Origin of the sequence: Nonomuraea sp. NPDC048882 (genome assembly GCF_040649755.1) — a bacterium.
Taxonomy (GTDB): Bacteria; Actinomycetota; Actinomycetes; order Streptosporangiales; family Streptosporangiaceae; genus Nonomuraea; species Nonomuraea maheshkhaliensis.
The window spans coordinates 168,131-276,226 of record NZ_JBEZGB010000014.1; the positions used below are offsets into that span (position 1 = coordinate 168,131).

The 108,096-nt window shown below is 69.9% G+C and carries 122 protein-coding genes (2 of these 122 only partly in view); 39 read left to right on the plus strand and 83 right to left on the minus strand.

The annotated features are described in order from the left end of the window. The 22 genes from AB0C27_RS40480 to AB0C27_RS40585 form a co-directional block, all read right to left on the minus strand. Nucleotides 1–688, minus strand: the start of a protein-coding gene (locus AB0C27_RS40480) for a hypothetical protein (RefSeq protein WP_357856003.1). Its footprint begins 2,051 nt before the window's first position; only the first 688 of its 2,739 coding nucleotides appear in the window; it begins with the start codon at nucleotides 686–688; its stop codon lies beyond the left edge, outside the window. Further along, the gene (locus AB0C27_RS40485) at nucleotides 688–3,114 is read right to left on the minus strand and encodes an ABC transporter C-terminal domain-containing protein (protein WP_357856006.1); all 2,427 of its coding nucleotides are present in this window, start codon (nucleotides 3,112–3,114) and stop codon (nucleotides 688–690) included. Before AB0C27_RS40485 ends, AB0C27_RS40480 begins: the two co-directional genes overlap by 1 nt. Before the next feature lie 143 nt (nucleotides 3,115–3,257). Continuing rightward, nucleotides 3,258–3,683, minus strand: a complete 426-nt coding sequence (locus AB0C27_RS40490) for a hypothetical protein (RefSeq protein ID WP_357856009.1) — start codon at nucleotides 3,681–3,683, stop codon at nucleotides 3,258–3,260. Then, entirely contained in the window at nucleotides 3,683–4,108 is a 426-nt protein-coding gene (locus AB0C27_RS40495; RefSeq protein ID WP_357856012.1) for a hypothetical protein, read from the minus strand. Before AB0C27_RS40495 ends, AB0C27_RS40490 begins: the two co-directional genes overlap by 1 nt. Nucleotides 4,109–4,111: 3 nt before the next feature. Beyond that, nucleotides 4,112–4,363: a hypothetical protein gene (locus AB0C27_RS40500; protein ID WP_357856015.1), complete on the minus strand. Its 252-nt coding sequence runs from the start codon at nucleotides 4,361–4,363 to the stop codon at nucleotides 4,112–4,114. 1 nt (nucleotide 4,364) lies between these two features. After that, nucleotides 4,365–4,712 (minus strand): hypothetical protein, encoded by a 348-nt coding sequence (locus tag AB0C27_RS40505; protein WP_357856018.1) that lies wholly within the window; start codon nucleotides 4,710–4,712, stop codon nucleotides 4,365–4,367. A gap of 80 nt (nucleotides 4,713–4,792) precedes the next feature. Beyond that, the gene (locus AB0C27_RS40510; protein ID WP_357856021.1) at nucleotides 4,793–5,113 is read right to left on the minus strand and encodes a hypothetical protein; all 321 of its coding nucleotides are present in this window, start codon (nucleotides 5,111–5,113) and stop codon (nucleotides 4,793–4,795) included. After that, nucleotides 5,113–5,865, minus strand: a complete 753-nt coding sequence (locus AB0C27_RS40515) for a hypothetical protein (RefSeq protein ID WP_357856024.1) — start codon at nucleotides 5,863–5,865, stop codon at nucleotides 5,113–5,115. Before AB0C27_RS40515 ends, AB0C27_RS40510 begins: the two co-directional genes overlap by 1 nt. Further along, nucleotides 5,858–6,160, minus strand: a complete 303-nt coding sequence (locus tag AB0C27_RS40520; RefSeq protein ID WP_357856027.1) for a hypothetical protein — start codon at nucleotides 6,158–6,160, stop codon at nucleotides 5,858–5,860. The genes AB0C27_RS40515 and AB0C27_RS40520 overlap by 8 nt, the downstream gene beginning before the upstream one ends. Then, nucleotides 6,157–6,615: a hypothetical protein gene (locus tag AB0C27_RS40525; RefSeq protein ID WP_357856030.1), complete on the minus strand. Its 459-nt coding sequence runs from the start codon at nucleotides 6,613–6,615 to the stop codon at nucleotides 6,157–6,159. Before AB0C27_RS40525 ends, AB0C27_RS40520 begins: the two co-directional genes overlap by 4 nt. Beyond that, nucleotides 6,612–7,004: a hypothetical protein gene (locus AB0C27_RS40530; RefSeq protein WP_357856033.1), complete on the minus strand. Its 393-nt coding sequence runs from the start codon at nucleotides 7,002–7,004 to the stop codon at nucleotides 6,612–6,614. Before AB0C27_RS40530 ends, AB0C27_RS40525 begins: the two co-directional genes overlap by 4 nt. A gap of 3 nt (nucleotides 7,005–7,007) precedes the next feature. Continuing rightward, nucleotides 7,008–8,078 (minus strand): hypothetical protein, encoded by a 1,071-nt coding sequence (locus AB0C27_RS40535; RefSeq protein WP_357856036.1) that lies wholly within the window; start codon nucleotides 8,076–8,078, stop codon nucleotides 7,008–7,010. Between the two features lie 54 nt (nucleotides 8,079–8,132). After that, nucleotides 8,133–8,840: a hypothetical protein gene (locus AB0C27_RS40540; RefSeq protein ID WP_357856039.1), complete on the minus strand. Its 708-nt coding sequence runs from the start codon at nucleotides 8,838–8,840 to the stop codon at nucleotides 8,133–8,135. Beyond that, nucleotides 8,840–9,298, minus strand: coding sequence for a hypothetical protein (locus AB0C27_RS40545; RefSeq protein WP_357856042.1), 459 nt, complete (start codon nucleotides 9,296–9,298; stop codon nucleotides 8,840–8,842). Before AB0C27_RS40545 ends, AB0C27_RS40540 begins: the two co-directional genes overlap by 1 nt. Before the next feature lie 10 nt (nucleotides 9,299–9,308). After that, nucleotides 9,309–9,821 (minus strand): hypothetical protein, encoded by a 513-nt coding sequence (locus AB0C27_RS40550; RefSeq protein WP_357856045.1) that lies wholly within the window; start codon nucleotides 9,819–9,821, stop codon nucleotides 9,309–9,311. 25 nt (nucleotides 9,822–9,846) lie between these two features. Continuing rightward, nucleotides 9,847–11,226, minus strand: a complete 1,380-nt coding sequence (locus AB0C27_RS40555) for a phage major capsid protein (protein ID WP_357856048.1) — start codon at nucleotides 11,224–11,226, stop codon at nucleotides 9,847–9,849. Then, nucleotides 11,223–12,143 (minus strand): head maturation protease, ClpP-related, encoded by a 921-nt coding sequence (locus AB0C27_RS40560; RefSeq protein WP_357856051.1) that lies wholly within the window; start codon nucleotides 12,141–12,143, stop codon nucleotides 11,223–11,225. The genes AB0C27_RS40555 and AB0C27_RS40560 overlap by 4 nt, the downstream gene beginning before the upstream one ends. After that, complete coding sequence (locus tag AB0C27_RS40565; RefSeq protein WP_357856054.1) at nucleotides 12,140–14,014, minus strand: phage portal protein; 1,875 nt, start codon at nucleotides 14,012–14,014, stop codon at nucleotides 12,140–12,142. The genes AB0C27_RS40560 and AB0C27_RS40565 overlap by 4 nt, the downstream gene beginning before the upstream one ends. 125 nt (nucleotides 14,015–14,139) lie before the next feature. Continuing rightward, a complete protein-coding gene (locus AB0C27_RS40570; protein WP_357856057.1) occupies nucleotides 14,140–14,415 on the minus strand; it encodes a hypothetical protein in 276 nt (91 codons plus the stop codon). A gap of 119 nt (nucleotides 14,416–14,534) precedes the next feature. Next, a complete protein-coding gene (locus tag AB0C27_RS40575; RefSeq protein ID WP_357856060.1) occupies nucleotides 14,535–15,056 on the minus strand; it encodes a hypothetical protein in 522 nt (173 codons plus the stop codon). 103 nt (nucleotides 15,057–15,159) lie between these two features. Continuing rightward, nucleotides 15,160–15,738, minus strand: a complete 579-nt coding sequence (locus tag AB0C27_RS40580) for a hypothetical protein (RefSeq protein ID WP_357856063.1) — start codon at nucleotides 15,736–15,738, stop codon at nucleotides 15,160–15,162. A gap of 340 nt (nucleotides 15,739–16,078) precedes the next feature. After that, entirely contained in the window at nucleotides 16,079–17,467 is a 1,389-nt protein-coding gene (locus tag AB0C27_RS40585) for a phage terminase large subunit (protein WP_357856066.1), read from the minus strand. A gap of 422 nt (nucleotides 17,468–17,889) precedes the next feature. Between AB0C27_RS40585 and AB0C27_RS40590 the strand changes: the two genes are divergently transcribed. Further along, entirely contained in the window at nucleotides 17,890–18,819 is a 930-nt protein-coding gene (locus tag AB0C27_RS40590) for an SEFIR domain-containing protein (protein ID WP_357856069.1), read from the plus strand. A gap of 302 nt (nucleotides 18,820–19,121) precedes the next feature. On the opposite strand, the gene AB0C27_RS40595 is transcribed toward AB0C27_RS40590, so the two are convergent. From AB0C27_RS40595 to AB0C27_RS40735, 29 genes are all read right to left on the minus strand, one after another. Then, nucleotides 19,122–19,577, minus strand: coding sequence for a hypothetical protein (locus tag AB0C27_RS40595; RefSeq protein ID WP_357856072.1), 456 nt, complete (start codon nucleotides 19,575–19,577; stop codon nucleotides 19,122–19,124). Nucleotides 19,578–19,637: 60 nt separating this feature from the next. Further along, nucleotides 19,638–20,144, minus strand: a complete 507-nt coding sequence (locus tag AB0C27_RS40600; RefSeq protein ID WP_357856075.1) for a hypothetical protein — start codon at nucleotides 20,142–20,144, stop codon at nucleotides 19,638–19,640. After that, nucleotides 20,144–20,545, minus strand: coding sequence for a hypothetical protein (locus AB0C27_RS40605; protein ID WP_357856077.1), 402 nt, complete (start codon nucleotides 20,543–20,545; stop codon nucleotides 20,144–20,146). Before AB0C27_RS40605 ends, AB0C27_RS40600 begins: the two co-directional genes overlap by 1 nt. Next, entirely contained in the window at nucleotides 20,542–21,087 is a 546-nt protein-coding gene (locus AB0C27_RS40610) for a 3'-5' exoribonuclease (RefSeq protein ID WP_357856080.1), read from the minus strand. Before AB0C27_RS40610 ends, AB0C27_RS40605 begins: the two co-directional genes overlap by 4 nt. Continuing rightward, nucleotides 21,084–21,539, minus strand: coding sequence for a hypothetical protein (locus AB0C27_RS40615; RefSeq protein WP_357856083.1), 456 nt, complete (start codon nucleotides 21,537–21,539; stop codon nucleotides 21,084–21,086). The genes AB0C27_RS40610 and AB0C27_RS40615 overlap by 4 nt, the downstream gene beginning before the upstream one ends. Nucleotides 21,540–21,692: 153 nt before the next feature. Further along, a complete protein-coding gene (locus AB0C27_RS40620) occupies nucleotides 21,693–22,067 on the minus strand; it encodes a hypothetical protein (RefSeq protein ID WP_357856086.1) in 375 nt (124 codons plus the stop codon). Then, complete coding sequence (locus AB0C27_RS40625) at nucleotides 22,064–22,339, minus strand: hypothetical protein (RefSeq protein WP_357856089.1); 276 nt, start codon at nucleotides 22,337–22,339, stop codon at nucleotides 22,064–22,066. The genes AB0C27_RS40620 and AB0C27_RS40625 overlap by 4 nt, the downstream gene beginning before the upstream one ends. Beyond that, nucleotides 22,336–24,951 (minus strand): AAA family ATPase, encoded by a 2,616-nt coding sequence (locus AB0C27_RS40630; RefSeq protein ID WP_357856092.1) that lies wholly within the window; start codon nucleotides 24,949–24,951, stop codon nucleotides 22,336–22,338. Before AB0C27_RS40630 ends, AB0C27_RS40625 begins: the two co-directional genes overlap by 4 nt. A 218-nt stretch (nucleotides 24,952–25,169) precedes the next feature. After that, nucleotides 25,170–25,814: a hypothetical protein gene (locus AB0C27_RS40635; protein WP_357856095.1), complete on the minus strand. Its 645-nt coding sequence runs from the start codon at nucleotides 25,812–25,814 to the stop codon at nucleotides 25,170–25,172. 22 nt (nucleotides 25,815–25,836) lie between these two features. Then, nucleotides 25,837–26,634: a hypothetical protein gene (locus AB0C27_RS40640; RefSeq protein WP_357856098.1), complete on the minus strand. Its 798-nt coding sequence runs from the start codon at nucleotides 26,632–26,634 to the stop codon at nucleotides 25,837–25,839. A 2-nt stretch (nucleotides 26,635–26,636) separates the two neighbouring features. After that, nucleotides 26,637–27,086, minus strand: coding sequence for an SLOG family protein (locus AB0C27_RS40645; RefSeq protein ID WP_357856101.1), 450 nt, complete (start codon nucleotides 27,084–27,086; stop codon nucleotides 26,637–26,639). Further along, nucleotides 27,083–27,265, minus strand: a complete 183-nt coding sequence (locus AB0C27_RS40650) for a hypothetical protein (RefSeq protein ID WP_357856104.1) — start codon at nucleotides 27,263–27,265, stop codon at nucleotides 27,083–27,085. Before AB0C27_RS40650 ends, AB0C27_RS40645 begins: the two co-directional genes overlap by 4 nt. A gap of 231 nt (nucleotides 27,266–27,496) precedes the next feature. Then, nucleotides 27,497–27,940 (minus strand): hypothetical protein, encoded by a 444-nt coding sequence (locus AB0C27_RS40655; RefSeq protein WP_357856106.1) that lies wholly within the window; start codon nucleotides 27,938–27,940, stop codon nucleotides 27,497–27,499. 35 nt (nucleotides 27,941–27,975) lie between these two features. Beyond that, entirely contained in the window at nucleotides 27,976–29,079 is a 1,104-nt protein-coding gene (gene dnaN, locus AB0C27_RS40660; RefSeq protein WP_357856109.1) for a DNA polymerase III subunit beta, read from the minus strand. Beyond that, a complete protein-coding gene (locus tag AB0C27_RS40665) occupies nucleotides 29,076–29,321 on the minus strand; it encodes a hypothetical protein (protein ID WP_357856112.1) in 246 nt (81 codons plus the stop codon). Before AB0C27_RS40665 ends, dnaN begins: the two co-directional genes overlap by 4 nt. Continuing rightward, entirely contained in the window at nucleotides 29,318–29,578 is a 261-nt protein-coding gene (locus tag AB0C27_RS40670; RefSeq protein WP_357856114.1) for a WhiB family transcriptional regulator, read from the minus strand. The genes AB0C27_RS40665 and AB0C27_RS40670 overlap by 4 nt, the downstream gene beginning before the upstream one ends. Then, complete coding sequence (locus tag AB0C27_RS40675; RefSeq protein ID WP_357856117.1) at nucleotides 29,575–31,392, minus strand: DNA cytosine methyltransferase; 1,818 nt, start codon at nucleotides 31,390–31,392, stop codon at nucleotides 29,575–29,577. The genes AB0C27_RS40670 and AB0C27_RS40675 overlap by 4 nt, the downstream gene beginning before the upstream one ends. After that, the gene (locus AB0C27_RS40680) at nucleotides 31,389–31,982 is read right to left on the minus strand and encodes a hypothetical protein (protein ID WP_357856120.1); all 594 of its coding nucleotides are present in this window, start codon (nucleotides 31,980–31,982) and stop codon (nucleotides 31,389–31,391) included. Before AB0C27_RS40680 ends, AB0C27_RS40675 begins: the two co-directional genes overlap by 4 nt. Next, nucleotides 31,979–32,149, minus strand: a complete 171-nt coding sequence (locus AB0C27_RS40685; RefSeq protein WP_357856123.1) for a hypothetical protein — start codon at nucleotides 32,147–32,149, stop codon at nucleotides 31,979–31,981. The genes AB0C27_RS40680 and AB0C27_RS40685 overlap by 4 nt, the downstream gene beginning before the upstream one ends. After that, entirely contained in the window at nucleotides 32,146–32,373 is a 228-nt protein-coding gene (locus AB0C27_RS40690) for a hypothetical protein (RefSeq protein ID WP_357856126.1), read from the minus strand. The genes AB0C27_RS40685 and AB0C27_RS40690 overlap by 4 nt, the downstream gene beginning before the upstream one ends. Then, on the minus strand, nucleotides 32,370–32,765 hold the full coding sequence (locus AB0C27_RS40695; RefSeq protein ID WP_357856129.1) for a hypothetical protein: 396 nt from the start codon (nucleotides 32,763–32,765) through the stop codon (nucleotides 32,370–32,372). The genes AB0C27_RS40690 and AB0C27_RS40695 overlap by 4 nt, the downstream gene beginning before the upstream one ends. Further along, nucleotides 32,762–33,043 (minus strand): hypothetical protein, encoded by a 282-nt coding sequence (locus AB0C27_RS40700; RefSeq protein ID WP_357856132.1) that lies wholly within the window; start codon nucleotides 33,041–33,043, stop codon nucleotides 32,762–32,764. The genes AB0C27_RS40695 and AB0C27_RS40700 overlap by 4 nt, the downstream gene beginning before the upstream one ends. Continuing rightward, the gene (locus AB0C27_RS40705) at nucleotides 33,043–33,276 is read right to left on the minus strand and encodes a hypothetical protein (RefSeq protein ID WP_357856135.1); all 234 of its coding nucleotides are present in this window, start codon (nucleotides 33,274–33,276) and stop codon (nucleotides 33,043–33,045) included. Before AB0C27_RS40705 ends, AB0C27_RS40700 begins: the two co-directional genes overlap by 1 nt. Beyond that, nucleotides 33,273–33,443 (minus strand): hypothetical protein, encoded by a 171-nt coding sequence (locus tag AB0C27_RS40710; RefSeq protein ID WP_357856138.1) that lies wholly within the window; start codon nucleotides 33,441–33,443, stop codon nucleotides 33,273–33,275. The genes AB0C27_RS40705 and AB0C27_RS40710 overlap by 4 nt, the downstream gene beginning before the upstream one ends. Continuing rightward, nucleotides 33,440–33,655, minus strand: coding sequence for a hypothetical protein (locus AB0C27_RS40715; protein WP_357856141.1), 216 nt, complete (start codon nucleotides 33,653–33,655; stop codon nucleotides 33,440–33,442). The genes AB0C27_RS40710 and AB0C27_RS40715 overlap by 4 nt, the downstream gene beginning before the upstream one ends. Further along, a complete protein-coding gene (locus AB0C27_RS40720) occupies nucleotides 33,652–34,128 on the minus strand; it encodes a hypothetical protein (RefSeq protein WP_357856144.1) in 477 nt (158 codons plus the stop codon). Before AB0C27_RS40720 ends, AB0C27_RS40715 begins: the two co-directional genes overlap by 4 nt. Continuing rightward, nucleotides 34,128–34,970, minus strand: coding sequence for a hypothetical protein (locus AB0C27_RS40725; protein WP_357856147.1), 843 nt, complete (start codon nucleotides 34,968–34,970; stop codon nucleotides 34,128–34,130). The genes AB0C27_RS40720 and AB0C27_RS40725 overlap by 1 nt, the downstream gene beginning before the upstream one ends. Before the next feature lie 82 nt (nucleotides 34,971–35,052). Then, entirely contained in the window at nucleotides 35,053–35,280 is a 228-nt protein-coding gene (locus AB0C27_RS40730; RefSeq protein ID WP_357856150.1) for a hypothetical protein, read from the minus strand. Continuing rightward, the gene (locus AB0C27_RS40735) at nucleotides 35,277–35,525 is read right to left on the minus strand and encodes a helix-turn-helix domain-containing protein (protein ID WP_357856152.1); all 249 of its coding nucleotides are present in this window, start codon (nucleotides 35,523–35,525) and stop codon (nucleotides 35,277–35,279) included. The genes AB0C27_RS40730 and AB0C27_RS40735 overlap by 4 nt, the downstream gene beginning before the upstream one ends. A gap of 156 nt (nucleotides 35,526–35,681) precedes the next feature. Between AB0C27_RS40735 and AB0C27_RS40740 the strand changes: the two genes are divergently transcribed. From AB0C27_RS40740 to ettA, 6 genes are all read left to right on the plus strand, one after another. Further along, nucleotides 35,682–36,167, plus strand: coding sequence for a helix-turn-helix transcriptional regulator (locus tag AB0C27_RS40740; protein WP_357856154.1), 486 nt, complete (start codon nucleotides 35,682–35,684; stop codon nucleotides 36,165–36,167). Between the two features lie 180 nt (nucleotides 36,168–36,347). Next, the gene (locus AB0C27_RS40745; RefSeq protein ID WP_357856156.1) at nucleotides 36,348–36,566 is read left to right on the plus strand and encodes a hypothetical protein; all 219 of its coding nucleotides are present in this window, start codon (nucleotides 36,348–36,350) and stop codon (nucleotides 36,564–36,566) included. Nucleotides 36,567–36,713: 147 nt separating this feature from the next. Continuing rightward, the gene (locus tag AB0C27_RS40750; protein WP_357856159.1) at nucleotides 36,714–38,012 is read left to right on the plus strand and encodes a site-specific integrase; all 1,299 of its coding nucleotides are present in this window, start codon (nucleotides 36,714–36,716) and stop codon (nucleotides 38,010–38,012) included. A 49-nt stretch (nucleotides 38,013–38,061) separates the two neighbouring features. After that, entirely contained in the window at nucleotides 38,062–39,129 is a 1,068-nt protein-coding gene (locus tag AB0C27_RS40755; protein ID WP_357856378.1) for a single-stranded DNA-binding protein, read from the plus strand. A 929-nt stretch (nucleotides 39,130–40,058) separates the two neighbouring features. Beyond that, nucleotides 40,059–41,351 carry a GGDEF domain-containing protein gene (locus AB0C27_RS40760; RefSeq protein WP_357856162.1) on the plus strand — a complete coding sequence of 431 codons (1,293 nt, stop codon included), beginning with the start codon at nucleotides 40,059–40,061 and terminating at the stop codon, nucleotides 41,349–41,351. Nucleotides 41,352–41,797: 446 nt separating this feature from the next. Continuing rightward, a complete protein-coding gene (ettA, locus tag AB0C27_RS40765) occupies nucleotides 41,798–43,462 on the plus strand; it encodes an energy-dependent translational throttle protein EttA (protein WP_357856165.1) in 1,665 nt (554 codons plus the stop codon). Nucleotides 43,463–43,964: 502 nt separating this feature from the next. Here the strand turns inward: ettA and AB0C27_RS40770 are convergent. Beyond that, on the minus strand, nucleotides 43,965–45,284 hold the full coding sequence (locus AB0C27_RS40770) for an MFS transporter (protein ID WP_357856168.1): 1,320 nt from the start codon (nucleotides 45,282–45,284) through the stop codon (nucleotides 43,965–43,967). Between the two features lie 153 nt (nucleotides 45,285–45,437). Here AB0C27_RS40770 and AB0C27_RS40775 point away from each other — a divergent pair, with 153 nt between their 5' ends. From AB0C27_RS40775 to AB0C27_RS40800, 6 genes are all read left to right on the plus strand, one after another. Continuing rightward, on the plus strand, nucleotides 45,438–45,950 hold the full coding sequence (locus AB0C27_RS40775) for a VOC family protein (protein ID WP_357856171.1): 513 nt from the start codon (nucleotides 45,438–45,440) through the stop codon (nucleotides 45,948–45,950). Nucleotides 45,951–46,006: 56 nt separating this feature from the next. Then, on the plus strand, nucleotides 46,007–46,414 hold the full coding sequence (locus AB0C27_RS40780) for a Zn-ribbon domain-containing OB-fold protein (RefSeq protein WP_357856174.1): 408 nt from the start codon (nucleotides 46,007–46,009) through the stop codon (nucleotides 46,412–46,414). Continuing rightward, a complete protein-coding gene (locus AB0C27_RS40785; RefSeq protein WP_357856177.1) occupies nucleotides 46,411–47,538 on the plus strand; it encodes a thiolase in 1,128 nt (375 codons plus the stop codon). The genes AB0C27_RS40780 and AB0C27_RS40785 overlap by 4 nt, the downstream gene beginning before the upstream one ends. 62 nt (nucleotides 47,539–47,600) lie before the next feature. After that, entirely contained in the window at nucleotides 47,601–47,852 is a 252-nt protein-coding gene (locus AB0C27_RS40790; RefSeq protein ID WP_357856180.1) for an SCO4226 family nickel-binding protein, read from the plus strand. A gap of 205 nt (nucleotides 47,853–48,057) precedes the next feature. Continuing rightward, nucleotides 48,058–48,690 carry a response regulator transcription factor gene (locus AB0C27_RS40795; protein WP_357856183.1) on the plus strand — a complete coding sequence of 211 codons (633 nt, stop codon included), beginning with the start codon at nucleotides 48,058–48,060 and terminating at the stop codon, nucleotides 48,688–48,690. 47 nt (nucleotides 48,691–48,737) lie between these two features. Then, on the plus strand, nucleotides 48,738–49,901 hold the full coding sequence (locus tag AB0C27_RS40800) for an ATP-binding protein (RefSeq protein ID WP_357856186.1): 1,164 nt from the start codon (nucleotides 48,738–48,740) through the stop codon (nucleotides 49,899–49,901). A 56-nt stretch (nucleotides 49,902–49,957) separates the two neighbouring features. On the opposite strand, the gene AB0C27_RS40805 is transcribed toward AB0C27_RS40800, so the two are convergent. Both AB0C27_RS40805 and AB0C27_RS40810 read right to left on the minus strand, forming a co-directional pair. Continuing rightward, nucleotides 49,958–52,042: an acetate--CoA ligase family protein gene (locus AB0C27_RS40805; RefSeq protein WP_357856189.1), complete on the minus strand. Its 2,085-nt coding sequence runs from the start codon at nucleotides 52,040–52,042 to the stop codon at nucleotides 49,958–49,960. 5 nt (nucleotides 52,043–52,047) lie between these two features. Next, a complete protein-coding gene (locus AB0C27_RS40810; RefSeq protein WP_346108129.1) occupies nucleotides 52,048–53,202 on the minus strand; it encodes an acyl-CoA dehydrogenase family protein in 1,155 nt (384 codons plus the stop codon). A gap of 109 nt (nucleotides 53,203–53,311) precedes the next feature. Here AB0C27_RS40810 and AB0C27_RS40815 point away from each other — a divergent pair, with 109 nt between their 5' ends. Then, nucleotides 53,312–53,923 carry a TetR/AcrR family transcriptional regulator gene (locus tag AB0C27_RS40815; protein WP_346108130.1) on the plus strand — a complete coding sequence of 204 codons (612 nt, stop codon included), beginning with the start codon at nucleotides 53,312–53,314 and terminating at the stop codon, nucleotides 53,921–53,923. A 103-nt stretch (nucleotides 53,924–54,026) separates the two neighbouring features. Here the strand turns inward: AB0C27_RS40815 and AB0C27_RS40820 are convergent, their stop codons facing one another. Together AB0C27_RS40820 and AB0C27_RS40825 are read right to left on the minus strand one after the other, a co-directional pair. Next, nucleotides 54,027–54,845, minus strand: coding sequence for a MaoC/PaaZ C-terminal domain-containing protein (locus tag AB0C27_RS40820; protein ID WP_357856194.1), 819 nt, complete (start codon nucleotides 54,843–54,845; stop codon nucleotides 54,027–54,029). A 1-nt stretch (nucleotide 54,846) separates the two neighbouring features. Next, entirely contained in the window at nucleotides 54,847–55,767 is a 921-nt protein-coding gene (locus AB0C27_RS40825) for an SDR family oxidoreductase (RefSeq protein WP_357856197.1), read from the minus strand. A gap of 73 nt (nucleotides 55,768–55,840) precedes the next feature. On the opposite strand from AB0C27_RS40825, the gene AB0C27_RS40830 reads away from it, so the two are divergent. From AB0C27_RS40830 to AB0C27_RS40840, 3 genes are read left to right on the plus strand one after another with little or no spacing between them, the layout of a single operon-like run. After that, entirely contained in the window at nucleotides 55,841–57,277 is a 1,437-nt protein-coding gene (locus AB0C27_RS40830) for an MFS transporter (protein WP_357856199.1), read from the plus strand. Nucleotides 57,278–57,300: 23 nt separating this feature from the next. Next, nucleotides 57,301–57,720, plus strand: a complete 420-nt coding sequence (locus AB0C27_RS40835) for a thioesterase family protein (protein ID WP_357856202.1) — start codon at nucleotides 57,301–57,303, stop codon at nucleotides 57,718–57,720. Next, a complete protein-coding gene (locus AB0C27_RS40840; protein ID WP_357856205.1) occupies nucleotides 57,717–58,880 on the plus strand; it encodes an MFS transporter in 1,164 nt (387 codons plus the stop codon). The genes AB0C27_RS40835 and AB0C27_RS40840 overlap by 4 nt, the downstream gene beginning before the upstream one ends. 20 nt (nucleotides 58,881–58,900) lie before the next feature. On the opposite strand, the gene AB0C27_RS40845 is transcribed toward AB0C27_RS40840, so the two are convergent. The 4 genes from AB0C27_RS40845 to AB0C27_RS40860 form a co-directional block, all read right to left on the minus strand. After that, nucleotides 58,901–60,412, minus strand: coding sequence for a glycoside hydrolase family 13 protein (locus AB0C27_RS40845; RefSeq protein ID WP_357856381.1), 1,512 nt, complete (start codon nucleotides 60,410–60,412; stop codon nucleotides 58,901–58,903). 18 nt (nucleotides 60,413–60,430) lie between these two features. Beyond that, complete coding sequence (locus AB0C27_RS40850; RefSeq protein WP_106238450.1) at nucleotides 60,431–60,811, minus strand: globin; 381 nt, start codon at nucleotides 60,809–60,811, stop codon at nucleotides 60,431–60,433. Nucleotides 60,812–60,821: 10 nt separating this feature from the next. Further along, entirely contained in the window at nucleotides 60,822–61,685 is an 864-nt protein-coding gene (locus AB0C27_RS40855; protein WP_357856209.1) for a mechanosensitive ion channel family protein, read from the minus strand. Between the two features lie 623 nt (nucleotides 61,686–62,308). Continuing rightward, complete coding sequence (locus AB0C27_RS40860; RefSeq protein WP_106238446.1) at nucleotides 62,309–62,590, minus strand: hypothetical protein; 282 nt, start codon at nucleotides 62,588–62,590, stop codon at nucleotides 62,309–62,311. Between the two features lie 275 nt (nucleotides 62,591–62,865). On the opposite strand from AB0C27_RS40860, the gene AB0C27_RS40865 reads away from it, so the two are divergent. From AB0C27_RS40865 to AB0C27_RS40880, 4 genes are all read left to right on the plus strand, one after another. Next, nucleotides 62,866–64,419 (plus strand): XRE family transcriptional regulator, encoded by a 1,554-nt coding sequence (locus AB0C27_RS40865; RefSeq protein ID WP_357856212.1) that lies wholly within the window; start codon nucleotides 62,866–62,868, stop codon nucleotides 64,417–64,419. Beyond that, a complete protein-coding gene (locus AB0C27_RS40870) occupies nucleotides 64,416–64,904 on the plus strand; it encodes a GNAT family N-acetyltransferase (protein ID WP_346108146.1) in 489 nt (162 codons plus the stop codon). Before AB0C27_RS40865 ends, AB0C27_RS40870 begins: the two co-directional genes overlap by 4 nt. 277 nt (nucleotides 64,905–65,181) lie before the next feature. Then, a complete protein-coding gene (locus AB0C27_RS40875) occupies nucleotides 65,182–66,435 on the plus strand; it encodes a DMT family transporter (protein WP_357856215.1) in 1,254 nt (417 codons plus the stop codon). Nucleotides 66,436–66,710: 275 nt separating this feature from the next. Next, on the plus strand, nucleotides 66,711–68,342 hold the full coding sequence (locus AB0C27_RS40880; RefSeq protein ID WP_357856218.1) for a tetratricopeptide repeat protein: 1,632 nt from the start codon (nucleotides 66,711–66,713) through the stop codon (nucleotides 68,340–68,342). Between the two features lie 234 nt (nucleotides 68,343–68,576). Here AB0C27_RS40880 and AB0C27_RS40885 read toward each other — a convergent pair whose 3' ends face one another. Then, a complete protein-coding gene (locus tag AB0C27_RS40885) occupies nucleotides 68,577–69,029 on the minus strand; it encodes a hypothetical protein (RefSeq protein WP_357856221.1) in 453 nt (150 codons plus the stop codon). 135 nt (nucleotides 69,030–69,164) lie between these two features. On the opposite strand from AB0C27_RS40885, the gene AB0C27_RS40890 reads away from it, so the two are divergent. After that, nucleotides 69,165–70,310 carry a pyridoxal phosphate-dependent aminotransferase gene (locus AB0C27_RS40890; RefSeq protein WP_357856223.1) on the plus strand — a complete coding sequence of 382 codons (1,146 nt, stop codon included), beginning with the start codon at nucleotides 69,165–69,167 and terminating at the stop codon, nucleotides 70,308–70,310. A gap of 22 nt (nucleotides 70,311–70,332) precedes the next feature. On the opposite strand, the gene AB0C27_RS40895 is transcribed toward AB0C27_RS40890, so the two are convergent. Beyond that, entirely contained in the window at nucleotides 70,333–71,271 is a 939-nt protein-coding gene (locus AB0C27_RS40895) for a zinc-binding dehydrogenase (protein ID WP_357856226.1), read from the minus strand. A gap of 79 nt (nucleotides 71,272–71,350) precedes the next feature. Here AB0C27_RS40895 and AB0C27_RS40900 point away from each other — a divergent pair, with 79 nt between their 5' ends. Together AB0C27_RS40900 and AB0C27_RS40905 are read left to right on the plus strand one after the other, a co-directional pair. Continuing rightward, complete coding sequence (locus tag AB0C27_RS40900) at nucleotides 71,351–71,977, plus strand: helix-turn-helix domain-containing protein (RefSeq protein WP_357856228.1); 627 nt, start codon at nucleotides 71,351–71,353, stop codon at nucleotides 71,975–71,977. A 15-nt stretch (nucleotides 71,978–71,992) separates the two neighbouring features. Further along, nucleotides 71,993–72,796, plus strand: coding sequence for a hypothetical protein (locus AB0C27_RS40905; RefSeq protein ID WP_357856230.1), 804 nt, complete (start codon nucleotides 71,993–71,995; stop codon nucleotides 72,794–72,796). Nucleotides 72,797–72,901: 105 nt separating this feature from the next. Here the strand turns inward: AB0C27_RS40905 and AB0C27_RS40910 are convergent, their stop codons facing one another. Both AB0C27_RS40910 and AB0C27_RS40915 read right to left on the minus strand, forming a co-directional pair. Then, on the minus strand, nucleotides 72,902–73,348 hold the full coding sequence (locus tag AB0C27_RS40910) for an NUDIX domain-containing protein (RefSeq protein WP_357856232.1): 447 nt from the start codon (nucleotides 73,346–73,348) through the stop codon (nucleotides 72,902–72,904). Nucleotides 73,349–73,358: 10 nt separating this feature from the next. Further along, nucleotides 73,359–74,327, minus strand: a complete 969-nt coding sequence (locus AB0C27_RS40915) for a DUF523 and DUF1722 domain-containing protein (RefSeq protein ID WP_357856235.1) — start codon at nucleotides 74,325–74,327, stop codon at nucleotides 73,359–73,361. Nucleotides 74,328–74,497: 170 nt separating this feature from the next. Between AB0C27_RS40915 and AB0C27_RS40920 the strand changes: the two genes are divergently transcribed. Next, nucleotides 74,498–75,379 (plus strand): TIGR03620 family F420-dependent LLM class oxidoreductase, encoded by an 882-nt coding sequence (locus AB0C27_RS40920; protein ID WP_357856238.1) that lies wholly within the window; start codon nucleotides 74,498–74,500, stop codon nucleotides 75,377–75,379. Nucleotides 75,380–75,431: 52 nt separating this feature from the next. After that, nucleotides 75,432–76,394: an SDR family NAD(P)-dependent oxidoreductase gene (locus AB0C27_RS40925; protein ID WP_357856241.1), complete on the plus strand. Its 963-nt coding sequence runs from the start codon at nucleotides 75,432–75,434 to the stop codon at nucleotides 76,392–76,394. Between the two features lie 16 nt (nucleotides 76,395–76,410). Here AB0C27_RS40925 and AB0C27_RS40930 read toward each other — a convergent pair whose 3' ends face one another. Both AB0C27_RS40930 and AB0C27_RS40935 read right to left on the minus strand, forming a co-directional pair. Further along, complete coding sequence (locus AB0C27_RS40930; protein ID WP_357856244.1) at nucleotides 76,411–77,043, minus strand: DUF47 family protein; 633 nt, start codon at nucleotides 77,041–77,043, stop codon at nucleotides 76,411–76,413. 13 nt (nucleotides 77,044–77,056) lie between these two features. Next, entirely contained in the window at nucleotides 77,057–78,007 is a 951-nt protein-coding gene (locus AB0C27_RS40935; protein WP_357856247.1) for an inorganic phosphate transporter, read from the minus strand. Nucleotides 78,008–78,197: 190 nt separating this feature from the next. Here AB0C27_RS40935 and purU point away from each other — a divergent pair, with 190 nt between their 5' ends. Then, nucleotides 78,198–79,052, plus strand: a complete 855-nt coding sequence (gene purU / locus AB0C27_RS40940) for a formyltetrahydrofolate deformylase (protein ID WP_357856251.1) — start codon at nucleotides 78,198–78,200, stop codon at nucleotides 79,050–79,052. On the opposite strand, the gene AB0C27_RS40945 is transcribed toward purU, so the two are convergent. After that, the gene (locus tag AB0C27_RS40945; protein WP_357856254.1) at nucleotides 79,049–80,032 is read right to left on the minus strand and encodes an NADP-dependent oxidoreductase; all 984 of its coding nucleotides are present in this window, start codon (nucleotides 80,030–80,032) and stop codon (nucleotides 79,049–79,051) included. The genes purU and AB0C27_RS40945 overlap by 4 nt on opposite strands. A gap of 97 nt (nucleotides 80,033–80,129) precedes the next feature. Here AB0C27_RS40945 and AB0C27_RS40950 point away from each other — a divergent pair, with 97 nt between their 5' ends. Next, nucleotides 80,130–80,747, plus strand: coding sequence for a helix-turn-helix domain-containing protein (locus AB0C27_RS40950; protein ID WP_357856384.1), 618 nt, complete (start codon nucleotides 80,130–80,132; stop codon nucleotides 80,745–80,747). Here the strand turns inward: AB0C27_RS40950 and AB0C27_RS40955 are convergent, their stop codons facing one another. Genes AB0C27_RS40955 through AB0C27_RS40965 form a run of 3 tightly spaced genes read right to left on the minus strand, consistent with a single transcriptional unit; the run spans nucleotide 80,748 to nucleotide 83,984 of the window. Beyond that, a complete protein-coding gene (locus AB0C27_RS40955; RefSeq protein ID WP_357856257.1) occupies nucleotides 80,748–81,098 on the minus strand; it encodes a VOC family protein in 351 nt (116 codons plus the stop codon). Between the two features lie 5 nt (nucleotides 81,099–81,103). Then, nucleotides 81,104–81,895 (minus strand): AraC family transcriptional regulator, encoded by a 792-nt coding sequence (locus AB0C27_RS40960; RefSeq protein ID WP_357856259.1) that lies wholly within the window; start codon nucleotides 81,893–81,895, stop codon nucleotides 81,104–81,106. Between the two features lie 31 nt (nucleotides 81,896–81,926). Continuing rightward, a complete protein-coding gene (locus tag AB0C27_RS40965) occupies nucleotides 81,927–83,984 on the minus strand; it encodes a prolyl oligopeptidase family serine peptidase (protein ID WP_357856262.1) in 2,058 nt (685 codons plus the stop codon). Between the two features lie 283 nt (nucleotides 83,985–84,267). On the opposite strand from AB0C27_RS40965, the gene AB0C27_RS40970 reads away from it, so the two are divergent. The 3 genes from AB0C27_RS40970 to AB0C27_RS40980 are packed head-to-tail and all read left to right on the plus strand — an operon-like array spanning nucleotide 84,268 to nucleotide 85,841. Further along, a complete protein-coding gene (locus AB0C27_RS40970; protein WP_139634404.1) occupies nucleotides 84,268–84,774 on the plus strand; it encodes an HNH endonuclease in 507 nt (168 codons plus the stop codon). Nucleotides 84,775–84,821: 47 nt separating this feature from the next. Further along, nucleotides 84,822–85,619: a GNAT family N-acetyltransferase gene (locus AB0C27_RS40975; protein WP_357856264.1), complete on the plus strand. Its 798-nt coding sequence runs from the start codon at nucleotides 84,822–84,824 to the stop codon at nucleotides 85,617–85,619. Between the two features lie 18 nt (nucleotides 85,620–85,637). Further along, a complete protein-coding gene (locus AB0C27_RS40980; RefSeq protein ID WP_357856267.1) occupies nucleotides 85,638–85,841 on the plus strand; it encodes a zinc ribbon domain-containing protein in 204 nt (67 codons plus the stop codon). Between the two features lie 1,240 nt (nucleotides 85,842–87,081). Here the strand turns inward: AB0C27_RS40980 and AB0C27_RS40985 are convergent. The 3 genes from AB0C27_RS40985 to AB0C27_RS40995 all read right to left on the minus strand — a co-directional run bounded on the left by AB0C27_RS40985 (nucleotide 87,082) and on the right by AB0C27_RS40995 (nucleotide 90,569). Then, entirely contained in the window at nucleotides 87,082–87,582 is a 501-nt protein-coding gene (locus AB0C27_RS40985) for a WYL domain-containing protein (RefSeq protein ID WP_357856270.1), read from the minus strand. A gap of 208 nt (nucleotides 87,583–87,790) precedes the next feature. Continuing rightward, nucleotides 87,791–89,629, minus strand: coding sequence for a dihydroxy-acid dehydratase (gene ilvD / locus AB0C27_RS40990; RefSeq protein WP_357856273.1), 1,839 nt, complete (start codon nucleotides 89,627–89,629; stop codon nucleotides 87,791–87,793). A 124-nt stretch (nucleotides 89,630–89,753) separates the two neighbouring features. Continuing rightward, nucleotides 89,754–90,569, minus strand: a complete 816-nt coding sequence (locus AB0C27_RS40995; protein WP_357856276.1) for a thioesterase family protein — start codon at nucleotides 90,567–90,569, stop codon at nucleotides 89,754–89,756. 68 nt (nucleotides 90,570–90,637) lie between these two features. On the opposite strand from AB0C27_RS40995, the gene AB0C27_RS41000 reads away from it, so the two are divergent. Then, on the plus strand, nucleotides 90,638–91,357 hold the full coding sequence (locus AB0C27_RS41000) for a TetR/AcrR family transcriptional regulator (RefSeq protein ID WP_357856279.1): 720 nt from the start codon (nucleotides 90,638–90,640) through the stop codon (nucleotides 91,355–91,357). Here AB0C27_RS41000 and AB0C27_RS41005 read toward each other — a convergent pair. Beyond that, nucleotides 91,342–92,169, minus strand: coding sequence for a nuclease-related domain-containing protein (locus AB0C27_RS41005; RefSeq protein ID WP_357856282.1), 828 nt, complete (start codon nucleotides 92,167–92,169; stop codon nucleotides 91,342–91,344). The two genes, AB0C27_RS41000 and AB0C27_RS41005, sit on opposite strands and share 16 nt — an antisense overlap. Before the next feature lie 214 nt (nucleotides 92,170–92,383). Here AB0C27_RS41005 and AB0C27_RS41010 point away from each other — a divergent pair, with 214 nt between their 5' ends. Both AB0C27_RS41010 and AB0C27_RS41015 read left to right on the plus strand, forming a co-directional pair. Continuing rightward, on the plus strand, nucleotides 92,384–92,674 hold the full coding sequence (locus tag AB0C27_RS41010; protein ID WP_357856285.1) for a hypothetical protein: 291 nt from the start codon (nucleotides 92,384–92,386) through the stop codon (nucleotides 92,672–92,674). A gap of 7 nt (nucleotides 92,675–92,681) precedes the next feature. After that, nucleotides 92,682–93,044: a DUF5130 family protein gene (locus AB0C27_RS41015; RefSeq protein ID WP_346108189.1), complete on the plus strand. Its 363-nt coding sequence runs from the start codon at nucleotides 92,682–92,684 to the stop codon at nucleotides 93,042–93,044. 90 nt (nucleotides 93,045–93,134) lie between these two features. Here the strand turns inward: AB0C27_RS41015 and AB0C27_RS41020 are convergent, their stop codons facing one another. The 3 genes from AB0C27_RS41020 to pepN form a co-directional block, all read right to left on the minus strand. Further along, nucleotides 93,135–94,085 carry a hypothetical protein gene (locus tag AB0C27_RS41020; protein ID WP_357856288.1) on the minus strand — a complete coding sequence of 317 codons (951 nt, stop codon included), beginning with the start codon at nucleotides 94,083–94,085 and terminating at the stop codon, nucleotides 93,135–93,137. 225 nt (nucleotides 94,086–94,310) lie between these two features. Then, complete coding sequence (locus AB0C27_RS41025) at nucleotides 94,311–95,609, minus strand: serine/threonine-protein kinase (RefSeq protein ID WP_357856291.1); 1,299 nt, start codon at nucleotides 95,607–95,609, stop codon at nucleotides 94,311–94,313. A 106-nt stretch (nucleotides 95,610–95,715) separates the two neighbouring features. After that, nucleotides 95,716–98,280 carry an aminopeptidase N gene (gene pepN, locus AB0C27_RS41030; RefSeq protein WP_357856294.1) on the minus strand — a complete coding sequence of 855 codons (2,565 nt, stop codon included), beginning with the start codon at nucleotides 98,278–98,280 and terminating at the stop codon, nucleotides 95,716–95,718. 89 nt (nucleotides 98,281–98,369) lie between these two features. Here pepN and AB0C27_RS41035 point away from each other — a divergent pair, with 89 nt between their 5' ends. Together AB0C27_RS41035 and AB0C27_RS41040 are read left to right on the plus strand one after the other, a co-directional pair. Further along, on the plus strand, nucleotides 98,370–98,990 hold the full coding sequence (locus AB0C27_RS41035; protein WP_357856297.1) for a DsbA family protein: 621 nt from the start codon (nucleotides 98,370–98,372) through the stop codon (nucleotides 98,988–98,990). 99 nt (nucleotides 98,991–99,089) lie between these two features. Beyond that, nucleotides 99,090–100,493 (plus strand): aldehyde dehydrogenase family protein, encoded by a 1,404-nt coding sequence (locus tag AB0C27_RS41040; protein ID WP_357856300.1) that lies wholly within the window; start codon nucleotides 99,090–99,092, stop codon nucleotides 100,491–100,493. A 93-nt stretch (nucleotides 100,494–100,586) separates the two neighbouring features. Here AB0C27_RS41040 and AB0C27_RS41045 read toward each other — a convergent pair whose 3' ends face one another. Both AB0C27_RS41045 and def read right to left on the minus strand, forming a co-directional pair. After that, on the minus strand, nucleotides 100,587–101,318 hold the full coding sequence (locus AB0C27_RS41045; RefSeq protein ID WP_357856303.1) for an SDR family oxidoreductase: 732 nt from the start codon (nucleotides 101,316–101,318) through the stop codon (nucleotides 100,587–100,589). Between the two features lie 9 nt (nucleotides 101,319–101,327). Continuing rightward, nucleotides 101,328–101,813, minus strand: coding sequence for a peptide deformylase (def, locus tag AB0C27_RS41050; protein WP_357856306.1), 486 nt, complete (start codon nucleotides 101,811–101,813; stop codon nucleotides 101,328–101,330). Between the two features lie 96 nt (nucleotides 101,814–101,909). On the opposite strand from def, the gene AB0C27_RS41055 reads away from it, so the two are divergent. Continuing rightward, nucleotides 101,910–102,377 carry a ribose-5-phosphate isomerase gene (locus AB0C27_RS41055; protein WP_346108204.1) on the plus strand — a complete coding sequence of 156 codons (468 nt, stop codon included), beginning with the start codon at nucleotides 101,910–101,912 and terminating at the stop codon, nucleotides 102,375–102,377. Nucleotides 102,378–102,429: 52 nt separating this feature from the next. Here the strand turns inward: AB0C27_RS41055 and AB0C27_RS41060 are convergent, their stop codons facing one another. Beyond that, the gene (locus AB0C27_RS41060; RefSeq protein WP_357856309.1) at nucleotides 102,430–102,576 is read right to left on the minus strand and encodes a hypothetical protein; all 147 of its coding nucleotides are present in this window, start codon (nucleotides 102,574–102,576) and stop codon (nucleotides 102,430–102,432) included. Between the two features lie 30 nt (nucleotides 102,577–102,606). Further along, nucleotides 102,607–103,836, minus strand: a complete 1,230-nt coding sequence (locus AB0C27_RS41065) for a GNAT family N-acetyltransferase (protein ID WP_357856312.1) — start codon at nucleotides 103,834–103,836, stop codon at nucleotides 102,607–102,609. 118 nt (nucleotides 103,837–103,954) lie between these two features. On the opposite strand from AB0C27_RS41065, the gene AB0C27_RS41070 reads away from it, so the two are divergent. Beyond that, nucleotides 103,955–105,070, plus strand: coding sequence for a PP2C family protein-serine/threonine phosphatase (locus tag AB0C27_RS41070; RefSeq protein ID WP_357856315.1), 1,116 nt, complete (start codon nucleotides 103,955–103,957; stop codon nucleotides 105,068–105,070). 144 nt (nucleotides 105,071–105,214) lie between these two features. On the opposite strand, the gene AB0C27_RS41075 is transcribed toward AB0C27_RS41070, so the two are convergent. Next, nucleotides 105,215–105,814 carry a response regulator transcription factor gene (locus AB0C27_RS41075; protein ID WP_357856318.1) on the minus strand — a complete coding sequence of 200 codons (600 nt, stop codon included), beginning with the start codon at nucleotides 105,812–105,814 and terminating at the stop codon, nucleotides 105,215–105,217. 152 nt (nucleotides 105,815–105,966) lie between these two features. Between AB0C27_RS41075 and AB0C27_RS41080 the strand changes: the two genes are divergently transcribed. Continuing rightward, nucleotides 105,967–107,271 carry a site-2 protease family protein gene (locus AB0C27_RS41080; protein ID WP_357856321.1) on the plus strand — a complete coding sequence of 435 codons (1,305 nt, stop codon included), beginning with the start codon at nucleotides 105,967–105,969 and terminating at the stop codon, nucleotides 107,269–107,271. Between the two features lie 68 nt (nucleotides 107,272–107,339). Here the strand turns inward: AB0C27_RS41080 and AB0C27_RS41085 are convergent, their stop codons facing one another. Continuing rightward, nucleotides 107,340–108,096, minus strand: partial view of a hypothetical protein gene (locus tag AB0C27_RS41085; RefSeq protein ID WP_357856324.1) — the 3' portion only. 200 nt of this gene lie beyond the right edge of the window; the window shows 757 of its 957 coding nt (coding positions 201–957); its start codon lies beyond the right edge, outside the window; its stop codon occupies nucleotides 107,340–107,342.

The following is a 108,096-nucleotide window of genomic DNA, read 5'->3' on the forward strand; positions in this document are numbered from 1 at the left end:
CGAAGACGCTGGTGGTTCCCGCGGTGACGACCGGGTCGCCGAGCTGCTCCCACGGGCCGTCGATCGTGTCGGCTCGATAGAACGTGACCGTGTGCCCGCTCGCGCCGTTGTTGACGTCCAGGGTGGCGCGCAGCGCCTGCCTGCCCGACGGCGGGAACGGCACGGGCACCGTCGTCCAACTTTGCAGCGTGGTGGAGCTACCGGTAGGCGACCAGTCCAGCACCAGAACGTTGGCGTTGATGTACAGCGCCCAGCTTCTCTGGTCACCCGTGGCCACCCACTTGCAGGCCAAATCTGACACGGCATGCCAGTCCAGGAGCGTGCAGTCGATCCGGACGTCCAGGTCGCCGGTGATACCGAGCGCTGCGGCGTCGGGGCAGGTGATCTTGTCGCCGGTGGCGCCAGGCAGTTCCAGGTAGGAGGGCCCGCGCTCGACGGCGACCCGGATGGGCGTGTTCCTGCTGAGGAGGCCGTAGTACTGGCCGGCCGGATTCCGGGGCGAGTAGCGGCCATCCCTGTTATCGAAGGTAAGAGCGCAGGTAGAGCGGTCAACGTGATCGCTCTCCGAAGATCGGCCGCGGGTGATGCGCACCATGTCTCGGCGGTAAACGTGCGAGGTCACGTCCACCCAGGAGCCGTCGAGATAAAGCTCGGCCAGGAGTGGAAGCACATCTTCGGGGAACCCCATCATGACCTCCCCAAGACGGCCTGGACGTTCCCCCCGCGAGTGCGCACAGCCTTGCGCAGCGGGTCAACAATGATCTCGCCGAGAGCAGTCGTGCCGATCTGCAGCACGATGTGGATCGGTCTATCGCTGCCTCCGCCGCCTGCCGTGAGCGTGGCCGCGGTCTGGTTTGCCGACGTGACCTGGCTGCCGAAGGGGAGCCGTACGAGCTCCGGCCCGCGCTCCCCGACCAGAGTGATACCGCCGGCCACACCGCCCGACGCCTTCCCGGAGGAGGCGACAAGGGCGCCCTTCACCGCCGACGTGGTGAGCCCGTACCGGTCCGCCAGCTTCGACGCGGACGTTTTGCTGAGTCCCATCGACCTGGCCATCTTGATGAACTCGCTCCGCTGCTCCCGCATCTTGGCGGTCACCGTGGAGGCAGCGCGGCCCTGCTCCCGCATCGCGATCACCACCTCTTGGGCAGCCTCCGCGAGGGACAGCAGGGCGGCCCGGTTCTCCCGGCCCTTCTCCGTGCCAATGGACAGCGTCTTCTTGTTCTCCTTCAGCGACCTCCGCGCGGCGTCCCAGGCGGCCTCGTAGCCGCTCAGGGCGCGCTCCTGGTTGAAGATGGAGCCGGTCAGCTTCTCCATGGCCTCGCGGAAGGAGACGACGATGCGCTCCATGGCAGCGAGCCCGCCCGACCCGCCGCCCGCCTGCTGGGCCTGCCGGAACGCCATGCTGATCGAACCAAAGCCGCCCTGCTGCATGGCTCGCGTCTGCCCGGCCCCGGTGACCGTGGACCCGACCGGCAGCCGCACCAACTCGGGGCCCTGCTCACCCACCATCGCCAGCGACGAGCCAGCGCCGGATACGCCGCCCTGTGCGAACCGGCGTACGCCGCCGAGCCCGCCGATCACCCCGCCGTGAGCATGCTGCGGCGCAAGCACGGTGCCGACCCCGATCCCCGACGACCGGTAGATCTGGTTGATGAACACGCGCACCGACCGGTCTTGGATCGACGCCAGCGACGACTTCGCCGCCGCCACCTTCGCCTGCAGATCCGAGATCTCCGCCCGCAGCTTGGTCTTCTCCGGCCTGGCCAGATTCGGATCCTTCAGCCTCGCCTTCGCGGTGGCGATCTTCCCTTCGAGGTCGGAGATCTCGCCCTCAAGGCGCACCTGCTCCGGGAAGTTCTCGACGTCAGCTTTCAGCCCGGCCAGCTCGGCGCGGGTCCCGGCCAGCGATGCGGCCATCGCCGCGGCGCTCTCCTGCCACGGGCCGGGGATTTCGGCGATGGCGCCCATGACGGCCTGCATGGCGCCGAGCACGCCGTCCAGCAGCCCCATCGCGAAGAGCAGGGCGCCGCGGAAGGCGCTGGTCATGTTGCCGAGCAGGCCGATCACGAGGGGCAGGGTGGCGAGCAGCCCGAGGAAGATCGATGAGATCAGGTCGCGGTTCTCGTTGACGATGCCTGCGAGTTCGATCACCGAGTCGGCTATCGACTTGAAGACGCCAGGCAGCGCCGGCCCGGTCTGGTCGAGTAGCGCACCGAACGCGGCCATCACGGGCACGACGGCGGGCTTCAGCTCCTTGAAGGCTGCGCCGAGTGATTTGACGAACCGCGACAGCGGCCCCTTCGCAATCTCGAACCCTTGTTTGAGGACTGGACGGAATTCGCGTCCCACATCGCGCAGTGTGGACCGCACCGTGCCGAGCACCGGAACCAGCGGCTGAGCAGCGTCTTTCAACCCGCCGACGATGTCGCGGGCCGTCTCCCGCCACTGCGAGCGGAGCCGCTCAGCCTGCCGGTTCGACTCCTTGACCCGCTTCTGCTCCGCCTTCGACCACTCGGAGTTCACCTCCTCCACATGGAAGAGGGCCGCCGCCCCGGCGCTGACGAGGCCGACGCCGAGGCCGGAGATGATGGCGCCGGACAGGAGGCTAGCCAGCGTCATGCCGCCACCCACCGCGGCAGCGCCGAGCGCCGCCACGATGATGGGCCCCAGGATGGGCGTGGACAGGGCGCCTTGGAAGGCCTTCGAGATGCCGCCGCCGATGCCCTTCAGCGAGGTGGCTTTCAGGCCGTTCATCAGCGCCGACTTAGCGCCGGCGGCGAAGCGCGCGCCGGCGCTGCGGCCGTCCTTCTCCGAGACCATGTCGCGCAGCCGGGCCCGGACATCGTTTCTCATCCGGTCGAATCCGGCGGTCACCGACTCCTGCGCCGTCCGGAACGCCCGCGAGATCCGGTTGGTTTCGCCGTTAACGTCGGCGATCGCATCATGCAAGCCGTTCCGGAGGGCGTCGCGGATGTGGTTGAGGGCCGAGACAGATTGGCGGCTGGTCTCCTTATACGTCTTGCCGATGTCGGCGGCATCCTTCATGGCGTCCTGCACAGCAGGCTTGGCCTTGTTCCGCCCGGTGACGACGATCTCGACTTCGTTCGCCATGGCTCACCCCCCCTCTCCCTGGTCGGCCGGTCCGGCGAGTTCTTCGAGCTTCAGCAGCCTGAGCAGCTCGGCATCCTCTTTCATGAGCTGGCTTGGCAGGCAGCCGAAGCGCTGGCATTGCGCGAGGATCCAGCGGGCTTCGGTCAGCTCGCCGGGCTCGGTGACAGGGGTTCCATCGGGATCGATGCCTCCTGGGACTGATCGCCAGAGGGCGATCCGCCGTCCAAAGGGGGCGACACTCCGGCGACGTTCTGGCCGTACGCGGTGATGATCTCGACGGCGAGGGGGAGGTCCGCGTCCAGGAATGCGTCGGGCGTGCAGGGGATCGGCTCGCCCGTGTCCTCGTCCTCCAGATTCCAGGAGACGAGCTCCCGGCCGAACATCAGGAAGAGGTCTTCCATCTGGTCGACCTCCTCCTTGGAGAAGGAGGCGAGGTCGGCTTCGAGCAGGGGCGCGAGGGCGAGGAACTTTCGGACGCTGATCCGCTTCGCGCGGACCTCGAACCCGGCGAGCTCGGTGTCGTCGGCCCACGTGAGCTTGACGGTGCGGGCCCTCTTGTAGCCGCCCATCAGGCGCTCGTCCAGGTTGGTACAGCGCCGTTGGCGAGCACCATCGGTACCTGGCCGACGAGCGACCCGTCAGCGCCTCTCGTGAGCGCGTAGTCGGTCGGCAGGAGCGTGCACAGCGGGGTGGTGCCGAGCGTCTGGCCGCTCACCGTCAAGGTGAACTCCCGCGCGATGCTCGACGACGGCACGGTCTTGAACACGTCGTGCGACATATTCGCCGCGGGATTGAACACGAGGTTCAAGGTCATGCTCATGTCGGTGAGCAGGAGCAGCCGCTCCATCGCGTACTTATCGACTCCGGTCACGTCCTGGACCGCCCTGGGGGTGGCGAACTCCATGTTCGTGCAGTCGTTACGGATATCCCGCAGGGTGCCGCCGCTGTCATCAACCGACAGGCCGGTCCAGCCGAGACCTGACTCCTTAGCCATGGCCTATACCTCCTTCTCTGAATCGGCCTGGGGCGGTTTCCACCCGAGCACCACCAGCGCTTTTGCCGTCTCCTCCGACACGGTCACGACCGCCTTGCCCTTCACCCGCACCTCGCCCAGCGCCAGGTGCAGGGTGAGGGTTCGGCCGCCGGCGTCGGCGTCGATGCGCAGGCGCTGCGTGATGTGCTCGACGGGCTTGCCGTCGAGCAGAATGCTCGGCGCGCGCCCATTCGGCAGGTGCACTTCGACGTCCACGTCAGCCTTTCCTCTGCTGCTCAGACAGCCCGTCCTGGTGGAGGCTGAAGTCCTCGACCCAGTCGGCCGGCCGCTGGTGCTGCCGGATGAGGCCGAGGTTCTGCCGCCAGTCGCCGCCGCGTACGAGATAGGTCTCCGGCCGTGTCCGGTGCTCGGCGAAGCACCGCTGGCCGGGCTCGAACCGGAACGCTGTCAGTCCCTCGCCGGTGCGCTGCTCGCGGAACGTGCGCCCGGACTGCTGCCGGATGTACGCGGCCTGCGCCTGCCCGAGCGGCGTGCCCTCATCGACTTTGGTCTCCCAGCCGTGCCGCCAAGCTGCGCAGCCGACCTGCTCGCAGGCGGCACGCACAGCCCGATCGGGCGGAGACACGATCCGGTAGGTCTGGAACGCTCCAGTCGGAGCCGACGGAGTGATGCGAGTGAGGGGCCTCACAGGTGCCTGCCTTTCTCGGGGGCCGGACGCGGCCCGCGCGGGTCGATCGGGTCACGCGGCCCGCCAGGGCCACGCGGAGGAGGCCCGACTTTGATCGGCTCCTTCACCGGCTTGCCCGGACCGGGCAGCCTGGCGGAGGCCTGCTCCAGCCGCATGAAGCCGGGCCGGGTGTCGGCCAAGATCAGGCCCTTGATGCCTGCGATGTAGGCGGCGCCGTGCTCGTCCCACGCCTCAACCGGGAGCGCGACGAGCAGCTCGTCGTCGGCGGGGTCGGTGTAGAGGGCGACGGTGCTCGTCGTGCACGCGATGAAGGCCATCAGAAGGTCACCGCCGTCAGGTTGCGGGTGACGACCACCAGGAAGTCGAGGTCCGAGAACCCCGCGGAGGTGGTGGTGGCCACGCGCAGGTAGCGCTCCACGGTGAGGGACCGGCCGGTCTGGATGCGCTCCGACGCCGGCCCTGCCGTGATCTGCGTGAAGCTCCCGCCTGTCACGTCAGCCCAGGCATCGGATCCGCCGTCGTCGCTGGACTCCTGGAGCTTGATGGTGACGTCGTCGCCGGTGAAGGCCAGCACGTGCAACCACGCCTGGAGACCGTGCGCGGACGAAGTGCCCCCGTCGAGGCTAGCGGACTCGTCTGCCTCGGTGTGCGTAGCGATCCCATCGGTGAGCTGGACACCCCACTCCGTGCCGAAGCCATTGGCCAGCGCCTGTACGGAGAAGCTGAAGCTGCCGTCGGTGCCGCGCGAGCCGTCGTAGTTGGCCTGCTTGGCGACCAGGCACGCGGCCGGACGCCCGGCGCCGGTACCGCGCAGATACGTCTGGATCACGTCGGCCGTCGGCAGGGCGGACAGCACCGGATGCGCTCGGTTGACGGCCGGGTTGAAGAACGAGGAGAACTCGAATGAGCCGTCCCTGAGCCCGCCGATGCGTTCCATCGCCTCCACGTTGATCGCCGTCATGTCGAGCGCGGCCGGGCCGCCGCCGATCCGGCCCAGCGAGCCGATGTCGCCGGACAGGTCGTAGCCAGCCACCAGGAGACCGTCACCCATGCCGCCCTGCTTAGCCACGGTCGGCCTCCTCGACGGGGACGAGCGGCCCGTTGGCGACGATGTTGTGGCGGTGCGTGGCCAGATGCTTCATGTCCGCGTCCCGGTTGCGGCGCAGCGTCTCGTACGCGCCCATCGCCGCCTGGAGCCACTCAGGCGGGACCTCGGTGACGTAGCCGTTGGGGACCATCACCCCGTGCCGGGACGCGGTCACCGTCGGGGCGTGGCACTCTGCGGCGGACAGGCTGCGATGCCAGCGGACGACGGTGCCGTCCATGATGGTCGGCGTCACGGTGATCACGGGCTTGTCGGTCATGGAAGCTGCTCCCATACGTCGTTGACGATCACGGGGAGGACGATCGTCATCACCCGCATCTCGTGGCCGTCCTGCCGGAGATAGCCCGCCTGCGCGGACAGCGGGATGCCGCCCTGGCCGAGCAGGTCCACGTTCCGCACGCTGCCGCCCAACTCGAAGTCCCCCGAGTAGGCGTTCACGAGCGCGTCCACGGCGGCGATCATGTGCGGGTCGATCGCGTCGGCCGGCTCCTGAAGCATCGACGTGTAGAGGCGCACGTTGAACACCACCCGCGCGCTCGTGGCGTGCAGGCCGGACCCGGCCGGGAACGGGCTCACGCTGTCGGCCCACACCGCGCACGTCAGCCCGTGGCCGGGTGCGTTCGCCGGTTCGTGAGCGTTGACCCGCTCGAACAGGCCCAGTTGCATGGCGTGGCTGACGATGGCGTCGAGGATGGTCGCGGCGTCGAGGCTCATCCGAGTCTCCCTAGGTTGCGCCGGACGGCCGCCTGCGCGAGCGGCCCGGCCTTCCGCTTCAGCCCTTGGGCGACGCGGCGGAAAGTGAAGTAGCCTTCGAAGCGCGTGGCGGGCGCGTTCCTGCTGCCGACGCCTTCGAGCCACGGCCCGTAGATGACGCGGTCGTCGTACAGCACCCGCGTCGTCGGCCCGAGCTGACGGTTTCGGATCCTGCTCTGGTAGTAGCCGGTCGGGTGCTTCAGCACCCGGTGCAGCGTGAAGCCGATGTCGCGGAAACCCTGCTCGGCGACGGCATCGACGGCATCTTCGGTGAAACCGTCGAGGATGCCGGCCGCGCGGCCTTCCACGATGGGGCCCTTCATTTTGATCGTGGCCTGCACTTCGAGCACTGTTCACACCCCCCTGATCCGGGCCTTGCGCCCGCAGGCGGCGTAGGCGGTCTCCCACAGCGCGTCCAGCCCTTGGCCGATCTTGCGAGTGGTCGGCCGCTCCCGCGTGACGTTCGACCGTTCCCCGGACGCTGGGCCGGGCCGCGCGTACCCGGCCTGCTCTCCCAGCACCTGGGCCAGAGCGAGGCCGATGCACAGCGCTACGACCGGGCCCGGCGGGACATGACGCACCAGGGCGGCCCCGCTGTCGTGCGCCGCGGCGGTCGTGCCTACCGCGCCTCGCTCGACGGCCAGCCGCCGCGACGCGTAGATGTGGGCCCCGGACGAGTGGGCGGCCAGCACGCTGCCGTCCCAGCCGCGTTTGACGATCAGGTTGTCGCCGGCGATGTCGACGATGAGCATCCGCTCGGAGCCGATCAGGACGACCTCGTTCACGCTGTAGGCGGCGCCGTTGGCCACCGCGACCGTGACCGTGGCCGCCTGCGCAGCCAGGTCCGCCGCCAGGTCCTGGCCGGTGTCCAAGATGCTCCGCCCAGTGACGATCATCCGTTCGTCGCCCACCCGGATCAGGTCGCCGACCCCGACCGCTGCGCCATCTGATACATCCACGCTCGCGTCATCGGCGCCCGCCGACCCGGAGAGCACGCCGGCGGGGGCTTCGTCGAGGCGGCAGCCGGCGTAGATGCCGGTGATGGCGATGGTCTGCTGGTGGGTGTCGCCGGAGGAGAACGCGCTGCTGGAGTCGATGTTGACCTCGATGCGCGAGTAGGGCGGGCCGTCAGTTGGGTAGAGCACCAGGTCGCCCGGCGGGATCGTGACGCCGCCGGAAGACGCCTCGACCAGCTCGGCCAGTTCATTGGCGTCCAACCAGAGCCGCCACGGCCTCGCGCGCTGACTGTTGGGCCAGTCGAAGGACAGCGTCTTGGTCTCGGGGTAGAAGCGGCGGTGCAGACACCCTTCGATCTGTCGTGACGCCGACTCGATCGCACGGTCCACCTGCCGGTCTGACCTCGCGGTTTCCTTGATATCCAGCGCGGCCTTGACGGCCTCTCTCGTCGCGTACCAGACGCCCACCTGCCTCCACCTCCTCTCACGTCTCTCTCGCCCCTCACAGCCCTCTAAGGGGCGTCAGAGAGTGTCAGCCTCGCCAGATCCATCCGTCGAACTTGCAGTGGAGTTCGCCGTCCGGGCCTTGGGTGAGCGGTTCGCCGTCGTTCGGGCACGCTTCGGGCGGACGGGATTCGTCGTCGCGCCGGAGCTCGGCGGCTTCCCTGCTGATGTCTCGGAGCTGCTCCCAGCTGATGGCCCTGCTCCCTCCTGCTCAATCGGTGGCAGCGCCTCGCCGGTCCCGTCGCCAGTGATCTCAGGCGACTCGGTACCGTTGGCCGGCACCTCGACGCCTTTCATGGGCACGCCCGGGTGCTCGCGCTCGGGGAGCAGCAGCCCCTGCGGGTCGTCCTCTCCCACCACAGTCACGTCACCCACGACCCCGCCAGTTGCAGGCACAGCGTCACGAGCGTTGCTGGCCCCGCCGTGGCGGGTGATCTTCGGCATGCTCTCCTCCATTGACCCGGCCAGCGCGGGCATCGCCAGCCAGCAGCGGACGCACCGCAGCACCTTCGGCACTTCCACCACGCCCGGTGCCGGACTCCGCAGATACACGCGCCGCACCACCGCGAAAGCCGGGCAGTCAGCGTTGCCGCACGCCACGTCGAGGAAGGGCAGCCGCGACCCGCCGCCGCCCTCCTCGACACGCTCGCAGCTCGCGCAGTGCGGGCACGCTTCCAGGCCCGGCGCGTACCGCGTCGAGCAGCCGGAGCACACCCACAGAGCCATCAGCCGGCCACCAGCGTGGCGCCGTCCGTCAGCGGGATCCACGTGCAGTACCAGGTGACGGCCCCGTCCGGGCCGGTGCCGGTCGTCACCTGCTCGATGTCGCCCGTCGAGACGACGACACCGCCGAGCGCCTTTCCGCCCCGGTTCAGGTCCGGTGGCGTATCGGTCTGGTCCAGCACGCCGAGCACCGTCCCGGCCGCCGTGTCTGTGGTGCCGATGTCGGTGGCCGTAATCAGGTCAGCGGTGTCGCCCACCGTCGGGTTCGTCTGCAGCTTGACCGTGTTGGCGACGGTGATGGCGGTGGTGACCACACCCCACAGGGCGGTGATCATCACCTCTCCGCCCGCCACGGTGAAGATGGTGCGGGTGTCGGCTGCGAACGCGCCACTCGGCGACGCCACGGGGGCGCTACCGAGCAGCAGCGTCCGGAGCTGAGACCCCTGAATCATGGTCGTCATGTCAGGCTCCTCAGGTCAGCAGCGCGGGCAGGTTGGCCGGGGCGCGCTGCGCGGCCAGATCCCGCGCGAAGTACAGGACCGTGAGCGTCTTGTCGCCCGCGCCGAGGTCCGGCACGTTGACGCTGATCCACTCGTAACCGTCGGACAGCGAAGTGGCCTCGACCTCGAAGACGAGAATGTTCTGCTCGACGTCGGTCGTCTCCGACGCCGCGACCGCGATCTCGGAGGCGGCCGCCTGGCTGTACTCCGTCCACGTCTCGCTGTTGTCGAGCGCGACCGCGGACTTGATCCAGTACTTGGTGATCACGTCCAGGTCGGCGGGGGTGCCGCCCGAGGCGGCGGTGTGCTGCTGAAGGTCCACCTGGAGGTCGTCGCCGCCGGTGGCCACGCCGCCGACCAGGACGACGGTGACGCCGCCGCACTGCTTGAGGTGGATCCGCTTGCCGGTGACGACGCCGTTCGTCGCGGCCGGCGGAGCGCCGAGTCCGATGTCGAACAGCCGTCCCAGGGCCTGCTGTGCCATGTCCGTTTCTCCTTGTCTGGCCGAATCAGGCCCGGTCGGCGATCTCGACGAACGGGGAGAGGGCCGGCCCGCCGTTCGCGGGGGTGATCGCGTTCTTGAGCCACGGCTGGCCGTCGACGCGCTGGATGATCCGGTAGCAGGTCTGGTCGTTGCCGAACCGGTAGTCCGTCGAGCTGGCAGCGGTCATGACCTGGCGGTCGCCGACCAGGTAGTAGGACAGGTCGACGAACGACAGGTCGGAGCGGGTGCCGAGACGGCCCGCCTTCTCCGACACGACCAGCGGCCGGCCGAAGATGGTCATCGGTGCCGGGCCGGCGACGTTGGTCAGCATGACCGGGCCGCCGCCCGTGCCGACGCTGAGCGCCATGGTGAACAGTTCGGGGATCGCCTCGGGGCTGCAGACCCAGATGCCGCGCGCCAGGCTCGCCGGGAGCATCCGGCTGTACATCTTGATCACGTTTTCGAGGACGATCGTGGCGGCCGGCTGGCTGCCTTCCTTCGCCACGGCGACGCTGGCGCTGTTGCCCGCGCCGAGGAAACCGAGCGGCTCACCCACGCCGCTGCCGGACATGAAGGCGATGTCCTCGAAGAACGCGAGAGCCATCGGCCACATCGTCTCGATGAGCGCGGCGAACGAGATGAGCGAGTCGGACAGCAGCTCGTTGGGGACGGCGGCGAAGCCGGTCAGCTTCTTGGAGTCGAGCACCGCGCGGCCGAACTTCGGGTTCGACTCCTGGAGCATCGCGGACTCTTCGCCCCAGTAGCCGATCATGCCGCCGAACACGCTGCCCGCGTTCGTGGTCGAGTCGATCATCGGGAACGGCACCCGGGCCGTCTCCATCGGCACCACCGTGGCCCGCGACCGGACGACCGCCATCTCCAGCGCGATCTGGAGCAGCTGCGACCGCAGCGTCTCGGGGACGAGGAATCCGCCCTCGGACGGCACCACGCTGGAGTACGCGTTGCGGAGCTGCTCCATCTTGGAGCGGGCCTCAGCCGACGGGTTGAGATGCCACGCCATCTTGAAGTACTCCGCCGCAGAGGAGAAGTCCTTGTCGATGGCGGCGCCGGCGGCCTTGGCGTTGTAGGCGGTGGCCTGCTTGTGCGAGGTCAGCATGTTGGCTGGGCGGGTCTGCGGGTCGAGGTTGAGCCGCTTGACGCCGTCGCCGCCGGACTGGTTGTCCTTCAGGAAGGCGGCCATACCGCGCTGCACTTCGGCCTCGATTTGCCGTTGCATGTCGGTGCCGTCGCCCTGCTGGGCCTGACCGTAGGCGGCGACGAACGCGTGCAGCGTCTCGGTGCTGGCGAGGATGCCCTTGTAGCGGCCGGGGTCGCCGAACATTTCGGCGAGCTCGTTGCTGTTCTTGGGGACGGGGATGTCCTTCGGCAGGACGGGTGTGGTCACAGCAGTGCCTCCCTCAGGCGGTCCCACACGTCCTCCGTGGACGGGGGTGTGATCAGGTGTGCGACGGCTGACGCCCACGCGTCAGGCTGCGGTTCAGGCTCGGGAGCAGGCTCGACAGCGGCCGGCTCGGGTTCGGGTGGTGCAGGCGCCGGCTCCGGGGTGTGCGCCTCGACGGGGGGTGCAGGCGTTTCCAGAGTCGGCGCCTGGTCTACGGGTGCCGGGCGGGCGGGGGCGGGCGCGTTGCTGCGGCCCGCGTACCGGAAGATGGACAGATCCCACTGCGCCGCCATCCGCTTCGCGGCGTCGTCCGGCTCGTCGCTGCGGTCGGGCTGCGGCGGGACGAGCAGCTCGTCGGCGAGGCCCGCCTCTACCGCTTCGTCGGCGGTGTACCAGGTTTCGGTCAGCATCCGGCCGCGCCATTCGGCCCGGCTGCCGCCTGCTTTGGCGGCGTACGCGTCAGCGATGTTGTCGCTGATCTTGTCGAGGACCTCCGCCATCTTCCGCATCTCTGCGGCGTCGCCCCAGCAGCCGCCGCTCGCGTCGTGGATCATGAACATGGAGTTGGGGGCCATCACCAACCGGTCACCGGCGAGGGCGATCACGCTGGCGATGCTGGCGGCCAGGCCCTCCACACGGACCGTCACCGTCGCAGGATGAGCCCGCAACGCGTTGCCGATCGCGACGCCTTGGAACACCGACCCACCGGGGGAGTTGACGCGCACCGTCAGCTTCGACGCGGTGACCGCGTTCAGCTCCTCGACGAACTCGTCCGCGAGAATGCCCCACCAGCCGATCTCGCTGAAGATCAGCAGCTCCGCTTCGTCGGTAGTGCCGTTGCGGAACTCGTACCACTGGGCTTTCGCCCGTACTTGGGGCTGCGCGCCCGTTGCTGAATCGGGCAGGTTGATCCACGTCATGATTCACCCCAGTGAGGTTCCACGGTGCCGCGGCAGCGGATGGTCCCGAGGCAGGCGAAGTAGCCGCCGTGCGGGTAGGACTCCTTGACGTCGCGCAAGGTGTCGAAGCGTTCGCCGTCCACGTCAGCGCACTGGATACAGGTGTTGCGGTCCCGCTCCTCTGTCGCCACGTAGTAGATGGCGCCGTTGCCCTCGTCGTCAGCCAGCTGGAGCGTCGCGTACCGGCCCGCGGCCTCCGCCGACCAGATAGCCCCGCCCAGCTCGGTGCGCAGACTGGCGTCCGAGAGGCCTTCCAGGAAGTCGCGCACGCGGCCGGTCACCTCGTCGGCGTCGGACGACCACACCCGCAACGCTTCACGCGCAGCGGCGATAGCGAGGCCAGCGGCGAGCAGCCCGGCGGTCACCGCTGCGGTAGCGGCCAGGCCGGCGGCGAGCACACCGGCCACCACGGCGGCCGTGATGGTGACGCCCTGGTCTTCGGCGGTCGCCACCATGCGTTCGCCAGCGGCTTCGGCTTGTTCGATGAGGGCGGCCTCCAGCAGCGCCGCACCCGCGCCGCTGGAGGCCGTCAGCGCGGCAAGATCGGCGGGGGCCGCCGCCACAACGGCCGCCCGGATCTGCTCCAAGAGCTCAGCGCGCTGGCCTTCAGTGACCTGCTCCCAGTCGGCGAGGAGGTTGTTGAGGCGTTCCTGCCAGTCCTCGCGGGTTTCTTCAGGGTCGACCTGGGCGCGGAGCGCGCGGAGCAGGTCGTCCGGCGTCGGCGCCGGTGGGGCGGGCAGGGTGGGGGCGGGCTGCTTGGCTGGCGGTTCGCGCCAGACGAGCGTGTCCGGCAGCTCCAGCGCTTCTACGACGGATTGGCCGGTGAACCCGGCGTCCACGTACGTCTTCGCCGCCTGCGCCTTCGAGGTGCGCTCCCGATCGCGGGCTTCAGCGTCCTGAGGGACTGGGTCCTCGTAGTCGAACTCCAAGCCCTGCGCGGTCGCACCGAACATGGGCAGAAAGTCGTTGTTAAGCGCGGCCTTGATCCGCTCCAGGCGCGGGATGGTGAGCTGCTCGGCGAACATCGCCTTGCTTGCCTCTGCGGTGGCCCGGTTGACGTCGGACACCTCGCCGAGCGCGAACGCCGGAATCCCGAACGCCTCACGGATCACATCGCGAGAGACCTGCCGCATCTCGACGAACTGCATGTCCCGCTGGGTGAAGCGCCGGTCCTTCCACGTCAGGCCGCCTTCGAGGATGGCGACCCGGTGAGCGGCGGCCACGCCGCGGTGCTGCTCGTCCCAGCGGTCCCGGAGGTCGTCGAACTCCGTGTCACCGAGGTTCGTCGGGACCTCGATGATGCCGCTGGGCAGCGCGCTGTTGACGAAGAAGTTGCGGTTCCACTCCGCGCTGTAGCGGGTGGCGTCCAGTTCGGAGAGGATCGACTGCACCGCCCCCATGCCTCGGTAGGGGTCGAGCGGGTTCGGCATGCGCAGCTGGATGACCTCGTCCAACCTGAGCGGCACCTGCTCGCCGTCCGGCGAGACGTAGATGTAGCCGGCCAAGAAGTCGGTCGGATGCGGGATGGGGATCATCCGGTCGGGACGGACGGGCCACAGTTCCAGCGGGATGGAGCGCATCCGCTGGTCGCGGGCCACCACCCACCAGCCCTCGCCGGTCAGGTCCACGTGCTGTTGGGTGCCCTCGACGAACTCCTGCCTGGGCATCCAGGGGTTCGGGCGGCGCCAGATGTCAAGCGCGAGGTGCCGGGTGACCGCCTGGCGGTCTTCGTCGCGGCCGGAGTCGGCGGAACGCCACAGATTCCAGCCCACCTGCGAGGTGGCGTTCGAGGTGCGGTGGACGATCGAGAAGAGCGTGCCCACCGACCCCATGGCCTGCATCTGGGAAACGGCGTCGTTTCGTCCGCCGAAAGGGAGGGCGTGCCGGATGCTTCTGCTCACATACGGGACGGGCGCCTTGTTCTGCAGGCCGCGGGCGAGAGCGCCGAGAGGCGACCTCACCGGCGCTCGCTACCGGTGAGGGACTCCAGGATCAGGAGGGAGATGCCGCCGACGGCGAGGCCGGCTGCGAGGTGGAGCGTCCAGGCCGCTGCGGTGATGAGCCCGAAGCCGGCGACGCTGAGCGTGAGGGTGCGGATGGTTTGCCAGCGGGGGAGCAGCTTGGCGGCTGCGCGGCCTGCGCGGATGACGAGGGATGTGCGGGGTGGCCGCGTCTTGGCTTTGGCGGCGGCGTAGTTGCGCTCAGCGTGGAACGCGTCCATGAACGTCGTCATGGGCTGGTCCCGTGTGTGCGCATCCCCATACGATCAACGCTACTTGTAGCAGGAAGATTTCCTGTTCAGCAGCGTTGTAGCAATAAAATCTCCCGCATGAGTTCGGGTAAGGCGCGAGACTACGCATGCTCTTTGGTCATCCTCCTGCGGACCGCAATAGCGATGTCCCTCAACTCGCGGCGTTCCGTTCTGCGCTTCTCCCGAAGATCGGCGTGCTCGCCGTCAGGGTCGCCTTCGATGGCTTCACGCAAGGCGACATGAGCAGAAATTAGCCTACCTCTGCACTTCCCCCACAAAGAGAGAAGATCGTGTATGGGTCCCGAACCGTAAACTCCCGCCTTGCCCATGACTGCGATGTATTCGTCCCGCAGTTCGACAAGCTTTCCTTCTTCCTCGTCCGGATCCATCAGTGAAGACGTGATGCGCGTGAGTTCGTCAGTGTTGCTGACTACTACGGTGAGAAGATCCACGTATGCGGCTGCCCGACGTGCCTCGCGATCCCTCGCTAGTGCGGAGGTGGCGGCATCTTGGGCGACCCGCTCAGCGTGTCGGCGTCCCTGGTGGCCAGCCCACCACGTGAACGCGGTGCCCACGATGCCGGTGATGCCAGTTGCGACCGGTGCGACCCATTCCCATGCCATTGTTCAAGTATGGGTCAACTCTGGGTTATCGATGTTTAGAAAGCAGTCTCATCGCAGCATCGGCCTAATGTCCAATGTGGCGACGTATCGTGGTGGTGTGGACTTAGGGGACTGGGCTGCAGCCGCCGCCGTGGCGATAGCTGTGATCGCTACCTACTGGGCGGCCGTTTCGGCGAGGGCGGCGAAGGCTTCGGCCCGTGAAACGCGTCGGATCGCTGACATTGAGGCGGACCGAAGACGCGAGGAGTACCAACGTCGCCATGAGGAACTCGAACGTCGCCATGAGGAACGTCAACGCCATGCTGCGGACCTCGAACGCCGCCATGAGGAACGTCAACGCCATGCTGCGGACCTCGAACGCCGCCATGAGGAACGTCAACGTCACGCCGAGGACCTCGAACGCCGCCATGAGGAACTCGCGCCTCCACATCTGGCTGGGATCAAAACTCGGATCCTGAACGCAGATTACTTCAGCACTCGGATGTTGATCCCGGTGAAGCAGGCTCTGCAGGATCAGGATCTGACGGGCATGTGGGATGTTGTCGGCTATCTGACACTGCCACGCGACTACGACATCGAGATCTTCAACAGCCGGAACGGGAACTGGTGTCGCTTGCGGTTGGAGGCTGGCCGAGAGATCGACTTCATCCTTGCCCGCTTTAAGCGTGGTGAGAGGCCTCATATATTGGCCGTAAACATCGCGTTCTGGCTTAGCCGCCCTGGCCAGGGCAGACGGGGTGTAACGTGCCGATGTGGACTACCTCCCAGCCCAAACTTCTCAAGCCGCAGCGAGTCCGGGACTGGCCATTGGGAGCAGTCGAAGGTGCCGGTCATTCTGCCGGCGGCGAGCGAGTGGCCTGAAGGGTCGAGGTCGCTCTCTTCCCTACAGATGGAACGATCGTCGAAGGCGATCGATGCGGTGCTGAAAATGCACTTACCTGATGGTTAAAGCTCCCTATCGGCGTAGCGTACGTTCGTCCGCTACGCCGATAGGACCGGTCTTGCGTAGATGGAGGTCTCGGTTATCGTCCGAGTGTGCGAATGCGCGGCCGGGCGCCCAAATCCTTCTGCGCCACCATGTACCGCAGCGCGTCCATCCCGTGGTCGTCAGCCTTGACCGGCGTCTCCTTCGGCGGCTTCCCCGGGCTCTGGTCCCACACGTAGCCGGTGACCTCCTCCACCGTCGAGCATGGCTTCTTCGCGTCCTCCAACTCCGGGTCCCGCTCCACCAGGCTGTCGCGCAGGAAACCGATCCGGGGGCGCCCGTCATCGGCCAGGCGGAAGCGGGCCTGCGTCGCCTGGATACCATCCGAGACGCCCTTACGCGCAGCCATCGTGGACATGCCGAGATGCCGCTCCAACGTGGCTCGGTCCTCCGCGTCGTGGTCGCAGATCACCGCCCGCGGTCGGGGCTCTGTCCACGCCAGGCGGCACGCCTTGCAGTCGTGGCAGTCATGATCGGTCGCCCTCGACTCGCAGCACTCGTCGCATTCGCGGACCAGGCGCAGGATCGTCTTGGCGTGGTCCTCGACCAGGGTCCGCGTCTTGTAGATCTCCCGATACAGGAACAGCCGGCCGTCGCTGTCCTCGGCCCAGCACTGGAGGACGAACGGGTTGGTGAATCCGAAGTCGACCGTCCACCAGCGCGTCCACGAGTCGGGGATGTCGAACCGGTCGATTAGGTGGACGGCCGGGTCGTACGCCTCGTAGATCAAGCCTTCGGCGGCGACCCAACGGCCGTGCCGGAGCCGGTGGTAGCGGACGCCGGTCAGCTTCTCCAGCTTGCCGATGTACGCCTCGCCGCCCTCGGTCAGGGTGCCGTCCTCGCGGAACAGGGTCGGGTTGTCCTCGTGCCGGCTGTGCAGCATGAGGGTGTCGCCGCGGTCGGCTCGCTGCTTCAACCAGTGGGACGGCGTCCACGGGTTGCAGTCGGCGAGCAGCTGCTGGAAGCTGATGCGCCCGTTGCGGAGGCGGGTGGTGAGGGCTTCCCAGTCGTCGATGGTGAGCTCGATGGCCTCCTGCACGAAGATGACGTCGTACTCCGACGACATGACCTTCTGCGGCTTGTCGAGCCCGCCGACCACCACGGTGCTGCCGTTGGTGTACCGGTAGGCGGCGGCCTCCTGCTGGCTGCCGCCGTACCAGACGACGTGGCCGGCGGCGATGGACTCGGCGGCGACCTTCTCCCGCCACGTCACCAGGCCCGTGCTGCCGAGCGAGACCAAGGTCTTGCGGACGATGAGGCCGCGGGCGCCCGGCGTGGCCAGCATCATCGCGTGCAGCTTCTCCAGCGCGGCCCGTGACTTGCCGGTGCCGGCCGGGCCGGAGAGGAGGACTTCGGGGGCGCGGGAGGCAAACACGGCCGCCGCGGCGCCGCGGGGGCGGTAGTGGTGACGCAGCGTTATGGTCACATTCCAATTATGCAGGGCTGTAGGCGAAGCTGTGCCGGAACGCCACGCTGGACAGCATTGTGGACTGAACGAATTTGCCAAAAGGTTCCGAGCTAAATTCCCTTTGCATGACTGCTGTTTTCGGCCGGTCGTATTGGAAGGGGCTAGGGATCCCTGTGCTGATCAGGGTTGCGGCTGAAGGGAAGCGGTCAAGCATCACCCGCAGTGTCGCTCTGCCAGTGGAGATGTTCCCCCAGCGTGCCACCAGGTTCTGGGCGCATAATTCCTCGATCCAGAGGCGGAGAGGAACAGGCGGCACTTCATTCACTCCGTCATCAGTACCGGTTGGCCCAAATTGCGGGGTGCAACGCGTATTCTCGACAGCTGTGTGACGGAGTAGTGTGTGCATATCTAGCTGCCGACGTGGCGGGAGTGCGTTTGGGATGATGCAAAAAGGGGATCAACGGATTCGCGTTTTCATCTCATATAGTCATGCGCCCGGAGACGAGCACAAGGCAAAGGTCTTGCAGTTGGCGCAGTGGCTGCGCAATCCGGGAGGGGTGGAGGCGTGGATCGATCAATATGTTTCGTTTCCGCCACAGGGGTGGCCTGCCTGGTGCGTAGATCAAATGGAAGCCGCGGACTACGTGTTAGTTGTTTGTGAGGAAACTTATAAGAAACGGTTCGATCGTAAGCAAGAATCCGGCATCGGCCTAGGAGTAACTTGGGAATCCCAGGACATCATAGATTGGCTCTATGAGCATGCCGTAAGTGGACAAGGCAAGGTAATCCCTATCGTCTTTAGTGGCGCCGACATGCAAAATGTGCCAAAGAAGCTCAGCAAGTACACCACGTACAACGTCGGCAATGAAGGTGGCTTGCTGGAGCTATTGAGATATATCACTAGCCAGCCTGGCATTGTGCCCGCCGACCTCGGACCCGTGCTCGATCTGACTAAAAACAAACCCTTGAATCGAGACTCTCTGCCGAATTTTAGAGAACACGTTATAAGGTCGGGGGCGGATAAACAATCAGAGGTGGTGGATCTAAGGAGACGAACACCTTCCCTGTTTCAGAAGGGTGTGCGAGTGCGCGTAGTGAAACCGGGTCTAGAAGTAGTGAAGGTCCATGCTCCTGGACTCGAAGTCCCCTTGCTTTTGATGGATGGGCAAACGGGGGTGGTGGTGGAGGTGATGCCGAAGTACCTAGTGCGATGGGATGCGCAGCTCTGGATCAAAAGTCTGTTACCCCCTCGTGGGCGCCTGGGGTATCCAACGCCTCTACGTCTCCCTGTGGAGGAAGAAACAATGCTTACACTGCAAGAATTCACCTCCGAGATATCGCCGTATTGGCTTCGCGTTGCAGATGAGTGATCCATGCATGATCTGGTGCGAGTCAAGTGAAGGCACAATCTGGGCCTCTGCGAATTAGATTGGGAAATGGGTAACACTGCAACATCGCTTCGTGGCTAGCTCGCCAACTAGGACGTGCAGAGAAGTCGCGCCCAGAAGATATTTAAGGGATACGGGAAATTCCAACCCCGAAGTCCTGGCAGATGGAAGGGGGTGCGGACCCGAATACCAGCGTCCGCCGGGATCACCTGCAAGACCTGCCAGCACACTGGGATTGTGACATCTGATAGGCAAGAGGACCGCCGCCAAACGCGGCGGCCCCGCTATTTCAGCTGCCCCAAATCCACGCCCTCGAAGCTGTACGTCACCTGCACCTCGCCCCCAAGCTCCTGCTTCACCGGAGCGTTCAACCCCAACAACCGCGCCCGCTGCTCCTCGATCGCCAACACCGTCCTGATCGCCTGCAACGTCGGCCCATCATCAGCGAGCGGCTCGTCCTCGTGATAGATCACCCGGCCGTTCGACACCGTGATGTGCCGGCGCTCCAGCACCTCGTACGCCCGCCGCAGCATCTCGTCCAGCCGCTCCGCCTGCTCAACCCGATACTCGGCCACCTCCTGCACCGGGATCTTCTTCAACGTGTCCCAGTAGAGCTGGTGGGCGCGCTGCTTGGAGATGCCGAGTTGGGCGCCGATGGCTTCGAAGCTGTGGCCGCGGCGCTTCAGCTCCATGACCTTGGTGCGTCGCTGCTGGTCTTCTTCGGTGAGGCGTCTGGCCATGGTCAATACCTCCTGAGTCAAGTGTGGGGCGTGGGGGCGTAACGGTGCGTGTGCGGGCCGCTACGGGGTCGCTGGCGGCTTTGTAGGGTTGTCCTGGTGTCCTGATGTCCGGGCAGGCTCAGAATCGCTCTCAGGGCTTCCAGGGGCGCGGCGGGTCAGCTCGGCGCGGAGGTCCTCGATGACGCCCTTGTGGTTCATGCGGAAGCACTCGAAGCCGCGGTCAACCTCTCCTTGGAGGTCTGCGATCACCTGGAGTCGTTTCTCGGGGGTGGCGTCGTTGAAGCAGCGCAGCCACTGGGCGGGGGTGAGCGTGGTGTGCGGGGACGGCGGTTCGGGGGCTTCGCCGGCTCTGAGCCGGGCGACTTCCGTCTCGGCCTGCTCGGCGCGCTGGATGGCGGCGGCCGCATCGAGGTTGCTCAGCCGCTCCAGCTCTTTGTCTCGCACGGCGAGCACCGCGTCCACGAGGTGGTCGATGGGGGTGATCTGGCTGTGGTCGCACAGGACGGCGTTCATGTACCAGGCGTTCATGGCGGCTTCGGCGCACCGTTCGCGGTAGTCGTCGGCCATCAGAACCGCCACCACCCGTCGAACCCGGCGGGCGCCTCGGGGTAGCCGGCGAGCATCGGCCGGAGGATGGCGAGGAACTGCTGTTGTTCGGCGAGGGTGCCGTTGCCCCAGTACGACCGCCCGTCCCACCGGCCTTCAGCGTTGCCGCCGTACCGGCCGTCGGTGTGCCTCCCCAGGAACTGCACGGCGTCGGCCGGCTGGTCGTCTTGGAGGTCCCACAGGGTGCCGATGCAGGCGACGGTGACGCCGCGGCGTCGCCGGTACCAGACGGCGTTGATGCGGCCGTCGTAGTAGGTCCGTGCGGTGGCGCCCGGGCCGGTGGTCTTGACGGAGCCGCGGAGGCTGGCCAGGTCCACGGCGTAGGGGCGGCGGCTGATGAGGAATCGGGTGTCGCGGATCATCGGGTGCCCCCCTCGGCGCGGAGGCGCTCGACGATCAGGAACTCATGCACGAGCCGGTTGTGTCGGGCGTCAGCGAGCGCGTTGTGTTCGCCTTCCTCCTGCTTCGGCATGGTCGGGTTGCCGAGGCGGGCGGCTTCCTGCTTGAGGTCGTTGGTCCACATGGGCACGCCGGCGGGCAGGTCGATCATGCGGCCGAAGAGCTGGCAGAGGGCGACGTGGTCATATGCGCCGTACCAGGCCCACAACTCGACGTCGGGGGTGGCCTGGATGAACCAGGCGGCCCTGCGCGCAATCTCCTTCCTGGGCAGGACGATCGGATAGTCGGGGTGGTTGATGTCCCAGGGGCCGCCGTCGTCGGCGGGTTTGATCGGCAGGGACGGGGCGACGTTCGCCATCAGCCAGTCGCTGCGCTGGAGGGCAGCGAACGAGAACTCGCAGGACACGGCGTAGAGCTCGCGTCCATCTTCGGCGACCATGCCGATGCTGATCAGGTCGATGGTGTGGCCGTCTTCGATGAACTCGCAGTCATAGAAGATCTTCATCGGTTGTCCTCGCCTTCGTTCTCGTCTAGTGGCCAGGTGCAGCCGAGGCCGTTGTCGTGCTCGCGGCCGTCGTCGCGGTGGTCGGGATCGAGGTGGCAGAACACCTCGTTGCCGCAGCTGTTGTGTGACATCTGGTTGCAGCGGGGGCCTCGCCGGTTCTCCCCCTCCGCCCAGGTGTCGAGTTCGCGTTCGGCCACCGCCGCTGTCTCGGCGGCGTTCTGCCGGCGGGTTTCCCATCCACGGCGCGCCGCGGCCTTCCGCGCGGCGATGGCCTCCGGCCGGTTGCGCCTGGCGTCGCGGAGCGCCTTCTTGAGGGCTCGTCGTTGGGCTGCGGCGGCGATGGCGGTGTCTGCGAGGCCGGCGAAGAGGGCGCCGATGGCGTCGTGTCGGCGGGCCGGCTGGTCGATGGCTTGGTCAAACAGTTCGCTCGGTGTCGGGTTGCTGTCGGTCATCGGGCGCTCCTTCGGGCGATCATGCGGGCTTTGATCTGCTGCTGCGTGGGCGGGACGTAGCCGTGCCAGCCGGCGGCGGCGGTCCAGCGCTGGCAGTGGCCGCGTTGGGGGAGGGCGCACCATCGGCAGCCGCTGGGTGTGGCCGTGGCTTTTTCAGAAGGGCGGGGTGTCGTCATCGTGCACCTTGGTTTTCTGTTTGGCGGGTTGGGTGAATGCTGCGAGTGGGTTTCCGCATATGTGTGTGGCGACTATCAGGTATCGGCGTTCTTTCTTTTTGATGAAGTGGGTGGTGCGGGGGTGGAGTTCGCGTCCGGCTTTTACGGTGACGAGGTCGTAGGTGGTGCGGCCTTGGAGTAGGGCGACTGCTTCTCCCATTTCGGTGAGTGGGGTGGGGTCGCAGCGTGCGGTCATTGCGGCGTTGTCTGCGTCGAGGCCTTGGAGGATGGGGGTGTGGCATCGGCGGCAGAGGCGGATGCCTGCGCAGCGGGCTGCGTCGGTTTGCTTCTGCAGGATCCAGGCCGCGGTCATGGCCAGCGCACCTGGCGGACCTGCCGCGTCCCGGCCTTATAGTCGCCTTGCCGGGCGAAGTATCCGCTGGTCACGCCCCTGTGGAGCAGGTTGCTGATGGTCTTGGCCGTGAGGCCGGTTTCGGCTGTGACCGTGGTGACGATCGCGCTCCAGTCACGCCATGTCCCGTCTTCGAGGAGGCGGAGAATGCGGGTCCAGCCTGCGGCGATGCGGGGAGAGAGTGTGGGGTCGAAGCGGCCGTTGTCGAGGATGTAGGCGCCTTGGCTGGTCATGGGGTCTCCTTCGGGTTGGTGGTGGGTGTGCACATGGGGTGGCGGGTCTGGTCGGGGGTGAGGACGGTCATGGGGGTGCCGCAGATTTGGCAGGGCCGGGTGGTCTCCCATCGGCGACTCTCGCCCTCTCGGGGATGATCTTGGGGGGCCGGTTCGGCGGGGAGGAGTGCGCCAGTGCGCCGCCTCTCTATAGAGAGGCGCACTGGCGCACTCCCCGCCGGTGCGCTGGCGCACTCCGGCGCACTCGGCGCACTAGGGCTCTGACCTGCGGTTCTAGTGCGCGGCTCACTCGGCGCACTCAGACGCGATATATCGTGTCCATCGCTTATTGACGCTTGAGTGCGCGGCGCACTCAAACTGCTACTCTGACCTGCGGTTTCGTTATTGACAAGATCGCTGAAGTCGTCTCTTTTCAAGATCGGCGGCGCACTCCTGGCGAGCTTCGACGCGTCCTTCACGAAGTACGCCGACCCTCCCGCGCGCCCCGGCGACACCCCCAGCACGCCACGGTCCACCCCCGACTTGAGCGCCTTCCGGATCGCTTCCCGGCCGTGCTCGCTGTCCTTCAACGCCGCCTCGACGGCACGCTGAGACTGCCCCGGTGCGAGCCCCAGATGGTCCACCACGGCCTGGAGTGCGCGGTCGGTGACGCTGTCCTGGCGGGTGCCGCCGACCAACTCCAGACGTCTTCCGGCGGGCTCGTAGGCGAGCAGGGATTCCCGTACTTCGACGTCGCGCCCGTACGCCGAGAAATAGCGTGGCGCGTTCGGCTCCGATTCGCCGTCCTCATTTTTTTCACGCACCAGACGCCATTCCACATCCGGCCAATCCCGCAACCGTGAAGCGCCACGGGCACGCTCCCCGGAATGCCCCATGTGGTGAACGACGATCGCCTCCTGGACGCCCGCCTCTTTCAAAAACTCGTCGAAAGCGACAAGGAATCGTCCGGCTTCTTTGTCTTCGGAGAGTCCGAGGGCGTCCAATATGGGGGCGAGGCAGTCGAGCACCACCACGGTCGCGTTGGCGGCCCGCAGCTCGGCCGCCCACTCCGACCGGGTCTCGGGGTCGAGCAGGTCGAACGAGGAGAGCCGTCCGCGCAGGGATACGACGGCGGCGGCCTGCTCGTTGGCGATGCCCTGGTCGCGGATCCACCGCCGGATCATGCGTTCGTCGAGCTCGTCGTCGAGCAGCACCACCTTGCCCGCGAAGGGCTCCACGGTGAACGCGTCCAGGAACGGCACGGAGTCGACGAGGGAGCGCAGCAGGTTGCCGATGATGGTGGTCTTGCCCGCCTTGTATTGGGCGGCCAGAACCACCCTGCCGCCCTTCGGCCACAGCCGGTCGATCCGGTAGGCCACCGGCTCGTCGGGGACGGCGAGGAAGGCGTCCAGGCGCACGAGGGGTGGCCGCTGGAGCGGGCCTTGGCGGGCCTTTCTGGCCCGCCGCTGGGCTTCTTCCCGGACCTTGAGTTTGCGGAGTTCGTGGGCGACCTCACGCTCGAACGCGAGGGCGTCGAGGTCGAGGTCGGGCGTCTCCTGTTGGTCAGGGACGGGCAGGTGGTGGACGGTGGCCAGGTTGCCGTCCACCGTGAAAGGGGGCGGCCCCGACGGCTGCGTGCCCGCTTGGGGGTGGCCGGGCGGCAGGAGGTCGGAGAAGTCGTCGCGCGGCGCCCGCTCCTCCACCTGTTCCCGCACTTGGCTGGGGTCCGACTGGGGGACTTGGGCGATGGCCCAGGCGAGGATGCCCTGAAACTCGGCTCGCGCCTGACCTGGGGTGAGCTTGCGTTCGGCGCCGTCCCGGGAGACGACCATGATGAGCCCGAAGTAGGTGGACAGCTTCTCTGCGGCGGCCAGCGCGGGGTAGAGGCCGGCGGCGGCCTCGCGCATGGCCCAGGCGGCGGCGGAAAGGGTCGCCTGGTGGCGGGACTCCCCGGCCGCGATGGCGGCGTCCCACCGGCCGAGGACGCCGGAAAGGAGTTCCGGCCGGGCGCTGCCGGTGTGAGCGTTGAGGAAGGCGCGTACTTCGCGGTCAGTGGCGGCGTCGGAGCTGTCGCCGCTGTCGGGGAGCTGGTTGGCGAGCGCCGCGGGCAGGACGGGCAGCTGCCCGGTGCGCTGCCATTCGTACCGGCCGCCCTCGGACTCCTTCTCGTGCACGCTGGGGGCGACGACGACGATGCCGTTCCGGCCGCGGACTTCGCCCCACGTTTTGCCGAGCTGGCCGGCCGAGTTGCCGAGGCTGCGGCCTTCGGGGACGGCGTACAGGTAGTGGCCGCGTTCCGGGTCGCTGTCTCGGGTGGATTGGAAGGGCGGCGGTTCGGTGAGGAGGACGGCGCGCAGGAGCGGTGTGAGCTGGCCGGGCTGGTCGACGTCGAAACAGATAGCGCCGGAGCGGCCGACGTGCAGGGCGAGTGCGTGGTCGGTTCCGGCGAACCAGGCGATGATCGTCTCAGTGTCGCGGGAGGTCTTGGCGGGCCAGCCTTTGCCGAGGACGGATCCGGCGTGCTTGGTGGCTTGGTTGACGGGGAGTACGTACCAGCCTGCGCGGGCGTAGGCGAGGGCTGCGCCGAGGGTGTCGTGGTCGGCGCTGATGTCGGGGATCGAGAGGTTGGCCACGTCAGGCGGCCGTTCCGCGTGGCCGTCTGGGGGCTGTGGTGTCCAGCCAGAAGGGGTCGTCGATTCTCGTGAGATCCATTACGGGTCCCCTTTCCGTGCTGGTGCTGGTGGTGCTGAGTGCCTCCTCCGGGGCTCGAACCCGGGTGCCTGCCTGCGGGGCTGAGATGGGGTGGCCCCCTGCCGCCGCGTGATGGGGCGGCAGGGGGCCGGGGGTGGGGTTAGGCGAAGCCGAGCGCGGCCCGCTGCTCGGGCGGGAGGGCGGCGACGGCGGCGGCCTGCTCGGGCGTCATGCCGGGCGGCGGCGTCCACGGGGCGGCGGGCGCGGTCGGTGCAGCGGGGGCCGGGGCGGGCGGCTGCGGCGCGGCCGGGGGAGCGTACGCGGCCTGCTGCGGTACGGCGGCGGGCTGCTGGCCGCCGTTGAGGAACTCGTTGGCGGCGGCCTGGGCGGGCGGCTGGTAGGTGGCGGAGTACAGCTTGGGCGGGTTCTTGCCTCGCGCCTTCTGCTCGCCGTCGCCCGTGTAGGTGAGCGTCAGCGTGCCGCCGATGTCGAGGCCCTTCGCGCCGGACCGGCGCACAGCCTCGCGGACCGCCTTCAGGCTGTTGGCCTTGATGTAGAAGGCGCGCTGCCCGTCGTCGTCCGGGACCTCCGGGTCGCGGAGGCTGGTCTGGACGGTGACGACCATCTGCATCATGGGCTTGCCGTCGTTCCAGAACTTGAGCTCGCCGGTGTCGAGGTCCTTCTGCTGCTCGACCTTCGGCTGCGTGGTGATGGGGCCGCCGACGGTGGTGCCGATGGTGTCGAAGCGGGCGGCCTTGATGCCGCCGCCCATCAGGAAGTCATTTGCGGTGATGTCGATGCTCATGCTGTGCTCCTTTGATCGTTTGCTACTGGGCGATGAGGTCGAGCAGTTCCGATGTCGCCTCTTCGGCGACGTCGGGGTCACCCGGACAGCCGTCCGAGAGGTTCTGGGAGCCCGGCTTGAGCCATGGGCAACTGCGGCACCACGACGCTTTCCGCTTGAGCAGCGGGAACGCGGTGGAGCCGAGGGCGGAGACGAGGTTGGCGATCCCGTCGGCGCGGGATAGTGCGTCGAGGGCGCGTTGCCGGTCGTACGGGGCGGACCACAGGTAGCGCTGGCGCCACTCCTGGTCACGGGGCAGGAAGTAGATGGCGATGTCGGTGACTTCGCGGCCGGCCAGCTCGTGCCCGAGGCCGTACACGTGGCCTTGGACCTCGTACTGTTCGCCGGGCCCCTCCTTCTTGTACTTGCGGAGGGTGGTGCCGCCGGGGATCTTCCAGTCCCAGACGACGCCGTCCACGTACAGGTCGGAGTTGCCGGAGATGTCGGTGCCGTTGATGCCGCCCGCGGTGACGCGCTGCTCCAGCAGGTACCGGTCGATGCCGTCGGCTTCCCAGCCGGGCCGCGCCATGTTGGCGAGCGTGAGCAGTTCTTCGAGGCCGCGGTGGACGTTGGTGCCGATCCACGCCTTCCAGCTCAGCGGCTGGTCGACGTTGATTTCGGGCTGGCCGGACAGTTTGTAGCCGAGCCGCAGGTCGCACGGGATGCCGATCTCGGACGGGCCGGGCTCGACCTGGTGGTTGCGCGGCTGGTCGTTGATGTGGGTCTCGATCAGCGAGTCGAGTTCGGCCTGTTGGTCGAGGACCTTCTGCGAGATGTCCACGGCTATGCCTCGAACCGGTGAGTGAGGATGCCCGCGCGTTCGGCGATGTTCGCGGTGTAGGCGGCCCCACGGGATCCAGCCACGAGGAACGCGAGGCAGAGGTCTGCGCCGAGCGACACCATGTGGGCGTTGCGGCGCGGACCGGCTCCCGGGCAGTAGGTGGCGAGTAGGCCGGGGTGGTCGGTGTCGCCTGGCGGCTTCCTGCGGCGGTGGTCGGGGTGGCAGGTGGCGGTGCAGTGGTCCCAGTCGGCCGGGTGCCGTTCGACGGTTAGGCCGCCGCCCCATGCGGTGGCGATCCGGTCGGTGAGCGCGTCTGCGCCGGACGGGCAGGCGCCGTGCACCACGACCAGGTTTTCGGGGCCGTGCCGGGCAATGTTGGCCGCGATGGCGTCGCGGATCATCTGCTCGTCCTCCCATGCGCGGGATCCGGTGATGAGTAGGCGGTGCTTCACGTGGCGCTCCCGGTGATGGGCCGCTCGTCGTCCCCGAGGCGGTCGTCGACGAGTGCGCCGTAGAGCGCTTCGAGCCCGGTGGCGTTGCGGTAGGTGTCGCGCACGCTGGCGGTCCTCATGCGGACGGGGAACGGGACGGCGGTCTCGTCTCCGCTGTCCGGCGTGGTCGGGTGGTTCACGTTCGCGGGCTCCTTTGCTCCTGGGGTGTGACCGCCTGGTCTGCCGGTCTGCGCGCCACCGGGGTGTGGTTCCGGTGGTGTGCGGGCCGTCAGAAGAGGCGGGCTTCGTGTTGCGCCTTGGCGCTTGCTGATGTGATCACGCTACAACATGCAACAATGAGCCGCAAGGCGCAACAACGAAGATTTGCAACAACGATCGTGCTGGGTGAAACGCCAGGTCAGGGCCGCGCGTCAGGCGAGCCGGTCGTGCCTCAGGTTCGCCTCTTGGAGCGTGGACACGAGGGCGGCCAGCTGGTCGGCGCGCGCCCTCTCAGCCAGGAACAGGGCACGGTAACCCCGCTGCTTGACGAGAGACCCGAGGGCGTCCCGCGGCTCCCCAGACAGCCGCTCCTGAGCCTTCTGTGCGTCGCGTGCTTCGTCGCGTTGCCGCATCAGAGCCGCAGACCGGGTGGCAGCGTCTCTCACCTGCTGCTCCAGCCCTGCGACGCGGACCTGCAGCCGAGCCAGCTCGGTTTCGCCGGCCGACTCCGCCTGGCGGAGCTTCTCGTACAGGTCGTTGTTCTCGGCGTCCGCCTCCGCGAGCCCGTCCTGTAGCTGCTGCTTGGCTGTGAGCGTGTCTTCGAGGGCGGCGATGAGGGTTTTCTTGCTGCGGAACCATACGGCGAGTCGGATCACGGCTGCTCCTTTGCGGGTTGTGGTGTGGGTGGTCGTCATGCGGAGAGCCGGATCGGGACGACCAGGTAGCGGAGTTCCGGATCTGTGGTGCCGGTGATCAGCACCGGCTTGGCCGGAGCCAGCATGTGGAAGGTGGCGGTGCCGCCCACCGCGGCGAGGCCGTCGAGCAGGAACGCCGGGTTGAACGCGGTGGTCAGCCCCTCGCCGTCGAGCTTGCAGTCGACCAGCTCGGCGGCGCGGCCCACGTCTTCGCTGCCGGCTTCGACGAGGACGCCCTTGTCGGTCCACGACAGCCGGACCGGGGTCAGGCGTTCGGCCAGGACGGCGACCCGCTTGACCACGGCGGCCAGCTCGGCGGCGTCCACTTCCGCGGTGCGGTCCTTGCTGGCCTCCTCGATGCGGGCCTTGCAGTCGATGAACTCGGGGTCGAGCAGGCCGATGGTGACGGTGCGGCCCGAACTGGTGAACGCGGCGAGCCGCTCGGACAGGTGGACCTGGACGGGCCCGCCGGGGAAGCCGCGCACGGTGCTGGTGAGCATGTCGGCCGGGATGAGCACTCTGGCCGGGACGTCGTCCTGGTCGAGGACGGGTTCCCAGGAGAGGGTGCGCCAGGCCATGCGGTAGCGGTTGGTGGCACCGAGGTCGATGCAGCCGTCTCCGATGTCGAAGCACACGCCGGTCAGCATCGGCGTGGCTGTGTCGCTGCTGGCTGCCGTGGCCGTGTGGGTAACCGCGGCGGCCAGCTCGCCGGCGTCGACGGTGCCAGCCACGGGCGGCGTTTCCGGCAGGGTGGGGTAGTCGTCGACGGGCAGGAGCGGGAGCCTGAACTCTGCCTTGCCGCACTGGATGACGGCTTCCCGGTCATCGGTCGTGAGATCGACGTCTTCGGTCTTGGGGAGGTTTTTGGCGAGTTCAGTGAGGACGCGGCCGGGCAGTAGCGCCCGGTCGGGTGCGGTGACGTCGGCCGGCACGGTGATGCGGCGCGAGGTGTCGTAGGCGAACACGGACAGGGTGAGCGTCCCGTCGCCGGTTTCGAGGAGCATGCCGCCGAGGATCGGCGCGGGGTGCCTGCTGTTGAGGGCTTGCGCGGCCCAGGCGATGGTGTCGGCGAACGTCTTGGCGTTGATGGTGATCTTCATTCGGTGTCCCCTTCAGGGTTGTTCTCGTGGCGGTACAGGCAGGTCGGGCAGGTGCCGGGGGCGGCCGGGTCGAGCCAGCCGGAGCCTTCGCGCGGGCTGGATTCGACGGCGAGGAGGTCTTCGCAGTCGCGGTAGATGTGGCCGATGAAGACGGGCGGCTTGTCGAAGCGGCCTGCGGCGACGTCTTCGCCGCCCGGGTACCAGGGCCGGATCCAGTCGATCCATGTAGGCGTGGCGGTCATGCGGTTGTCCCTTCGGTGTCGGCGGTGCGGCGGATGGCGGCCCGCTCGATCGGAGTGGTGCCGCCCCAGATGCCGTCGCTGGCCAGCTGCGGGTTGGCGAGCGCCCACGCGAGGCAGTCGGCGACGACGGGGCAGCCCTGGCAGATGGTTTTGGCGGCGCGCACGTTGGCACTGGCGGGCTGGTAGGTGACCAGGAAGAAGGTTTCTGGGGTCTGGTTGCGGCAGGCGGCGCGCCTGTCCCAGGCGGGCAGGCTCACGCGACCGACTCGGCGTGAAGGACGGCGCGGAGCCGTCGGCTGATCCACTCGCCGACCGGGGGGCTGACGGCGTTGCCGAAGCCGTCGACCTGATCACGCTCGCTGCCCCAGACTCGGTAGGTGCCCGGACGGCCGGGGAGGCCGACCTTGAAGCCGCAGCCCTCGCCGACCTCGCGCGAGGTCAGCATGCGGAGGTAGCAGTCTTCGAGCTTCAGGTCTGCGAGGACCTCGCGCCACTCGGCGCTGAGTGCGCTCCCGGTGGCGGTGAGCATGCCGGGGATCTGGTCGGAGGTGACGGTCGGCATGGCTTCGGCGTGCGTTGTCGGGAGGGTGTTTTTCCGGAACGGGAGCACCCCGGCAGAGAGCAGCGCCAGCGTCTCTGAGCCGCCCTGCGTGGGAAGCGCCTCGTGAACGCCGCGAGGTGCGCCCTGGTAGTTGTCCACGGCGGCGAACAGGACCGCTTTCTCGTGAGTCGAGGTCACGGTGTCCATCGGCTGGGTGATGTGTTTGCCGTCGCCGTTGTGCCGGTGGGCGACCATCACCTGCCCCGTCACCATGGACGCTGCAGGCGTGAAAAGCGCCTGCGTGTTGGTCGCGGTCTGGGAGGGCAGGGGCTCGCCCAGGTGGCGGGTGCGGCAGTCGGAGCCCGGCCGCTCGAAGGTGTTGCCCGCCGCGGCGATGAGCGCCCCGGTCGAGAGGATCGCCGTCTCCTGCTGGCTGGTCTGCGTCGTGAGCGGCTGCCACAGATGGCGTTCGGACCCGCGCTCCGCCTTGGCCGGCATGAGTACGGCGGGGAAGTCGGCGAACCGCCTCCGGCACCGTTCGGCCCTGGCCATGGTGGACGGGGCGAGCGGGCTGAGGACGGTCTCGCCGGTCGTCTTGTCCGTGAACTCCTTGAGTGGCCTGTCGCCGATCTTGGTGCCGAGGTTGGACAGGTCGAGCGCGTTGATCGACGGCGCGGATGGCGGGATCACGAGTCGCCGACAGGAGGGGCACCGGTACTCGTACTGCTTGCCGTAGCGAACGCTGCCGGTGGGCGGGACCCCTGTCTTCCACGTCCAGCGGGCTTGCACGATGGTGCCGCAGCCCGAGCACCACGATTCGGGCCGGTGGTCGAGGTCCGGGGTCGGCAGCTTCTCGTCCCAGAAGACGATGTACAGCCGGTCGCAGGACTGCGGGACGCCGAAGAACATCGAGTTGAGGTAGAGGATGCGGTGCTTGTAGCCCAGGACTCCGAACTGCTTGAGCCACCACTGGAACGTGGAGCCGTCGCCGTGTCGCTTTCCTTGCACGGCCGGGCCCCACGAGGTGAGTTCAGTGGTGCACTCCACGAGGATCAGGCGGGGGTGGTGCTCGGCGGCGTAGTGGAGCACGCAGTTCGCCGTCGCGCGGTCGCGCTCCGATCGGGTGACGCGCTCCTCGAAGTCGGGGTCGTCGAAGTCGAACAGCGACATGCCCAGCGCGTAGGCCTTCTTGGTGTTGGCCTGGCTGTGGTTCACGCAGGACACGCCGGCCACGAGGAGATCGGCCGGAGGAAGGTCCCTGGCGGAGTGGTAGTCGGATGCCTCCTTGTCGACCAGGTCCGCAATCCAGTGTTCGGCGTGCGGGTGGTTGGCCTCGTGGATCTTGACCTTGTAGGCGTTGTGGTTGGCCGCCATGATCGTGGTGAACCCGGCGTCCTCGATGCCCTGGGTGAGCCCGCCGAACCCGCTGAAGAGATCAACTGCGATGAGGTCGTCGTGGCGGAACCGGCGCTGGCGGACGGCGGGGCGATGCGTGGCGACGCGGTGCGGCTGCGAACGTCGGCGGCTCATGAGGCCACCGCCGTCTCGGGCCATGTGACCTTGGCGAGCGATTCGCGCTGCGCCTTGGGCAGTTCGACGACCGGGCGGCCGAGCATGTCGAGGCCCATCGCGCGCAGCCACCAGGCGTCGCACTGGTCGCCGCCCTTGTCGTCGACGAACTCGCGGCCGACGCGCTTGAAGGCTGCGAGGGCCATCGCGGTCTTGTCGGCGCCGCCGCTGCCCGTGGCGTACTTCTTCAGCGTGGAGGGAACCACCCGGGCGTACGGGACGCCCGCCTCGTCGAGCAGTTGGCGGACGACGCCGTGGACCATGCCGGTGATGCCGGCCGACTTCGCATGGGCAGGCAGGTCCTCGATGACGACCAGAGTGGGCGGCGGCGCGGTCGGGTTGCCCATGAGTTCGGGACCGCCGACGGCGAGAGCCACCGTGCGCCGGATGACGGTGAGGCGGTAGTCGCCGTCAGCGGTCTTGGTCTTGATGCAGCAGGTGGAGCCGTCGCTAAAAGCGACACCGGTGCTGGTGATGGAAAGGTCGAGACCGATGACGCGGAGCGGGCCCGCCGCCCCCATCACGGGGGCGGCAAGCAGGGCGCTGGTCATCGCGTCTCCGGTGCGGCCGGGGCCGGGTTCGGGCGGGGTGTCGGCAGGACAGCCGGCCCGGCCGGATGCGACAGGGTGATAAGGACCGCGACGGCGAGCGCCGCGGCGACCATGGCGGCCAGGAGCGCGATCGGCTGGCCGAAGGTTGTCCAGGTACTGCGGTTCACGTGTCGTTCCTTTCGTCGAGGTAGTAGGCGCGGTCGGCCTCGTAGCCGATGTCGGGGCCGCCGCCCACGCTCGGCAGGGGCGGCTTGCCGACACCGGGGCACGGTTTGCCGGTGGAGAACCCGCTGGAGTCGATGCCGTTGTGGCGCCGCATGGCGCCGGTGGAGCGGACACGGGCGTAGGAGCGACGGCAGCTTGGGCAGATGCCGCGGCGGAGGCGGGTCATCGCACCACCCCGCGCCGGTCCCTGTAGTGGACGTGGAACGTTCCACAAGCGCACCGGGTGATCGAGGCCCGGCGGCCCCGGTCGGCGGCCCGTACGGCCTCCTGGCGCGTCTGGTGGCCGGTCAGCTGCGGGTGCGGGCACAGCAGCGTTGCCTGCCATTCGCTGTTCGGCCACATCTCTGTCGCGCGCTCCTGCAGAAGCAGGTCGGCGATGCTTCGGACCGGGGTGCAGCGCTCGGGATGTCCGGCGGGCATGCGCGGCGGGCCGGCAAGCCATGCCAGCTCGGGCGGCTGCTGCCTGCGCTGCCGGCGGCGGTATTGGACGCTGTAGCCGATCAGGATGGCGGCGGTGGCCAGGATGATGGCTCCGGTGACGACCTGGTCGGCTCTCATACGCCCTCCTCCTCTGCGTCGGCCGCCGCACGCAGCCCGGCGACGATCCCGGCGGGCGTGCACATGTGTGACCAGCGCTCCACCTGGGCGGCCAGGTCGCGGTAACCCGCGTAGCCGAGGCGCTCGGCCAGCACGCTGATCGTTTGCTCGGCGTGCTCGTGGGCGGCGCGGCCGACTCCGGCGGCGATGCGGATAGCCGTCACCGCGCCTATGCGCAGGTGTGGCTGGTTTTCGATGACGCGTGCGGAGAGGTGCAGCGTCTCGGCGGTGGTGGCCATCAGGTGCCGTCCCCGGGCGTTCCAGCGGCGTCCTTCCACGCCTTCCAGTCGTCGCGGGGCAGGCCGCCGTCGCCGCTGTCGTTGATGCAGTCGTTGAGCGCGGTGGCGGCGGCCAGCGCGAGCGTGGCGTGCATCTGGGCTTGAGCCATGGTGAACCTCGCCCACGTCAGTTCCTGGCCCTGGGCCAGGCTGCCCAGGCGCTCCGCCTCGCGGTAGTGGTCGGGGCCCGTCACTTCGACACCTCCGTGACCTGCTCCTGGGTGTCGGGGCAGCGCTCGCAGACCCGAAATCCGGCCCGCCATTCGGATACCGCGACGCGGTGTTCGCACTCGCCGACGACGTAGCCGGGCTGCCCGGGGATCGCGCTGCCGGGGTTGGGGTACTCCACGGGATCGGTCATCGCTTTTCGCTCCGTTCGATACGGGCCAGCTCGGCGCGGGCATCTCGGACGTGCTTGTCGAGCCGGCGGAGCAGGGACCGCGCCTCAGCGAGGACTCCGACCGTGTCGGTGGCGTACGGCTGCCACTGACCGTCGGCGGTGTGGTGGTGGAGGATGTCCTCCATTTCGCCGATGACGGGCTGGATGGTCTCGGTGATCTCGTCGCGGCTCATCGGGGCATCCCCGCGGCGAGGCGGAGGACGGCCACGATCTCGTCGCGTGCCCGCGTCGCACCCCACAGGGCGAGGTCGCGAGGGTGCAGGCGGAGCGTGTCAGCCAGCTGCCGCATCGCCTGCCGGGCCGTCCCCGGGTTACGGGTGGAGAGGTGCAGCGCCTCCGGCAGGGTGGCGTTGTACGGGCCTCGGATGAGGGCCTCCATCTTGAGGAGGACCTCGTTGACGGCCATGTCCGGGATGGTGAGGGCGGGCACGTAGTCGGCGCCGTATGCGTGGGCGGCGGCCTGCGCGTACTCCTCCAGCGTGGAGGCCGTACGCTCGGCATCAGCGTCGGTGGCAATGACCTTGACGAGGCGGCCGTCGTAGCGTTCGACCACGGCGCGTGTCGCTGGGGTGGGGACGTAGAGCCTGGTGTCGGCGGTGATGGGTTCGATGCCGACGGTGTGTGAGGCGATGGCGGTGATCGTCATCAGACCGCCACCTCCGCCGCGGTGTTGGCGGGGCGGAGCTCGGCGACCGCGACGAGCACGGACTCCTCGGGCTCGTCGCGCCATCCGGCGAGGTCCGTGAGGCCGCTACCGGCGCGGCCGATGGCGGGGAAGGTGCGGGCGTCGGGTCGGTGGATCCAGGCGGTGTCGTCGTCCTCCCACTGCTGGAAGATCCACGTGCCGTCGGTGCCGTTGTGGGTGACCGTGTCGCCCGTCTGGGGCGTCCAGGGGTTGTCCTGGGCGGCGAGGCGAGTGTGCTCGATGCGGTCGAGGATCTCGGTTCGGGCCTGGCCGGCCGCCTTGACGCGGTCGTCGTGGGGGGCGTGTTTGGCGAGGTGGATGGCGTGGTGGGGGGTGATGTCGAAGAGGCGGTGGAGCAGGGCGGCGAGAAGGACGGTGCTCTGGTGGCCGCCGCCGATGTCGCAGCTGTGCTCGTCGGCGTAGATGGCCAGGGTCATGATGACCTGGTCGGCGGCGGACATCTCGCTGGTCTGGCGTGCCTGGGTCTTGTCGAGCGCCCGGTAGATGATCCCGGCGAGCTTTTCGAGTGAGCCTTTCAGTTCGCGCGCCGACGCCTCGAAGGGGTGGCCAGCGAGCCGGTTGGCGTGCATGTTCTCCACGTCGGCCGTGGCGTAGAGCCACACCGAAGACCAGTCGGAGTAGTCGAGGCCGGGCGTCTGGTCGGCGATGTCGTCGAGCAGGTTGAGGGTGTGGGTGAGCGGCCCGTGGGCGCTGTCGGTCAGGTCACGGGTGGCGGCCATGAGCTGGTCGAGGCGGGCGCGCAGCTCGTCGGTGCTTTGCGGGTTTGCGAGAATTGTTGACACGATCAATGCCTTTCGAGAGTTGTGGTTGCGATCGAGCGGGGCCTGGCCGGGTGCACGGCTGGGCCTCGCGCCGGTTACGGGATCAGGCGGACTGCTGATCGGCCTCGCGCTGGGCGTCGAGGTGGGCGATCACGTCGGATCGCCAGGCGACGAGGCGCCGGCCGGAACGCCACAGGTAGGGCGCCTTCTTGTGGTGGCGGAGCCACCGCTCGGTGGCCGGGTCGCGGCGGGTGAGCGCGCATACCTCGTCGAGCTTGAGGAGCTGGTCGTCGCGCCGGTCGTCGACGGTGCGCGACTTGGGCCGGGTCACGCCTGGACCGCCTCGGCGGACGTGGCGGGCTGGACGCGATTGGCTTCGAGGTAGGCGTCGATGCTGGCCTGAAGGATGAAGACGCGGCCGTTGGGCGCGTTGCCCTCCTTCAGGACGGTGAGCTCGCCGGCGGCGATGAGCCGGTAGATGGTCCACCTGCTGCGACGTAGGAGGCGGCAGGCGTCTCGGATGGACGTGTAGCCGTCCGGTACGCGTTCCGGTCGGGCTTCGGGGATGTGATGCATGTCACCTTCCCTATGTAGCGCGTTGTTGCAACTGATGCTCTGACGCTACAACATGCAACATCGAATACGCAACGTGCAACATCCGGTCGGGCCGCAATCCGGGAAGCTCGGCAGCAGGTAGAGCCATCAACACGGGGCTGTGCTACAACTTGCAACATGAGCCCTCGCCAGTCGGCCCGATCGGAGCGCATCAAGGGCCCCGCGTACGCGTTCTGGGAACGCGTCACCAACGCACAGCACAAACGGGGCTGGACGCAGATCCAGCTACAGGAGCATTCCGGCGTCGACCGGACGACCCTCTACCGGATGAAGTCCGCGAAACCTCTCGCCGACACCGTGCTCGCCCTCGCCGACGCGCTCGGCATCGACCACGATGAAGCCCTCCAACTCGCCGGCCTCCTGACCCGCGAATCGCCCCCCGAGTCTTCGGAGCCTGCCGGGCCCGTCCTTGAGGACGAGGAGACTGAGGAGCTGCTGGCGCAGTTGCCGCCGCGGCGGCGGGCAATCCTGGAGCAGATCAGGGATGCGGAGCGTGACCGTGTCCAGCGGATCCGGGCGCAGGCTGAGGCCGAAGTGTCCGAAGCTGAGAAGCGTTTCGCGGAGCTTGTCCGGCTAGAGATAGAAGAGTCCGATAACTCCTAATAGGCACGATTCGATATATTAAGCAGTAATTAGCTGATCACGCAGAGTAATCGAATATGTACCCGGCGTTTCTTTGCTAATGTCCTGCTTGGAAGTAGCGAACTTGAGTGCTTTTATGGGCGTCTACCAGCGGTCGTTGAAAATCGAACCGCCGGAAACGCACTGCTCAAGGGGGGCTCTATGCGCATTCTCCCCATCGCCACAGCACTACTGTGGGCCGCCAACCTGATCTTCGTGGTGGCGTACCCCCGGTGGCAGGGACTGCTCGAACTCAGTCACATGATCGCCATGCAGCTCTTCGGGCTCGGTACGGCCCTCGCCGTCACCACCGCCTGGCTCCTGCATCGGCGCGGCATCGAATACCGGATCGGCTACCGGCAAGGCCGCGCCGACCGATAGCGGAGGCAAGGCGTCGCCAGCTCGCCGATAGCGCGTCGAGCTGCCGCCCTCCCATCCCATAGCGCCAAGAGCCCGCACAGGCTCCCGCGGCCGTGACCACACCCGGCCGCACACTCCATTTCTGGACGAGCCCCGAGGAGGGCTGCCATGGCGCACGTCGAAGACCGGTGGATGCGGAAAGCCCGCGACGAGAACGGCCGGCTGCTGTTCGACGACAAAGGCAAGCCGATCCTCGAAAAGGACCCGAAGCGGTACGGGAAAGGGTCACGATGGCGTCTCCGCTACGACGGTCCTGACGGCCGCGAAAAGAACGAGTCCTTCGGCAAGAAGGGCGACGCCGACAACCGGAAGAAGGTCGTCGAGGCCGACCTGCTGCGCGGCACCTACATCGATCCCGACGCGGGCAAGGTGACCTTCCGTAAGCAGGCCGAAGAGGTGCTCGACAACCGCACGCTCGACCCCAGCAGCCGCGACGCGATGCGCCGGCGCCTACGGAACCACGTCTACCCGGTGATCGGTGCCAAGGAGCTCGGCGTGCTGGCCAAGAGGCCCAGCGTCATGCAGGGGCTGGTGGCCAAGCTGGAAGCGTCCGGGCTCGCGCCGATCACGATCAGCGCCATCATGGCGAACGTCCAGCTCGTGTTCGCAGTGGCTGTCGAGGACGAGCTGGTACTGAAGAATCCCGTCCTCAGCAAGACGGTCAAACTGCCGAAGGTCGTGGCGAAGAAGCTCGTGGTGTGGACGCCTGACCAGGTGCTCGACATGCGTGAGACGCTGCCGGACCGATACCAGGCCACGGTGGACGCCGGGGCCGGGCTCGGCATGCGGCAGGGGGAGATCTTCGGTTTCAGCCCCGACGACGTCGATTGGTTCGGCGGCTTCGTGGGGGTGAACCGGCAGCTCAAGGTGGTCAACGGCAAGCTGTTCTTCGGTCTGCCGAAGGGAGGAAAGACGCGCGAGGTGCCTTTGCCGGAGTCGGTCAAGTTCGCGCTCGCCGAGCACATGCGGCTGTTCCCGCCGGTCACGGTCGCGCTGCCCTGGCGGACACCGGACGGGGAGGCGGTCGAGGTGCGGCTGTTCTTCGTCAACAGCAACGGCGGCGCGGTGTATCAGTCCGCCTTCACGAAGGTCTGGCAGCGCGGGCTTACGCGGGCCGGGATCGTGCCGAAGCTGAAGCCGGGGGAGAAGCGCGGTCACCGTTACCGTGAGCACGGTATGCACATGCTGCGGCACTACTTCGCGAGCGTGCTCCTGACGGACGGGGAGAACCCGAAGGCTGTTGCGGAGTGGCTGGGGCATGCTGATGGCGGGGCGCTGCTGCTGCGGACGTACGCGCACCTGATGCCGAAGTCCGAGCAGCGGATGCGGAGGGCGATCGATTCCGCGCTGCGGCGGCCCGCTTCTGCGGCTGACGGCCCACAGACGGCCCACGAGGGTTCAACGTGAGCGTTCGCACAGGTAAATGAGGGTCTGTACATAGAAGAACGACATCTACATCACACTCACCGGCAACGTCGCGGCAGAGCCGAGGCAGTACAGCTTCGACGAAGGCACCAAGGTCACCTCGCTGAAAGTCCTCACCTCACACCGCTACTTCGACAGGAAGACAGGCCAATGGACCGACGGCGACAAGGTCTGCTTCACGGTCCGCTGCTGGCGTGCCCTGGGAGACAACGTCGCGGCGTCGGTGCGTTCCGGCCATCCCGTGGTGGTGTCCGGCAGGCTGCGCATCCGCGAGTTCGGCACTGACGGAGACCGCCGCTTCATGCCCGAGATCGAGGCCAGCTCGGTGGGCCACGACCTGCGGTGGGGCACCGGCGTCTTCACCAAGCCCGAGCGCGGCGGCACCGCCCTGGTGAGCAGGGAGATGCGCGAGCGACTGGACGAGGAAACCCGCGACTGGGCGATGGGCACCCGCCAGCAGCGCCCCCTCAACCGCCCCGAGTTCCGCGAGGACAACGAGCAATCCTCCACCTACGGTTCCGACCACCACCCCGCCAGGCACTCGTCCCCGGAAGCCAACGACGCACGCCTGCCGGCCTCTGACGGCGCTGGCGCACGCCCGCCGGTCCCGGATGGCGGCGACGTACAGATGTTGGCCCCGGAGGGTGCCGACGCGCGGACTCTGGGCTCGGCCGATGGCAGCGTACGCCCGCTGGTCCCGCACGACGAGACCACGCGAATGCGGGCGCCCTTCGACGCGACGGCGGAAGGGGCAGGCTCAAACCACCTGACGACTCACCCCCAGAGCCCGGCCGACGGAGCCGTCCACCCGCTGGACCCCGACGATGGCGCCGCACACCTCCCGGGCTGGGCTGACGGAACTCCCCACAGGCCGACTCTGGACACCGCCGCCGCACCCGCGCCGACTTCGGTGGGCAAGACCCCACGCACACGGCGGACGAGCAGCGACACCGCACGCACGCCGAAGTCCGAGAACGACGCCACCGTCCGCGTTCTGAACGGCACGGAGGTCGACGACGCAAACGGCCGCGCTGACGAAGGCCGCGCAGTCGGGGGCAGCAAGGCACAACCGAAGGCGAGGGAACGAGCGGCGGCGTAGAGCGGACCAGCACAGGAGGGTAGAGCGGACCAGCACAGGAGGAGTGAGGGTGTGGGGGCACCGGCCACCACGGTTCCCCCACACCCTCACCAGCCAGCCCCACCCCCTGACCGCGCCACTGGCCCTGTAAGACCGTCGCAACGTCGGCTCGGCGTGGAGCCGCCGCAAGTCCGCCGCGCCGATGGCGCCGCCCAGCCTCCGAAAAGGACCGCAGCGCTGTCTGCTCGAAGACCACCGGAAGCCGGTAAGGACGGCGGAGGTCGGAGTCAAGGCTGAGGCGTTCACCCGGTTCGTGAGCTCGGCGATAGGCGAACGGACGAAAGGACGCTGGACCGGAGGCAAGAATGCGCTGACCCAGAAGGGTACGCGGAAGGGGAGTGTGGCGCCGCTCACCGAGGGCGGGGGATGCGCGGAGGGGAGAACGGCGCCCGTTACCGAAACCGGGAGCAAGAACGGAGCCGGTCACCGAAACGGGAGCGGTGAACGGGGAGCGCGAACGGCGCTGGTCACCGAGATCGAGACCGAGACCGAGGCGGCGAGCGGTGAGGGAAGAGTGCCGATCGCCCATGCCGGAGGCGGTCACTGAGGGAGAGGCACGAGCAGGGCGGGGTCGTGTGCTGGCCGGCGGTGTGGCGTGAGTGCGAGGGCGTGGGAGAGGCGGAATGGAGGGGGAGGGGGCACCGGCCGGGTCCTGAAGACACCCCGATGAGCGACCGATGGTGAGTTGCCCGCCTCAGGCGGCTAGAGCATCTGTCATGTCCAGGTCACGCCCCGCACCATGGGCTGCTCCTTTCCCGAACGGCTCTGCATCACGGGCCCGTTCGTGGAGTGAACGGGCGTTGTGGTCATTGCCAACGTATCGGTTCCCATCGCGCAACGCACACTCCGCAATTATTGTGTTACACATCGTTAGTCAGGGAGGAGACGAGATGGCGGTGACCAGTCACGTCCCGATCAAGTCACGCGACGGTGTGTCAACACTGGCCGACCGCTGGCCATTGCTAGGGCAACGTCGCCCGCTCGTGGTCTACCTGTGCGCGATCGTCGCACTTGACGTGGCCGCGATCATCGTGTTCGCGACGTCCACCGTCTTCGAATGGCGCGACCTGCTCATGTTCGGCGCTCTCATGGGATGCGGCGCCGTGTGCATCGAAGCGACCAGGCGCCTGGGCATGCCCGCCGGCGTGTCCCGCGACCTGCTGTCCGCCTGGTGGTTGCCGGTCGCGTTGCTCCTGCCTCCGGTCTACGCCCTGTTCGCGCCGATCGTGCTGCAGGTCCTGCTTCAGGTACGGGTGCGGGCGACGGTGCTCTACCGACGGGTGTTCAGCTCGGCCGCCATCGGGTTGGCCGGATGCACGGCCTCCGTCGTGTTCCACCGGTTCGTGAGCGATCCGTGGGTGCTGTCGCAGGGCAGCGGCCCGCCGATCCTGATCGCCGTGGCGTCCGCCGTACTGTTCTCCCTGCTCAACGCCGCGCTCATCGCCATCGCCGCCCACACAGCCGACCCCGACACCACGTGGCGCGAGGTCCTGTGGGACCGGGAGAGCCTGCTGCTGGACATCGTCGAGTTGTGCCTGGGCGTGACCGTGTCCGTCGGCTGCGGTCTCAACCTGGCCCTGCTGCTCCTCGCGCTGCCGCCCGTGGTGCTGCTCCAGCGCAGCCTCCTCCATGCGCAGTTGCAGGCGGCGGCCCGTACGGACGCCAAGACCGGCCTGCTGAACGCCGCCGCGTGGCAGCGGGAGGCCGACACCGAGATCGTCCGAGCCCGTCGCACCGGCGACACCCTGGCGCTTCTGATCATCGACATCGATCACTTCAAACGGGTCAACGACGCTCACGGCCATCTGGCCGGCGATCAGGTGCTGGTGGGGGTGGCGTCGACGCTGCGCAGCCAACTCCGCGAGTACGACGTGGTGGGCCGGTTCGGGGGTGAGGAGTTCGTGGTCCTGCTGCCGGGCGCCGACATCGACGAGGCCCGCCGGGTGGCCGAGCGCCTGCGCGTGCGCATCGGTCACATGGCTGTGCCCGTTGACGCCACCTTGATCAGAGTGACGATCTCGATCGGGGTGGCGTTGATGAGCGTTCACGGCGACGACCTGATCGACCTGCTGGCGGCGGCCGACCTGGCGCTCTACCGGGCGAAGGAGTTGGGCCGAGACCGCGTCTGCATCCCCGCGGTCCAGCCCCCGCCCCCAGCCCTCCCGAACGACCCGGCCGCCTGATGGACACTTCGGCACTTCGGCACTTCGGCACTTCGGCACGTCGGTCAGCGCATCAGCGCATCGGTACATCGGTACATCGGTACCTTCGTCCAAAGGTTCTGCTCCTGTTGGCTCATTCCGTTCCACCTGGCGCGATCTTGTAGTCCTCTGCCTCCGGCTCCGACTGGCGCGGTCTCGTAGTCCTCTGCCTCCGGCTTCGACCGGCGCGGTCTCGTAGTTCCTTGCCTCCAGCGCCGATTGCCTCGCCCTTTTGGGGCTGATTGCGCGCCTCGCACACCAACCACCACGACTTCGCATCGCCCTGGTCGCGCACGGTTCTGCGCGGGAGCGGGGGTGGTGGGGACGGCGGTGGTCGTGGGGATGGTGAGGGGTGGGCAAAGCCGGTTCCAAGCCATACTCCGGTGGAGCGTCGGAAGCCTGGCCTGGGAGCCCCTAAGCTAGAGGACATGCCGGAGTACATCTACACGCTGCAGCGCGTGCGCAAGGCGCACGGCGACAAGGTTGTCCTTGACGACGTCACGCTGTCGTTCCTGCCCGGAGCCAAGATCGGTGTTCTAGGGCCGAACGGCACGGGGAAGTCGACGCTGCTCCGGATGATGGCCGGCCTGGAGCAGCCGTCCAACGGTGAGGCGAAGCTCATGCCGGGCTTCACGGTCGGCATGCTCCAGCAGGAGCCGCCGCTCAACGAGGAGAAGACGGTCCTCGGCAACGTGCAGGAAGGCGTTGCCGAGACCATGGCGATGCTCCAGCGCTACAACGACATCGCCGAGCAGATGGCCACCGACTACAGCGACGAGCTGCTGGCGGAGATGGGCAAGCTGCAGGACCAGCTGGAGCACCGCAACGCCTGGGATCTCGACAGCCAGCTCGAACAGGCGATGGACGCGCTGCGCTGCCCGCCGCCCGACGCCGACGTGACCACGCTGTCCGGTGGTGAGCGCCGCCGGGTCGCGCTGTGCAAGCTGCTGCTAGAGGCGCCCGACCTGCTGCTGCTCGACGAGCCCACCAACCACCTCGACGCTGAGAGCGTGCAGTGGCTGGAGCAGCACCTGGAGAAGTACGCAGGCACGGTGCTGGCCGTCACCCACGACCGCTACTTCCTCGACAACGTCGCCGGCTGGATCCTGGAGCTCGACCGGGGCCGCGCCTACGCGTACGAGGGCAACTACTCCACCTATCTTGACGCCAAGACGCAGCGGCTCAGGGTGGAGGGGCAGAAGGACGTCAAGCGGAAGAAGCGCCTCGAGGACGAGCTGGAGTGGGTGCGCTCCAACCCGAAGGCCCGCCAGACCAAGAGCAAGGCCCGGCTCCAGCGGTACGAGGAGATGGCGGCCGAGGCCGACAAGCACCGCAAGCTCGACTTCGACGAGATCCAGATCCCGCCGGGTCCGCGCCTGGGCACCACGGTGATCAAGACCGAGAAGCTGACCAAGGGGTTCGACGACCGGCTGCTCATGGAGGGGCTGACGTTCGATCTGCCGCGTAACGGCATCGTCGGCATCATCGGCCCCAACGGCGTCGGCAAGACCACGCTGTTCCGCATGATCACCGGTAGTGAGACGCCCGACGCCGGCTCGGTCATCGTGGGCGACACGGTCAAGATCTCCTACGCCGACCAGAGCCGTGGCGGCATCGACCCCGCCAAGAACGTCTGGGAGGTCGTCTCCGACGGGCTCGACCACATCAAGGTCGGCAACGTGGAGATGCCGTCGCGGGCGTACATCGCGGCCTTCGGGTTCAAGGGCCCCGACCAGCAGAAGAAGGCCGGCGTGCTCTCGGGCGGCGAGCGCAACCGGCTCAACCTGGCACTCACCCTCAAGCAGGGCGGCAACGTGCTGCTGCTCGACGAGCCCACCAACGACCTCGACACCGAGACGCTGTCGTCCCTGGAGAACGCGCTGCTCGACTTCCCAGGCTGCGCCGTGATCACCTCGCACGACCGGTGGTTCCTCGACCGCATCGCCACCCACATCCTGGCGTGGGAAGAGGGGTCGAACTGGTTCTGGTTCGAGGGGAACTTCGCCGACTACGAGAAGAACAAGATCGAGCGCCTGGGCGCCGACGCGGCCCGCCCGCACCGGGTGACCTACCGCAAACTGCACCGCGACTGATCGGCCGGGACCGGGCGGCCCTGATCGATTGATCGGTCGGTCACCTGGTCGTTCGGACGGCCATCGGGCGAACTCCGCAGCTCGGTCGATTCAGCAGAGACGCTGGATCGGCCGAGCTGAGTGCTGTCGGGGATCGGTCGGTCGGGTGGTGCAGGGTTCAGTCGGCTGAGCGGTAGAGAGGCTCGCTGGGCTGGGCACGGAGGGCTGCTCGGGCGCATGGATGGTGAGGGATGGCCGGTCGGCTGCGGCGGCGAAGGCTGTTGGGTCCGTGGATGGTGAAGGTGACCCGGTTGGCTGGGCGGGAACGACGGTGTGCCCGGCTCGGCGGTGAAGGCCGGTTGATGAATCCGGCTCGGTCGCTCTGGTGGTGGTGCGGATGAGCTGGCCCCGTGGCGGGGTGGCGGGGTAGCCCCGTGGTGGGCTGGTTTGGGCGGCCGAGTGCTTCGGCCGGGTGTACGGCAGTGGCTGTGGGTGGTTGGGTCTGTCGGTGTCGGGGTGCTGGTCAGGCTTCGGCTTTGCCTACGGTGATCTTTGTGGTGGGGGTCGGGGACGGGCGGCGCCAGGGGCCGTTGAAGAGCAGGATCGCTGGGATGAACAGGACGAGGCAGCCCAGGGCCACGAACAGCCACGTCTGCCAGTTGGTCGCCTCCACCACGTGCGGAATGACCAGCAGCCCGATCACCGCGATGCCCTTGCTGAGGAAGCCGAACAACCCCCACGCCGTGCCTTGCAGGCGCGGGTCCGCGTCCTCGGCGTCCTCGGAGTAGTTGGCCATCCAGGGCGCGTACGCGATGCCGAGCGAGCCGCCGAGCAGTGCGCCGATCACCATCAGCGTGCCGGTGGAGACGCCTTCCTGGCCGAGTGAGACGGCGAGGTAGGCGGTGACGAGGACGGCGGCGACGGTGCCGGCCAGGGAGAAGGGCTTGCGCAGCTGGGTGCGGTCGGAGAGCCGGCCCGTCACGATGAGCGTGATCAGGTTGAGGCTCCAGAACGCGGCCATGATCGTGGAGGCTTCGGCACTGCTGATACCCAGCGCTCCGACCAGCATGGTCTGCCCGAACAGCGACAGCGTGATGTAGAGCACCAGCCACAGCGAGATCCCGACGACGTGCGCCCAGATGTTGGGCCGGCTGAACAGCGAACGCAGGCGCGGCGGCCGGCCGAGGTCCACGACCTGGGTGCCGGCTCGTTCGGTGTGCTGGATCCTGGCCCGCAGCTCGGGGGAGAGGTCGGCGATGTTCAGGGCGATGATCACGGAGATGACCAGGGAGAAGCAGCCCATGATGACGAACTGGGAGCGCCAGGAGTTGTCGAAGATGGGCAGGGTCCATCCCGCGACGGCGGCGGCCAGGAAGTTCGCGCCGACCGGGCCCCAGGTCCAGAAGCCGAACGCCTGCGCCCGGCCCATGCGCGGCGAGAAGTCGCGGATCAGCGGGGCGGTGCTGGCCATGGCCACCCCGTCCACGAACGCGAGGACGATCCGGGCGATCAGCAGGTCGCGTGGGCTGTGGACGAGGGTCATGCCGAAGCAGCAGATGGCGGTCAGCGCCATGAGCGGGATGAGCAGGCGCACCCGGCCGAGCCGGTCGGTGAGCCGGCCGCCCAGGATGGAGGCGATGGCGCCCGCCACGGCCGCCGTGCCGGAGACGGCGCCGTACGTGGCCAGCGACATGTCGAGGTCTTTGAGCAGCAGGGGAACGACGGGCGCGATCTGCCCTTCGTAGGAGCCGATGAGGATGGCCAGCACGGCCATCGTGAGGATCTTCATGCGGCGGGCGCCGGTCGGGTACTCGTCGAGCTCGCGGGCGTAGGACAGCCTCATGGCCAGCCTTTCTTGGTCGGGCCGAACCCCCCGTACTGTTCTAGAAGCTAGCTCTAGAATCTACTTCTGCGATGCTGCTCCTCACTTGCGGCGGCGTCAAGAGTGAGCGGCTAGAATGAAATTCTAGGATTCCCGAAGTGAGGAGCCCCCCGCGTGGACCTGGAACTCGACGGCCTAGAGGTGTCCTTCGATCACACGGCCGTGGCCGCGCCCCGGATCACGGACCTGCTGCCCATTTACCGTGACCTGCTGGGCGGCCGCCATCTGGGCGGCGGTGGTGACAACCGGATCGCCGGATTTCGCACCCTTCAGCTCACCTACGCCAACGGCAGCAAGGTCGAGCTCATGGAGCCGCTGGCCGGATCCACGTTCTTCGACAGCTTCTTCGAGCTCACCCGCGGCAGGGGAGGCGTCCACCACCTGAACTTCCACGTCAACGACCTGGACGCGGCGGTGGCCAGGCTGACGGCCCGCGGCTACCGCCTGCACGGGCTCAACCGGGCCGACGCGCGCTGGCGGGAGGTGTTCCTGCACCCCAAGGAGGCGCACGGCGTGCTGATCCAGCTCGCCCAGCCGGGCCCGCGTGAGCCGGGCGACATGCGGCCTTCGCTGGAGGACGTGCTGGCCGGGCGCGGCAGGAACGGCAACGGCATTCCGAGCTCTTGAGCCCTCCCCGAGCCTAGATCTAGAGTGTGATTCTAGAACTAGGATTGGGGAGGCCGATGAAGCCGGCACCGAAGCCCACACCCGAGACCCAGCCCTTCTGGGATGGCACGGCCGCGGGCGAGCTGCGCATCCAGCGCTGCCTGACATGTGAGCGGCACTACTTCTACCCCCGGCCCAACTGCCCCCGTTGCGGCGGCGACCAGGTCGAATGGGTCCGGGTCAGCGGGCGCGCGACCCTGTACTCCTACGTCATCAACCACCGCCCCGCGCCGGGCTTCGAGGACGAGGCCCCGTACGCGATCGCGGTCGTGGAGCTGGAGGAGGGCGTGCGCATGATGACGAACATCGTGGGTGTGCCGAACGTACCGGAGCAGCTGCCGCTGGACATGGAGCTGCGGGTGGTGTTCGAACGGCGCGGGGACGTCTGCGTGCCGCTCTTCGAGCCGGCGGGAGGCGCCGCATGACCATCGTGATCGCCGGCGCCGCCGAGACCGACGAGGTCGGCCGCCTCCCCGGCCACTCCACGACGCAACTGCACCTGGAGGCCGCCAGGAACGCGCTCGCGGACGCGGGGATGGGCATCCACGACATCGACGGCATCGCCACCGTCGGGACGCCGGGCCCGGTCCAGATCGCCCACGCTCTCGGCATCACCCCCGCCTGGCTGGACGGCACCGGTGTGGGCGGCTCGTCGTTCCTGTTCCACGTACGCCACGCGGCCGCCGCCGTCCGGGCCGGGCTGTGCCGGACCGTGCTGATCACCCACGGGGAGTCGGGCCGCTCGCGGGTCGGCGCCGGCCGCTTCGGGATGGGGCCGGACTCGCTGCTGGGGCAGTTCGAGCTGCCGTACGGGGTGGTCGGGCCGCCCACGTCGTTCACGATCACGGCGCTGCGCTACATGAAGGAGACCGGTCTCACGCACGAGCAGCTGGCCGAGGTCGCGGTGGCGCAGCGGCGCTGGGCCCACCTCAATCCGCGGGCGATGTTCCGGGACCTCATCACGGTGGCGGACGTACTCGGCTCGCGCATGGTCGCCTACCCGTTCCACCTGCTGGAGTGCTGCCTGGTGACCGACGGCGGCGGCGCGCTGATCGTCACCACCGAGGAACGGGCCCGCCGCTCCCCGGTCTACCTGCTTGGCTCCGGCGAGTCCGCGGAGTCGCCGATCATCTCGCAGATGGAGGACTTCACCACCTCCAAGGGCTTCCGGCTCTCGGGAGAGGCGGCCTTCGCCGAGGCCAAGATCGGCCACGAGGACGTGGATCATCTCATGGTGTACGACGCCTTCGCCCACGTGCCGATCTACGGCCTGGAGGACCTCGGATTCGTCGGCAGGGGCGAGGCGGGCGCGTTCATCGCCGAGGGCCACACCTCGCCCGGCGGGCGCCTGCCGATGAACACGAACGGCGGCGGCCTGTCGTACACGCACACCGGGATGTACGGCATGTTCGCCATCCAGGAGGCGGTGCGGCAACTGCGCGGGGAGGCCGCGGCGCAGGTGCCGGACGTGGAGGTGAGCGTGGTTCTGGGCAACGGCGGCATGTTCGCCTCCGCCGCCACGCTGGTCCTGTCGAACCGCCTCCCCTGAGATGGCACGGGATGGAACGCCCTTACTCCTGGAGGGAAACTGGAGGTAGGAGGAGGTGCGTCATGCCGAAGTTCATGGACGTGCACAGCGGATTCGTCGGCGCGACCGAGGAGCAGCTGCGCGCGGCGCACGAGCGTGACCTGGCCATCGAGGCGGCTGAGGGGGTGCACTTCGAGCGCGCCTGGCTCGACCCGGACTCCGGGAAGGTGTTCTGCCTGTCGTCGGGGCCGTCGAAGGAGGCGGTGCTGCGCGTGCACGAGAAGGCGGGGCACCCGACTACGGAGATCTACGAGCTGCCGGTGGAGGTGGAGTAGCCGGATCCGGCTGGGGGCGATCGGCCGGATCGGTGGAGACCGGGTAGCCGGATCGACGACGATGGAGTAGCCGGATTCATGGGATGGGCGGCCTCTGGGCTGCCCATTCCTGCTTGTAGTACTTTTGTGGGACTTGTCGGTCCTGCATGCCCTTGCCCACCCTTCCGGCATGCCTCCGCGTTCAGAGCCCCCAGGGGAACACGACGTGATTCGCATCGCGGTGATCGACGACCACGAGCTCATCCGGCACGGCCTGGAGTACCTCCTGCACCGCTCCGACGACCTCAAGGTCGTGCTCCAGGGCGCGGATCTCGGCGACCTGCGCGGCTCGGACCTCGACCACGACGTGCTCGTCCTCGATCTGTACCTGGCCACCGACCGGCCCTGCGTGGCCGAGATCAAGGAGCTGTCGGCCGTCACGAGGGTCCTGATCGTCTCCGCCTCGGGACGGCCCGCCGACGTCCTGGCCGCCATCCGGGCCGGGGCGAACGGGTACGTCACCAAGGACGCGCCGGCCGAATTGGTCGTGGACGCCGTGCGCACGGTCGCCGCCGGCGGCTTCTACCTGTCGGCGGGCCTGGCGGACATCCTGCAGAACGAGCTGGAGGCCCCGGGTGGCGCTGGACCCGCGCCACCGCGGCTGTCGGAGCGCGAGGAGCAGACGTTGTCGTACATCGCGCAGGGCTTCACCCACGCCCAGATCGCCCGCCGGCTGCAGATCAGCAAGGCGACCGTGGACACGTATGTGGAGCGGATCAGAAGCAAGCTGCAGGTCGGCAACAAGGCCCAGCTCACGAGGGCCGCCCTGGACCGCATCGAGCGCCGCGACCGACCATGACCAGCCCGTCAGCAGGCGAGCCGGGTAGGGCGGCTCGCGAGACGGGCATGGCGGCTGTTGAGCGTATGCGGGCTGTGGGGATGGTGGCGCTCCAGGTGGGTGCGGCGGTGCTCTGCGGGGCGCTGGAGGTGATCGAGGACGCCCGGTGGGTCGGTGTCGGGCCGCTTCCCGTGCTGTTGGCCGCCCTGACGCTGACCAGCCTGGCGATCTCCGTGCTGGCCGGGGTACGGCGCCGGCTCCCGTCCCGATGGCTGCTGGCCGCGGACTACGCGCTGGTGGCGGCGTTGTGTGTGGCGGTGCCGTGGTTCGCCCCCGTCGTCGCGGCCGCGTGGTGGCCGGGGACCGCGCTGCCGTACGTGCTGCTCGCGGCGGTCATGGTCGGGGTGTCCTTCCGGCCCTGGCCCGCGGTGGCGGCCTGGGTCGCGCTGCTGGGTGGCGCGTTCACGCTCGGCGCCGTCCTGGCGGGGGACGAGTGGTGGCATCCGCTGCCGCACCTGGCGGGCATGGCGGCCAACGCCGGAGTGTCCTGGTACGTGACCACGATCCTCGTCCACAACGCCAGGGACCTCGACCGGGCGCGGGCCGAGGAGGTGCTGCGTACCGCGCAGTTGTCGGAGGAACGCGAGCGCGCGAGGACCGCCCGCGTGCTGCACGACCGGATCCTGCAGACGCTGGAGGCCCTGGTCAGGGACGGGTGGATCGCCGACGCGCCGGTGCGGGCGCGGGTGGCGGAGGAGTCGCGGTGGCTGCGCGCGTACCTGCGGGGCGACGACGGCGATCCCGGCAGCGACGTGCTGGCCGCGCTGGAGACGGTGGTGCGGCAGGCGGTCGGCGGCGGGCTGCACGTGGAGTTCAACGCCGGCCGCCTGCGCGCCTCGCCGGACCGGGGCGGCATCTCACCGCAGATCGTGGACGCGCTGGCGGGCGCGCTGCGCGAGGCCCTGACGAACGTGGCCAAGCACGCGGGTGTACGACACGCGGTGGTATGGGCGGAGGCCAGGGCGGGCGTGGTGACGGTGAGCGTGCTCGACCACGGCACCGGCTTCGACCCGGACCGGCGCCCGCCGGGGCTCGGCATCTCCCGCTCGATCATCGACCGCGCCGCCTCGGTCGGCGGCACCGCCACGGTCGAGACAGCACCGGGAGAAGGCACCCATGTCACGGTACGGGCGCCGCTCCCAACGGCCGACCGACCCGCCACCGCCGACTGACCGGTTCCCGGATGGCGTGTCGAAGCTGGAGCGGCCTCGACGGCCGGCGGGCAGGCTCAGCGCCAGGTGATCAGGGCGTCCAGGGCCTCGATGTGGGATCCGTTCACCAGGAGTGGGTTGATTTCCAGGGACTCCAGCCCGTCGCCCAGCGATCCGGCGAACGCGGCGATCCGTGACACCATGTCGGCCACCGCGTCGAGGTCTGCGGGCCGGCCGCCCCTGACCCCGTCGAGCAGGGCCGTGCCGCGCAGCTCCGTCAGTGCCGCGCGTACCTCGGCGGCGTCCACCGGCAGCACCCGCAGCGCGGTGTCGCGCAGCACCTCCACCCAGATCCCGCCCAGCCCCACGGCCAGCGTCAGCCCCCAGGCGGGGTCCCGTACGATGCCCACCAGCAGTTCGACGCCGCCCCTGCGCTGCGGCTGGACGAGTACGCCGTCGAGCGAGGGCACGGCGGCGGCCACCTCCCGGTAAGCCTGCCGCACCTCCTCGCCGGAGCCCAGCCCGAGCCGGACCCCGCCCACGTCGCTCTTGTGGCCGAGCCCTTCCGCCGCCGCCTTGAGCACCACCGGGTAGCCGAACCGTTCGGCCGCCGTGACCGCCTCCGTCTCCTCGTGTACCAGCTCCGACGGCACCACCGGCAGCCCCGCCGAGGCCAGCAGCCCGGCGGCGCGGTGCTCGGCCCACACCCCCGTGGCACCGGACGGAACGGTCAAGGGGGCGGCGGGCGGAGCCGTAGGACGGGAGAGTGCTCTGGCCCGTAGTTCCGACCAGCGCACGGCCGCGCCGATGGCGTGCAGGCCGTGTTCGATCCCGCCCGCCACGTACGGGAACCCGGTCTCCCGCTGCACCTCCCGCCCGAACTCGGTGATGTCGGTCAGCACGTTGCTCACCACGACGACCGGCACAGGAGAGGCGGCGATGCGCCGGGCGCTGGCGGCGTACGTCGCCAGCACGGGAGCCGGGTCGGGCGGTGCGACCTTGGGCGGCTCCGACAGCAGCATGACCAGGTCGATACCCGGATCGGCGGTCACCGCCTCCAGGGCCCGGCCGAGCAGGGTGCGGTCGATGAGGACGTAGCCGGTGACGTCGAGCGGGTTCTGCACGGCGCCGAAGGACGGGACGATCTCGGTCAGCCGCGCCACCGTCTCCGGCGCGAACGGCGGCAGCTCCAGCCCCTCGTCCTCGGCCCGGTCGGCGATGATCTCCGAGGCCCCGCCCGACGGCGTGACGACCCCGACGCGGCGCCCCGGCAGCGCCCCCGTGGACGCCAGCAGCCCCGCCGTGATGATGAGGTCCTCCAGCGAACGCACCCGGATCACGCCGAGCTGCCGCAGCACGGCGTCGATGACGTCGTCGTCCCCGACCAGGGCCCCTGTGTGCGCCTGGGCGGTGTCGGAGGCGAGCCGGCTGCGGCCGATCTTGAGCGCCACGATCGGCTTGCCCGCCTCCAGCGCCCGCCGCGCCACGCGGGCGAACGCGGCCGGGTTCCTGATGCTCTCCAGGAAGAGCGCGATGACCTTGGTGGCGGGATCGTCCACCAGGTAGTCGACGACATCGGTGACGGTGACGACGGACTCGTTGCCCATGGAGGTGAGCAGGCTGATGCCCACGTTGCGGGCCTGCGCGAACGACAGCACGGAGCTGGCCAGCGCCCCGCTCTGCAGCACCACGCCCACCCCGCCGCGCAGCAGCGGCTGGGCGATGGGCAGCCCGTACGGGGTCACGCCGGCTGCGGCGTTGATGTAGCCGTTGCCGTTGGGCCCGAGGATGGTCAGCCCGTGCTCGGCGGCGAAGCCGGCGACCTCGGCCTCCAGCCGCGCCCCCTCCTCGCCCGCCTCCCCGAACCCGGCGGTCAGGATCACGTAGCACCGGATGCCCAGCTTGGCCCCTTCCCGCAGCACGCCGAGCACGGCCGCGGTCGGCACCATCACGTACGCCAGATCCACCGGCTGCGCGATCTCCGTCAGGCTGCGGCAGGCGGGCAGGCCGTGCACCACGCCGCCGCGCGGGTTGACCAGATGGACGGAGCCGGTGAAGCCGTGGGTGCGCAGGTTGGACAGCGTGCTGATCGACCAGCCGGACTTGTCGGTGGCGCCGACGAGGGCGATCGAGCGAGGGTTGAACAGTTCCCCGACCGACATCCCGTTCACTCCCCGATCAGGCCCAGCCGCGCGTGCCCCTTGATCAGGTTGCGGGCGATCGTACGCCGCTGGATCTCGTCGGTGCCCTCGAAGATGCGCAGCAGGCGCAGCTCGCGATACCACCGCTCGATCGGCAGCTCCTTGGTGTAGCCCATGCCGCCGTGGATCTGCAGCACCCGGTCCACGACCTGGTTGGCCATGACGGCGCCGTTGAGCTTGGCGATGGAGGAGGCGTGCCGGGCGTCCATGCCCTCGCGCACCCGCCAGGCCGCGTACAACGTCAGCCACTTCGCCGACTCGATCTCCACCTGGGAGTCGGCGATCATCCACTGGATGGCCTGGTAGTTGGAGATCGTCTGACCCATGGACTTGCGGATCTTGGCGTACTCGATGGCCATGCCCAGCATGCGCTCGGCCGCGCCGATGGCGCGCGCGGGGATCATGTAGCGGCCCTGTCCGATCCACTGCATGGCCAGCTCGAAGCCCTTGCCCAGCTCGCCGAGGATGTTCTCCTCCGGCACCCGGACGTCCTCGAACACGAGCGAGGCCGGGCCCCACTGGCCCATGGTCGGGATCGGGTCGGAGGTCCAGCCCATGTCGCGGTCGACCAGGAAGCAGGTGACGCCGTACGGCTCGGTCACGGCGAACACCATGACGAAGTCGGCCTCGCTGCCCCCGGTGATGAACGTCTTCTCGCCGTTGATGATCCACTCGCCGCCGTCGCGGGTGGCACGGGTGCGGATGTTGCGGGCGTCGGAGCCGGCGCCCGGCTCGGTGATGGCGAAGCAGGAACGGCGCTCGCCCTCGATCGTGGGGATCAGGTAGCGCTGTTTCTGCTCGTCGGTGCCGGCGTAGAGGATGTTGTCCGCGCTGCCGCCGAACGTGAACGGCACGAACGTACGCCCGGTCTCCATGGCGATGATGGCCGACATGATCGGGCCGAGCGCGGCGCCGCCGTACTCCTCGGGGGTGTTGATGCCCCAGAACCCGGACTTCCTGGCCTTGGCCCGCAGGTCGCGCAGCACGTCGGGCGCCAGCCCCGGGCGGCCCTCGCGCTCGTTGCGCAGCACCTCGGGCTCCAGCGGCATGACCTCCTTCTCGATGAAGGACCTGACCGTGTCGCGGATCTGTCGTTCCTCGGGGGTGAGCGAGAAGTCCACAACCGCCTCCTGGGGCACTTTCTAGAATCGTTCTCTAGGAAAGGTTCTAGCCGTCGTGAGGGGATGTCAAGAATCTGATTCTAGAATTCCTGGCGGTAAGATGACGGGCATGGCACGCAAGTCCTCGTGGGAGTGGAGCCGGACGGCCCAGACCCGCAAAAGCATGCTGCAGGCGGCTCGCGAGGTCTTCAGCGAGCACGGCTTCGCCGACTCCAACGTCTCCGAGGTGGTCGCCCGCGCAGGCTCCAGCGTCGGCAGCCTCTACCACCACTTCGGCGGCAAGACCGAGCTCTTCCTCGCCCTGTACGAGGACCACCAGGCCGCCCACGAGCAGGCGTCGGCCGCCAGCGTCGCCAAGGCGCGCAAGGAAGGCGTCTCCGACCCCGTCGAGCTGCTGATCGCGGGCGCGCGGGCCTACCTGGCGGGGGCGTGGGAGCGGCGCGACCTGGCTCGGCTCTTCATCGACGGCGACGGGCCGCCCGGCTTCGAGCTGATCCGCCGCACCAGGGGCAGGGAGTGGGTACGCCAGAACGCGGTCCTGCTGGGGGCCGGGGGCGACCCGCTCGACCGGTTCACCGTGGCCGTGCTGACCAGCATCATCGGCGAGGCCGCCCGCGAGGTCGCCACCTCCGACAGCGAGCAGGAGGCGCAGGAGGTCATCGAGGCGGCGGTGACGCTGATCCACCGCCTCGACCCCCTCAGATCACTCGACGAAAGCTGACCCAGCCGAAAGCTGACCCAGCCGAAAGCTGACCCAGCCGAAGGCCGGCCCAGCCGAAGGCCGGCCCAGGTGAAGGCCGGCCCAGGTGAAGGCCGGGTCAGGGTCAGGCGATCGTCGCCCGGCCTCGGTCGATCACCACGGTCCCGTCGTCCTTGGCGGTCCTGAACAGCACGTCCCCGCCGTCCGCCCAGATCGACACCGTGAGCGACTCACCAGGGAAGACCGGGCTGGAGAACCGCCCCGACATCGCCTTGAACCGCCCGGGATCCGACCCCGCCACCGCGTGCAGCAACGCCCGCCCCGTGACCCCGTACGTGCACAGACCATGCAGGATCGGCCGGTCGAACCCGGCCCGCGCGGCGAACTCGGGATCGCTGTGCAGCGGGTTGTAGTCGCCCGACAGGCGGTAGATCAGCGCCTGCTCAGGCAGGGTCGAGTAGGTCACCTTGTGATCGGGCGCCCGGTCCGGCGCGGCCCAGGTGTCCTTCGGCCCCCGGTCGCCGCCGAAGCCGCCCTCACCCCTGATGAACACCGAACTGCGCGAGGCGACGACCAGCTCACCTGTGTCCAGGTCGACCGCCCTGGCCTCCAGGGTCACCAGCGCACCCGAGCCCTTGTCGTAGATGCCGGTCACCTTCGAGGTGGTGCGCACGCCGCCGGCCGCCGGCAGCTCCCTGTGCAGCTCGAACGCCTGCTCGGCGTGGACCAGCATGGCCGGGTCGTAGTCGCCCAGCCGCCGCCCCAGGGCCTGCGCCACGAGCACGGCGAACGTGGGCAGCACCCGCTGGTTCTTCTCGGTGGTGAACGCCAGCTCGCCGGTGCCCGCTCCGACGCCGAGCGCGTACAGCATGGCGTCCTTCGCGGTCCAGGTGCGCTCGTGCGGCGGGCTCTCGACGCCGACGAGGGTGTGGTCGAGCGCCATGTCAGTCCTCCTGTCCGAGATGTTCGGGGTGTCCGGGGATGCTGCCGTTGGTCAGCGCGTTGGGCGCGGCCTTCTCGACCAGGGCCGGGATGACCGAGCCCAGCTCGGCCGGATCCCAGCGCGAGCCCTTGTCCACGCCGGGCCCCGCGTGCCAGCCCTCCGCCACGCTGATCACGCCCGCCCGTACGTTGAACACCCGCCCGGTGATCGCCCGCGCCTCCGCGCTGGACAGCCAGACGACCACCGGCGCGATGTCGTCGGGGTCGGCGGCGACGCTGGCGCCCTTCGGCATCAGGTTCTCCGTCATCCGGGTGAGCGCGGCGGGGGCGACCGCGTTGACGGTCACGCCGTAGCGCTCCAGCTCCCTGGCCGCGATCACCGTCAGGCCCGCGATGCCCGCTTTGGCCGCGCCGTAGTTGCCCTGTCCGGGGTTACCGTAGATGCCGGAGGACGAGGTGGTGTTGATGATCCGCGCATCCACCCGCTCGCCCGCCTTGGCCTTGGATCGCCAGTAGGCGGCGGCATGGCGCAGCGGCGCGAACGTGCCACGCAGATGCACCCTGATCACGGCGTCCCACTCGTCGGCGGTCATGTTGACGAGCATCCGGTCGCGCAGGATGCCCGCGTTGTTGACCAGCACGTCCAGGGTGCCGAAGTGGTCGATGGCGGAGCGCACCAGGCGTTCCGCGCCGTCGAAGTCGGAGACGTCCTCGCCGTTGACGATCGCTTCGCCGCCCATGGCCTCGATCTCCGCCACGACCTCGGCCGCGGCCCCCGAGGAGCCGGTGCCGTCGACCTCCGCGCCCAGGTCGTTGACCACCACCTTCGCGCCCTGTCTGGCGAACTCCAGCGCGTGACCTCGTCCGATGCCTCTGGCCGCACCCGTGACGATCACCACGCGGCCCTCGACGATCCCGCTCATCCGACACCTCGATCCTTGACCGGCTGACGATGCGAATTGGATTCTAGTATCAAAATCTAGAAAGGACAGGCCCTTGGCGGCGACGAGTACGACCTCCTCCCTCGGCTACGCCTGGCGCACGTTGTCGGTCGTGAGCATGGCCAGCGTGCTGACCGGTCTCGGCGGCAGCGCGATCAACGTCGCGCTCCCGGAGATCGCCAGGAACACCGGAGCCGGCGCCACGGCCGCGGGCTGGATCCTTCTCGGCTATCAGTTGACCACAACGGTCCTCATGGTGGTGTTCGGGCGGCTGGCCGATCTGTTCGGCCGGCGCCGGATGTACCTCCTGGGCCTGGCCACCTACACCGCGGCCGCGCTGCTGGCCGGCCTGGCTCCGAACGCCTGGGTGATCGTGGCCCTGCGGGTGCTCCAGGCGGCCGGGGCCGCCATGTTGCTCACCAACAGCGCCGCCCTGGTCAGCGACGCCTTCCCGCGCGAGCGGCTGGGGGAGGGGATGGGCGTCTACGTGGCCTCGTTCTCCATCGCCGGGCTGATCGGGCCGACGCTGGGCGGCGTGCTGGCCGAGAGCCTGGGCTGGCGCTGGGTGTTCTGGTTCAACGTGCCGATCGGGGTGATCTGCCTGGTGTGGGGAGCGTTCGTGCTGCGCCGTCCTGCTCCCGGCCGGCGCGAGAGCGGGCTGGACGCGCCGGGCAGCGCGCTCGTCCTGCTCACCCTGGGCGGGCTGCTGCTGGCGCTGTCGGAGTTCACCCGGCTCGGCTGGCAGCACCCGGTGGTGCTGGGCGGGCTGGCGGCCTTCGTCGTGGGGCTGCCGCTGTTCGTGCTGCGGGAACGGCGGGCCGCGCATCCCGTCGTGGACATGGGACTGTTCAGGGAACGGGCCTTCGCCTTCGGCACGCTCGCCTCGTTCCTCAACGCCGTCGCCAGGATGGGCATGGTCTTCCTGGTCGCGCTCTACTTTCAGGCCGTGCGCGGCGACGATCCCGTCCAGGCCGGGCTGAAGGTGCTGCCGCTGGCCGTGGCGGCCATGATCGCCTCGGTGGCCTCCGGCTTCCTGCAGCGCCTGCTGAGCGCGCGCACCCTGGCGGTGGCCGGGGCCGCCACCACCACGTGCGGGCTGACGGTGATGCTCGCCGTGATGTCGGCCGACACGCCGTATCCGGCCGTGGCGGCCGGGCTCGTGCTCATCGGGCTCGGCTCCGGCGTGTTCCTGCCCTCCAACACCACCGCCATCCTCGACGGACTGCCCTCCAACCGGCTCGGCATCGTCAACGCCATGCGCCTCATGGTGCAGAACACCGGCAACGTCGTCGGCACCGGCCTGGTGCTGTCGATCATCACTGCCCCGCTGCCCGCCGCGCTGCACCAGAGCGTCTTCGCCGGCACGCTCGCCCAGCTCTCGGGCGAGGCCGTCGGACAACTCGTGACCGGTTACCAATGGGCGCTGGGCACCATGGCCACGATCTCCGTCTTGACCGTGCTGGCCTGCCTGGCCCGGCGCAAGGCCACCTGACCGGGACGGGTACGGTTGCGGACGTGGTTGAACGCACTCCTGCCGAACGGCACATCTATCCCCGCACGGTGAGATTCGGCGACGTCGACTCCCAGGGGCACGTCAACAACGTGCGCTTCCTCGACTACCTGGAGGACGCCCGGTTCGGCATGTTCCACATCGATCCGTACAACGCGGGGGACGAGCCGTTCAAGGGCCTGGTCGTGACCCGCCACGAGATCGACTACCGCCGCCCGCTGGGCTTTCGCGCCCAGCCCGTGCGGGTGGAGACCTGGGTGACGGAGATCAGGTCGGTACGCTTCACCCTGCGCTACGAGATCCTCGACGACGAGGCGGTCTACGTCACCGCCATGTCCGTCCTGGCCGCCTACGACGTCGACCGGGCGGCGCCCCGCAGGCTCACCGAGAGCGAACTGGCCTACCTCAAACGCTTCGCGGAATGAGACGCTGGCTGATGCTGGCGCTGGGCGTCAACGCCCATGCCAGTGTCACCTTAGGTCTGTTCGGCCTGCCCTTGGTCATGCCCGAAATTTTGCGACATTTCAACGTCTCTCTTCCGGTGGGCGGGCTGATAGGGAACGCCCCGGCTTTGGGGATCCTGTGCACCCTCGTTGCCTGGGGTGCCCTGGCCGACCGGTACGGCGAGCGGCTGGTCCTGGGCGCCGGCGTCGGGCTCGCGGCGGTCATCTTCGCCGCAGTCGCCGTGGTCGAGGACACCTGGGCGGTCATCGGCCTGCTGGCGCTGGCCGGGGCGGCGGGCTCGGCCGCGATGGTGGGTGGCGGGCGCATCGTGCTGCGCTGGTTCCGCCCGCCGGAACGCGGCCTGGCCATGGGCGTGCGCCAGGTCTCCTTCACCCTCGGCATGGCCGTCGGCGCCTTCGCGCTCCCGCCCATGGCGCAGGCGTACGGGCTGCCCGGGGTGTTGCTGCTCTGCTCGGGCGCGAGCCTGGTGGCGGCCGTGCTGGCCGCGCTGTTCCTGGCCGAGCCGCCGCACCAGCTCGGCGCGGGCGGCGCGGAGCGGGAGCGCTCGCCGTACCGGCAGCCCGCGCTCTGGCGCGTGCACGCCACCAGCGCCCTGCACGTGGTGCCCCAGGTCGTGGTCAGCACGTACGGCGTGGACTGCCTGGTCAGGCTGTACGGCTGGGACGCGGTGGCGGCCGGGCGGCTGTTCGGCGTGGCGGCCATCGGCGGGGCCGTGGTGCGCGTCGCGGTCGGGCGCTGGTCCGACCGGACCGGCCTGCGCATGCGACCCCTCCTGCTGCTCACCCTCTGGTGCCTGGCCGTGCTCGCGCTGCTCGTCGCCGGCACCTACACCGGCGCCGCGCTCGGGCCCGCGATGATCGCGGTGGCCTCGGTGACGACCGTGGCCGGCAATGGGCTCGCCTACCTCTCGGCGGGCGAGCTGGCCGGCCCCGGCTGGGCGGGCAAGGTGCTCGGCACCCACAACACCGTGCAGAACACCGTCTCCCTGGCCGTGACGCCGCTGGCGGGCGCGCTCATCCTGAGCACCGGCTACTGGGCCGGCTTCGCCGCCGGCGCCGTCGCCGCCCTGGTCTCCCTGCCCGTCATCCCGTTACGCGGCGAGCGCTCGAAGCGTTCGTGACCGCTCCAAGCCCATGTGCTTCACGAGGCCGCGCGGCGTAGCCAGACGGCCGTGTCGGGCGGCAGCAGCCCGCTCCTGAGCGGCCCGCTCGACAGCAGCACCTCGTCGTGGCCGGGCAGGCGTACGGCATGCCCGCCGCAGTTGATCGCGCAGACCAGCGGCCCCCTGGTGAAGAAAAGCACTCCCTCAGGAGACTCCAGCCACTCCAAGGAGTAAGGAATCTCTCCCGCCAGCTCACGCCGGCAGGCCAGGGCCCGGCGGTAGAACTCCAGCGTCGAGTCCGCCACCCCCTCCTGCTTCTCCACGCTCAGCTCCGCGAACGACTCCGGCTGCGGCAGCCACGGCTCGGCCCCGCCCGAGGAGAACCCGTGCGAAGGCGGATCGACCGTCCACGGGATCGGCACCCGGCACCCGTCGCGCCCCGGCAGCTCGCCCTTCGACTGGAAGAAGACCGGGTCCTGCCTGGCCTCGTCCGGCAGGTCGCTCACCTCGGGCAGCCCCAGCTCCTCGCCCTGGTAGAGGTAGGCGGAGCCGGGCAGGGCCAGCGTCGCCAGCAGCGCCGCCCTGGCCCGCGCCAGGCCCGTGCCGGGCTCGGCGCCCTCGTAGCGGGTGCGGTGGCGTACGACGTCGTGGTTGGACAGCACCCAGGTGGCGAACGGCACCGTGGACAGGGTCTCCTCGATCACCTTCCTGAACGCCTGCGCCGACCACGGCGCCTGCAACCAGGCGAAGTTGAAGCTCTGGTGCAGTTCGTCGGGGCGCACGTACCGGGCCAGGTCCTCGAGGCGGTCGGTCCACACCTCGCCCACCGCCATCCGCTCGCCCGGATAGGAGTCCAGCAGCCGGCGCCAGTCGCGGTAGACGCCGTGCACCTCGGGCTGCCCCCACACCGGAGAGACCGAGATGAAGGACTGGTCGCCCACGTTCGGCAGCCCCTCGGCCTTGTACAGGCCCATCGCCACGTCGATGCGGAACCCGTCGACCCCCCGCTCCAGCCAGAACCGCAGCACGTCGAGGAACTCCGCGTGCACCTCGGGGTTGCGCCAGTTGAAGTCCGGCTGCTCCGGCGCGAACAGGTGCAGGTAGTACTGCCCGTCCGCCACCCGGGTCCAGGCCGGGCCGCCGAAGGTCGACTGCCAGTTGTTGGTGGTGTCGCGGAAGATGTAACGCTCACGCCCCTCGCCCCGCAGCGCGGCCTGGAACCACGGGTGCGCGGAGGAGCTGTGGTTGGGCACCACGTCCACCAGCACCCGCAGCCCGTGCTCGTGCGCGTCGGCGACCAGCGCCTCGAAGTCGGCGAGCGAGCCGAAGAGCGGGTCGACCCCGCGGTAGTCGGCCACGTCGTAGCCGCCGTCGGCCATCGGCGAGGGATAGAACGGGGTCAGCCAGATCGCGTCCACGCCCAGCCGCCGCAGGTAGGGCAGGCGCTCGCGCACCCCGGCCAGATCGCCGACGCCGTCGCCCGAGGCGTCGGCGAAACTGCGGACATAGATCTCGTAGACGACTGCGTCACGCCACCAGGGGATCTCCATGTGGCGTCTCATGCCCCGTTATGTGGGGGAGTTCACCAGACTGTGGGCCGCGTAGACCAGATAGTCCCACAGCCGGGTCTGCTGCTCCTCCGGCAGATCGAGCGAGTCGACCGCGTCGCGCATGTGGCGCAGCCACGCGTCACGCTCGGGCTCGCCGATCACGAACGGCATGTGGCGCATGCGCAGCCTGGGGTGGCCGCGCTGCTCGCTGTAGTCCTTGGGACCGCCCCAGTATTGGATGAGGAAGCCCCGCAGCCGCTCTTCGGCGCCCGTCAGATCGGGCTCCGGGTAGAGCGGCCGCAGTAGCGGGTCGTCCGCGACCCCTTCGTAGAAGCGGTGCACGAGGCGGCGAAATGTCTCCTCGCCTCCGACGGCGTCATAGAAGGAGGTCTCTGTCACGATTCCTAGCTTAGGCGCTGGCGACCATGGGGATGCCCGCGGTGTCGAGCGCCGTCTTGACCCGGAGCCGCAACTCCCTCGCCACCTCCGCCTGCGCCGACGGCAGCGTCTTGGTGGAGATGCGGAAGACCAGCGAGCTGTCGGAGAGCTGCTCGACGCCGAACACCTGCGGCGGCTCCACCATCTTCGACTCGCGCAGCTCGGGGTCGGCCCAGATCTCCTCGGCCACCTGCTCGAGCAGCACCCGCACCCCGACGACGTCGGCGTCGTAGGCCACCGGGATGTCCATGTAGGCCCGTGACCAGCCCTGTGACTCGTTGCCCACCCGGGTGATCGTGCCGTTGCGCACGTACCAGACGCGGCCGTCGGAGTCGCGCAACCTCGTGACGCGCAGGGTGACCGCCTCGACCGTGCCGATCGCGGCGCCCGCGTCGATCACGTCGCCCACGCCGTACTGGTCTTCGAGGAGCATGAACATGCCGGCGATGAAGTCCTTGACCAGCTCTTGGGCGCCGAAGCCGATGGCCACGCCCAGAATGCCGACGCTGGTCAGCAGCGGCGCGATCGGGATCGTCAGCCGATCGAGCACGGTCAGCACCGCCGTGCCGAGGACGACGATCGAGGCGACGTGCTTGAGCACCGACCCCATCGTCTCGGCCCGCTGCTTGCGGCGCTCGTGCAGCAGCGCGTCGATCCCGTCGGTCGCCGCGCCCCTGCGGAACCGGCTCGTGATCGACCCGCCGGTCGCCGCTCTGTTGACCACTCTCGTGATGACCCGGTGCGCGAACTTCCTGATGATGAAGGCCAGCACGAGGATGAGCACGATGGTGATCGCACTGGAGACCAGTGGCGCCCAAGGCGCGTCGCCGAACATCTTGACCAGGGTAGAGCAAAGTACGGTGTCGCCTTCACACAGGGCGGACATCTGTGAGGCCATCTGGTCGATGTTGGGCATCACCGACGGAGAAGCTGTCGGTGGCTCCGCTGTCACCAGCAGTAACACTATGGTGGATCCCCCTCCGGAAGCGGTTCGGTCGGCTCTTTGGACCGATTCGATCCATTATCCAGCCGACCGAACCGCCCGTCGTCACATCACGCCGGGGAAGACGGGGACGCCGGTTCTCTGGGCCGCGGAGGGAGAGAGCCGGCGCTCCGATGACGGACGGCTCGGACCGGGACACACACCCGGAAGCATGTCCCGTGCCGGTTCCGGGAGGGATCCCCCGAACACCCGCCCGGCGTACCGGGAGGGTGGCTTGTCGCGTACGCGCGCGCGGCGCGCGTACGTAAGGTGCGGCGTGCCCGCCATGTGCGGCGGGAACGCCAGGTGCTTCGTGTACGCCAGGCGCTTCGTGCGCGGCCGGGCCGGAACCGGCGGAGTGACCAGGGCCCCGCGAAAGGGAGACCCTCCGCACCGGCCACTCCGCCGGCCCCCAGGAGCCGCCGTGGGTCGCGGTGAGCCGTGGTGGCTGCGCTCCACCCGGATCACCGCGGTCATCACTCCCCCACGGCGGCGAGCACGCGTGCGACCTTCGTCGCGGCGCCGGCCGGGTCGTCGGCGGTGTGCATCCGCTCGCCCCAGGACCAGCAGTACCACCAGTCCGGCAGATCGGAGGACGCCGGCCGACAGGTGACGTTCTCGGACAGGCTGGTCGCCTGCGGGTTGATGACCCGGACGAACCTGCGACCGCTCTGGGTCTGGACCACTCGTGCGAGCAACCCGCGAGCGCCGAGTTCGGCCACGAGGCGCTCCAAGAGCTCGAAGTTGTCGTCCCCCACCGTTCGTTCCTCCCTCAGGAATCTTTGCTGGTGGGCCAAAGATGGCTCAAGTCAAGGGCTCGCGCAACGGCCCGTTCCGCTCACGGGGAGTGGCTTCTCACTCATGGGTTGTAAGAAACAGTCCCGGGGAGGACGATCCTTAACCGTAGGCTGGTTGCGGGCGTTTCCCATCCATCCGGCATTGCTTCATAGTCATGGGTAGGCGCACAGCAATCTGAGGGCTACGCTAAGTCACCAGTTGCGGACCGGTCGAGACATGCGGGAGAGGGGCCGGGATGTCCGGCAGACAGCACCGGGAGACGGAGATCGCCCGGCGGATCAGGGCCAAGGGCCTGGCCGTCGGGCGCACGTCCGCCCAGATAGCGGAAGAGATCCACGAAGCGTGCACGGGCCCGTTCGGCACCACGAGGATCAAGGCGCACCGCCTGTCCTACGGGATCGCGCTGGCCGACGTCATCGAGCAGGTGCGCGCCCTGTTCGAGCGTGACTCCAAGCCCCAGCCGGGCATCGGCGAGACGCTGCTGTCGGCGTACGAGAGCGGGCTGAAACGCCCCGGCCCCGAATACCTCCACTACCTGTGCACCGTCTACCGGGTCGAGCCGGTCGCGCTCGGCTACGACGCCCCGTGCATCTGCGGCCACGGGCACCGGATGCCGGGGCTCGTGACGGCCGAGATCAAGGAGCGCCCGGCGCCGCCTCCCGAGCGCGAGCTGCTCATGCAGCCCGCGGAGAGCGACCCCGCCGCGGAGGAGGACGAGAACGTCCTGCGCCGCACGTTGTTAACGCTGCTCAACACCGACGGCAACGCCTCCATGCAGCTCGACGGGCCGGTGCTGGGCGCGTGCGAGGGCATCAAACGCAGGCTGGACGAGACACTGGTGTCCTCCACCGTGTCCGCCGCGATGCTCGACCAGTGGGAGGAGTCGACGGTCAGCTTCGGCCGCCAGTACACGACGACGGCCCCGCTGCGGCTGCTGTGCGACGTGCTGCTCGAACTGAGCGCCGTACGCGCCGCCATGTCCCGCCGCCAGCCCATCGACCTGCAAGAGCGCCTGTGCCGGATGGCCGCGCAGCTGTCCGGGCTGAGCGGCATGATCATGATCAACCTGGGTGACCACCGGCTGGCCCGCTCGTTCTTCCGCACCGGGCGTACCGCGGCCGACGAGACCGGCGACCGCGCGCTGCGGGCGTGGATCACGGCCCGCGAGTCGCTCGTCCCCCTCTACTTCGGCGACGCCCGCGAGGCGCTCACCCTGGCCAAGAAGAGCCGCGACATGGCCGGCTCCATGCCGTGCCCGGCGCAGGCCATGGCTCCGGTCGTCGAGGCCAGGGCGCTGGCCATGCTGTCGGGAGGCGAGAGCAAGAAGGAGATCGTCGACCAGGCCAAGCGCGCGCTGGCCCGGGCCAGAAACGCCTTCTCCCACATGAAGCCCGACGACAAGGAGGACATGGCGTTCGGCTACACCGAGCGGCAGCTCTACTTCTACCAGGGCGACGTGCTGACCAAGCTCGGCCAGACGATCGAGGCCGAGGTGGTGCTCGACCAGGCGCTGGGCAAATACGACAACCACATCCTCGACCAGACGCTGATCAGGCTCGACCAGGCCCACTGCCGGCTGCTCGACGGTGACGTCGGGGAGGCGGTGACCGTCGCCACCAACGCGCTCAGCCTGATCACCGACGACTATCTCACCGACTTCATCGTGCGGCCCGCGCTGCGGCTCGAACAGGCCATCATGGAGGCCGATCCCAACGCTCCCGGGCTGGAGGGGCTCAAGGCGCTGATCAGGCGGCGGCCGAAGCCCAATCTGAAGGGCGCTGATAAATGAAGCTCACGATCAGGCGCTATCGCTGGTCCGATCTCGACACCATCCTCGCCCTCCACCGGATCTGCCTGGCGGAGGTGGGCCTGGTCCCCGGCGACGGCGTCTACTACGACGACGACTTCCCCCGCATCCAGGAGATCTACCTGGCCTGCGGCGGGGACTTCCTGGTCGGGGAAGCGGGCTCGCGGGTGGTGTCCATGGGCGGGCTGAGACCCGTCGACACCGGCACCGCCGAGGTGTGCCGCTTACGGGTGCACCCCGAGTTCCAGGGCCGTGGTTTCGGCACGGCCATGCTGGTCGCGCTGGAGCGGCGTGCGGTCGAGCTCGGGTTCCACCGCGTCAGAGGTGACACGACGCTCAACCAGGAGGCCGCGCTGGCGCTGTACGCGCGCCAGGGATGGCGCGAACTCTCCCGCGAACGGGTCGGTGACCTGGTCGTCGTCTACGGGGAGAAACACCTGATCCCGCCGGCCGTACTCGACCGCTGAACCACCGCACGGCCCCGTCCCCCTCCTCCTGGGGCCGCCCCCTCTCGTCCTTCCCGGTGACCGTTTCCCGGGGCTCCCGGCGTGACCTTTCCGCCGATCTTGATTTTCCTCCTCGTGGCCGGAGATCGATTCCGCCGGACGATTTGGCGCTTTTCGGATCCCCGGGATAAGGATGTCCGAGCCTCCGGGTGAGGGTCTTACCACCCAGGTGTAGCTAAGCCTCACCGGCTGCTCCCTGTACATCTACGGCTGCGAATAGTAGTGCCATGCTTTTCTCATGGCAGGCGTACCCGCTCCCCGCCCCCTTCTGGGAGCCGTGCTTCTGTTGTTCGTCAGCGCCGCTTGGGGGTCGGCCTTTCCGCTGATGAAAGATCTCATTCCCCGGTTACCTGTGGAGGATCTGCTCGCCGAGCGTTATCTGATCGCGGCGACGACGTTGTTCCTGTTCCGGCCGAAGAGCCTGCGGGGGCTGTCGCGGGAGACGTGGATCCACGGGATCACGCTCGGGGTGATGTTCGGGGTGGGACAGGTCGGTCAGGCGCTCGCGCTGGACCACCTGCCCTCGGCGGTGTCGGGGTTCGCCGTCGGCTGCACCGTGATCGTGACGCCGATCCTGTCGCTGCTGCTGTTCAGGGAGCCGGTGCGGCGGCGGATCTGGGGCGGGGTGCTGCTCGCGCTGACCGGTATGACCGTCTTCACGCTGCTGCGCGGGGTCGAGGGGCACAAGGTGTCGGTGCTCGCGCTGGGCGTCACGCTCACCGCCGCCGCCCTGTACGCCGGCCACACGCTCATGCTGGCCCGTCTGTCCAGGCGTCCGTCCGGCTTTCCCGCGTACGCGCTGACCGTGATCCAGCTCTTCACCATCGGCGGGCTCACCGGGGGCGCCGCCGTGCGCGACGGGATCTCCGTGCCGGGGAGTGTGTCCGACTGGCTGATCCTGGCGCACCTGTCCGTGGTGGCGTGCGCGCTGGGGTTCCTGGCCCGTTCCTACGCTCAGGCGCACGTGCCCGCGGTGCCGAGCCAGATCCTCATGTCCTCGCAGCCGGTCTGGGTGGCCGTGATCGCGGTGGTCTGGTTCCACGAGGAGATCGGCTGGGGCATGGTGGCGGGCGGCGTGCTGATGGCGGGGGCGACGCTGCTGGCGCTGCCGGCCAGGACCGGACGTACGAGAAAAGAGCTCGGCCGCCGTGATCTGCTGAAGGTGGCGGGCCGGGCCGCCAGGGCACTGGACGGGAGGCGGGCCAGACGGGAGGATCCGCTGGGGTTGCAGGGCGGCGCGGCCACGTACCTGGCGAAGAGCGCCTGCCGGGACGTCAGGTCGTGTCCCTGGCAGACGCGCTCGCTGAAGGGAGGCGCCGAGCCGAGCCTGGAGCGGCTGATCGAGCGGGCGACGTTCATCGTCCGGGCGAAGGGGGGACACGGGCCCGGGTGTTGCCAGTCGGTCACCCTGCTCGGCCGGTGCCTGTGCGACCTGATGGAGGATTCGGCACCTCATACCACACGATTGCGCCGGTGGTTTCGCTCCAAATAGGTTAGATATACCATTCAAAAGGCAAGTGCTTTTTATCCATTAGCCTCCCACTTAATCGGAATAAACCTTGATATCCGGTGGGGTGACTCAATAATAGGTAATTACCCCCAAGTGGAGAGGCATGTCATGAAGCGCATCGTCGTCCGCAAGCCTGGAACCGCGAGGCTGGCAGGGACCTCCAGCGTCATTCACAAGGGGTGATCGAGGAGAGGTCCCACCTCAGGGTTCAGGGCTCACCGCCTGCCCGACCCGGGGTCGCGCGGCTGATCACGCCGATGATCGACGCACACCGGCGGCCGCGCGGCCCCTACACCGTGGCCGCGGCGCTGCTGCCGGCCCTGGTACCTGACACTTTGCGTCGCTCACCCGCTCTCGTGGCGGCCCACGACATCGAGATCCTCGCCGCCGCGCCCGAACTGGCCGGACTCGTCCGGGCCGGACGTGGCACGATCGAGGCCGGGCTCTCCGAGGACGAGCGCATCCTCGTGCCCGCTCCGCGCCGGACGCTGCGGCTGGCCAACGGCCTGGCCGAGTACGTACGCGACGCCGTGTCCCCGGGTGCGGCGCTGGCCGTGTGCAACGGCGACGCGGCCGACCCGACCGACACCGAGCTGGTCGAGGTCATGATGCGGCGCATCCCGCCCACGACGTTGTCGATCACGGTGTACTCCGGCGGCCCCGAGCCCCCGCCTGACACCCGCGACGCCGACGAGCTCTGGACGCTCGTCGACCGCTGCACGCGGGAGGGCTTCCTGCACGCCGCGGCCGAGTTGGGGGAGCGGGGCATGGCGCGGACCGAGCCGGGCGGCGCCCGCTGGTGGCGCTTCGCCCAGCGCACGGCGACCGCGCTCGGCGGGCTCGGCCGTACCTCCGAGGCGCGGGCGGTCTGGGACCGGGTGCGCCTGAGCAGCCAGGATCCGGCGATGCACGCCGCGGCGGCGTACGGGACCGGCATGCTCGACGCCCGCCACCCCGACCCCGCCCGCCGCGACCTGGGCCGGGCCAGGTCCTGGGTCAACCTGGCCATCGCCATCTCCACCCTGTTACCCGACCCGGCCGAGCGGGCCTTCAAGCTCGGCTTCGACCGCAACGGCCTGGCCCTGGTCGAGCTGCGGCAGGGCCGGCTGGACGCCGCGCTTGAGCTGGTGGAGTCGGCCATCGAGCTGGCGCGCGAGCTGGGGGAGCGCCATCCGCTGCACCGGATGGTGCTGCTGGCCAACCGGGCGCAGCTGCTGGCCGGGCTCGGGCACACCAAGGAGGCCCTGGAGGACTACGGGGCGGCCATCGCGATCGATCCCGGCTTTCCCGACCACTATCTGGAACGCGGCAATCTGCTGTTCAAGCTCGGACGCCACGACGACGCGCTGTCGGACTTCGAACGGGCCATCGCCGCCGGGCCGCCGCTGCCCGAGGCGTACTACAACCGGGCGGAGCTGCGTACCGTACGGGGCGACGTCGAGGGGGCGCTGGCCGACCTCGGACGGGTGATCGAGCTCGACCCCGACGCCGTGGACGCCTACATCAACCGGGCCGGGCTGCTGGCCGGGGCGGGCCTGGACGAGGAGGCCGCGCGCGACGTCGAGTCCGGGCTGGCGCTGGCCCCCGACAGCCCGCACCTGCTCACGGTGCTGGGCCAGCTGGAGACCGCGGCGGGCCGCCACGCCGAGGCGCGGACGGCACTCGACCGCGCCGTGGCCCTGGCCCCCGAGCTGCCTGCGGCCTGGGGGAACCGGGGGGTGCTGAGGTACGCGATGGGCGACGTGGAGGGGGCGGTGTCCGACCTCACGCGCGCCATCGAACGACAACCCCAGGCCGACCTGTACGCCAACCGCGCGGTCGCCCTACGCGCCCTGGGCCGCGACGCCGATGCGGAGGCGGACGACCGTCGCGCGGCCCACCTGTCGTGAGACGCGGACGGCCGTCGCGCGGTCTGCCTGTCCTCAGCGGAGCGTGATGGCTGGGCCCGCGCGCAACCTGCGGTCCTGCCGGTCGTGTGTGCTCGTTGCCGGGGCGAGGGCGCGCGTGAGGGCCCCGCCGTCGGGGCGAAGCGGTGGCGTCTCCAGAGACCGTAGCGATGCTAGGGCGGCGGCCGGCGTGACCTCACAGGCCGTAGCGCGCCAGGGAGGCGGCCAGCGCTGAGCTCACAGGCCGTAGCGGGCCAGGGAGGCGGCCAGCGCGACCGGCAGCAGTGCCGCCAGCCCGAGCGCGGCCACCACCTTCCACCATCGCGCCACCCCGGGCTCCGTCATGAACGCCGCCAGCGCACCCGCTCCCGCGAACGCCGCTGCTGCCGCGGCCAGGTCCGCGAGTGGTGACGTCCACGAGGGCAGTGACTCGCCGGCCAGTCGCAGCACCACCAGCACGCCCGCGGCCACCAGCGCCACCCGCCGCCCCGGTCGCACGCCCACCCGCTCCAGCGCCAGGGCGAACCCGGCGAGCAGGGCCAGGCTGATCGCCACGACGAGGCCGAGGGCCGGCGGCAGGCAGCCCCATTCCTCGCAGCCGACGCCGGTCCAGGCCAGCCGCACGGAGGCCCACCACAGCACACCGAGCACGGCGCACACCGCAGCCGCCCGCCCCATACGCCCCCTCATGTCGCCCATGCTGCCATCCGCCGAGCCCACCGGACGCCCGCTCGCCTGTCTCCACTTCCCCTCGGGGCGCTTGACAGGGGTTCGTGGCTGAGAGACCGTTCCATATACGGAACGCCCTTCGACGGAGGTGCTGTGATGCGGCCCAACTCCCGATTCGCGCAGGTTCAGCCGTTCGACATCGACAAGGTCGCCGCTGCGGCCGGAGCCGACCCCGACGTGCTGCGGATGGAGAACCTCGACACCGACGTCCCGCCCCCGCCGGCGGCCGTGGCGGCGACGACCCGGTCCCTGGCGGAGGGGACGGGCAACAGTTGGCTGCCGTTCACCGGCCTGCCCGAGCTGTGCGAGGCGGTGGCGGCGGACCTGCGCCTGCGCACCGGGCTCGACTACGACCCGGTACGCCAGATCGCCATCACCTCGGGCGGCACCTCGGCGGTCATGCCCGTGCTGCTGGCCACCACCGAGCCCGGCGACCAGGTGGTCCTCACCGACCCCACCTACGCGGGCCTGCTCCAGCGCGTACGCCTGGCGGGCGCCCGCCCCCACCTGGTCCCCCTGCGCGTGGAGGGCGGCCACTGGCGGCTGGACCGCGACGCGCTCGGCGAGGTGCGCTCGGCCGCCGCGCTGCTACTGATGAGCCCGTCGATGCCGTCGGGCGTGGTCCTCGACGAGGAGGACTGGACGGCGGTGGCGCGGGCCTGCGAGCGCACCGGCGCCTACCTGATCTACGACGCGGCCATGGAACGCATCGTCTTCGACGGCCATCCGCGGATCAACCCGTGCCGCGTGGAGGGCCTGGGTGAGCGCACGATCATCATCGGGTCGGTGTCGAAGGAATACCGCATGATCGGCTGGCGGATCGGCTGGGTGGCGGGCCCGGCCGACATCATGTCCCGGATCATGGTGGCGACCATCTACAACACGACCGTGGCCAGCGGGTTCCACCAGATCGGCGCCGCCGCCGCGCTCAGGGAGCCGTCGGGCGTCGCGGAGGCGGTGGCCGAATACCAGGCCCGCCACGAGACGGTGGTCGCCCAGCTCGCCGACCTGCCGCTGGTACGGGCGGGCGGCGGCTGGTCGTGCCTGGTGGACGCCGAGGCCATGGGGCTGACGGCGGACGTGCTCTCGGCCCGCCTGCTCGAACGCGGGCGCGTGGCCGCCACTCCGATGACGGCGTGGGGGGAGGAGGTCGCCCGCCGGTACGTGCGCCTGGTCTTCAGCGCCGAGCCCGTCAAGCGCCTGTCCGAGCTACGAGCCCGGTTCGCGGCAGCGCTGGCCTGAGCCGAGCCTGGTCAAGCGCCTGCTAAGGCTGCCGTGCCGGTCTGAGCAGGCTCTTGCCGGTGATCGTGCGGGCCTCGATGGCGGCGTGCGCCTGCGCGGCCGACTCCAGCGGGTACGTGGCCCCGATGACGGGCCGCAGTTGCCCGGCGGAGGCCAGTTCCAGCGCCCGCCTGGCCAGCTCGCGCAGATCCGTGGCGGGCCAGGACACGGCGGTCACCCGGGGATCGGGGGTGGTCATGGCCCCGCCCGCCATCCCGTACACGCTCAGCCGGCCCCCGTCCTTGAGCAGCCCCTGAGCCGCGGCGCCGATCTCGCCGCCGACCCCGTCGAAGACGACGTCCAGGCCGCCGGTCGCCTCCCGGACGATCCGGGTCCAGCCGGGGCCGGTGTAGTCCACGGTCAGCTCGGCGCCGAGTGACGCGGCCAGTTCGCGTTTGGCCGCGCTGCCCGCCGCGCCGACCACATGGGCCCCCGCCCGCCGGGCGAGCTGCACGAGCAGGCTGCCCACACCGCCGCCGGCCGCCTCGACCAGCACCCACTCGCCGGGCGCCGGCGCGGCGGCGCCGACCAGCCCCAAAGCGGTGCGCCCGTCCGCGAGCAGCGCCACCGCGACCTCGGGCGACAGGTCCCCGGGGATCGGGATGAGGTCGCCGGCCTGGGCCACGGCCAGCTCCGCGTAGCCGCCGAGGCCGCCCAGCGTGCTGACCACGCGCGTGCCCACGACGGAGGGGTCCACGCCGTCGCCGGTCGCGCGTACCGTACCGGCGACACCGTTGCCGAGCACGGCCGGCAGCTCGACGCGGCGCGGCCCCCGGTCGGCGCGCAGCTGCGTCTCCACGAACGTGATGCCCGCCACCTCCACCTCCACCAGCACCTGCCCGGCCCCGGGAACGGGGTCGGGCATCTCCTCCACCACCAGCGTCTCCGCCCCGCCGTACCGCCGAAGGACCACCGCGCGCATGTCGTACCTCATCTCTTATCGGAGCAAATCGCTCCGACTAGCTTAACGGAGCGCTGCGCTCCGCAATATCCTGTACGTCATGAGCACACGCGGCAGGCAGGCCGAGGCCGCACGCAACGATCTGGCCCTGCTGCGGGCGGCGCACGAGGTGTTCACCACGCAGGGCTTCGACGCCCCCGTGTCGGCCATCGCCAGGAAGGCGGGCGTCGGCATGGGCAGCCTCTATCGCCGCTACCGCACCAAGGAGGAGCTGCTCCAGCGCCTGTGCCTGATCGCCATGGAACGCAGCCTGGAGCGCGCCGAGGCGGGGCTGACCCACGCCGACCCGTGGGAGGGGCTGGCACTCTACGTACGCGGCAGCGTGGCCGACAAGTCGGGCGCGCTGGCGCCGGTCGCCGGCACCATCGAGGTCACCGACGAGATGTGGCGCGTCGCCCGCACCGCAGGCGAGGCCGCCGCCCGGCTCGTGGCCAGGGCGCACGAGGCCGGGGTGCTCAGGAACGACGTGACCCGGCTCGACATCGCCCTGCTGATCGAGCAGTTCAGCCGCCCCGCCCCCGGCCCGCCCGCCCCCGAGCACGACCAGGCCGAGCAGCGCCTGCTCGCCGTCGCCCTCGACGGCCTGCGCGCGCCGGGCACGACCGGCCTGCCGGGCGAACCGCCGAGCCCCGAGTGGTACGAACGGCGCTGGGGACACGCCCCGTAGGGCTACGGTGGGTGCGTGGGCTACAACGATCTGTTCCGTGACCTCGACCACAGCGCCAGCGTCCAGGCGGCGGGCATCAGACGCGGCTACGGCGGGCCGCCCGCCCGCACCGTCAACGCCAGGTCGGGCCTGACCCGGCTGCGCTGCGCCTCCTTGCTCAAGCCGCTCTACGCCTGGATGAGCGCCGCCCACATCCCCGACGCCGAGCGGTGGCGCCGCCACGCCGAGCCCGCCGTCGTCGTCTCCTCCAACGCCGACACGCTCAACCTGTGGCTCTCCGTCGGCCCCCGCGTCATCCTCGACGACCTGCGCGAACGCACCGGCGTGGCCTGGACGCCGCCGAACGGCGACCAGTCCAGATTCGGCTCGGTCGAGGTCGCGGCCGAGGAGGTGGCCACCGCCTACGCGGTGCTCGCCCAGGCCGCCGCGGCGGGCGACCCGGTGGCCGGGACCGTGCTCGGCTGGATGGGTGACGTGGGCGACGAGCAGACGTTCGGCGCCCGCGACGCGCTGCGCTCGCCCAAGGCGGCGGTCAAGTGCGGCTGGTACGGCTCCCCCGAGGAGACCTGCCTGCGCACCCACGCCGTGGCCGTCCTGCCCCGCGGCGGCACCAGGGTCACCGTGGTCGTCGCGATGACCGCGCTGCCCTACGTGGACGCGCACGCGCGCGAGGTCTACCGCGACCGGATCGGCAAGGGGCTGCCGGTGGAGGAGGAGCACGAGAAGGTGTCGGGGGCGCTGCTGCGCGACCTGATGGCCACCACGCTCGAAGAACTGGGCCACCAGAGCGGAGGGGCCGGGCGGGCCGGCATGCGCTGACGGGGCGACGGGAGAGCGAGGGCCGGCGTGCGCTGACGGGCGACGGGAGAGCGAGGGCCGGCATGCGCTGACGGGGCGACGGGAGAGCGAGCGGTCCTGAGCGCCTTACCGTCGCTCGCCCACGAGTTCCGCCACGACCGCCGCCAGCTCCGGCGGCTGCACGTCCCCGGGCAGTTCCGCGGCCCACAGATGGCCGCGGAAGGCGCCCAGTTCCTCCTCGGTCAGGCGCCCTGGACGCACCTCCGGGCGGGCCTCGGCGAACCTGGCCAGGTAGAACGGCTCGCGCTTGACGTACCGCACGCCCAGCCAGCGGAAGTCCCGCCCGACCTCGACGCAGCGATCGTCCAGCACGGCCGAGCCCGGCAGCCCGGTCTCCTCCTCCAGCTCCCGCCGGGCGGCCTCCAGCGGCGTCTCACCCGCCTCGACCCCGCCGCCGGGCGGCTCCCAGACGTCCACCTGGTCGACCTCGTCGTACCAGTGCATCAGCAGCACCCTGCCGTCGCGGTCGAGGCACACCACCCGCGCGGCGAGCCGGTCGTTGAGCGCGTTCACAGGGTGAACGTTATCCCCGGGCGGGGACGTGGTTACGCAGCCGCAGGTCGTCGGGGTAGGGGGAGAAGTATGTCTGGTCGCGTACGTACGCCGCCGCCTCCCCCCGCGCGTGATGGAGCAGCAGCGTCGTGGGCACGCTCAGCGGCACCAGGCCCGCCTGGTAGGAGTCGATCACCTCCACCAGGTCGGCCCGCCGGACCGGATCGAGCGCGAGCATGCCGAGACAGTGCTGCAGCACGTTGACGTTCCTGCCCGGGGTGGCCTTGGTAGCGAGCGCGCGCTGGAACACCTCGGCGTAACGGGCGCCCACCTCCTCGCGCGGCAGCGACCCCGCCCGCGCGACCACGCGGCCCGCCTCCCGGTAGAGCTGGGGATCGTGCGCGAGCACCTGCATCTTGTGCCGGGCGTGGAAGGCGACCAGGTCACGCGGCCGCCAGTCGCCTTCGAGCAGCGCGCGCAGCCGGGCATGCGCGAAGACACGCTCGACGAAGCTCTCCCGCAGCAGCGCGTCACGCAGGCGGCCCTCGTCCTCGACCGGGAGCAGCGGGTGATGTTCCATGACGATCCCGGCGAACAGCCCCCGGTTGCGCCGGCCGAGCGGCGGCCCCTCCTCGGGGTAGAGGGGCACGCCGTGGATGCCGCAGGTGGGGCTTTTGGACTTGAACACGTATCCGTCGACGTCCAGCTCGGCCGCCCGCCGCTCGGCCAGCGCCGTCATGCGGTCGGTCAGGTCCTCGTGCGTCGCCCGCGTCACGAGCCGGGGGCCCTCGCCCGACAGCTCCTGGCGCAGGGTCTCGCGCGGGGTGCCGAGACCCGCCTCCATCTCGGGGCAGACGGGCACCCAGTCGACGTACGGGGCCAGGACGTCGGTCAGGAAGCGGTCGCGGCTGTGCCCGCCGTTGTATCTGACCAGCTCACCCACCAGGCAGGACGACACGCCCACCCGAGGACGCCCGCTCGCTCCTGACGTGGTGCTCACTCTCTCTTCCTGCCCCGAAGCGCCCTCTTCCTGCCCCGAAGCGGGGCAGCGGGCGACCAAGTTCAGGGAGATCACGCCAATTCTCGCCCCCGCCGGGGACGCGGCCGAGGCTCCTGGGTACGGTCCCATCGCGATCACGTACGCGGACAGCACAGGCGAAGGGGGCGGTCGTGGAGATCGGGCGCGTCGGAGTGTGGCATCCCATGGTCGGGCAGGCGCCCGCGGCGGAGGGGCGGCGGGCGGCGGCCGAGATCGAGGCGCTGGGATACGGCTCGATCTGGGTCAACGAGGGCTACGCCGGCAAGGAGCCGTTCGCGAGCGCCGCCGTGCTGCTGGCCGCCACCGAGCGCGTCACCGTCGGTACCGGCATCGCCAACCTGTGGGCCAGGGACGCCATGGCCATGGCGGGCGGCGCGGTGACGCTGGCCGACGCCTTCCCCGGCCGGTTCCTGCTGGGCGTCGGCGTCAGCCACGGCGCGCTGGTCTCCCGCCGCGGCCACGACTACGGCAAGCCGCTGACCGCCATGCGCACCTACCTGGACGCCATGGACGAGGCCGAGCGCATGCTGCCCAAGGGCGACTGCCCCCGGCTCCTGGCCGCGCTGCGGCCGCGGATGCTGGAGCTTTCGAGAGAGCGGGCGGACGGCGCCCACACCTACTTCGTGCCGCCCGAGCACACCGCGCAGGCCCGCCGGATCCTTGGCACGGACCGGCTGCTCATCCCGGAGCAGGCGATCGTCCTGGAGAGCGATCCGGCCCGCGCCCGCGCGACAGCCCGCGCCCACATGGACACGTACCTCAAGCTGCCGAACTACCTCAACAACCTGCGCACGCTCGGCTTCACCGACGACGACCTCGCGGACGCGGGCTCCGACCGCCTGGTGGACGCGATCGTGGCCTGGGGCGGCACGGAGGCCGTCGTCGAGCGCGTGCGCGCCCACCTCGACGCGGGCGCCGACCACGTCCTGCTCCAGCCGCTCTCGCCGCAGGGGCCCGACCTCGCCGACGCCGTCGCCCAGCTCACCCGGCTGGCTCCCGAGCTGGGCCTTTGACCGTCCGGATGGGGTTTGACCTGGAGTGCGCTCCAATTCGTACCGTGGAGGCATGACCACACCACAGCACAAGATCGGGTCCGGGTTCGGCGCCAGGAGCACCGCTGAGGAGGTCCTGCGCGGGATCGACCTGTCCGGGAAGCTGGCGATCGTCACCGGCGGCTACTCCGGCCTCGGCCTGGAGACCACGCGCGCGCTCGCCGGCGCCGGCGCCCACGTCGTCGTGCCCGCCCGGCGCCCCGAGGCCGCCAGGCAGGCGCTCGGCGACATCGACGGGGTCGAGGTGGACGAGCTGGACCTCGGCGACCTCGCCAGTGTCCGCGGCTTCGCCGAGCGTTTCCTGGCCACCGGCCGCGACGCCGACCTCGTCATCGGCAACGCGGCGATCATGGCCTGCCCGGAGACGCGCGTCGGCCCCGGCTGGGAGGCGCAGTTCGCCACCAACCACCTCGGCCACTACGCGCTGGTCAACCTGCTCTGGCCGGCCATCGCCAGAGGCCGCGGCCGGGTGGTGGCCGTCTCGTCCGCCGGCCACCGCCGCTCCGGCATGCGCTGGGACGATGTCATGTTCGAGCGCGGCTACGACAAGTGGCAGGCGTACGGGCAGGCCAAGACCGCGAACGTGCTGTTCGCCGTGCACCTCGACGCGCTCGCCCAGGCTTCTGGCGTACGCGCGTTCGCCCTGCACCCGGGCGGCATCCTCACCCCGCTCCAGCGCCACCTGCCCAAGGAGGAGATGGTCGCGCTGGGCTGGATCGACGAGGAGGGCAACGCGCTGCCGGCCAGCCTTAAGACGCCCGAGCAGGGCGCCGCCACCCAGGTGTGGGCGGCGACGTCACCGCAGCTGGACGGCATGGGCGGCGTCTACTGCGAGGACTGCGACATCGCCGAGCCGACCACCGAGCCGGACGCGCCGTCCGGCGTGCGCCCCTACGCGACCGACCCCGGCCAGGCCGCCCGCCTGTGGGCGCTGTCGGCGGAGCTCACGGGCGTCGACGCGTTCGCGTCCAGCTAGCGGCGTCCTTCTCGGCTCAGCGCTTCATCGCGCCGTCGGCGATGGCGTCCGCCGCGTCGCCGATGGCCACGCCGACGATCTCCAGGCGGCGGACGAGCTCCCGCTCCTTCATCGCCTCGGGCGTGATCTCCCCGGAGAAGATCCGCGAGATTTCGTACTGGTACATCCGCCGGATGGCGCCGCCCGCCTTCTTCGCCTCCAGCGCGTCCTGGGCCACCACGGACGGGCGGGAGGCGAGGTCGCGCACGGCGTTTTCCAGCGCGTCGATGCCCACGATGACCTGGTCGAGCAGCGGGGTGAAGCGGATCTGGTCGGGCACCCGGTAGAGGTGCGACTCGCGGACGAAGTCGCGCAGCGAGTCGAGCACGTCGTCGATCGAGCGGGAGAGCCGGAACAGGTCCTCCCGGTCGATGGGCGTGACGAGGGCGGTCTTGAGCTCGTCGATCAGGCGACTCCGCTCCTCGTCGCCGAGATGTTCGATCGTCCGCATCTGCTCGTGCGCGCCCGTCCTGCCCACCTCGCCGCCGATCATGGCCATGGCCAGCCAGGCGCCTTCCTTGGTCGCTTCGAGCTGCCCGAGCAGCGCCTCAGTGAGCGCACTGTCCATGCGACCGGTCATCAGGTCTTTGATCCGCCGCAGCCGCTTCACCACCTGGCCCCTTTCACGAGAGTCTCACGCTAGCGAATCCCTTCACCAGCAGGGCCAGGGCCCAGCCCAGCAGCCCGCTGGCGGGAAGCGTCAGCACCCAGGCCGTGGCGATCTTGACGGCGGCGTACCAGCGGACCCGGCCGCCGCCCTGGGAGACGCCCGCGCCGATGAGACCGCCGGCGATGGCCTGCGTCATGCTCACCGGCATGCTCGCGACGGCGCAGCCGATCACCGCCGCGCCCGCGGCCAGCTCGGCCGCGACCCCGTGCGGAGGCCGGGAGACGATGATCTCGCGCCCCAGCGTGCGGCCCGCCCTGGGCAGGCCGTAGAGGGTGCCGAGCCCGAACAGCACGGCCACCAGCACCGTGTACGGGAGCGGCGCGCCGGTGAACCCGACCGCGATCATGAACACGGCCAGCATCTTCTGCCCGTCGTTGGCGGCGTACGCGACGGTCTGCAGCAGGAACCCGACCCAGTGCCAGCGCCACAGCCTGCGTGCCGTCGTCGTCTTCACCAGCAGCCGGATGATCATCCACGCGGCCAGCCCGCCCACGAACGGCGCGGCCACGCCGAACGCGAGCACCAGCGCCACGGAACCGGGCGAGACCGGCAGCCCCCACCCCAGCCCGGCGCCGGTGAGGCCGCCCACGACGGCCAGGGTGAGGCTGGTCGGGCGGCCCTTCGCGCTGAGCACCGTCACCACGGAGAGCGACGAGACCACCGCGATCGTCATCGCGATCCGCCCGCCCGGCTCGTCGAAGGAGGCCAGCCGCGTCACGAACGTCAGCGCCACCTGGTGGGTGAAGAGCGGGACCACCGCCACCAGCGTGACCAGAGTGAGAATGCCGGTGGCCGGGCGGACCGTGGGCAGCTTGAGCCCCGTCACGAGGAGCGCACCACCGTCGTTGACCCCGGAGACGACGGCGAACAGACCGGCGACCACCACGAGTATGACCGCGTCCAAAGGCCCCCCGAATACGTTACGACACCGCGTTATGACTAATAAGTACCCTAGATCTGCTCAATGATGGACAACGGGGGGACGAGGACTCGCTTACCCCCCGCTCCCGGTACGCTCGACCGTGGCCGCAGACCGGTACTCTGCCCGGCAGTCGCACGACGCCGCCACGTCCGAGCCCGCGAGAGTGAAAGCCATGACCAGCCCCGCCGAATACATCCTGACGCTGTCCTGCCCCGACCGGCCCGGTGTGGTCGCCGCCGTCTCCGGCCTGCTCGCCGGGCACGGATGCAACATCATCGAGAGCCAGCAGTTCGGCGACCGGGTCGGGCAGCGCTTCTTCATGCGGGTGCAGTTCGCGGCGCCGCTGGGCGAGGACGAACTCAACGCGGCCTTCGCCGCCCTCGCGCCCGACTTCGCCATGGAGTTCAAGCTGCGTGACGTGGCCAGGAAGCCGCGCGTGCTGATCATGGTGAGCAGGTTCGACCACTGCCTGAACGACCTGCTCTACCGTGTCCGGTCGAAGGCGCTCGACATCGAGATCGTCGCCGTCGTCTCCAACCACCCCGACCTGCGCCCGCTCACCCAGTCCAACGGGATCGACTACCACCACCTGCCGGTCACCCCCGAGACCAAGCCGAAGCAGGAGGCCGAGGTCCTCGCGCTGGTGGATCACTACCAGGTCGACCTCGTGGTGCTGGCCCGCTACATGCAGGTGCTCTCCGAGGACCTCTGCGCGAAGCTGGCCGGCCGGGCGATCAACATCCACCACTCGTTCCTGCCGTCGTTCAAGGGCGCCAAGCCGTACCACCAGGCCCACAGCCGCGGGGTCAAGCTCATCGGCGCGACGGCCCACTACGTGACCGCCGACCTGGACGAAGGGCCGATCATCGAGCAGGAGGTGGCCAGGGTCAACCACAGCCACTCCCCTGAGGACCTGGTGGCGATGGGGCGCGACGTGGAGTGCGTGGCGCTGGCCAGGGCGGTCAGGTGGCACGCCGAGCAGCGGGTGCTGCTCGACGGGCACAAGACCATCATCTTCCCGCGCTAGGTCTGCTGGACGGTCACCACCAGCTTGCCGCGCACGTGCTCCCGCTCCCAGCCGGTGTAGGCCCGCGCGGCGTCCTCCAGCCGGTAGCGGCGCCCGGCGGTCGGGGCCAGCACTCCCCGCATCGCCAGTTCGGCCACCTCCTCCAGGTCGCCGGGCCTGGCCGTCGCGTACAGGGTCTCGAACCCCGTCCCAGGGGCGGGGCTCGGGAACGCGACGGTGAACAGGCCGCCGCCGGGCCGCACGACCGGGGTCAGCGCCGGCAGGTCTCCGCCCGGCAGAGCCAGGTTGACCAGCGCGTCGAGGCCGCCGGGATGGCGGCGCAGGGTCTCGGCGCCGACGTCGGCCGAACGGTCGATGGTCTCCGCCGCGCCGAGGCCCTTCACGTACGTCTCGTCCGCCGGGATCGCGGTGGCGATCACGTGGACGCCGCGCGCCGCCAGTAGCGGCACCACGGCGCCGCCCACCCCGCCGGTGGCGCCGACGACCAGGACCTTCGTCCCGGGGGCGAAGTCCCAGGCGCGCAGCAGCGGAAACGCGGTCAGTGCGGCCATGGGCAGGGTGGCGGCGTGCTCGGCGGGCAGGCCGGAGGGGCGCGGGGCGAGCGCCGGGGTGGTGGCCTCGAAGACGGCGTACTCGGCCATCGTCCCCGTCGTGAAGGGCGGGGGATCGCAGAGCAGGCGCGCCAGGGCGCCCGCCGACCGCGAGAGGCCGAGCCCGAAGATCTCGTCGCCGGGGACGAACCGGTCCACGCCCGCGCCGATGGCCGTCACCGTGCCGGCGAAGTCGCTGCCGAGCACATGCGGGAAGGTCAGCGGCACCCGCTCCTTGAACACGCCGCTCACCAGCCGCAGGTCGGCGGGGTTGAGCCCGGCCGCCGCGATGCGTACCTGGACCTGGCCAGGGCCGGGTTCCGGGATGGGCAGGTCCGCCAGGCGCAGGGTTTCCGCCCCGCCGTACCGGGTCGCCGTCAATGCCTTCATGAGACCTCCACTAAACGGACCGTGTGGTCAGGTTGCTGTCGGGCAGCATAGTATGACCGCGCGGTCCGGTTACGGTAGGGTCCCTGTCGTGGGAGCGATGAGAGCCGACGCCGTACGCAACCGGCGGCTGCTGCTGGACGCGGCGGCGGCCGAGCTGGCCGAACACGGCACCGAGGTCTCCATAGCGCGCATCGCGGCGCGCGCCGGGATCGGCAAGGGTACGGTCTTCCGCCACTTCGCCACCAAGGAGCAGCTACTGCTCGCGATCTTCAGCGATCAGCTCGACGGCCTCTCGGCCACGGGCGAGGCGCTGCTTCAGCGGCCCGTTCCGGCGGACGCGCTGCTGGAGTTCATGGCCGCCGCCGTCGAGCTGCAGCTCGCCGACCGGTCCCTGTGCCAGGCGGTCACCGCCGCCATGCGCAGGGAGCCGGTGGTGCGGGCGGCCGGTGACCGGCTGGTCGCGGTCGCCGAGGCGCTGACGGCCCGCGCCAGGCAGGCGGGCGAGGTGCGCGACGACGTGACGGGGGCGGACATCGTGCTGCTGATCAACGCCGTCATGCAGGGCACGGCCCCCGTGAGCGACACGGCTCCCGGCCTGTGGCGCCGCTACCTGAGCATGATCTTCGACGGCCTGCGCCCCGAGGCCGCCCGCCCGCTCCCCGTTCCGGCCCCACAGTCCCTTGCTCCGGCCCTGGCTCCGGGCCGAGCGCTGTGATCAGGGGCGATAGGTGCCGAAGAACCAGGGGTTGCCCTCGGGGTCGGCGCACGCGTACTCGCGCGACCCGTACGGCTGCTCGACCAGCTCCATCGTGATCGAGGCCCCCGCGGCCCTGGCCCGATCATGGTGGGCGTCCACGTCCTCGACGGCCACGTAGATCCCGGGACCGCCGGGCCGGCCCTGTCCGATCATGATGATGTCGTCGCCGACCAGCAGCTCGGCGTGGTTGACGACGCCGGCGTCGTCCTTCGAGCTCTCCCGCACCCGGAAGCCGAACGCGCCGGTCAGGAAGTCGATCGCGGCCTGGCAGTCCTGGTAGCGGGCGAGTGCGTAAACGGTTCGTGTCATGAGCCTCACGATGCCCGGCCGCCGGCTGCGGGTCTTGGAAAAATCTGACCGGGCGTCGTGTCGCCCAGCACCCTGAACTCGCGGTTCATGTGCGCCTGGTCGTAGAAGCCGCAGTCGGCCGCCACCTCGGCCGGAGCCGCCCCCGAACGCAGCCGGCGCACCGCCCGGCCGAACCTGATCACCCGGGCCGCCGTTTTCGGCGGCAGCCCGATCTGGTCCTGGAAGCGGGCCACGAGATGGCGATGGCTCCACCCCAGCGACTCGGCCAGCGACGACACCCCGAGACGCCCGCCCGACTCCAGCAGCCGCGCCCACGCCCACGGCAGCTCCGGCCCCAGAGCGGGGCCCTCCGCGATCCGCTCGCACAGCAGCCGGCCGGCCAGCGCTAGCCGCGCGCGCCACGACGGCGTCGCGGCCAGCCGCTCCACCATCAGCTCCGCCCACGGCCCGAGCAGGTCGCGGGCGGGGAGCACCTGGTTACGCAGCTGCCGCATCGGCAGCCCGTACAGGCGGCGGGCCCCGAACGGCGTCAGGAAGACCTCCACGCCCTCCGTCGGGCCCGCCGTGCGCGTGACGGTGAACCGGTCGCCCAGCCCGCCGCCGAACGCCGTCACGCGCTGCCCGTCGGCCTCCATCGGGCTGCCGAAGGCGAGGATCAGCACGGCTCCGGGCATCGCCATCTCCGACCGGGTCACCGGCGCGGCGTACTGTTCGCGATAGGCGCACAGCCTGGTCACGTATGGTCGCAGCGCGGCACTGGGCACGGCCTCGATCATGGCGAGCCCCGGTGACTCCATGCCTGCCAGGCTACCGACCGGCCGGCGAACCTTACAGGCCCGTGTGCCGGGCCAGGAAGGTCAGCGTGTCGGCGGACAGATCGACGCTCCTGCTCACCGAGCGCGCCCCGTGCCCGACCTCCGTCTCGTTGCGCAGCAGCACGGGCCGGTCGGAGGTCGAGGCGTGCTGCAGCGCCGCGCACGTCTTCCACGCGTGCAGCGGATGCACGCGCGTGTCGGACTGGAAGACGGTGAACAGCGTCGCCGGGTAGGCCACCGACTCGCGGACGTGGTGGTAGGGCGAGTAGCCCCACAGCCAGCCGAACTGCTCGGGATCCTCGGCCGAGCCGTACTCGACGTTCCAGGTGGCGCCGAGCCCGAACTTCTCGTAGCGGATCATGTCGAGCAGCGGCGCGGAGCAGACCACGGCCGCGTACAGCTCAGGACGCTGCGTCAGCGCGGCGCCCACCAGCAGGCCGCCGTTGGAGCCGCCGGAGATGCCGAGCTGCTCGGGCGTGGTGACGCCGGTGGCGATGAGGTGCTCGGCCGCCGCGTGGAAGTCGTCGAACACGTTCTGCTTATGGGCCAGCATGCCGGCGCGGTGCCACTCCTCGCCCTCCTCGCCGCCGCCGCGCAGGTTGGCGATGGCGTAGACGCCGCCCGCCTCCACCCAGGCCAGGATCGAGGCCGAGTAGCCGGGGGACATGGACAGGCCGAAGCCGCCGTAGCCGTACAGGATGGTGGGCCGCGGGCCCTCGGCCGCGCCGTTCGGGGAGATGACCAGCATGCGGACGTCGGTGCCGTCCTTCGAGCGGTAGACCACCTGCTCGGTGCGGACGTCGGGCACCTCGACCGCGCCGGGGGAGGCCGCCCACAGCGTGGTCTCGCCCGTGCCGGCGTCGTAGCGCTGGATGGTGGGCGGCGTGGTGTTGTCGGTGTAGCCGAACCACGCCTCGTGGCCGCCCTCGGGCCGCTCGGAGATGCCGCCGATCGTGCCGAGCCCCGGCGTGGGCACCTCGCCCAGGCGCTCGCCGGTCGCCAGGTCGTGCACGCTGATCTCGCTGATGGCGTGGCGGGTCCAGCCCACCAGCATGACCGGCCGCTCCAGGTCGTCGAGGATCGCGAAGTCGGACAGCACCGCCTCGGGGTCCTCGGGGATCAGGTCGCGCCAGTGGTCGAACTCCGGCGCCGCCGGGTCGCTCACGCACACCCGGCCCCTGCTCGCGTCGCGGTCGGTGTGGACGTAGAGCCTGCCGTCGCGCCCGAAGACGAGCCCCGTCTGCGCGTCCACGCCCTCCTGCACGACCCGCAGCTCCGGCCGGTCGATCGGCGACTCGGTCAGGTCGGCCACCCACAGGTCGTTGCGCGGCGCGGTGCCCTCGTGGGCGGACACCTGCAGCCAGCGGCCGTCGCGCGAGACGGACACGCCGTAGTAGTTGGTCATCTTCAGGCCCTGGCCGAAGATCATCACGTCGTCCTCGGTGGAGGTGCCGACGCGGTGCAGGTAGACGCGGCGGTGGAACTGCGTCTCGTTCTCCGGCACCTCGGTGCTCGGCAGCCTGCGCACGTAATAGAACGCCGCACCGCCCGGCAACCAGGCGATGGGGGAGTAGCGGCACCGGTCGATCGGGCCCTCGACGCGCGCGCCGGTGGTGACGTCGACGACGTAGAGCACCGACTCCTCGTCACCGCCCACCGAGATCTGGTACGCCAGCAGCCTGCCCTCCTTGTCGGGCTGCACCGCGTCGAGCGTGGTGAGCCCGGAGGGGTCGATCGCCATCGGGTCGACGAGCGCCCGCTCGGTCCCGTCGGGCTCGGCCACGTAGTAGACCGCGTGCTCCTGGTCGGGGGTGCGGCGCGAGAAGAAGTGGCGCCCGCCCCGCCAGGCCGGCACCCCGACCGAGCCGGACCGCAGCAGCTCGGCGATGCGGCTCTTGAACCGCTGCGGCCCCCGCTCCTTCGCGAACAGGTCGGCCTGCCCGAGCAGCCAGCCCTTCGTCTCCGGGCTGTCCGGATCCTCCAACCACCGATACGGGTCGGGAACAGGCGTTTCGTGCAGGATGTCGACCACGTCGTCGCGGCGCGCGGTCGGGTACGGCTCTCGGGTCATGTCTCGAACCCTACTGCCAACGGGCATGCGTAAAGCGCTGGTCGAGCGGGCATAAAACGTACCGTGAGTCCCTTTGGTCATTCCGGCAGGAGGTTTTTGGGGTGGCGGGGACCACGGTGCAAACGCCAGACTTGGTGACAGGACGGTGCCGTGGTGACCATCCGCTGGACCGTCCGGCGGAGGTCCACGTGACGGAAGCACTAGTGCCCCAGGAGGGGCCGACAGTCGGGACATGCCGTGGCATGTCCCCTTTGATACGCGCGCAGCAGGAAGAGGCCCGATGATGCGCCAAGTCCTGCTGCTCAATGCCACCTACGAGCCACTGACCACCCTCTCGCTGCACCGCGCCGTGGTGCTCGTGCTGCGGGAGAAGGCCGACGTCGTCCACCGTGACGGCAGGGGCGCGGTGCTGCGCTCCGCGAGCCGCACGCTCGACGTGCCGTCGGTGATCAGACTTCGAAGATATGTCCGCATTCCCTACCGGTCCCGCATCCCGCTGACCAGGGCCGCCCTCATGCGGCGCGACGACTACCGCTGCGCCTACTGCGGGCAGCGGGCCGAGACCATCGACCACGTGATCCCCCGGTCCAGGGGCGGCACCCACACCTGGGAAAACTGCGTCGCCTCCTGCACCACCTGCAACCACAGGAAGGCCGACAAATACCTTGAGGAGCTGGGGTGGACGCTGCGCGTCAGCCCCGCGGTGCCACGGGGCGCCCACTGGCGGCTCATCGGCGCCTCGCTCGTCGGTGACCCGCAATGGGCGCCCTACCTCGAGGCCGCGGCCTGACACAACCGCATTGAGCCGGAGTGCCACCGCCTGACACCATGCCAGGCATGTGGACCTTCACCTCAGACGTCGAGGAGTACGCCGCGGTCGCCGAGCCGTTCCTGCTCGGCGACCCGGTGCGCAACACCGTGCCGCTGACCATCCTGGCCAACCTGCGGGCCGGCATGCCGGCGAAGGACCTGCTGTTCGGCTGGTGGACGGTGGACGGTGAGGTTCTCGGGGCGGTCTTCCATACGCCGCCGCACCCCGTCGGGCTCTTCGCGGTGCCCGTCGAGGCGGTCGGCGCGTTCGTGCGGGCGCGTCACGGCGACCTGCCCGCGCTCGTGGGCCCGCTCGACGTGACCGCCGAGGTCACCCGGCTGCTCGGACCGCCCGACCGGGTGGTCTCGGAACGCCTCTACCGGCTCGGCACGCTCACGGTCCCTGACGTGCCCGGCCGGGGCAGGCCCGCGGTGCCGGCCGACTTCCCGCTGCTGGTGAGCTGGTACCAGGCGTTCGGGGAGGAAGTCGCCATGGGCGAGGGCGACGTCGTCGAACGGGTCGCGCGCCGGCTGGCCGGGCGCGAGCTGTTCGTCTGGGAGTCCGACGAGGGGCCCGTCTCGCTCGCCGCCCTCTCCCCGGCGGCCGGCGGCGTCTGCCGCATCGGACCCGTCTACACGCCGCCGTCCCGCCGCCGGCGCGGCTACGGGGCCGCCGTCACCGCCTTCGCCAGCCGGACCGGCCTGGCGGAGCGCTGCGAGCAGGTCGTGCTCTTCACCGACCTGGACAACCCCACTAGCAACGCCATCTACCAGGCGATCGGCTACGAATCGGTGGCCGACTACGCCCACCTCACCTATCGCTGACCGGGCTAAGCTTGGCGCATGCCGCGTTACGACTTCCGCTGCCGCGCCTGCGGCTCCACGTTCGAGGTGTCCCGCCCCATGTCCGCCTCCGACGATCCGGCGACGTGCCCGGAAGGCCACGGCGACACGGTCAAACTGCTGTCCACGGTCGCCATGACCGGCGGCGCCGCGGCCCCGAAGGCCGGCGGTGGCTGCTGCGGCGGCGGTTGCTGCGCCTCCTGACCCGCCGGCGGTCCCCCGGGAAGCCCGGGCTCGGCGGTCAGGGCGCCGGCCGCTATCGGCCACCGGCCGAGGACGGCCGCGTCGCCCGGCCGCGTCAGCGCGTCCACCGTCAGCCGGGCCAGCCCTTCGACGGTGGTGACGCCGGTCTCCAGGTCGGGGCTGCGCTCTGACAGTACGGCGAGCAGCAGTTCGTGCCCGTGCACCTGGAGCCGTCCCACGCTGTTGACCGTCCACAACCCGTCGTGGGCGTCGGCGGGCAGCCAGCCGTTCTTGAGCGCCGTCTCACCCTCGGGGGCGGCGGCGCTGACTCCCCAGGCCTGCGCGGGCTCCACCGATGACATGAGCTCCATGGCGTAGTGCCGGCTGCGGGCGGTCAGCGGCCCTTCGGGGTCCGTTAGCTGCTCCAGGACCCTGACCTGGTCCGACGGCCGGCTGTGGGTGATCCCCCATGACGTTCCGGCGCCAGGACGGGTGTGCCGGGCGCCGACCTGACGCAGCATCCGGTCCAGCCCCTCCCGGCCGCCTATGGTCAGGTAGAGGTCGCGGGCGCAGTCGTTGTCACTGTGGCGGATCATCCGCGAGGCCAGTTCCCGCTCGTGACCGCTCAGGGGCTCGCCGCCCTTGCCCAGCAGGAACGCCAGCAGGATGTCCACCTTGGCCACGCTGGCCAGCAGGAACGGGACCCGCTCGCGGAAGGCGTACCTGATGCCGGTCGTGCGGTCGTAGACGGCCAGGGCCGCACGCCCTGGACGCTCGCGCAGGTAGCGCCCCAGAGCCCGATCGAGCGCCCGCCGCTCGGCCGGCGGCAGCGCCCTTGCGGCATCCGTCCCCGGCACCCGCCGCGCCACGGCCACCGGACCCGGCGCCAGGTCCGATGCCGTGCCCGTCGTGGTGCCCGTCGTGCCCGTCACCGTGTCCGGCGGCCTGTGCGGCGGCACGGGAGAGCGGGCGTAGGTGACGAGCAGGGCGGCGAAGAGCAAGAGTTGCCGAACGCGCATGCCCGGGAGCCTGCCACCCGCCATCCCAACGACCGGAGACCACCGGGTCAAACTTCACCCAGATCTGCCGCCCGACCCCGACCGGCGGGAGCAGCCCGAAGGACGTCCGCCCGGCCGGAGGGACGCCCGAAACGGGATCTGTCATCCGATCCCCGACCGGCGGGTGCGGCCAGGAGGAGGCCCGAACCCGGACGCGTCGTCCAACCCCTGGTCGGCGGGTGCGACCAGGGGGCCGGACCGGGTCAGGCGGCCGTGATCGCGCGCCGCTTGCGGCGCTGGAAGGGCAGGAAGCGGTCGGCCAGGTGCGGGCGGGACGGGGTGAGCGTCGGCTCGACGGCGATGATCCGGTCGAACCTGAACGCCCTGATCGCCCGGCGCGTCCTGCACACCCCGACCAGATACCAGTATTCGCGGTGGACCAGGCACGTCACCGGCTCGACGTCGCGGGCGGTGACGTGGCCCGAGGCGTCACGGTAGTGCAGGCGGATGTTGAGCCGGCTGGTGATGGCGTCGGCCATGAGCCTGGCCCGGGAGGCCACGTCGGTGGGCAGCGGCTCGGTGAGGGTCGCGAGCGTGGTGGCGATGACGTCGTCGTCGAGCTCCAGGTGCTCGAACGCGTGTTGCAGGCCACGCCGGGCGGTGACGGCCTGCGGCCCCGCGCCGAGGTGGGCGAGGGAGAGTGCGAGTGCGGCGATCTCGGCGGTCGTCAGCGGGCGAGTATCGTGCTTCACGACTGTCGTCATACCCAAAGAATACGGGCGCCCACCGACAATTTTCGAAAACCTGTGCGGCAGACGGCGACATTCCTGTCACCTGCCGCACAGATCACGAACCACCGCGAGAGCCCCCGAACAGGCCGCGAATCACGACGAAAACCCGATCAGGTCGCACACGGCCGCGAGGACCCGGACGGGTCGCGCGGCGCCGCGAGCAACCTGAGCGGGCCGCGCGTCACCGGGAGAGCTGGGACAGGTCGCGGGAGGCACCCGTCGAGGCCGACGTCGTCATCGCCGCGTACGCCTGCAGCGCCACGCTGACCTTCCTGTCGCGGTCACGCGGCCGGTATCCGCCCAGCTCGGCCAGCAGCTTCTCGCGCCGGGCGGCCAGCTCGGCCTCGGGCACGCGCAGCTCCAGCAGCCGGTTGGGGATGTCGATGTCGATGATGTCGCCGTCTTCGACCAGCGCGATGGAGCCGCCCTCGGCCGCCTCGGGTGAGGTGTGACCGATCGACAGCCCGGAGGTGCCGCCGGAGAAGCGCCCGTCGGTGATCAACGCGCACACCTTGCCCAGGCCCCTGCCCTTCAGGAAGGACGTCGGGTAGAGCATCTCCTGCATGCCGGGCCCGCCCTTGGGGCCCTCGTAGCGGATGACGACCACGTCGCCGGCCTTGACCCGCCCGCCGAGGATGCCTTCGACCGCCTGCTCCTGCGACTCGAACACCACCGCCGGCCCGCTGAACGTCCAGATCGACTCGTCGACCCCGGCCGTCTTCACCACGGAACCGTCGCGCGAGATGTTGCCGTAGAGCACGGCCAGGCCGCCGTCGGCGGTGTAGGCGTGCTCGCGGTCGCGGATGCACCCGGCCTCGCGGTCGAGGTCGAGCTCGTCCCAGCGGTTGTCCTGGGAGTACGCCTTGACCGTGCGCACGTTGCCGGGCGCGGCGTGCCACAGCTCGACGGCCTCGGGCTTCACCGAAGGCGAGCGCACGTCCCACGTGGTCAGCAGGTCGGCGAGCGTGCCGCCGTTGACCGTGGTCACGTCGCGGTGCAGCAGCCCGGCCCGGTCGAGCTCGCCCAGGATGGCGGGGATGCCGCCGGCGCGGTGGACGTCCTCGACGTGGTATTTGTCCGTGGCCGGGGCGACCTTGCACAGGCACGGCACCCGCAGCGAGATCTCGTTGATCTCCTTGAGCCCGAAGTCGACCTGGGCCTCGCGGGCGGCGGCCAGGATGTGCAGGATCGTGTTGGTGGAGCCGCCCATGGCCACGTCGAGGGTCATCGCGTTCTCGAACGCCTCGCGGGTGGCGATCGAGCGCGGCAGCACCGACTCGTCGCCGTCCTCGTAGTAGCGGCGGGTGATCTCGACGAGCTGGCGGCCCGCGTCCTCGAACAGCTGCTTGCGCGCCTTGTGCGTGGCCAGGATCGTGCCGTTGCCGGGCAGCCCCAGGCCGATGGCCTCGACCAGGCAGTTCATCGAGTTGGCTGTGAACATGCCGGAGCACGAGCCGCAGGTCGGGCAGGCGTTCTCCTCCATGGTCAGCAGGTCGGCGTCGGAGACCGAGTCGTCGGCGGAGGCGATCATCGGGTCGATCAGGTCGAGCTTCTTGCCGGGCGTCTTGCCGGCCTCCATGGGCCCGCCGGAGACGAAGATCGTCGGGATGTTCAGCCGGAACGCGGCGAGCAGCATGCCGGGGGTGATCTTGTCGCAGTTGGAGACGCAGATCAGCGCGTCCGCGCAGTGGGCCTCGACCATGTACTCGACCGCGTCGGCGATGAGCTCGCGCGACGGCAGCGAGTAGAGCATGCCGCCGTGGCCCATCGCGATGCCGTCGTCGACCGCGATCGTGTTGAACTCGCGGGGGATCGCCCCCGCTTCCCTGATCGCCGCGGACACCACGTCGCCGACCTCGCGCAGATGCACATGGCCCGGGACGAACTGGGTGAAGCTGTTGGCCACCGCGATGATGGGCTTGCCGAAATCGCTCCCGGCTACGCCGGTCGCCCGGAGCAGGGCCCGGGCACCGGCCATATTCCTGCCGTGGGTGACTGTGCGTGACCTGAGGGCGGGCATTGGGCTTCTCCCATCGCTAGCGAGTCCTCACATGTTACGGCCGCCGCCCGGTAACTGAGACAACTGTCCACGTGTCGGACGGCCGTTACCGGATCGTGCCCCGGCCCCGCGCACGCCCGAGCGACTACCGCCGGTCCGGCAGGCGGACGGCGGCGAGCTGGGTGGCCTGGGCCACGAGGCGGCCCTTGTCGTCCCAGACATGCGCCACCTCGTCCATCCTCTCACCCGAGATGTCCGTGGCCGCCAGCCGCACCCTGACCGGCCCGGGGGCGGGCAGCCTGCGCAGATAGGCCGACAGCTGGATCGTCGGCACCCACCCCGACAGCCCCAGGTCGAACGAGACCGGCGGCACCGGGTCCAGCGCCACCAGCAGGCTCAGCGGGTCCCAGTCGGAGCCGTCGGCCAGCCGCTGCCAGCTCGCCATCACCCCGCGCCCGGAGGGGGCGCCGGCGGCGAAGGCCAGGTGCGCGGGGTCCAGCCGCTCCTCGATCACGCCCATCAGCGGCACGCTGAAGCTCGCGCCAGGGGGGTCGACGGTCATGCGGAAGCAGTCCTGCTCGGGCGGGAGCTGAACCGGCTCGTGCGCCGACCACCACGGGTCCGCGTCGTCCAGCAGGCCCAGCGTGATGTGCGCCTCGACCCGGATGCGGTCTTCCTGCACGAGAGCGGCCCTGACCTGGGCCACGGTCCTGCCGACGCGCAGCGTCTCGACCCGTGCGACGGCCGCGCCCGGCTCGGGCGGCTCGATGAACGTGCCGCTGACGGCCGTCACGTGCGGATGCCCGCCGCCGGCCGCGCTCTCGCAGGCGGCCCGGCCCAGTATGGCCAGGAGATAGCCCCCGTGCAGCCGGCTGCCCACGCTCCACTGCGCGTCCAGGGTGGCGCCGAACGCGCCATCCCCGTGCGCCGTCACAGCGGTCGCTTCCTGAAAAATCCCCATATGGAGTACGCCCCTTCCGCAGAACCTCAGATTGACATCGTTAACTTGACGACGTCAATGTGAGATGCGTGAGCACCAGACGGGTACGCGCCAGACGCGGAGAAGGGGCCCTGCTGCGCGAGGAGATCCTGCGCGCGGCCGAGGATCTGCTGGCCGAGGCGGGCACCGAGGACGCGCTCACCCTGCGCGCCGTGGCCGAACGCGCGGGCGTCTCCACACCCTCGGTCTACCTGCACTTCGCCGACAAGGACGCGCTCGTCGAGGCCGTCTGCATGCGGGTCTGGGACGAGCTGGGCCGCGTGTTCACCGGCAACCTCGGCGGCGACCCGTTCCTCGCGCTCGGCAAATGCGCCCGCGCCTACGCCCGTTTCGCCCTCGACCACCCCGTGCAGTACCGGGTGCTGATGCTGCGCCCGTCAGCGGCGCCGGGCGTGCCACCGGCCGCCGAGACGGCCTTCCGCCACATGGTGGCCGCCGTCGCGGCCTGCGTGGAGACGCGGGTGTTCGAAGGCGACCCGGAGAAGCTCGCGCTCGGCCTCTGGTCGGCCGTGCACGGCTGCGTCTCCCTGCTCATCGCCCAGCCGGCGTTCCCCTGGCCGCGCGACAGGGAGGCGCTGCTCGACCACATCGTGCGCCAGGCCGGTTTCGGCGCGGCGGTGTATTCACGGCTGCCCGCCACGCTGCCGCCGAGCAAGGAACTGGCCGCCCGTCTCGACGAGTTCGGCGCGAGACTGGCGGCCGGAGCGGATGAACCTGAAGCGGACGAGCCCGGTCAGTCCTCGCCGTAGCGAGCGGGCAGCGCCTGGGCGGCGATGTCGTAGATGCGGTCGATCTCGGTGGTCGTCAGCGCCCGCTCCCGCTTGGTGATCCACTTACGCGCGCGGTCGCCCTGGTAGACGTCCACGCCGCGAATGGTCATGATCTTCCAGGGCACGGGCGGGCCGTAGATGGCCAGCGACGGCACCACGGCGATCTCGCGGCCGAACGACTCGCTGATCAGCGTGCTGGCCTGCGACGCCTCCCACTTGGCCTCGGTGAGGCGGGGTTTCATGTCGAACGGGCCGTGAAAGAGCTTTTTGCCCATCTGCACGCGTACGGGCAGCCGGCGGTCCCACTTCTCGGAGTCGACCGCGTAGACGCCCGTCGGGCCCACCACGAGGTGGTCGATCTGAGCCTCGCTGCCCGGGATCGCCCGCGCGTGCAGCGTGCGATAGCCGCTGCGTTCGAGCTTGCGCAGTTGCGCCTCGGTGCGCCGCTCAGCCACGGACGACCGCCGCCACGCCGGAACGGAGGAGTTGGAGCGTGCCCGCCAGACCGCCTCGAGAACGGCCGCGATCACGCCCGCGGTCACGCCCACCCGCCAGTCGTGCACGAGGAACCCCACCACCAGACCCGCGGCGACCGCCACGATCAGCCGGTTGCGCAGGCGGCGGAAACGGGGTTGTTGCAGCAGGTCGCGCACGGACGCGCGCTGGAGCGGCGCGTACGTGGAGGTGGGCGCCGAAGGCTTGGCGGCGGCGGTCTGCTCGCTTTCTGGTCGGTCGCTCACCCAGATGGGAGACGCGTTGAGACCGTCTTCTCGCTGGTTGTCGGAGTCCACGTCACTCACCGTAGCCCGGGGATTCGATCGATTCCTAGTGTTGCCGCGTCCATAGTTTTATGGCCCAGCTCATCGTGTTCCACGCCTGATTTCGGGGTATGTCTACTGTTCTTCTCTAGAGAAGCCCCGGCAAACGATCTTACCGGGAAAAGACGCGGGGCCGCGGCCGGCATCGGGTCTGGCCGGACCCGCTCACGAGGATTACGGTCTTGTTGTGAACAGCGCGGCAGAGATCCTGCTCTTTCTCATCGGGGTGTCCATGGGGCTGTTCGTGCTGATCAGCCTGCTCGTCATGGTGCCGGGGCGCGGCGCGCGCCGCCGGATCGAAGCGGGCCCGGTGTGGCTGGGCGGCCCCTCCAGGAGCGAGCGCGGCGTGAGCACCTCGGGGCTGGTGCTGGCCGACCGCGTGCCCCCGTGGGCGGACGTGCCCGAGCACGACTGGGTGGCCGCAGCCGAGACCGCCGAGCCCGGCAGGCGCGTCGGCGGCGCCTCCGCGGGATGGTGAGGTGCGTATGAAGGGACTGACCGCCGCTCAGGCCGACGACGTCAGGAAGGCCCTGCACACCGCCGAGCGCCGCAGCGGGCTGCGGTTCGGCGTCTTCATCGGCGAACCGGTGGGCGGGCGCCGCCACTTCGCCGAACGCCTGCACGCCGCCCTGGGTGATGAGGCCGACCGCGCCGTGGTGATCTTCGTGGACCTCGCCGGCCGGGGGCTGGAGATCGTCACGGGCGAGGACGCGCGGCGGCGGCTGAGCGACAGCGCGTGCCGGCTGACCGCGATGTCGATGGCCACCGCCTTCAGCGTGGGCGACCTGATCGGCGGCCTGCTGTACGGCATCGCCGCCCTGGGCGAACAGGCGACCGCCCGCCGCTAGCGCCGCCGTTCCAGGCGCCTTCCGCCGGCCCTACCGGCCCCGGCGATCAAGCGGCCGCCCGGCGGCTCCGGCGTGCCGCACCGCCGGGCGTCAGTGCCGTTCGAGCAGGCGTACGACGTGCTCGCTGACCCCGGCCAGCAGCGACGCCGGCTCGATCGGGGCCTCGGCCACGGCCGAGAACAGCGACGGCAGCCCGGGCAGCGGAAACCCGTCGTCCTTCAGCGCCGCCGAGCCGACGGCGTTCTTGTCCAGCACCGCCCGGCTGCGCTCCCAGGCGTCGAGCACCTCCTCGGGCGAGGGCACCCCGAACCCGTGGCCTACGGGCGCGGCGTGACGCAGCCGGACGAGCGGCGTCTCGGCGAAGGCCAGCGCCGTGCGCGCCCGCGACTGCAGGTCGGCGCGCGGCTCGGGATCGATCCAGTCCATGGCCGAGCACGGGTTGCGGCAGGTCGCCACGCACACGGCCACCGCCCCGGAGACCTGGCTGTGCTGCCGGTCGAAGTACGCTCGCCAGCCCTCCGCCGGCTCCCCTGACACGCGCAGGGTCCGGTTCGTGGCCGACTGCTCGGACTTGGTGTGGTCGCACTCCCGGTCGCCGATCACGCCGAACCTGCTCCCTGACGCGCTCAGCCCCGCGGGCCACCTGGCGGGATCGCCGGCGTGCCCGAGCTGCGGCTCGAAGGCCAGCAGCGGCAGGTATTCGCTGGCGATGTGCACGGCGGCGATCATCGGGCTCAGCTCGCGCCGGTGCCACCGTACGGCGATGACCTCCAGCAGCAGCCCGTACGCGGGACGCAGCGACTCCAGCGCCCCGCGCGGCTGCTCGCGCGGCGTCTGCGGCATGTGGCAGGCCCGTGCCCGCCGCCGCAGGTCGGCGGGGACCACCCGGGCCTCGGCCGCGAAGTCCTCCGCGTCGAGCGAGAGCAACCGCTGCCCGAACTCGCACACCTCCGCGATCTCCTCGTCAGGCGCGAGCGCGCCCAGGTCGGCGAAGGCGTAGCGGCGGGCGAGGGCGATGAACAGGTCACGAGTCGAGTCCACGCGACGACTTTCTCACGATCAGCGGCCGGACAAGGACATGGAACCCAGGCAGGCCGGGGCCGGGCGCGCTCCTCCCGGAGCGCCAACCCGACCGGCAGCACCCCTGACACCAGCCAGGGCACGCCGCCGGTCGTCCACGACGCGTCCCGGGCCCAGCAACTCAGACACAGCAACTCGCGCCCGGTGACTCAAGCTCGTCAACTCGGGCACGTCAACTCGTGCTCATCAACCGGGGCAGGGCGCGCGGATGCACTGGATCTCCCCGGGCGGCCGGGTGATCGTGGGCTCGGCCGTCGGCTCCTCAGGCCCAGGCGTGGTCGGGTCGGGCGTCGGCTCCTCGGGCTCCGTCGTGGCCGGCGTGGTGGGCGGCGTCGTCGTGCCCGGGCGCGTGGTGGTGGGCTCGGCCGTCACGGCGGGCGGCGACGTCGTCGCCACGGGCGCGGAGCGCGTAGGCCTGGGCGCCGCCGTGCGCTTGACCGGGGGCGGCGAGGTCAGATCCTGGCCGGTGGCCGGCGGTGAGGAGGGGGTGAACTCGATCGTGGTGCTGCCGATCACCGGCGGCGGCACCTCCTCGCTGGCGGCGGGCCCGGAGGGCCGCAGCCAGACGAAGCCCGCCACGGCCAGCGACACCGCCACGGCGGCCGTGATGGTCAGCGCCGCCCGGGTCACGCGCCGCCTGGGCGGCATGGGCAGCGTCTCGGGAGCGGTCAGCGCCTGGCGCGCGGCCTGGGCCATCTGCGGCGCCGTCTGCCAGCGCGCGTCGGGCGCCTTCTCCAACGCCCGCTCCACCACCTGCCGCGGCCCCGGCGGCACGTCGCCGGGCAGCCGCGGGATGGGGGAGTTGAGGTGCTTGAAGATGATCTGTACGGGAGTGTCGCCCTGGAACGGCAGATGCCCGCTCAGGCACTCGTACGCCACCACGCCCAGCGCGTAGATGTCGACCGCCGGCGTCACGTCGCTGGCCGTGGCCATCTCGGGAGCGCAGTAGCCGGCCGAGCACAACATCGTCCCCGTGGCCGTGAGCTGGCCGGCCGAGGCCGAGTGGGCGATGCCGAAGTCGGTGAGCACCACCCCGCCGTCGGGCCTGACCATGAGGTTGGCCGGTTTGACGTCGCGGTGCACGATGCCCTGCGCGTGCGCGGCGGCCAGCGCGTCGCCGACCTCCGCCACCAGGCGCATGGTCGTCTCGACCGGCAGCGGGCCGCGCCGCAGTACGCGGTCGAGCGACTCGCCCTGCACGTATTCCATGACGAGGAAGCTCACCTGGCGGCCGGCGACGTCACAGGTGCCGTAGTCGTAGACGTCGACCACGCCCGGATGCCTGAGCGTGGCCATGGCCCTGGCCTCATTGTGGAAGCGCTGGGTGAACCTCGGGTCCTCGGAGAGCGCGGGCATCAGCACCTTGACCGCGACCGAGCGCCCGAGAACCGTGTCGTCGGCACGCCAGACCTCGCCCATGCCCCCGCCGCCGAGGCGGTCGCCGAGCACGTAGCGGTCGTTGAGGGTGGTCCCCTGGCCTAGCACGGTTTCGAGGCTAACACCGCGCCCAGGATGCCCACGTCATGTCCGCGCGGCCGATCGGCCCCCGCGTTCCCGCGAGGGCCGATCAGCCGCATGATCAGGAAGGAGATCAGCCGGAAGCGGCGTCCTTCTCCCTGTTGCGCAAAGCGCGGCTGACACCGTCGGCGCCCTCCAGGATGAGCCGGCGCAGCGCCTGCGGCGGCTTCTCTCGCGCCAGGAAGTCCTGCGCCGCCCGCACCGTCTCCGGCTCGATCAGCAGCGAGGGGAAGCACCCGACGGCGAACGTCGAGGCCTGGTCGAACGTCCACTCGCGGTAGATCCGGCCCACCTCCGCGAAGTACTTCTCGCGGTACGGCGCCAGCAGCTCGGGGTGGTGCGGGTCCTGGAAGCCGCCGATCGTCGTACGGGCGATGTGGTTGGCCAGCTTGCCGCCCACGATCCGCTCCCACGCCGCCGCCTTGGCCTCGGCGGACGGGATCGCGGCCCGGCAGAGCGCGGCCTGGCGCTCACCCGTCGCCGTAGGGTCCCGTTCGAGCTCGGCGTCGATATCGGCCTCGGCCAGCCGGCCGCCGGAGACCAGCGCGTGCACGAGGCTCCAGCGCAGGTCGGTGTCGACGCTCAGCCCTTCGGGCACCGAGGTGCCGTCGAGGATGTGCTCCAGCAGGGTCAGGTCCTCGTCGGCACTGGCCACGGGGGCGAACGCCTGGATGTAGGCGAGCTGCTGGTCGGAGCCCGGCTGGGCCGAGGCGAGCAGCGAGCGCAGCTCGGCGGCCAGCAGCGCCAGCCCTTCGGGCCGCCAGGCCGGGTCGGCGTACTGCTGCACCGCCATGCGCGCCTGGCGCAGCACCGCCTGCAGCACGGTGATGTCGCTGACCGTGCCCGCCCCGGAGACGACCAGCTTGACGTAGTCGCGCGTGGACATCTCGCCGTCGCGGGTCATGTCCCAGGCCGCCGACCAGCACAGGGCGCGCGGCAGCGACTCGGTGAACGCGGCGATGCCGCCCTCGACCAGCGTCCGCATCGAGTCCTCGTCGAGCCGGATCTTGGCGTACGTCAGGTCGTCGTCGTTGAGCAGCACCAGGTCGGGCTGCTCCTCGCCGACGAGCTGGACCACGTCCGTACGGGCGCCGACCACGTCCAGCTCGACCCGCTTGGTCCGGGTCAGCTTGCCGTCGGCCAGCGAGTAGAGGCCGATCGCCACCCGGTGGGAGCGCAGCGTCGGATAGTCCGCGGGCGCCTCCTGGAGCACCTCGAACTTGGTGAAGCGCCCGCCGGACACCTCGAACGCCGGCCGCAGCGTGTTGACCCAGGAGGTCTCCAGCCACTCCTTCGACCAGGAGGACAGGTCGCGGCCGGAGGTGCGCTCAAGGGCGGTGAGCAGGTCCTTCAGCTCGGTGTTGCCCCAGGCGTGCTCGGCGAAGTAGTCGCGCACCCCGGCCAGGAAGTTGTCCAGGCCGACGTAGGCGACGAGCTGCTTGAGCACCGAGGCGCCCTTGGCGTACGTGATGCCGTCGAAGTTGACCTCGACCGCCTGCATGTCCGGGATGTCGGCGGCGATGGGGTGGGTGGAGGGGAGCTGGTCCTGGCGGTAGGCCCAGGACTTCTCCACGTTCGCGAACGTGGTCCACGCGCCCTTGCCCCACCGCGTCGCCTCGGCCTGAGCCAGCACGGACATGTAGGTGGCGAACGACTCGTTCAGCCACAGGTCGTCCCACCAGCGCATGGTGACGAGGTCGCCGAACCACATGTGGGCCATCTCGTGCAGGATCGTCTCCGCGCGCCGCTCGACGACCGCGTCGGTGACCCTGGAGCGGAAGACGTAGTCCTCAAGGAACGTCACGCAGCCGGCGTTCTCCATCGCGCCCGCGTTGAACTCGGGCACGAAGAGCTGGTCGTACTTGCCGAACGGGTAACGCACGCCGAAGACGCGGTGGAAGAAGTCGAAGCCCTGACGGGTGACTTCAAGGATGTTGTCGGCGTCGAGGTGCTCGGCCAGCGACGCGCGGCAGTAGACCCCCAGGGGGATGCCGTCGTGCTCGGAGGTCACCTTGTGGAAGGGCCCGGCGACCAGCGCGGTGATGTACGTGGACAGCACAGGCGTGGCCGGGAACTCCCAGCGCCTGGCCGCCTGCACCGTGCCGTGCCGGCCGGCCTGCTCGGGCAGCTCGGTCACCACGGAGGCGGCGGCGTTGGAGACGACCTCCCAGCCGGCCGGGGCCAGCACCGTGAGCTGGAACGTGGCCTTGAGGTCGGGCTGGTCGAAGCAGGCGTACATGCGGTGGGCGTCGGCCGTCTCGAACTGGCTGTGCAGGTAGACCTGCTGGTCGACCGGGTCGACGAAGCGGTGCAGGCCCTCGCCCGTGCGCATGTAGGAGCAGTCGGCGTCGACGACCAGCACGTTGGACTCGGCGAGCGAGGGGAGGGGGAAGCGGCCCCGCTCGGCGTCGTAGGCCGACACGTCGAGGTCGGCGCCGTTCAGCGTGACCTTGCGGACGGTGGCCCCGTGCAGGTCGACGAAGGTGGACTCGCCCGGCCGGGTGCTGGTGAAGCGGACCGTCGTGACGCTCTCGAAGCGCTCCTCTCCCTCGGTCAGGTCGAGTGCGACCTCGTAAGACTCGACCTTCAACAGCCGGGCGCGCTCACGAGCCTCGTCCCGGGTCAGGTTGCCTGCCAAGTTGCGCTCCTTTTCACCACTTCGTCGGGGTTGTCCGTATCCTGCCATGCCGGGAATAGGACCCGAACCACCTCAGGTTACGGGCAGACATGACAGAGAAGATTCCCGTGGACCTGTGGTTCGACCCCTCCTGTCCGTTCGCGTGGGTGACCTCGCGCTGGTTGCTGGAGGTGGAGCAGGTCCGGCCGATCCAGCCCCGCTGGCGGCAGATGTCGCTCTACTTCCTCAACGAGGAGAAAGACGTACCCGCCGACTACCTCGAACGCGCCGCCAAGGCCATGGGCTCGGTCAGGGTCATCGCGGCGGCCGCGGCCAAGCACGGCGAGCACGTCATCGGCGAGCTCTACACCGGGCTCGGCACCCGCCTGCACAACCAGGGCCTGAGCAAGCAGCCCGAGCGCCTGCGCGAGGTCATCGAGGGCGCGCTCGACGACGCCGGCCTCGAACGGAGCCTGGCCGATGCCATGCACTCCGAGGAGTACGACGCCACCATCCGCGCCTCCCACGACGAGGGCATCGGCCTGGTCGGCCAGGAGGTCGGCACCCCGATCATCCGCGTCGGCGACAACGCCTTCTTCGGGCCGGTCATCACGAAGATCCTGCGCGGCGACGACGCGGGCAAGCTCTGGGACGGCGTCCTGGCCGTGACCCAGTACGACGACTTCTTCGAACTGAAGCGCACCCGCACCCGGCGCCCGCAGTTCGACTGATCCCCGAGGGGAAGAAAACCAGGCTGCGGTGGAAAGGGCTTATCCCCGACTCAGGATGAGCCCTCGCCCTCGGGCCTGACGCACTGTAAAGATGGGGCCATGCGTCAGCTGTATATCGACGGCTCCTGGACCGCTTCGGCATCGGACGACTCCATCGACGTCGTCAACCCGGCCACCGAAGAGATCATCGACCGGGTGCCCGCGGGTGTCCCCGACGATGTCGAAGCGGCGGCCGGCGCCGCCGCGCGAGCCTTCCCCGAATGGTCCCGGGCGGCCCACGCCGAGCGTGGCAAACTCCTCGCCGACGCCGCCGAGCTGCTGAAACAGCGATCAGAGCAGGTGGCGGAGATCATCGCCACCGACATGGGCGCGCCGCTGGCCTTCGCGCTCAGAGTGCAGACGCTCATGCCGGTGAGCGTCCTCGCCTCCTACGCCACGCTCGCCGCCGACTATCCGCGCGAGACCCGCGTGGGCAACTCACTGGTGGTCAAGGAGCCGATCGGGGTGGTGGCCGCGATCACGCCGTGGAACTACCCGCTGCACCAGATCGTCTGCAAGGTGGCGCCCGCCCTGGCCGCCGGGTGCACGGTGGTGCTCAAGCCGAGCGAGGTGGCGCCGCTGGCCGCGTACGCACTGGCGGAGATCTTCCACGAGGTGGGCCTGCCGCCGGGCGTGTTCAACCTGGTCAGCGGCCGGGGGCCGGTCGTCGGCGAGGCGATGGCGGCCCATCCCGCGGTGGACATGGTCTCCTTCACCGGCTCCACCGCCGCCGGCCGCCGGGTGGCCGCGCTGGCCGCGGAGTCGGTCAAGCGGGTCGCGCTCGAACTGGGCGGCAAGTCGGCCAACGTCATCCTGCCCGACGCGGACCTCGCCCTGGCCGTCAAGGTCGGCGTGGCCAACTGCTTCGTCAACGCCGGCCAGACCTGCTCGGCGCAGACCCGCATGCTCGTCCAGCGCGACCAGTACGACGAGGCGGTCCACCTGGCCGTCGAGACGGCCCGCGGCTACCGGGTCGGCGACCCGTTCGACGACTCCACCAAGATCGGCCCGCTGGTGTCGGCGACCCAGCGCGAGCGGGTGATCCACTACATCAACCGGGGCCAGGAGGAAGGGGCCCGGCTGGTGGCCGGCGGCACCGACCGGCCGTACGAGCGCGGCTACTACGTCGAGCCGACGGTGTTCGCCGCCGTGGAACCCGGCATGACGATCGAGCAGGAGGAGATCTTCGGGCCGGTGCTGTCGCTGATCCCGTACACGAGCGAGGACAAGGCGGTCGAGATCGCCAACGACACCAAGTACGGTCTGGCCGGAGCCGTCTGGGCGGGCACCGAGGAACGCGCGCTCGACGTGGCCAGGCGGCTGCGTACGGGCCAGGTGGCGGTCAACGGCGGCCGGTTCAACCCGCTGGCGCCGTTCGGCGGCTACAAGCAGTCGGGTGTGGGGCGAGAGCTCGGCGAGCACGGGTTGGAGGAGTACCTCGAGGTCAAGTCGCTCCAGCTGTAGCCGCGCCGAGCGGCCACCGGGGCCCGCGGGGGCCCCGGAACGGCCCTCGAACGGCCCCTGAGCGGCCGCCCGCCGCGCCCCCGGCCGGACGGCTCAGACGTACAGCCCGCCGGTGGCCAGCACGTTCTGCCCGGTCACCCACCGCCCGTCGGGCCCGGCGAGGAACGCGACCACCGCCGCGATGTCGTCGGGCCGGCCGAGCCGCCCCAGCGCCGTGTAGGCGGGCGTCGCCTCCAGCGCCTCTGGCGGGTTGGCGGCCCTCAGCATGTCGGTGTCGGTGGCCCCGGACGAGACCACGTTGACCGTGATGCCGCGCCCGCCCAGCTCCCGCGAGGCGACCTTGCTGAACTGCTCCATCGCCCCCTTGCTGCCGCAGTAGAGGGCCAGGGCCGGCGCCGGCACCACGGTGTTGAGCGAGGAGACGTTGACGATCCGCCCGCCGTCGCGCATCACCCGCGCCGCCCACTGGATGGACAGGAAGACGGAACGCGCGTTGACCGCGAACACCCGCTCGTAGTCGTCGTCGGTGATCGCGTCGAAGGTCTTCTGCCCCTCGACGGTGGCGGCGTTGTTGACCACGATGTCGACCCCGGGCAGCCGCGCCTCCGCCTCGGCGAACAGCCGATCGAGGTCCTGCCTGCTGCCGAGGTCGGCCCGCACGGCGTGCGCGCCCGTCGCCTTGGCGACCCGCTCGGCCGCCTCCGCCTCATGCCGGTAACAGAAGACCACGTCCGCGCCGTCGCCGGTCAGCCGCTCCACGATGGCCTTGCCGATGCCCCTGGAACCGCCGGTGACCAACGCGCCCTTGCCGGAAAGCACGCTCATGCGGCCACGTTATGCCCGCAGCAGGATGGAGCGGGCCTCGTTTCGCGGCAGGCGATCGACGAAGAGCTTGCCGTCGAGGTGATCGGTCTCGTGCTGGAAGCAGCGCGCGAGCGAACCCCGGGCCTTGACGCGCACGGGGCGCTGCAACCGGTCCAGCCCCTCGACCGTCACGCCCGCCGCCCGCGCCAACGGTGCGTAGATCGGCGTGCCCGTCCGGCGGTCGGGCACGGACAGGCAGCCCTCCTGGTCGGGCACCTCCTCGGCGTCGTCGACGGTCAGCAGCGGATTGACCAGGTGCCCCTTGCGTCCCGCGATGTCGTAGACGAACAGCCGCCGGGAGACGCCGATCTGCGGGCCGGCCAGACCGACGCCGTCGGCCGCGTACATGACCTGGAACATCTCGTCGATCAGCCGGCGCAGCTCGCGGTCGAAGTCCGTCACCGGCTCGGCGGGCGTGCGCAGGACCGGGTCGCCGACGACGCGGATCTCTCGCATGAATCTCTGCTTTCGCTTGCGTAAGGACTCGACAAGGTTAGCGGTCCTTACTCCAGTCGGCGAGCCCGATCCACGGCGCTGTGGAAGACTGGACGGGTGCGTGTCTACATCGGTGCCGACCATGCCGGCTATGAGCTCAAGAACCACCTCGTGTCCTGGCTGAAGGATCACGGGCACGAGGTGACCGACTGCGGTCCCTTCGTCTACGACGCCGAGGACGACTATCCGGCGTTCATCCTGCGCGCGGCCGAGGGCGTCGCCGGCGACCCCGGCAGCCTGGGGGTGGTCATCGGCGGGTCGGGCAACGGCGAGCAGATCGGCGCCAACAAGGTGCGCGGCATCCGCGCCGCCCTGGCCTGGAGCGAGGAGACGGCCAAGCTGGCGCGTGAGCACAACAACGCCAACGTCGTCAGCGTCGGCGCCCGCATGCACTCCACCGAGGAGGCCACCCGGTTCGTGGAGGTCTTCCTGGCCACGTCGTTCTCCGGCAGCGAGCGTCACAGCAGGCGCATCGCGCAACTGGCCGCCTACGAGACGATCGGCCAGCTTCCCTCGCTTCCCTAGCGAGAGCGCCCAGAGCGGGGCGGCCACCACATGAGCGGCCGTCCCCGCCTGTCTAGCCCTTGCGCTTGGAGTCGCGCCTGGGCATCTCGTCGCGCAGGGGCCGCCGGTCGGCGGCCTCCTGCTGCTCTTTCGACGGCTTGGAGACATCGCGGGCACGCATGGCCACGACGGCCGTGATCTGCAGGCTTTGCAACGCCATGCCGTCGAGCCTACGTCACCGCCCGCGACGTCAGAAGGTCAGTCCCGCCCAGGGTTTCGGGCTCCACGCCATGGCGGTGGCGAGCCGGCGTACGGCGCCCGCCGAGTGCTCGCGCAGCAGGCCCGCGTCGAACTGCTGGCCGAGCAGGCCGTCTCCGAGGTACGCCGAGCCCAGCGCGACCACCGGCAGCGTCACGTCCGGCTCATCCTCGACCGGCACGCACTCGGCGCCCGAGGAGCCGGCAGTGAGACGCCAGCGCCGGGCGTTCCACGGGCACACCTCGTCCTCGACCTCGATCACCAGGTCGACCGGCGTGCTGTAGGAGCGCGCGGACAGCGCGGGGCCGACCTCGACCAGGCGTACGTAGAGCTCGTCCGTCCAGCTCGCGCGCAGTTGCCGGGAGTCGGCGAGCAGCGCGATGAGCGGGTCGTCGACCGGTCGGCCGCCGGACTGCACCTTGGCGACCAGGTCGCGGTCCAGGACGCTGCGCCAGAGCAGGGCGTAGGCGGCGGGGTCGGTCGCCTCCAGCTCCTGGAGCTTCACGGTGCCGTTCGGGATGCCGTTGTCGTCCCAGGCGGACTTGACGCGGAACAGCGCGTAGCCGCGCACGCCCCGGTCGTCCTCGGCCAGAATCGAGCGCCACGGGCCCGCGCCCTGCTGGTCGGCCTCCTCGTCGGCCAGCAGGCTGTCCCAGAAGTGGCTGTTGCGCTCGTACCGGCCGGGGCGCCGCGGGACGACGGAGGCGAACAGTTTCTCCAGCTCGGACCGTACGTCGGCGGGCTTGACCACCCTGAGCCTGAGCGACGGGTCGGAAGGGGCGCCGGGGACGAACGCCGACTTATGGGTGTCGATCTGGAAGAACAGCTCGCTGGAGGCCCTGCCGTAGCCGTACCGGCCGTAGATGAGCGACTCGGAGGCGTAGAGGGCGGCCACGAACTCGCCGCGCGCCCGGATGTCGTCGAGCTGCCTGCGCATCATCGAGGACAGCACGCCGCGGCGGCGATGCGAGGGAAGCACGCTGACCGCGGTCACCCCCGCCACGGGCAGCTGTTCGCCGGGAACGGTCATCGTGAAGCTGTAGATGCCGGTGACACCGACGATCTGATCGCCGTCGAAGACGGCCAGCGTACGGTCGAACTCGGTCTCGGCCTTCCACCGCTCGGTCTGTGCGGGGTGTGGCGTCCAGCCGAACCCCTCCTCGAGCACCCGGGTGTAGGCCGGCCACTCTGACTCGTCAATCGGACGGATCGGATACGTCATCCGTCCAAGGTAGGAGCGGGCAAAGGGGGACGGCCACCCAATATCCGTGCTTAATGATCAAGGCGTTGGTCAAGTGGGCTGCCCAAACACGGGTCAGACCGATACAGTCAGGCGCATCATGAGTTCCCGACCAGCGCCGCTGATCCCGCCACGGGTCCGTGCGGCCCTGATACGGGTGCCCTTCCTGGTGCCTGTCGTCCGGTTCGTCCGGAGGGTGCTGCTGGCCCGCGACCGCAACCTGCTCATCACCCTGATCGTGCTCGCGCTCGTCATCGGGGTCCTCGCGGCCGAGGTCTCGACCGAGTGGTTCTCGCCCGCCCTGCTCATCCTGGTCACCCTCATCGGCGGGCTCCAGCTCCGGCTGGGCAGCCTGGTGAAGCTGCTCGTCGGGGTGGGGGCGGCGCTCGGCTACATCGCGGTCAACCTGGGCGCGGGCCGGGTCGGTCTCGGGCTCACCGTGACGATCGTGTTCACCACCGTGCTCGCCGTGCTGATGGCCCGCACCAGGGGCAAGCTGGGCGTGCAGGGGCTGCGCGGCGACGCGATGCTGCTGGAGCTGCGCGACCGGCTCAGGAGCCAGGGCGAGCTGCCCCAGCTGCCGAAGGACTGGGGCGGCAAGGTCGTGCTCAAGCAGGCGGGCGGCTCGTCGTTCGGCGGCGACTTCCTGGTCTCCATGCGCGACGGCAACTCCGTCGAGATCGCGCTGGTCGACGTCTCGGGCAAGGGCGTCGACGCGGGCACGAGAGCGCTGCTGCTGTCCGGCACGTTCGGCGGGCTGCTCGGCTCGGTCGAGGACTTTTTGCCCGCGTGCAACGCCTACCTGCACAGGCAGCGCGGCGACGAGGGCTTCGTGACCGCGGTGCACGTACGCCTCGACCTCGACACCGGCGACTACACGATCACCTCGGCCGGGCATCCGCCGGTGGTCAAGTTCGACGCGGGCACGGGCAACTGGCAGGTCGCCACGGCCAAGGGCGTGGTGCTCGGCGTGGTGCCCGACCTGCACTGCGAGCCCGACAGCGGCACCCTGCGCCGGGGCGACGCGCTGCTGCTCTACACCGACGGGCTGATCGAGCAGCCCGGGCGCGACATCGACGCCGGGCTCGACCGGCTGCTCGGCGAGGCCGAGCGGCTGCTGCCCTCGGGCTTCCGCGACGGCGCCAGGGCGCTGGTCAACGCCATGGCCTCGGGGCACAACGACGACTGCGCGCTGGTGCTCATCTGGCGTCCCTGAGCCGCCGACCCATGACCTTTTACACGGTGCGGTCGTGACGGCGTTCACTGGCAGCGGGTGCGTGCGGCTGGCAGGCTCTACGTGTTCGGGTCCCGGCGGAGCGGCGCGGCTCCACCGGGTCCCGTCACAGGCTTGAGCTCCCGTCTACAGCCAGCCGGAGTCGCTGGCGATGCGTACCGCGTCGAGCCGGTTTCGTGCTCCCGTCTTGCACATGATGCGCGACAGATGATTGCGTACGGTCCCCACCGACAGGAACAGCTCGTCGGCGATCTCCGTCGAACGAGCCCCGCCCGCGGCGGCCCGCAGCACGTCGAGCTCCCGCCGGGTCAGCGGGTTGGTCGCGCACTGGAGGGCGGCCACGGCGAGCTCGGCCTCGATGGCCCGCCGCCCGGCCGCCACCTGCCGGATGCCCTCGGCCAGCCGCTCAGGCGGCACACACAGGCTCATGAAGCCCAATGCGGCGCCGGCCAGGGCCTCACGCACCTGCGCGGGATTGGGCGCGGCCGACAGCAGCAGCACCCCGCACCCCGGCACCTGCTCGGCCAGCGAATCCGCCGCCGCGGGCTCCCCGGGCAGGTCGAGATCGACCACGGCCACGTCGGCCGCGGCGGCCCGCGCCGCGCTCACCACCTCCCGAGCGTGCCCGGCCTCGGCGACGACCCGCAGGCCAGGCTCGGCCGCCAGGGTGACGAGCAGGCCACGGCGCACCAAGGGCAGGTGCTCGGCGATCAGTATGCGGATCAAGACGTCCCCCTCCGTCGTCTCCCAGCGTGATCGCTTGATCGCGCACTGTCAATGCCCGTCGGAACCGGTAAGCCGTACGGTGTGACGAGTTCGACTACTCTGGGGCTGTCGGACCCTTCGTCTGTCCTGTCGTCTGCCGGGAGCACACCTCGATGAACTGGCTCTACGTCGTGGGGATCATCCTCTTCCTCCTCGGGCTGATGGTCTCCATCGCGCTGCACGAGCTCGGCCACCTGGTGCCGGCCAAGATCTTCGGCGTGAGGGTGACCCAGTACATGGTGGGTTTCGGCTCCACGGCGTGGTCGCGGCGCAAGGGCGAGACCGAATACGGCATCAAGTGGATCCCGTTCGGCGGCTACATCCGCATGATCGGCATGCTCCCGCCGCGCCCCGGCGACGAGCCGGGCAAGCTCAGGAGCACCGCCACAGGCCCTTGGCAGGGCCTGATCGAGTCGGCCCGCGACGCCGCGCAGGAAGAGGTGCGGCCGGGCGACGAAGACCGCGTCTTCTACCGCAAGAAGTGGTGGCAGAAGGTCATCATCATGTCCGGCGGCCCGGCCATGAACTTCGTGCTCGCGTTCGTCTTCTTCAGCATCCTGCTGGTCGGCATCGGCCTGCCCGCCTGGGCCCCGGTCGTCTCGCCCGAGACCCACACCTGTGTGATCCCGATCTCCGAGCAGCGCGCCCAGTGCGCGCCCGGCGACAAGCTGACGCCCGCCGCCCAGGCCGGCATGAAGCCCGGTGACCGCATGGTCTCCTTCGACGGCCAGAAGATCGGCTCCTGGGACGACGCCACCCGCCTGATCCGCTCCCACGGCCCCGGCCCGGTGCAGCTCGGCATCGAGCGCGACGGCAAGCCGATGACGCTCAGCGTCACGCTCATCGCGCAGGACCGGCCCAACCTCGAAGACCCCGAGAAGATCGACAAGAACGTCGGCTTCCTCGGCGTGCTGCCCACCGAGGTCATGGAGAAGCAGAGCCTCGGCCAGGTCGTCGGCTACATGGGCGAGCTGACCGCCCGGGTGGCGGGCTCGCTGCTCAACCTGCCGGAGAAGATGGTCGGCGTCTGGCACGCGGCCTTCTCCGGCGACGAGCGCGACCCCGAGGGCCCGGTGGGCGTGGTCGGCGCGGGCCGCATGGGCGGCGAGATCCTCGCCTCCGACCTGTCCACCGAGAAGAAGATCGCCATCTTCGTCAACCTGCTGGCCGGCTTCAACCTGGCGATCGGCATGTTCAACCTCATCCCGCTGCTGCCGCTCGACGGCGGTCACGTCGCCGGGGGCCTGTGGGAGGGCATCAAGCGGGCGTACGCCAAGGTCATGAAGCGGCCGGAGCCGGCCTACGTCGACATCGCCAAGGTGCTGCCGCTGACGTACGCGCTCGCGATCGTGATGATGATCATGGCAGGTCTGCTCGTCTACGCCGACCTGGTCAACCCGCTCACGCTGACCAACTGACGCCCCCTGAACATGACGCGGGGCCCGTGCCGTCTCCTCGGCAGGGGCCCCGTTCGGCTTTCTCGGCGTCAGTTCATCGAGATGTGCACGTGGTCGAAGTGGTTCTCGGTGATGCTGCCGCGGTTCGACATCGTCCGCCAGCCCGACCCGTGGTTGATCCGCTGCTTCCAGATCACGTACTTGACGCCCAGCTTGCCCTTGTTCGCCAGCGCCCAGTCCGCCAGCCGGTCGCCGAGGACGTTGTTGGCCGCCGACGGCATCGAGCCGCCCGTGCTCATCATGAAGTCGCAGGCCCGGCCCAGCGGGTGCTCGCCGCTCGCGCCCGCGCGGAAGCAGCCCACGGAGAACGGCAGCGCGAAGTTCTTGGCCACCTGGGCCTTCATCAGCCGTGTCCGCGGGGTGATGTGGTCGGGGCCTGACGGCAGCTGCGGTGCCCACGAACCGTCGGAGTTGCGGCCCGTCGCGAACGGCACCAGGTCCTTGAGCTTGTCCTCGATGTCGTCGATGACCTTCTCGGCGTCGTCGCGCTGACTGTCCACCTCGGCCGCGTCGGCCTTGATCCTGGTCGTCAGGGCGGCGGCCTCCTTGCTGGCCTTCTCCTTGTCGTCCTTGGCCTTGGCCACGCTCTGCACGACCGCCTGCTGCTCAGCCGTCAGCTGTTCGAGCAGGGCGGCGCTGCTGCCGCGCTCGGGGGTCATGAGGAAGGGGAGCGAAGGATCGGCGTTCTGGTAACGCAGGCGGGCGATCTCGGCGACCCGCTGCTCGGCCGTGGCCAGCGCCTGCTCGGCGGTGGCCAGCCTGGCCTTGGCCGCCTCGGCGGCCTGC

Excerpts from the sequence above, each read along its gene's own strand:
- AB0C27_RS40485 (WP_357856006.1), bottom strand. The coding sequence starts at position 3,114 with ATGGCGAACGAAGTCGAGATCGTCGTCACCGGGCGGAACAAGGCCAAG.
- AB0C27_RS40490 (WP_357856009.1), bottom strand. The coding sequence starts at position 3,683 with ATGGGCGGCTACAAGAGGGCCCGCACCGTCAAGCTCACGTGGGCCGAC.
- AB0C27_RS40495 (WP_357856012.1), bottom strand. The coding sequence starts at position 4,108 with ATGGCTAAGGAGTCAGGTCTCGGCTGGACCGGCCTGTCGGTTGATGAC.
- AB0C27_RS40510 (WP_357856021.1), bottom strand. The coding sequence starts at position 5,113 with ATGGCCTTCATCGCGTGCACGACGAGCACCGTCGCCCTCTACACCGAC.
- AB0C27_RS40520 (WP_357856027.1), bottom strand. The coding sequence starts at position 6,160 with ATGACCGACAAGCCCGTGATCACCGTGACGCCGACCATCATGGACGGC.
- AB0C27_RS40525 (WP_357856030.1), bottom strand. The coding sequence starts at position 6,615 with ATGAGCCTCGACGCCGCGACCATCCTCGACGCCATCGTCAGCCACGCC.
- AB0C27_RS40540 (WP_357856039.1), bottom strand. The coding sequence starts at position 8,840 with ATGGCTCTGTGGGTGTGCTCCGGCTGCTCGACGCGGTACGCGCCGGGC.
- AB0C27_RS40545 (WP_357856042.1), bottom strand. The coding sequence starts at position 9,298 with ATGACGACCATGATTCAGGGGTCTCAGCTCCGGACGCTGCTGCTCGGT.
- AB0C27_RS40550 (WP_357856045.1), bottom strand. The coding sequence starts at position 9,821 with ATGGCACAGCAGGCCCTGGGACGGCTGTTCGACATCGGACTCGGCGCT.
- AB0C27_RS40560 (WP_357856051.1), bottom strand. The coding sequence starts at position 12,143 with ATGACGTGGATCAACCTGCCCGATTCAGCAACGGGCGCGCAGCCCCAA.
- AB0C27_RS40565 (WP_357856054.1), bottom strand. The coding sequence starts at position 14,014 with ATGGGGTCGGTGGGCACGCTCTTCTCGATCGTCCACCGCACCTCGAAC.
- AB0C27_RS40570 (WP_357856057.1), bottom strand. The coding sequence starts at position 14,415 with ATGACGACGTTCATGGACGCGTTCCACGCTGAGCGCAACTACGCCGCC.
- AB0C27_RS40575 (WP_357856060.1), bottom strand. The coding sequence starts at position 15,056 with ATGGCATGGGAATGGGTCGCACCGGTCGCAACTGGCATCACCGGCATC.
- AB0C27_RS40580 (WP_357856063.1), bottom strand. The coding sequence starts at position 15,738 with ATGAGGCCTCTCACCACGCTTAAAGCGGGCAAGGATGAAGTCGATCTC.
- AB0C27_RS40590 (WP_357856069.1), top strand. The coding sequence starts at position 17,890 with ATGATGCAAAAAGGGGATCAACGGATTCGCGTTTTCATCTCATATAGT.
- AB0C27_RS40595 (WP_357856072.1), bottom strand. The coding sequence starts at position 19,577 with ATGGCCAGACGCCTCACCGAAGAAGACCAGCAGCGACGCACCAAGGTC.
- AB0C27_RS40600 (WP_357856075.1), bottom strand. The coding sequence starts at position 20,144 with ATGGCCGACGACTACCGCGAACGGTGCGCCGAAGCCGCCATGAACGCC.
- AB0C27_RS40605 (WP_357856077.1), bottom strand. The coding sequence starts at position 20,545 with ATGATCCGCGACACCCGATTCCTCATCAGCCGCCGCCCCTACGCCGTG.
- AB0C27_RS40610 (WP_357856080.1), bottom strand. The coding sequence starts at position 21,087 with ATGAAGATCTTCTATGACTGCGAGTTCATCGAAGACGGCCACACCATC.
- AB0C27_RS40615 (WP_357856083.1), bottom strand. The coding sequence starts at position 21,539 with ATGACCGACAGCAACCCGACACCGAGCGAACTGTTTGACCAAGCCATC.
- AB0C27_RS40620 (WP_357856086.1), bottom strand. The coding sequence starts at position 22,067 with ATGACCGCGGCCTGGATCCTGCAGAAGCAAACCGACGCAGCCCGCTGC.
- AB0C27_RS40625 (WP_357856089.1), bottom strand. The coding sequence starts at position 22,339 with ATGACCAGCCAAGGCGCCTACATCCTCGACAACGGCCGCTTCGACCCC.
- AB0C27_RS40635 (WP_357856095.1), bottom strand. The coding sequence starts at position 25,814 with ATGAGCATCGACATCACCGCAAATGACTTCCTGATGGGCGGCGGCATC.
- dnaN (WP_357856109.1), bottom strand. The coding sequence starts at position 29,079 with ATGAAGATCACCATCAACGCCAAGACGTTCGCCGACACCATCGCCTGG.
- AB0C27_RS40665 (WP_357856112.1), bottom strand. The coding sequence starts at position 29,321 with ATGACCGCCACGCCTACATGGATCGACTGGATCCGGCCCTGGTACCCG.
- AB0C27_RS40675 (WP_357856117.1), bottom strand. The coding sequence starts at position 31,392 with ATGAGCCGCCGACGTTCGCAGCCGCACCGCGTCGCCACGCATCGCCCC.
- AB0C27_RS40680 (WP_357856120.1), bottom strand. The coding sequence starts at position 31,982 with ATGACCAGCGCCCTGCTTGCCGCCCCCGTGATGGGGGCGGCGGGCCCG.
- AB0C27_RS40690 (WP_357856126.1), bottom strand. The coding sequence starts at position 32,373 with ATGACCCGCCTCCGCCGCGGCATCTGCCCAAGCTGCCGTCGCTCCTAC.
- AB0C27_RS40695 (WP_357856129.1), bottom strand. The coding sequence starts at position 32,765 with ATGAGAGCCGACCAGGTCGTCACCGGAGCCATCATCCTGGCCACCGCC.
- AB0C27_RS40700 (WP_357856132.1), bottom strand. The coding sequence starts at position 33,043 with ATGGCCACCACCGCCGAGACGCTGCACCTCTCCGCACGCGTCATCGAA.
- AB0C27_RS40710 (WP_357856138.1), bottom strand. The coding sequence starts at position 33,443 with ATGACCGATCCCGTGGAGTACCCCAACCCCGGCAGCGCGATCCCCGGG.
- AB0C27_RS40715 (WP_357856141.1), bottom strand. The coding sequence starts at position 33,655 with ATGAGCCGCGACGAGATCACCGAGACCATCCAGCCCGTCATCGGCGAA.
- AB0C27_RS40720 (WP_357856144.1), bottom strand. The coding sequence starts at position 34,128 with ATGACGATCACCGCCATCGCCTCACACACCGTCGGCATCGAACCCATC.
- AB0C27_RS40735 (WP_357856152.1), bottom strand. The coding sequence starts at position 35,525 with ATGCATCACATCCCCGAAGCCCGACCGGAACGCGTACCGGACGGCTAC.
- AB0C27_RS40740 (WP_357856154.1), top strand. The coding sequence starts at position 35,682 with ATGAGCCCTCGCCAGTCGGCCCGATCGGAGCGCATCAAGGGCCCCGCG.
- AB0C27_RS40745 (WP_357856156.1), top strand. The coding sequence starts at position 36,348 with ATGCGCATTCTCCCCATCGCCACAGCACTACTGTGGGCCGCCAACCTG.
- AB0C27_RS40750 (WP_357856159.1), top strand. The coding sequence starts at position 36,714 with ATGGCGCACGTCGAAGACCGGTGGATGCGGAAAGCCCGCGACGAGAAC.
- AB0C27_RS40760 (WP_357856162.1), top strand. The coding sequence starts at position 40,059 with ATGGCGGTGACCAGTCACGTCCCGATCAAGTCACGCGACGGTGTGTCA.
- ettA (WP_357856165.1), top strand. The coding sequence starts at position 41,798 with ATGCCGGAGTACATCTACACGCTGCAGCGCGTGCGCAAGGCGCACGGC.
- AB0C27_RS40770 (WP_357856168.1), bottom strand. The coding sequence starts at position 45,284 with ATGAGGCTGTCCTACGCCCGCGAGCTCGACGAGTACCCGACCGGCGCC.
- AB0C27_RS40780 (WP_357856174.1), top strand. The coding sequence starts at position 46,007 with ATGAAGCCGGCACCGAAGCCCACACCCGAGACCCAGCCCTTCTGGGAT.
- AB0C27_RS40785 (WP_357856177.1), top strand. The coding sequence starts at position 46,411 with ATGACCATCGTGATCGCCGGCGCCGCCGAGACCGACGAGGTCGGCCGC.
- AB0C27_RS40790 (WP_357856180.1), top strand. The coding sequence starts at position 47,601 with ATGCCGAAGTTCATGGACGTGCACAGCGGATTCGTCGGCGCGACCGAG.
- AB0C27_RS40800 (WP_357856186.1), top strand. The coding sequence starts at position 48,738 with ATGGCGGCTGTTGAGCGTATGCGGGCTGTGGGGATGGTGGCGCTCCAG.
- AB0C27_RS40805 (WP_357856189.1), bottom strand. The coding sequence starts at position 52,042 with ATGTCGGTCGGGGAACTGTTCAACCCTCGCTCGATCGCCCTCGTCGGC.
- AB0C27_RS40815 (WP_346108130.1), top strand. The coding sequence starts at position 53,312 with ATGGCACGCAAGTCCTCGTGGGAGTGGAGCCGGACGGCCCAGACCCGC.
- AB0C27_RS40820 (WP_357856194.1), bottom strand. The coding sequence starts at position 54,845 with ATGGCGCTCGACCACACCCTCGTCGGCGTCGAGAGCCCGCCGCACGAG.
- AB0C27_RS40825 (WP_357856197.1), bottom strand. The coding sequence starts at position 55,767 with ATGAGCGGGATCGTCGAGGGCCGCGTGGTGATCGTCACGGGTGCGGCC.
- AB0C27_RS40840 (WP_357856205.1), top strand. The coding sequence starts at position 57,717 with ATGAGACGCTGGCTGATGCTGGCGCTGGGCGTCAACGCCCATGCCAGT.
- AB0C27_RS40845 (WP_357856381.1), bottom strand. The coding sequence starts at position 60,412 with ATGGAGATCCCCTGGTGGCGTGACGCAGTCGTCTACGAGATCTATGTC.
- AB0C27_RS40855 (WP_357856209.1), bottom strand. The coding sequence starts at position 61,685 with ATGTTCGGCGACGCGCCTTGGGCGCCACTGGTCTCCAGTGCGATCACC.
- AB0C27_RS40865 (WP_357856212.1), top strand. The coding sequence starts at position 62,866 with ATGTCCGGCAGACAGCACCGGGAGACGGAGATCGCCCGGCGGATCAGG.
- AB0C27_RS40870 (WP_346108146.1), top strand. The coding sequence starts at position 64,416 with ATGAAGCTCACGATCAGGCGCTATCGCTGGTCCGATCTCGACACCATC.
- AB0C27_RS40875 (WP_357856215.1), top strand. The coding sequence starts at position 65,182 with ATGGCAGGCGTACCCGCTCCCCGCCCCCTTCTGGGAGCCGTGCTTCTG.
- AB0C27_RS40880 (WP_357856218.1), top strand. The coding sequence starts at position 66,711 with ATGATCGACGCACACCGGCGGCCGCGCGGCCCCTACACCGTGGCCGCG.
- AB0C27_RS40885 (WP_357856221.1), bottom strand. The coding sequence starts at position 69,029 with ATGAGGGGGCGTATGGGGCGGGCGGCTGCGGTGTGCGCCGTGCTCGGT.
- AB0C27_RS40890 (WP_357856223.1), top strand. The coding sequence starts at position 69,165 with ATGCGGCCCAACTCCCGATTCGCGCAGGTTCAGCCGTTCGACATCGAC.
- AB0C27_RS40895 (WP_357856226.1), bottom strand. The coding sequence starts at position 71,271 with ATGCGCGCGGTGGTCCTTCGGCGGTACGGCGGGGCGGAGACGCTGGTG.
- AB0C27_RS40900 (WP_357856228.1), top strand. The coding sequence starts at position 71,351 with ATGAGCACACGCGGCAGGCAGGCCGAGGCCGCACGCAACGATCTGGCC.
- AB0C27_RS40925 (WP_357856241.1), top strand. The coding sequence starts at position 75,432 with ATGACCACACCACAGCACAAGATCGGGTCCGGGTTCGGCGCCAGGAGC.
- purU (WP_357856251.1), top strand. The coding sequence starts at position 78,198 with ATGACCAGCCCCGCCGAATACATCCTGACGCTGTCCTGCCCCGACCGG.
- AB0C27_RS40945 (WP_357856254.1), bottom strand. The coding sequence starts at position 80,032 with ATGAAGGCATTGACGGCGACCCGGTACGGCGGGGCGGAAACCCTGCGC.
- AB0C27_RS40950 (WP_357856384.1), top strand. The coding sequence starts at position 80,130 with ATGAGAGCCGACGCCGTACGCAACCGGCGGCTGCTGCTGGACGCGGCG.
- AB0C27_RS40955 (WP_357856257.1), bottom strand. The coding sequence starts at position 81,098 with ATGACACGAACCGTTTACGCACTCGCCCGCTACCAGGACTGCCAGGCC.
- AB0C27_RS40960 (WP_357856259.1), bottom strand. The coding sequence starts at position 81,895 with ATGGAGTCACCGGGGCTCGCCATGATCGAGGCCGTGCCCAGTGCCGCG.
- AB0C27_RS40965 (WP_357856262.1), bottom strand. The coding sequence starts at position 83,984 with ATGACCCGAGAGCCGTACCCGACCGCGCGCCGCGACGACGTGGTCGAC.
- AB0C27_RS40970 (WP_139634404.1), top strand. The coding sequence starts at position 84,268 with ATGCGCCAAGTCCTGCTGCTCAATGCCACCTACGAGCCACTGACCACC.
- AB0C27_RS40975 (WP_357856264.1), top strand. The coding sequence starts at position 84,822 with ATGTGGACCTTCACCTCAGACGTCGAGGAGTACGCCGCGGTCGCCGAG.
- AB0C27_RS40980 (WP_357856267.1), top strand. The coding sequence starts at position 85,638 with ATGCCGCGTTACGACTTCCGCTGCCGCGCCTGCGGCTCCACGTTCGAG.
- AB0C27_RS40985 (WP_357856270.1), bottom strand. The coding sequence starts at position 87,582 with ATGACGACAGTCGTGAAGCACGATACTCGCCCGCTGACGACCGCCGAG.
- ilvD (WP_357856273.1), bottom strand. The coding sequence starts at position 89,629 with ATGCCCGCCCTCAGGTCACGCACAGTCACCCACGGCAGGAATATGGCC.
- AB0C27_RS40995 (WP_357856276.1), bottom strand. The coding sequence starts at position 90,569 with ATGGGGATTTTTCAGGAAGCGACCGCTGTGACGGCGCACGGGGATGGC.
- AB0C27_RS41015 (WP_346108189.1), top strand. The coding sequence starts at position 92,682 with ATGAAGGGACTGACCGCCGCTCAGGCCGACGACGTCAGGAAGGCCCTG.
- AB0C27_RS41035 (WP_357856297.1), top strand. The coding sequence starts at position 98,370 with ATGACAGAGAAGATTCCCGTGGACCTGTGGTTCGACCCCTCCTGTCCG.
- AB0C27_RS41040 (WP_357856300.1), top strand. The coding sequence starts at position 99,090 with ATGCGTCAGCTGTATATCGACGGCTCCTGGACCGCTTCGGCATCGGAC.
- AB0C27_RS41045 (WP_357856303.1), bottom strand. The coding sequence starts at position 101,318 with ATGAGCGTGCTTTCCGGCAAGGGCGCGTTGGTCACCGGCGGTTCCAGG.
- def (WP_357856306.1), bottom strand. The coding sequence starts at position 101,813 with ATGCGAGAGATCCGCGTCGTCGGCGACCCGGTCCTGCGCACGCCCGCC.
- AB0C27_RS41060 (WP_357856309.1), bottom strand. The coding sequence starts at position 102,576 with ATGGCGTTGCAAAGCCTGCAGATCACGGCCGTCGTGGCCATGCGTGCC.
- AB0C27_RS41065 (WP_357856312.1), bottom strand. The coding sequence starts at position 103,836 with ATGACGTATCCGATCCGTCCGATTGACGAGTCAGAGTGGCCGGCCTAC.
- AB0C27_RS41070 (WP_357856315.1), top strand. The coding sequence starts at position 103,955 with ATGAGTTCCCGACCAGCGCCGCTGATCCCGCCACGGGTCCGTGCGGCC.
- AB0C27_RS41080 (WP_357856321.1), top strand. The coding sequence starts at position 105,967 with ATGAACTGGCTCTACGTCGTGGGGATCATCCTCTTCCTCCTCGGGCTG.